At 39.7% G+C, this 115,343-nt stretch carries 122 protein-coding genes, 6 tRNA genes and 1 other annotated feature (2 of these 129 cut by a window edge); of the genes, 106 read left to right on the forward strand and 22 right to left on the reverse strand.

Annotated elements, in window-relative coordinates:
- Positions 1 to 38 carry the 5' end (the start) of a YugN family protein gene (locus E0E32_RS11340; RefSeq protein WP_066192821.1) on the reverse strand. Its footprint begins 328 nt before the window's first position, so only the first 38 of its 366 coding nucleotides appear in the window; its start codon is at positions 36 to 38; its stop codon lies beyond the left edge, outside the window.
- A gap of 236 nt (positions 39 to 274) precedes the next feature.
- On the opposite strand from E0E32_RS11340, the gene E0E32_RS11345 reads away from it, so the two are divergent.
- The 8 genes from E0E32_RS11345 to coaD all read left to right on the forward strand — a co-directional run bounded on the left by E0E32_RS11345 (position 275) and on the right by coaD (position 4,558).
- Positions 275 to 1,315 carry a CAP domain-containing protein gene (locus E0E32_RS11345; protein ID WP_130859801.1) on the forward strand — a complete coding sequence of 347 codons (1,041 nt, stop codon included), beginning with the start codon at positions 275 to 277 and terminating at the stop codon, positions 1,313 to 1,315.
- A 70-nt stretch (positions 1,316 to 1,385) separates the two neighbouring features.
- Positions 1,386 to 1,754 carry a spore coat protein YlbD gene (gene ylbD / locus E0E32_RS11350; protein WP_130859802.1) on the forward strand — a complete coding sequence of 123 codons (369 nt, stop codon included), beginning with the start codon at positions 1,386 to 1,388 and terminating at the stop codon, positions 1,752 to 1,754.
- Between the two features lie 8 nt (positions 1,755 to 1,762).
- Positions 1,763 to 1,996, forward strand: a complete 234-nt coding sequence (locus E0E32_RS11355; RefSeq protein WP_066192826.1) for a YlbE-like family protein — start codon at positions 1,763 to 1,765, stop codon at positions 1,994 to 1,996.
- 66 nt (positions 1,997 to 2,062) lie between these two features.
- A complete protein-coding gene (locus E0E32_RS11360) occupies positions 2,063 to 2,503 on the forward strand; it encodes a YlbF/YmcA family competence regulator (RefSeq protein ID WP_066192828.1) in 441 nt (146 codons plus the stop codon).
- Between the two features lie 30 nt (positions 2,504 to 2,533).
- Positions 2,534 to 2,809 carry a YlbG family protein gene (locus E0E32_RS11365; protein WP_078060109.1) on the forward strand — a complete coding sequence of 92 codons (276 nt, stop codon included), beginning with the start codon at positions 2,534 to 2,536 and terminating at the stop codon, positions 2,807 to 2,809.
- A gap of 87 nt (positions 2,810 to 2,896) precedes the next feature.
- Entirely contained in the window at positions 2,897 to 3,481 is a 585-nt protein-coding gene (locus E0E32_RS11370) for a hypothetical protein (protein ID WP_165444993.1), read from the forward strand.
- Positions 3,482 to 3,516: 35 nt separating this feature from the next.
- On the forward strand, positions 3,517 to 4,086 hold the full coding sequence (gene rsmD / locus E0E32_RS11375; protein ID WP_066192832.1) for a 16S rRNA (guanine(966)-N(2))-methyltransferase RsmD: 570 nt from the start codon (positions 3,517 to 3,519) through the stop codon (positions 4,084 to 4,086).
- A complete protein-coding gene (coaD, locus tag E0E32_RS11380) occupies positions 4,079 to 4,558 on the forward strand; it encodes a pantetheine-phosphate adenylyltransferase (protein WP_066192834.1) in 480 nt (159 codons plus the stop codon). The genes rsmD and coaD overlap by 8 nt, the downstream gene beginning before the upstream one ends.
- Here coaD and ylbJ read toward each other — a convergent pair.
- A complete protein-coding gene (gene ylbJ / locus E0E32_RS11385) occupies positions 4,511 to 5,719 on the reverse strand; it encodes a sporulation integral membrane protein YlbJ (protein WP_434059211.1) in 1,209 nt (402 codons plus the stop codon). The genes coaD and ylbJ overlap by 48 nt on opposite strands.
- Positions 5,720 to 5,858: 139 nt before the next feature.
- On the opposite strand from ylbJ, the gene E0E32_RS11390 reads away from it, so the two are divergent.
- Entirely contained in the window at positions 5,859 to 6,878 is a 1,020-nt protein-coding gene (locus E0E32_RS11390; RefSeq protein ID WP_130859805.1) for a SepM family pheromone-processing serine protease, read from the forward strand.
- Positions 6,879 to 7,034: 156 nt separating this feature from the next.
- Here the strand turns inward: E0E32_RS11390 and E0E32_RS11395 are convergent, their stop codons facing one another.
- Positions 7,035 to 8,240, reverse strand: coding sequence for a nucleotidyltransferase (locus E0E32_RS11395; RefSeq protein WP_130859806.1), 1,206 nt, complete (start codon positions 8,238 to 8,240; stop codon positions 7,035 to 7,037).
- A 152-nt stretch (positions 8,241 to 8,392) separates the two neighbouring features.
- Between E0E32_RS11395 and E0E32_RS11400 the strand changes: the two genes are divergently transcribed.
- The 49 genes from E0E32_RS11400 (at position 8,393) to E0E32_RS11640 (ending at position 61,193) form a co-directional block, all read left to right on the forward strand.
- Positions 8,393 to 8,920, forward strand: coding sequence for a YceD family protein (locus E0E32_RS11400; RefSeq protein WP_066192842.1), 528 nt, complete (start codon positions 8,393 to 8,395; stop codon positions 8,918 to 8,920).
- Between the two features lie 32 nt (positions 8,921 to 8,952).
- A complete protein-coding gene (rpmF, locus tag E0E32_RS11405) occupies positions 8,953 to 9,126 on the forward strand; it encodes a 50S ribosomal protein L32 (RefSeq protein ID WP_066192844.1) in 174 nt (57 codons plus the stop codon).
- A gap of 395 nt (positions 9,127 to 9,521) precedes the next feature.
- Entirely contained in the window at positions 9,522 to 9,971 is a 450-nt protein-coding gene (locus E0E32_RS11410) for an RsfA family transcriptional regulator (protein ID WP_130859807.1), read from the forward strand.
- Positions 9,972 to 10,253: 282 nt separating this feature from the next.
- Complete coding sequence (locus E0E32_RS11415; protein ID WP_066192848.1) at positions 10,254 to 10,658, forward strand: DUF3397 domain-containing protein; 405 nt, start codon at positions 10,254 to 10,256, stop codon at positions 10,656 to 10,658.
- A 246-nt stretch (positions 10,659 to 10,904) separates the two neighbouring features.
- Positions 10,905 to 12,527, forward strand: coding sequence for a bacillithiol biosynthesis cysteine-adding enzyme BshC (gene bshC / locus E0E32_RS11420; RefSeq protein ID WP_066192850.1), 1,623 nt, complete (start codon positions 10,905 to 10,907; stop codon positions 12,525 to 12,527).
- Positions 12,528 to 12,897: 370 nt separating this feature from the next.
- Positions 12,898 to 13,329 carry a division/cell wall cluster transcriptional repressor MraZ gene (gene mraZ / locus E0E32_RS11425; protein WP_066192852.1) on the forward strand — a complete coding sequence of 144 codons (432 nt, stop codon included), beginning with the start codon at positions 12,898 to 12,900 and terminating at the stop codon, positions 13,327 to 13,329.
- A 22-nt stretch (positions 13,330 to 13,351) separates the two neighbouring features.
- Positions 13,352 to 14,290 (forward strand): 16S rRNA (cytosine(1402)-N(4))-methyltransferase RsmH, encoded by a 939-nt coding sequence (gene rsmH / locus E0E32_RS11430; protein ID WP_066192855.1) that lies wholly within the window; start codon positions 13,352 to 13,354, stop codon positions 14,288 to 14,290.
- Between the two features lie 54 nt (positions 14,291 to 14,344).
- Positions 14,345 to 14,722 (forward strand): cell division protein FtsL, encoded by a 378-nt coding sequence (ftsL, locus tag E0E32_RS11435; protein ID WP_066192857.1) that lies wholly within the window; start codon positions 14,345 to 14,347, stop codon positions 14,720 to 14,722.
- A 33-nt stretch (positions 14,723 to 14,755) separates the two neighbouring features.
- Positions 14,756 to 16,954: a penicillin-binding protein gene (locus E0E32_RS11440; RefSeq protein WP_286171888.1), complete on the forward strand. Its 2,199-nt coding sequence runs from the start codon at positions 14,756 to 14,758 to the stop codon at positions 16,952 to 16,954.
- An 86-nt stretch (positions 16,955 to 17,040) separates the two neighbouring features.
- Positions 17,041 to 18,966 carry a stage V sporulation protein D gene (locus E0E32_RS11445; RefSeq protein WP_130859808.1) on the forward strand — a complete coding sequence of 642 codons (1,926 nt, stop codon included), beginning with the start codon at positions 17,041 to 17,043 and terminating at the stop codon, positions 18,964 to 18,966.
- 156 nt (positions 18,967 to 19,122) lie between these two features.
- Positions 19,123 to 20,586 (forward strand): UDP-N-acetylmuramoyl-L-alanyl-D-glutamate--2,6-diaminopimelate ligase, encoded by a 1,464-nt coding sequence (locus E0E32_RS11450; RefSeq protein ID WP_066192863.1) that lies wholly within the window; start codon positions 19,123 to 19,125, stop codon positions 20,584 to 20,586.
- A 72-nt stretch (positions 20,587 to 20,658) separates the two neighbouring features.
- A complete protein-coding gene (gene mraY, locus E0E32_RS11455; protein WP_066192865.1) occupies positions 20,659 to 21,645 on the forward strand; it encodes a phospho-N-acetylmuramoyl-pentapeptide-transferase in 987 nt (328 codons plus the stop codon).
- A complete protein-coding gene (gene murD / locus E0E32_RS11460; RefSeq protein ID WP_066192866.1) occupies positions 21,642 to 22,988 on the forward strand; it encodes a UDP-N-acetylmuramoyl-L-alanine--D-glutamate ligase in 1,347 nt (448 codons plus the stop codon). The genes mraY and murD overlap by 4 nt, the downstream gene beginning before the upstream one ends.
- Before the next feature lie 89 nt (positions 22,989 to 23,077).
- Complete coding sequence (spoVE, locus tag E0E32_RS11465) at positions 23,078 to 24,181, forward strand: stage V sporulation protein E (RefSeq protein ID WP_066192869.1); 1,104 nt, start codon at positions 23,078 to 23,080, stop codon at positions 24,179 to 24,181.
- Positions 24,182 to 24,644: 463 nt separating this feature from the next.
- Positions 24,645 to 25,430, forward strand: coding sequence for a cell division protein FtsQ/DivIB (locus tag E0E32_RS11470; protein ID WP_130859809.1), 786 nt, complete (start codon positions 24,645 to 24,647; stop codon positions 25,428 to 25,430).
- Positions 25,420 to 26,109 (forward strand): DUF881 domain-containing protein, encoded by a 690-nt coding sequence (locus E0E32_RS11475; RefSeq protein WP_130859810.1) that lies wholly within the window; start codon positions 25,420 to 25,422, stop codon positions 26,107 to 26,109. Before E0E32_RS11470 ends, E0E32_RS11475 begins: the two co-directional genes overlap by 11 nt.
- Positions 26,110 to 26,114: 5 nt before the next feature.
- The gene (locus E0E32_RS11480) at positions 26,115 to 26,843 is read left to right on the forward strand and encodes a DUF881 domain-containing protein (RefSeq protein WP_130859811.1); all 729 of its coding nucleotides are present in this window, start codon (positions 26,115 to 26,117) and stop codon (positions 26,841 to 26,843) included.
- Positions 26,843 to 27,214 (forward strand): small basic family protein, encoded by a 372-nt coding sequence (locus E0E32_RS11485; RefSeq protein ID WP_066192876.1) that lies wholly within the window; start codon positions 26,843 to 26,845, stop codon positions 27,212 to 27,214. The genes E0E32_RS11480 and E0E32_RS11485 overlap by 1 nt, the downstream gene beginning before the upstream one ends.
- Before the next feature lie 177 nt (positions 27,215 to 27,391).
- The gene (gene ftsA / locus E0E32_RS11490; protein WP_130859812.1) at positions 27,392 to 28,687 is read left to right on the forward strand and encodes a cell division protein FtsA; all 1,296 of its coding nucleotides are present in this window, start codon (positions 27,392 to 27,394) and stop codon (positions 28,685 to 28,687) included.
- 63 nt (positions 28,688 to 28,750) lie between these two features.
- Positions 28,751 to 29,905, forward strand: a complete 1,155-nt coding sequence (gene ftsZ, locus E0E32_RS11495) for a cell division protein FtsZ (RefSeq protein WP_066192882.1) — start codon at positions 28,751 to 28,753, stop codon at positions 29,903 to 29,905.
- 1,199 nt (positions 29,906 to 31,104) lie between these two features.
- Positions 31,105 to 32,037: a sigma-E processing peptidase SpoIIGA gene (gene spoIIGA, locus E0E32_RS11500; protein ID WP_066196434.1), complete on the forward strand. Its 933-nt coding sequence runs from the start codon at positions 31,105 to 31,107 to the stop codon at positions 32,035 to 32,037.
- A gap of 27 nt (positions 32,038 to 32,064) precedes the next feature.
- On the forward strand, positions 32,065 to 32,784 hold the full coding sequence (gene sigE / locus E0E32_RS11505) for an RNA polymerase sporulation sigma factor SigE (RefSeq protein WP_130859813.1): 720 nt from the start codon (positions 32,065 to 32,067) through the stop codon (positions 32,782 to 32,784).
- Between the two features lie 92 nt (positions 32,785 to 32,876).
- A complete protein-coding gene (sigG, locus tag E0E32_RS11510) occupies positions 32,877 to 33,656 on the forward strand; it encodes an RNA polymerase sporulation sigma factor SigG (protein ID WP_066192888.1) in 780 nt (259 codons plus the stop codon).
- Positions 33,657 to 33,966: 310 nt separating this feature from the next.
- Positions 33,967 to 34,251 carry a YlmC/YmxH family sporulation protein gene (locus tag E0E32_RS11515; RefSeq protein WP_066192891.1) on the forward strand — a complete coding sequence of 95 codons (285 nt, stop codon included), beginning with the start codon at positions 33,967 to 33,969 and terminating at the stop codon, positions 34,249 to 34,251.
- A gap of 305 nt (positions 34,252 to 34,556) precedes the next feature.
- On the forward strand, positions 34,557 to 35,351 hold the full coding sequence (gene pgeF, locus E0E32_RS11520) for a peptidoglycan editing factor PgeF (RefSeq protein ID WP_066192892.1): 795 nt from the start codon (positions 34,557 to 34,559) through the stop codon (positions 35,349 to 35,351).
- A 21-nt stretch (positions 35,352 to 35,372) separates the two neighbouring features.
- Positions 35,373 to 36,053: a YggS family pyridoxal phosphate-dependent enzyme gene (locus tag E0E32_RS11525; RefSeq protein ID WP_066192895.1), complete on the forward strand. Its 681-nt coding sequence runs from the start codon at positions 35,373 to 35,375 to the stop codon at positions 36,051 to 36,053.
- 11 nt (positions 36,054 to 36,064) lie between these two features.
- A complete protein-coding gene (locus tag E0E32_RS11530; protein WP_066192896.1) occupies positions 36,065 to 36,499 on the forward strand; it encodes a cell division protein SepF in 435 nt (144 codons plus the stop codon).
- 7 nt (positions 36,500 to 36,506) lie between these two features.
- The gene (locus E0E32_RS11535; RefSeq protein WP_066192898.1) at positions 36,507 to 36,782 is read left to right on the forward strand and encodes a YggT family protein; all 276 of its coding nucleotides are present in this window, start codon (positions 36,507 to 36,509) and stop codon (positions 36,780 to 36,782) included.
- On the forward strand, positions 36,782 to 37,555 hold the full coding sequence (locus tag E0E32_RS11540; protein WP_130859815.1) for a YlmH family RNA-binding protein: 774 nt from the start codon (positions 36,782 to 36,784) through the stop codon (positions 37,553 to 37,555). The genes E0E32_RS11535 and E0E32_RS11540 overlap by 1 nt, the downstream gene beginning before the upstream one ends.
- A gap of 90 nt (positions 37,556 to 37,645) precedes the next feature.
- A complete protein-coding gene (locus E0E32_RS11545; RefSeq protein WP_066192902.1) occupies positions 37,646 to 38,167 on the forward strand; it encodes a DivIVA domain-containing protein in 522 nt (173 codons plus the stop codon).
- Between the two features lie 48 nt (positions 38,168 to 38,215).
- Positions 38,216 to 38,436, forward strand: a binding site (T-box leader).
- A 193-nt stretch (positions 38,437 to 38,629) separates the two neighbouring features.
- Positions 38,630 to 41,392, forward strand: a complete 2,763-nt coding sequence (gene ileS / locus E0E32_RS11550) for an isoleucine--tRNA ligase (protein WP_130859816.1) — start codon at positions 38,630 to 38,632, stop codon at positions 41,390 to 41,392.
- 353 nt (positions 41,393 to 41,745) lie between these two features.
- On the forward strand, positions 41,746 to 42,027 hold the full coding sequence (yqfC, locus tag E0E32_RS11555) for a sporulation protein YqfC (RefSeq protein ID WP_316245330.1): 282 nt from the start codon (positions 41,746 to 41,748) through the stop codon (positions 42,025 to 42,027).
- A gap of 27 nt (positions 42,028 to 42,054) precedes the next feature.
- Complete coding sequence (gene yqfD, locus E0E32_RS11560) at positions 42,055 to 43,263, forward strand: sporulation protein YqfD (RefSeq protein WP_130859817.1); 1,209 nt, start codon at positions 42,055 to 42,057, stop codon at positions 43,261 to 43,263.
- A gap of 2 nt (positions 43,264 to 43,265) precedes the next feature.
- Positions 43,266 to 44,219, forward strand: a complete 954-nt coding sequence (locus E0E32_RS11565; protein ID WP_066192909.1) for a PhoH family protein — start codon at positions 43,266 to 43,268, stop codon at positions 44,217 to 44,219.
- 39 nt (positions 44,220 to 44,258) lie between these two features.
- Positions 44,259 to 46,403, forward strand: a complete 2,145-nt coding sequence (locus tag E0E32_RS11570) for an HD family phosphohydrolase (protein WP_130859818.1) — start codon at positions 44,259 to 44,261, stop codon at positions 46,401 to 46,403.
- Positions 46,393 to 46,863, forward strand: a complete 471-nt coding sequence (gene ybeY, locus E0E32_RS11575) for an rRNA maturation RNase YbeY (protein WP_130859819.1) — start codon at positions 46,393 to 46,395, stop codon at positions 46,861 to 46,863. The genes E0E32_RS11570 and ybeY overlap by 11 nt, the downstream gene beginning before the upstream one ends.
- The gene (locus E0E32_RS11580; protein WP_066192916.1) at positions 46,835 to 47,215 is read left to right on the forward strand and encodes a diacylglycerol kinase family protein; all 381 of its coding nucleotides are present in this window, start codon (positions 46,835 to 46,837) and stop codon (positions 47,213 to 47,215) included. The genes ybeY and E0E32_RS11580 overlap by 29 nt, the downstream gene beginning before the upstream one ends.
- A 349-nt stretch (positions 47,216 to 47,564) precedes the next feature.
- The gene (gene era / locus E0E32_RS11585; RefSeq protein ID WP_066192918.1) at positions 47,565 to 48,470 is read left to right on the forward strand and encodes a GTPase Era; all 906 of its coding nucleotides are present in this window, start codon (positions 47,565 to 47,567) and stop codon (positions 48,468 to 48,470) included.
- A gap of 212 nt (positions 48,471 to 48,682) precedes the next feature.
- Positions 48,683 to 48,814 (forward strand): YqzL family protein, encoded by a 132-nt coding sequence (locus E0E32_RS11590; RefSeq protein WP_316245345.1) that lies wholly within the window; start codon positions 48,683 to 48,685, stop codon positions 48,812 to 48,814.
- Positions 48,815 to 48,837: 23 nt separating this feature from the next.
- A complete protein-coding gene (gene recO, locus E0E32_RS11595) occupies positions 48,838 to 49,590 on the forward strand; it encodes a DNA repair protein RecO (RefSeq protein WP_066192920.1) in 753 nt (250 codons plus the stop codon).
- Between the two features lie 298 nt (positions 49,591 to 49,888).
- Positions 49,889 to 50,782: a glycine--tRNA ligase subunit alpha gene (gene glyQ / locus E0E32_RS11600; RefSeq protein ID WP_066196437.1), complete on the forward strand. Its 894-nt coding sequence runs from the start codon at positions 49,889 to 49,891 to the stop codon at positions 50,780 to 50,782.
- On the forward strand, positions 50,769 to 52,859 hold the full coding sequence (gene glyS / locus E0E32_RS11605) for a glycine--tRNA ligase subunit beta (protein WP_066192921.1): 2,091 nt from the start codon (positions 50,769 to 50,771) through the stop codon (positions 52,857 to 52,859). Before glyQ ends, glyS begins: the two co-directional genes overlap by 14 nt.
- 35 nt (positions 52,860 to 52,894) lie before the next feature.
- Positions 52,895 to 53,731 (forward strand): pyruvate, water dikinase regulatory protein, encoded by an 837-nt coding sequence (locus tag E0E32_RS11610; RefSeq protein ID WP_066192923.1) that lies wholly within the window; start codon positions 52,895 to 52,897, stop codon positions 53,729 to 53,731.
- 406 nt (positions 53,732 to 54,137) lie between these two features.
- A complete protein-coding gene (gene dnaG / locus E0E32_RS11615) occupies positions 54,138 to 55,967 on the forward strand; it encodes a DNA primase (RefSeq protein WP_066192925.1) in 1,830 nt (609 codons plus the stop codon).
- A gap of 14 nt (positions 55,968 to 55,981) precedes the next feature.
- Positions 55,982 to 57,097: an RNA polymerase sigma factor RpoD gene (gene rpoD / locus E0E32_RS11620; RefSeq protein ID WP_066192927.1), complete on the forward strand. Its 1,116-nt coding sequence runs from the start codon at positions 55,982 to 55,984 to the stop codon at positions 57,095 to 57,097.
- A 365-nt stretch (positions 57,098 to 57,462) separates the two neighbouring features.
- Positions 57,463 to 58,017 carry a hypothetical protein gene (locus E0E32_RS11625; RefSeq protein WP_165445020.1) on the forward strand — a complete coding sequence of 185 codons (555 nt, stop codon included), beginning with the start codon at positions 57,463 to 57,465 and terminating at the stop codon, positions 58,015 to 58,017.
- A gap of 211 nt (positions 58,018 to 58,228) precedes the next feature.
- Positions 58,229 to 58,585: a cytochrome c550 gene (gene cccA / locus E0E32_RS11630; RefSeq protein ID WP_066192931.1), complete on the forward strand. Its 357-nt coding sequence runs from the start codon at positions 58,229 to 58,231 to the stop codon at positions 58,583 to 58,585.
- Positions 58,586 to 59,400: 815 nt separating this feature from the next.
- Positions 59,401 to 60,084, forward strand: coding sequence for a tRNA (adenine(22)-N(1))-methyltransferase (locus tag E0E32_RS11635; RefSeq protein ID WP_066192933.1), 684 nt, complete (start codon positions 59,401 to 59,403; stop codon positions 60,082 to 60,084).
- Positions 60,081 to 61,193 (forward strand): Nif3-like dinuclear metal center hexameric protein, encoded by a 1,113-nt coding sequence (locus E0E32_RS11640; RefSeq protein ID WP_130859820.1) that lies wholly within the window; start codon positions 60,081 to 60,083, stop codon positions 61,191 to 61,193. The genes E0E32_RS11635 and E0E32_RS11640 overlap by 4 nt, the downstream gene beginning before the upstream one ends.
- Positions 61,194 to 61,616: 423 nt before the next feature.
- Here the strand turns inward: E0E32_RS11640 and E0E32_RS11645 are convergent, their stop codons facing one another.
- Complete coding sequence (locus E0E32_RS11645; RefSeq protein WP_066192937.1) at positions 61,617 to 62,561, reverse strand: 4-hydroxy-3-methylbut-2-enyl diphosphate reductase; 945 nt, start codon at positions 62,559 to 62,561, stop codon at positions 61,617 to 61,619.
- Positions 62,562 to 62,691: 130 nt separating this feature from the next.
- Between E0E32_RS11645 and E0E32_RS11650 the strand changes: the two genes are divergently transcribed.
- Positions 62,692 to 64,008: a DEAD/DEAH box helicase gene (locus tag E0E32_RS11650; protein WP_066192938.1), complete on the forward strand. Its 1,317-nt coding sequence runs from the start codon at positions 62,692 to 62,694 to the stop codon at positions 64,006 to 64,008.
- Positions 64,009 to 64,019: 11 nt separating this feature from the next.
- Positions 64,020 to 64,916: a deoxyribonuclease IV gene (locus tag E0E32_RS11655; protein ID WP_066192940.1), complete on the forward strand. Its 897-nt coding sequence runs from the start codon at positions 64,020 to 64,022 to the stop codon at positions 64,914 to 64,916.
- Positions 64,917 to 65,201: 285 nt separating this feature from the next.
- Here E0E32_RS11655 and E0E32_RS11660 read toward each other — a convergent pair whose 3' ends face one another.
- On the reverse strand, positions 65,202 to 65,486 hold the full coding sequence (locus tag E0E32_RS11660) for a DUF2624 family protein (protein ID WP_066192942.1): 285 nt from the start codon (positions 65,484 to 65,486) through the stop codon (positions 65,202 to 65,204).
- Positions 65,487 to 65,615: 129 nt separating this feature from the next.
- On the opposite strand from E0E32_RS11660, the gene E0E32_RS11665 reads away from it, so the two are divergent.
- The gene (locus tag E0E32_RS11665; protein ID WP_130859821.1) at positions 65,616 to 66,323 is read left to right on the forward strand and encodes a lytic transglycosylase domain-containing protein; all 708 of its coding nucleotides are present in this window, start codon (positions 65,616 to 65,618) and stop codon (positions 66,321 to 66,323) included.
- 82 nt (positions 66,324 to 66,405) lie between these two features.
- Positions 66,406 to 66,825: a hypothetical protein gene (locus E0E32_RS11670; RefSeq protein ID WP_066192946.1), complete on the forward strand. Its 420-nt coding sequence runs from the start codon at positions 66,406 to 66,408 to the stop codon at positions 66,823 to 66,825.
- A gap of 28 nt (positions 66,826 to 66,853) precedes the next feature.
- Here E0E32_RS11670 and ispG read toward each other — a convergent pair whose 3' ends face one another.
- Positions 66,854 to 67,963: a flavodoxin-dependent (E)-4-hydroxy-3-methylbut-2-enyl-diphosphate synthase gene (gene ispG, locus E0E32_RS11675; RefSeq protein WP_392388597.1), complete on the reverse strand. Its 1,110-nt coding sequence runs from the start codon at positions 67,961 to 67,963 to the stop codon at positions 66,854 to 66,856.
- A gap of 367 nt (positions 67,964 to 68,330) precedes the next feature.
- Here ispG and E0E32_RS11680 point away from each other — a divergent pair, with 367 nt between their 5' ends.
- The 16 genes from E0E32_RS11680 to phoU all read left to right on the forward strand — a co-directional run bounded on the left by E0E32_RS11680 (position 68,331) and on the right by phoU (position 82,566).
- Complete coding sequence (locus E0E32_RS11680; RefSeq protein ID WP_066192949.1) at positions 68,331 to 68,960, forward strand: NfeD family protein; 630 nt, start codon at positions 68,331 to 68,333, stop codon at positions 68,958 to 68,960.
- 524 nt (positions 68,961 to 69,484) lie between these two features.
- Entirely contained in the window at positions 69,485 to 71,113 is a 1,629-nt protein-coding gene (locus E0E32_RS11685) for a Na/Pi cotransporter family protein (protein WP_066196439.1), read from the forward strand.
- 166 nt (positions 71,114 to 71,279) lie between these two features.
- Positions 71,280 to 71,354, forward strand: a tRNA-Asn gene (locus E0E32_RS11690).
- 4 nt (positions 71,355 to 71,358) lie between these two features.
- A tRNA-Met gene (locus E0E32_RS11695) sits at positions 71,359 to 71,435 on the forward strand.
- Positions 71,436 to 71,445: 10 nt separating this feature from the next.
- Positions 71,446 to 71,521: transfer RNA gene (locus tag E0E32_RS11700), tRNA-His, on the forward strand.
- Positions 71,522 to 71,540: 19 nt separating this feature from the next.
- Positions 71,541 to 71,617: transfer RNA gene (locus E0E32_RS11705), tRNA-Ile, on the forward strand.
- 9 nt (positions 71,618 to 71,626) lie between these two features.
- Positions 71,627 to 71,719, forward strand: a tRNA-Ser gene (locus E0E32_RS11710).
- A 22-nt stretch (positions 71,720 to 71,741) separates the two neighbouring features.
- Positions 71,742 to 71,814, forward strand: a tRNA-Phe gene (locus tag E0E32_RS11715).
- A 175-nt stretch (positions 71,815 to 71,989) separates the two neighbouring features.
- Positions 71,990 to 72,601 carry a superoxide dismutase SodA gene (gene sodA, locus E0E32_RS11720; protein ID WP_066192951.1) on the forward strand — a complete coding sequence of 204 codons (612 nt, stop codon included), beginning with the start codon at positions 71,990 to 71,992 and terminating at the stop codon, positions 72,599 to 72,601.
- A 1,064-nt stretch (positions 72,602 to 73,665) separates the two neighbouring features.
- Positions 73,666 to 74,895 (forward strand): MFS transporter, encoded by a 1,230-nt coding sequence (locus E0E32_RS11725; protein ID WP_130859822.1) that lies wholly within the window; start codon positions 73,666 to 73,668, stop codon positions 74,893 to 74,895.
- A 51-nt stretch (positions 74,896 to 74,946) separates the two neighbouring features.
- Entirely contained in the window at positions 74,947 to 77,058 is a 2,112-nt protein-coding gene (locus tag E0E32_RS11730; RefSeq protein ID WP_130859823.1) for a peptidoglycan D,D-transpeptidase FtsI family protein, read from the forward strand.
- 1,036 nt (positions 77,059 to 78,094) lie between these two features.
- Positions 78,095 to 79,078, forward strand: a complete 984-nt coding sequence (locus tag E0E32_RS11735; RefSeq protein WP_066192957.1) for a PstS family phosphate ABC transporter substrate-binding protein — start codon at positions 78,095 to 78,097, stop codon at positions 79,076 to 79,078.
- An 81-nt stretch (positions 79,079 to 79,159) separates the two neighbouring features.
- Positions 79,160 to 80,113, forward strand: a complete 954-nt coding sequence (gene pstC / locus E0E32_RS11740; protein ID WP_066192959.1) for a phosphate ABC transporter permease subunit PstC — start codon at positions 79,160 to 79,162, stop codon at positions 80,111 to 80,113.
- A complete protein-coding gene (pstA, locus tag E0E32_RS11745; protein ID WP_130859824.1) occupies positions 80,113 to 81,003 on the forward strand; it encodes a phosphate ABC transporter permease PstA in 891 nt (296 codons plus the stop codon). The genes pstC and pstA overlap by 1 nt, the downstream gene beginning before the upstream one ends.
- Before the next feature lie 48 nt (positions 81,004 to 81,051).
- Entirely contained in the window at positions 81,052 to 81,888 is an 837-nt protein-coding gene (pstB, locus tag E0E32_RS11750) for a phosphate ABC transporter ATP-binding protein PstB (protein ID WP_066192963.1), read from the forward strand.
- 15 nt (positions 81,889 to 81,903) lie between these two features.
- Positions 81,904 to 82,566, forward strand: a complete 663-nt coding sequence (gene phoU, locus E0E32_RS11755; RefSeq protein WP_235817538.1) for a phosphate signaling complex protein PhoU — start codon at positions 81,904 to 81,906, stop codon at positions 82,564 to 82,566.
- Positions 82,567 to 82,714: 148 nt separating this feature from the next.
- Here phoU and E0E32_RS11760 read toward each other — a convergent pair whose 3' ends face one another.
- Complete coding sequence (locus tag E0E32_RS11760; protein WP_066192967.1) at positions 82,715 to 83,197, reverse strand: hypothetical protein; 483 nt, start codon at positions 83,195 to 83,197, stop codon at positions 82,715 to 82,717.
- Between the two features lie 20 nt (positions 83,198 to 83,217).
- On the reverse strand, positions 83,218 to 83,565 hold the full coding sequence (locus tag E0E32_RS11765) for a hypothetical protein (protein ID WP_130859825.1): 348 nt from the start codon (positions 83,563 to 83,565) through the stop codon (positions 83,218 to 83,220).
- Between the two features lie 166 nt (positions 83,566 to 83,731).
- Between E0E32_RS11765 and rpmG the strand changes: the two genes are divergently transcribed.
- The 4 genes from rpmG to E0E32_RS11780 all read left to right on the forward strand — a co-directional run bounded on the left by rpmG (position 83,732) and on the right by E0E32_RS11780 (position 87,462).
- Entirely contained in the window at positions 83,732 to 83,881 is a 150-nt protein-coding gene (gene rpmG, locus E0E32_RS11770; RefSeq protein WP_018933855.1) for a 50S ribosomal protein L33, read from the forward strand.
- A 1,155-nt stretch (positions 83,882 to 85,036) separates the two neighbouring features.
- The gene (locus E0E32_RS11775; RefSeq protein WP_066192970.1) at positions 85,037 to 85,603 is read left to right on the forward strand and encodes a 5-formyltetrahydrofolate cyclo-ligase; all 567 of its coding nucleotides are present in this window, start codon (positions 85,037 to 85,039) and stop codon (positions 85,601 to 85,603) included.
- A gap of 56 nt (positions 85,604 to 85,659) precedes the next feature.
- Positions 85,660 to 85,833 carry a protein YqgO gene (gene yqgO / locus E0E32_RS22255; protein ID WP_161485715.1) on the forward strand — a complete coding sequence of 58 codons (174 nt, stop codon included), beginning with the start codon at positions 85,660 to 85,662 and terminating at the stop codon, positions 85,831 to 85,833.
- 75 nt (positions 85,834 to 85,908) lie between these two features.
- Positions 85,909 to 87,462: a rhomboid family intramembrane serine protease gene (locus E0E32_RS11780; RefSeq protein ID WP_130859826.1), complete on the forward strand. Its 1,554-nt coding sequence runs from the start codon at positions 85,909 to 85,911 to the stop codon at positions 87,460 to 87,462.
- 2 nt (positions 87,463 to 87,464) lie between these two features.
- Here E0E32_RS11780 and E0E32_RS11785 read toward each other — a convergent pair whose 3' ends face one another.
- Entirely contained in the window at positions 87,465 to 88,253 is a 789-nt protein-coding gene (locus tag E0E32_RS11785; protein ID WP_165445021.1) for a hypothetical protein, read from the reverse strand.
- 197 nt (positions 88,254 to 88,450) lie between these two features.
- On the opposite strand from E0E32_RS11785, the gene E0E32_RS11790 reads away from it, so the two are divergent.
- From E0E32_RS11790 to E0E32_RS11805, 4 genes are all read left to right on the forward strand, one after another.
- The gene (locus tag E0E32_RS11790) at positions 88,451 to 89,899 is read left to right on the forward strand and encodes a spore germination protein (protein ID WP_066192976.1); all 1,449 of its coding nucleotides are present in this window, start codon (positions 88,451 to 88,453) and stop codon (positions 89,897 to 89,899) included.
- Between the two features lie 56 nt (positions 89,900 to 89,955).
- Positions 89,956 to 90,153, forward strand: coding sequence for a YqgQ family protein (locus E0E32_RS11795; RefSeq protein WP_066192978.1), 198 nt, complete (start codon positions 89,956 to 89,958; stop codon positions 90,151 to 90,153).
- Positions 90,154 to 90,158: 5 nt separating this feature from the next.
- Entirely contained in the window at positions 90,159 to 91,118 is a 960-nt protein-coding gene (locus E0E32_RS11800) for an ROK family glucokinase (RefSeq protein WP_130859828.1), read from the forward strand.
- 200 nt (positions 91,119 to 91,318) lie between these two features.
- A complete protein-coding gene (locus E0E32_RS11805) occupies positions 91,319 to 93,208 on the forward strand; it encodes an LTA synthase family protein (protein ID WP_066192982.1) in 1,890 nt (629 codons plus the stop codon).
- Positions 93,209 to 93,593: 385 nt separating this feature from the next.
- On the opposite strand, the gene E0E32_RS11810 is transcribed toward E0E32_RS11805, so the two are convergent.
- Entirely contained in the window at positions 93,594 to 93,773 is a 180-nt protein-coding gene (locus tag E0E32_RS11810) for a DUF2759 family protein (protein WP_066192984.1), read from the reverse strand.
- Between the two features lie 146 nt (positions 93,774 to 93,919).
- Here E0E32_RS11810 and E0E32_RS11815 point away from each other — a divergent pair, with 146 nt between their 5' ends.
- Entirely contained in the window at positions 93,920 to 94,543 is a 624-nt protein-coding gene (locus E0E32_RS11815; protein ID WP_130859829.1) for an MBL fold metallo-hydrolase, read from the forward strand.
- A 190-nt stretch (positions 94,544 to 94,733) separates the two neighbouring features.
- On the opposite strand, the gene E0E32_RS11820 is transcribed toward E0E32_RS11815, so the two are convergent.
- The 8 genes from E0E32_RS11820 to comGA all read right to left on the reverse strand — a co-directional run bounded on the left by E0E32_RS11820 (position 94,734) and on the right by comGA (position 99,031).
- Positions 94,734 to 94,976, reverse strand: coding sequence for a DUF2626 domain-containing protein (locus E0E32_RS11820; RefSeq protein ID WP_066192988.1), 243 nt, complete (start codon positions 94,974 to 94,976; stop codon positions 94,734 to 94,736).
- A gap of 207 nt (positions 94,977 to 95,183) precedes the next feature.
- Positions 95,184 to 95,471: a hypothetical protein gene (locus E0E32_RS11825; protein ID WP_066192990.1), complete on the reverse strand. Its 288-nt coding sequence runs from the start codon at positions 95,469 to 95,471 to the stop codon at positions 95,184 to 95,186.
- 34 nt (positions 95,472 to 95,505) lie between these two features.
- Complete coding sequence (locus E0E32_RS11830; protein WP_078060113.1) at positions 95,506 to 95,961, reverse strand: competence type IV pilus minor pilin ComGF; 456 nt, start codon at positions 95,959 to 95,961, stop codon at positions 95,506 to 95,508.
- The gene (locus E0E32_RS11835; protein WP_066192993.1) at positions 95,909 to 96,253 is read right to left on the reverse strand and encodes a type II secretion system protein; all 345 of its coding nucleotides are present in this window, start codon (positions 96,251 to 96,253) and stop codon (positions 95,909 to 95,911) included. The genes E0E32_RS11830 and E0E32_RS11835 overlap by 53 nt, the downstream gene beginning before the upstream one ends.
- Positions 96,240 to 96,680 (reverse strand): competence type IV pilus minor pilin ComGD, encoded by a 441-nt coding sequence (gene comGD / locus E0E32_RS11840; protein ID WP_130859830.1) that lies wholly within the window; start codon positions 96,678 to 96,680, stop codon positions 96,240 to 96,242. Before comGD ends, E0E32_RS11835 begins: the two co-directional genes overlap by 14 nt.
- Complete coding sequence (gene comGC, locus E0E32_RS11845) at positions 96,677 to 96,979, reverse strand: competence type IV pilus major pilin ComGC (RefSeq protein ID WP_066192996.1); 303 nt, start codon at positions 96,977 to 96,979, stop codon at positions 96,677 to 96,679. Before comGC ends, comGD begins: the two co-directional genes overlap by 4 nt.
- Before the next feature lie 17 nt (positions 96,980 to 96,996).
- Positions 96,997 to 98,040: a type II secretion system F family protein gene (locus E0E32_RS11850; protein ID WP_130859831.1), complete on the reverse strand. Its 1,044-nt coding sequence runs from the start codon at positions 98,038 to 98,040 to the stop codon at positions 96,997 to 96,999.
- Positions 98,018 to 99,031, reverse strand: a complete 1,014-nt coding sequence (gene comGA / locus E0E32_RS11855) for a competence type IV pilus ATPase ComGA (protein WP_286171895.1) — start codon at positions 99,029 to 99,031, stop codon at positions 98,018 to 98,020. Before comGA ends, E0E32_RS11850 begins: the two co-directional genes overlap by 23 nt.
- Positions 99,032 to 99,119: 88 nt before the next feature.
- Here comGA and E0E32_RS11860 point away from each other — a divergent pair, with 88 nt between their 5' ends.
- Together E0E32_RS11860 and E0E32_RS11865 are read left to right on the forward strand one after the other, a co-directional pair.
- Positions 99,120 to 99,617, forward strand: coding sequence for a shikimate kinase (locus E0E32_RS11860; RefSeq protein WP_066193001.1), 498 nt, complete (start codon positions 99,120 to 99,122; stop codon positions 99,615 to 99,617).
- A gap of 51 nt (positions 99,618 to 99,668) precedes the next feature.
- Complete coding sequence (locus E0E32_RS11865; protein WP_066193002.1) at positions 99,669 to 99,872, forward strand: YqzE family protein; 204 nt, start codon at positions 99,669 to 99,671, stop codon at positions 99,870 to 99,872.
- A 27-nt stretch (positions 99,873 to 99,899) separates the two neighbouring features.
- On the opposite strand, the gene E0E32_RS11870 is transcribed toward E0E32_RS11865, so the two are convergent.
- The 3 genes from E0E32_RS11870 to E0E32_RS11880 all read right to left on the reverse strand — a co-directional run bounded on the left by E0E32_RS11870 (position 99,900) and on the right by E0E32_RS11880 (position 102,943).
- Positions 99,900 to 100,691 (reverse strand): YqhG family protein, encoded by a 792-nt coding sequence (locus E0E32_RS11870; protein WP_130859833.1) that lies wholly within the window; start codon positions 100,689 to 100,691, stop codon positions 99,900 to 99,902.
- Positions 100,688 to 102,313 carry a DEAD/DEAH box helicase gene (locus tag E0E32_RS11875; RefSeq protein ID WP_130859834.1) on the reverse strand — a complete coding sequence of 542 codons (1,626 nt, stop codon included), beginning with the start codon at positions 102,311 to 102,313 and terminating at the stop codon, positions 100,688 to 100,690. Before E0E32_RS11875 ends, E0E32_RS11870 begins: the two co-directional genes overlap by 4 nt.
- Before the next feature lie 237 nt (positions 102,314 to 102,550).
- Positions 102,551 to 102,943 (reverse strand): rhodanese-like domain-containing protein, encoded by a 393-nt coding sequence (locus tag E0E32_RS11880; protein ID WP_066193008.1) that lies wholly within the window; start codon positions 102,941 to 102,943, stop codon positions 102,551 to 102,553.
- Between the two features lie 254 nt (positions 102,944 to 103,197).
- Between E0E32_RS11880 and mntR the strand changes: the two genes are divergently transcribed.
- Positions 103,198 to 103,614: a transcriptional regulator MntR gene (mntR, locus tag E0E32_RS11885; RefSeq protein WP_066193010.1), complete on the forward strand. Its 417-nt coding sequence runs from the start codon at positions 103,198 to 103,200 to the stop codon at positions 103,612 to 103,614.
- Between the two features lie 71 nt (positions 103,615 to 103,685).
- Complete coding sequence (locus E0E32_RS11890) at positions 103,686 to 104,576, forward strand: patatin-like phospholipase family protein (RefSeq protein WP_066193012.1); 891 nt, start codon at positions 103,686 to 103,688, stop codon at positions 104,574 to 104,576.
- A gap of 15 nt (positions 104,577 to 104,591) precedes the next feature.
- Here E0E32_RS11890 and E0E32_RS11895 read toward each other — a convergent pair whose 3' ends face one another.
- On the reverse strand, positions 104,592 to 104,981 hold the full coding sequence (locus E0E32_RS11895; RefSeq protein ID WP_066193015.1) for an SA1362 family protein: 390 nt from the start codon (positions 104,979 to 104,981) through the stop codon (positions 104,592 to 104,594).
- Between the two features lie 143 nt (positions 104,982 to 105,124).
- On the opposite strand from E0E32_RS11895, the gene E0E32_RS11900 reads away from it, so the two are divergent.
- The 15 genes from E0E32_RS11900 to accC form a co-directional block, all read left to right on the forward strand.
- Positions 105,125 to 105,613, forward strand: a complete 489-nt coding sequence (locus E0E32_RS11900) for a YqhR family membrane protein (protein ID WP_066193016.1) — start codon at positions 105,125 to 105,127, stop codon at positions 105,611 to 105,613.
- Between the two features lie 51 nt (positions 105,614 to 105,664).
- Positions 105,665 to 106,090: a type II 3-dehydroquinate dehydratase gene (gene aroQ / locus E0E32_RS11905; protein WP_130859835.1), complete on the forward strand. Its 426-nt coding sequence runs from the start codon at positions 105,665 to 105,667 to the stop codon at positions 106,088 to 106,090.
- 67 nt (positions 106,091 to 106,157) lie between these two features.
- Entirely contained in the window at positions 106,158 to 107,228 is a 1,071-nt protein-coding gene (locus E0E32_RS11910; protein ID WP_130859836.1) for a M24 family metallopeptidase, read from the forward strand.
- A 60-nt stretch (positions 107,229 to 107,288) separates the two neighbouring features.
- A complete protein-coding gene (efp, locus tag E0E32_RS11915) occupies positions 107,289 to 107,846 on the forward strand; it encodes an elongation factor P (RefSeq protein WP_066193020.1) in 558 nt (185 codons plus the stop codon).
- Between the two features lie 186 nt (positions 107,847 to 108,032).
- Positions 108,033 to 108,503: an IS200/IS605 family transposase gene (tnpA, locus tag E0E32_RS11920; RefSeq protein ID WP_130859837.1), complete on the forward strand. Its 471-nt coding sequence runs from the start codon at positions 108,033 to 108,035 to the stop codon at positions 108,501 to 108,503.
- A gap of 589 nt (positions 108,504 to 109,092) precedes the next feature.
- Complete coding sequence (gene spoIIIAA, locus E0E32_RS11925; protein WP_066193022.1) at positions 109,093 to 110,013, forward strand: stage III sporulation protein AA; 921 nt, start codon at positions 109,093 to 109,095, stop codon at positions 110,011 to 110,013.
- A complete protein-coding gene (gene spoIIIAB, locus E0E32_RS11930; RefSeq protein WP_078060115.1) occupies positions 110,007 to 110,522 on the forward strand; it encodes a stage III sporulation protein SpoIIIAB in 516 nt (171 codons plus the stop codon). The genes spoIIIAA and spoIIIAB overlap by 7 nt, the downstream gene beginning before the upstream one ends.
- A 14-nt stretch (positions 110,523 to 110,536) precedes the next feature.
- Positions 110,537 to 110,743: a stage III sporulation protein AC gene (spoIIIAC, locus tag E0E32_RS11935; RefSeq protein ID WP_066193024.1), complete on the forward strand. Its 207-nt coding sequence runs from the start codon at positions 110,537 to 110,539 to the stop codon at positions 110,741 to 110,743.
- 6 nt (positions 110,744 to 110,749) lie between these two features.
- Complete coding sequence (gene spoIIIAD / locus E0E32_RS11940) at positions 110,750 to 111,142, forward strand: stage III sporulation protein AD (RefSeq protein ID WP_066196448.1); 393 nt, start codon at positions 110,750 to 110,752, stop codon at positions 111,140 to 111,142.
- Between the two features lie 21 nt (positions 111,143 to 111,163).
- On the forward strand, positions 111,164 to 112,324 hold the full coding sequence (gene spoIIIAE, locus E0E32_RS11945; RefSeq protein WP_130860191.1) for a stage III sporulation protein AE: 1,161 nt from the start codon (positions 111,164 to 111,166) through the stop codon (positions 112,322 to 112,324).
- 14 nt (positions 112,325 to 112,338) lie between these two features.
- On the forward strand, positions 112,339 to 112,947 hold the full coding sequence (gene spoIIIAF / locus E0E32_RS11950; protein WP_286171958.1) for a stage III sporulation protein AF: 609 nt from the start codon (positions 112,339 to 112,341) through the stop codon (positions 112,945 to 112,947).
- A 1-nt stretch (position 112,948) separates the two neighbouring features.
- Positions 112,949 to 113,581 (forward strand): stage III sporulation protein AG, encoded by a 633-nt coding sequence (spoIIIAG, locus tag E0E32_RS11955; protein WP_078060116.1) that lies wholly within the window; start codon positions 112,949 to 112,951, stop codon positions 113,579 to 113,581.
- 13 nt (positions 113,582 to 113,594) lie between these two features.
- On the forward strand, positions 113,595 to 114,188 hold the full coding sequence (locus E0E32_RS11960) for a SpoIIIAH-like family protein (protein WP_130859839.1): 594 nt from the start codon (positions 113,595 to 113,597) through the stop codon (positions 114,186 to 114,188).
- Between the two features lie 298 nt (positions 114,189 to 114,486).
- On the forward strand, positions 114,487 to 114,984 hold the full coding sequence (accB, locus tag E0E32_RS11965; protein WP_066193030.1) for an acetyl-CoA carboxylase biotin carboxyl carrier protein: 498 nt from the start codon (positions 114,487 to 114,489) through the stop codon (positions 114,982 to 114,984).
- A 12-nt stretch (positions 114,985 to 114,996) separates the two neighbouring features.
- On the forward strand, positions 114,997 to 115,343 hold the 5' portion of the coding sequence (gene accC / locus E0E32_RS11970; RefSeq protein ID WP_066193031.1) for an acetyl-CoA carboxylase biotin carboxylase subunit. 1,009 nt of this gene lie beyond the right edge of the window; 347 of the gene's 1,356 nt are visible here — the first part of the coding sequence; the start codon lies at positions 114,997 to 114,999; its stop codon lies beyond the right edge, outside the window.

The raw sequence follows: 115,343 nt of genomic DNA on the forward strand, positions 1-115,343 counted from the left end.
ATAATTAAATCTTCCAATCCAATATCTGTAAATTTCATACCTTCACCTCATCTATAATAATCACTAATCCTATCATATTATGAATTGAAACAAGATGCAATTATTCTTAGTCAAAAACTTTCATGAAAGAAAATCAATTGCATACATATGAGATAAAGTGTGACTTATCAGGATGTATAGCGACCGTAGTGTCTTTGTTTTAACTTTTCAGAAAGTATGGTAGAAACAAACGCTTAACACAGGATGATGATACGGATAGGGAAGGAGAAATTAAATGAAAACAAAGGTGATACTTGTTATTGTCTGTATCTTTTTTATTATCATAACGACATTGTTGTTCGTTCAAGTAAAATTGGATTCTTCTGTGAAGGTTATTCAGCACGACAGTCACCACGTCCTACTCGAGAAAAAGTCGCCATTACCTACAGATTTATTTATTTTTGGGGACGATGCCCCTCTTTGGTATTTTATTGATCAGCCAGTCAATATTTTTACAAAAATGTATGGAAAACCTGAACGTAAAGATCCGTCTCTTTTCGAATGGGAGTGGTGGATATTTAACAAGGCAGATCACTATCTGCAAATAGCCGTAAAGGATAAGCGTATTCTTGGGATATATACCAATTCGGACGTACTATCCACATCTCCTGTCAAAATAGGAGAAACGACAGAAACACTGGAAGAGGAGTATGATTGGCAGCAGACGCTTGATTTCGATCTATTTCAAATAAAGCTATCGGATGAAGATATGGTAGAGCGTCCCCTTCTGTCATTAAATGATCAAGTTCTTGCCCAATTGTTTTTAGATGAGGGGGAAGCAGCAGTAGCGGGTGTCCGTTTTATGAATGAGGAGATGTTAGAACAATTACACCCATATCCAATGTATTATACCGGTGAATTACAAGAAGTTAAAGAGCCTACTGATCAGGAATGGCAGTTAATAGAGGAAGCAGAGGCACAACAAATGCTGGAAATCACCAATAGTATTCGTCGCAATCAAGAGCTAACGGAGCTTAGCTGGGATGAAAGGACAGCCAAAGTTGCTAAGTCTCATAGTGAAGAGATGAGAGAAGAAGAATTTTTTTCTCATTCCAGTTCAAATGGGGAGGGCTTAGTGAAACGTTTGGATATGGCAGGTATTGATTATACAGCAGCTGGTGAAAACATCGCCATGCATTCTCCTGATGCAGTGGAGGTTATCCATCAATGGCTTCACCATAAGGGACAGCGAGAAGCCTTGCTTAAAGAAGAGTACACTCATCTGGGTGTCGGGGTGCATCGAACACATTATACGCAAAATTTTCTAAAAAAATAGGGAGAACGCACATAGAAATCGTTTATGCATAATTATAATAGTAGAATACATGCAAGAGGGGGGATTACTTATGAATCCCAAAGTGAAAGAGTTCAAACAATTTATCCAAAAACACCCACAGTTACTGCAAGAAGTCCGTAATGGAAAAATCGGGCTTCAGGAGGCATTCGAGCAATATGTGTTATTAGGAGAGGATGATCCCTCATGGAAAAAATACACGAATAAGACTAGCGATAAAAAAGAAAAAGACAATGAACAACTCTTGAAGAAATTATGGAAACATGTGGAACAGCTAGATGTCGACCAAATTGAAACACATATCAACGGCTTGAGTGGTGCGATTGATCATGTAGTAACGTTCATTGGTCAATTTAAGGATTATCGTAATAATCAAACATCGTCATCCCAGCATCCATTTCAGCATCATACAAGAGATTAGGAGGCGTTATGGAATTAGATACGTATCGTTATCTACAACAAAAAGAAGAATTGTGGAAATTTGTCCGGCTGCATCCAGAATGGTATCGTTATTTAACTCGTGAACCTGCCAGGGTAGCAGAATTAGAGGTCATGGCCAAACAGTATTATGGTAAAACCTTGCCACAAAGGATGGAACGAGTACAACAAAATATGCAAATGATTCAATTGCTTATGCAAATGGCAGGTTCTTGGAATGATTAAGAAACTGCCCCCTTTTTTTTCTATGTCAAAATTGGTATGATAAGGGTATGGAGGTGGATAGATTAAATGTTAACAACAATAGAAATTGTCGATATATTAGATGAATCAGAGGATTTAGGGCAAATGGTATTGTCTTCTGAGGTAATGGAAGAATTTTATCAGGCGAAGCAAGTGATGGAAGAAGATCAGAAAGCACAAGAATTGATTCGTCGTTTTAATCATATGAAAGAAGCCTACGAAGAAGTAGAGCGTTTTGGCCGGTATCACCCGGACTATAGTCAAATTATGAAGGACATCCGTGCAACGAAAAGAGAGATGGATATGCATGATACGATTGCTTCCTATAAGATGGCGGAGACTTCGTTGCAGAAATTTTTAGATGAGATTAGCCAATTGGTGGCTTACAGTGTCAGTGATAATGTGAAAGTTCCTCTGGATGGTGCGGCATTAACCGATAGTGGCTGTGGTTGCGGATCTGGCGGTGGTTGCAGCTGTAAAGTTTCATAAATAGATCGATTTAAAAAGGGAGGTGTCATCGTGATTGTAAGCAGACAGGGCCTCGTTGTTTGGTTTCATCAAATGAAGCATATTAAACATATTAAACGATATGGCCATATGGTTCATGTATCAAAAAAATTAAAGTACGCGATTATTTATGTCAATCAAGAGGATGTGGAAGATACTACGGTTGCATTGAATAAGCTGCCATTTGTAACTAGAGTAGATCCGTCCTTTAAACCATATATAAAAACAGAATTTGAAGAGAAAGTAAAAATAGAGGAAAAGGAACTAGACTATAAAATGGGGATATAAACCCCGTTTTGTCAGGTTAATACTTAGAGAGTATGCTGGGCCCATTGGCGGAGATTGCTAATGGGCCAAACGTGTGGCATTTTTTATATGATCGATCATTTGTCCATCGTCGTCCTATGCGTCATCGCGGAAATGACGGCCAAAATCCGAGGGGAAAGCACCGAAATGGGCGTCATCATGGAAATGACGGCCAAAATCCGAGGGAGAAGCGCTGAAATGGTCGTCATCATGGAAATGACGGCCAAAATCCGAGGGAAAAGCGCTGAAATGGTCGTCATCGCGGAAATGACGGCCAAAATTCGAGGGAAAAGCGCCGAAATGGTCGTCATCGCGAAAATGACGGCCAAAATCCGAGGAGAAAGCGCTGAAATGGTCGTCATCGACGATCAAACTCTGTACAAGTACCTTGTTGTAGAAGGAGCTCTATTCATACTTTGCTTACACCGAAAAAAAACCTGCAGCTTATTCAACTGCAGGCTCTTTTTATCGTCTCAAACAGGAGATGATAAAAAGATAAAGGGAGAGGAGAAACCGGAAGAAGAACTTATGGGGAAATGTAAGTCTTCTCCGACTAAAGCAACTCATCCTTGTTGCTTTAATATAAGGTTACCCAAAAGAATGAAAAATATACAAACACATTTGAGAATATTCCTGCTTTTATGCTATATTTAAAAAGATTTGCGACAGAGAATGGAGGTAGCAGCCAATTGAGAATCATTGCTGGTAAATTTAAAGGAAATAGAATTCAAGCAGTCCCTAATCAGTTGACAAGACCAACAGGAGATAAAATAAAAGAATCCTTGTTTCAAATGATTGGTCCCTTTTTTGATGGCGGCCAATGTCTTGACCTTTTTGCGGGAAGTGGTGGACTTGCTTTGGAAGCGATGAGCAGAGGAGTCGATTACGCTGTACTAGTGGATAAACAAGCAAAGGCGATTTCTGTCATTCATCAAAATGTTCAGCAATTGCATGTAGAGGAATCCACTGAAATATATCGAAATGATGCCTTTCGAGCGATAAAGGCATTACAAAAACGAAAGATGTTATTTGATATTATTTTTCTAGATCCTCCTTATCATAAGGTATCTTATGATAAACTGTTAGAGAGTATTTTCTCTGCTGACATTGTAAAGGAAGATGGTCTGGTTATTTGTGAACATGATCCAGCTGTTGCTATGTCGTTATCCAATCATTGTTATCATGTATGGAAACAAGAGATATACAACCATACTACCGCGATTACTATCTTAAAGAAAGGTGCGAAAGCGCATGACTAAACTAGCTATTTGCCCAGGAAGCTTTGACCCTGTTACGAATGGACACTTAGATATTATCAAAAGGGCGGCCAAAATATTTGATGAAATAGTAGTGACCGTGTTTAACAACCAAGCAAAACATCCGCTATTTACAGTAGAAGAAAGAATGGAGTTGCTTAGACAGGCAACAATTGACATCCCTAATATCTCAGTGGATGCAAGCAAGGGGTTGTTAATGGACTATGCCCAAGAGAAACAAGCCCAAGCCATTGTACGTGGGCTGCGGGCTGTCACCGATTTTGAGTATGAAATGCAAATTACCTCGATGAATCGAAAATTAAACGAAGATATTGAAACTTTTTTTATGATGACCAATAACCGATATTCCTTTTTAAGTTCGAGTGTGGTAAAGGAAGTCGCAAAATATCACGCCGACGTATCAGACTTAGTACCTCGTGTGGTTGAAACGGCTTTGATGGAAAAATTTAAATAATAAGATATATAAGTATATCAATAAAGCAAAGAAGGTAATCACCCAGCCAAAGGTTTCTAATGAGAGTGTGGTGGTTTGGGTAAGGTCGATCAATGACAAAGCCGGCTTAGCCAATTCTTTGCTGTAAAAGAAAAGGTAGAGTACGATAATAAAACACCCGGCAAAAAAAGCATGCAACAGACGAGCGAAAAAATAGGGCAGGAAGCGAATATCAGTCTCTGCCAAAATACTAGCGACTTGAGCCTGTACGGAAAATCCGTTAAAAGCCAATATAATCGAAATGGCAATCGCTTGAAAGAAGAGGGGAACTTCTGTCTGGGCAATTGCACTAGCGCCAATGGTTAGTTCAAATATTCCTGTGAACAATGGAAGGGACAAGTCTACAGGTAGTTGTATAACCTGCAGGAAAAAAGCAATCACTTGTGCGCATATTTCTGCCAATTGAATCGTGGATAATATTTCAGTGATTACCGAGAATAAAATGATGAAGCCACCAATCTTTAGCAAGGTTTCAATCGATTGTGTGACGGCTTCTCCTAATATTTTTCCGAGAGCTTGCTGTTTATGTATGCGAGCTTGATGAAGCTGTTCGAATGCCTTCGTAATGGAAAAGTTGTAACGAGCTTTTGAGGTTGCTTGTCCCCTTTTGAAAAATCTCATACATATCCCAACAAAGAAATTACTGAGATAGTGGGTGAGGGCTAACAGGATACCCAGCTTTGCATCGTGTAAAAAACCAATCCCTACGGCGCCGATAATAAATAAGGGATTCGATGCATTGGTGAAAGACACAAGTCTCTCCGCTTCTATCTGAGATATTTGTTTTTCTTGTCTAAGTCTTGCTGTGTATTTGGCACCTGATGGATAGCCGCTCGCCATCCCCATCGTCCATACGAAACCGCCAACGCCCGGCACATTAAAAAGAGGACGCATAATCGGTTCAAATAGAACACCGATAAAATGGACAACACCGAAGGCAATTAACAACTCTGCCATAATGAAAAAAGGCAATAAGGAAGGAAATACGATGCTTGCCCAAACTTCCAATCCTTTTTGACTTGCTTGTAAGACTGCCTGGGGATAGATAATGATCATTACTGCCATAAATAAAGCCGATGTTGCATACAATAGGGAGGGTAGTTTTTCTCGCAAGCTTGTCACTCCTTTAGCACATTCCTGTACCTTTTTGATAATCAGTAGTAAAATATATCGTGCTTTACATGTTTATCCTACGTTCTAATATACGCTAGAGGACCCTATAAATATGACAATGCAATCAGATTTTGAAAGAAGGGATAGGATGTTTCGATTCAAAAATAATGTAAGGATTGTCGCTTTTTTAATAGCGTTAATCGCCGTCTTTTTCTTTTTTAGCTTCCGGCTCCCCTTTTATATTCATCAGCCAGGACATGCGGATCCACTAGATCCAGTGGTAGCGGTTGATGATGGATATGACAGTGAAGGGGAAATGTATTTGGTTACCATTCAAGGTGGCAGGGCTACGCCGTTCACCTATTTAATGGCACAACTTAGAGAGTATTATGATGTACTCCCTCTAAATGAAGTATTGCCAGAGGATATGACGGATGAGGAATATCGACAACTACAATTAATGATGATGGAGAATTCACAGGAAGCCTCTAAAGTTGTTGCATATGAGGCGTCAGATCAGTCCATTGATATTGAGTACAATGGTGTGTATGTTGTGTCTGTGGTGGAGGACATGCCAGCAGATGGTGTGCTTGAATCAGGGGATAAGGTCATTGAGATAGACGGTGAGAAGATAGAAGAGGCAGATAACCTGATTAGCCTGGTTACATCGAAGTCTCCTGGAGATACAGTAAATCTAACCATTGATAGAGAGGGAGAAACCCTTACGGAGGAGATCACTTTAGAAGCAATGGATGCACTAGATGGTCAACCTGGTATAGGTATTCAATTGGTGACCAACAGAGAAGTTAACGTTTCTCCTGAATTGAATTTTTCCAGCGGGGATATTGGAGGTCCGAGTGCTGGTTTAATGTTTTCTTTGGAAATCTATGATCAGCTGACAAGTGAAGATTTAACGAAAGGACATCAAATCGCTGGTACTGGAGAGATTGATTATCAAGGAAATGTTGGACGTATCGGTGGGGTGGATAAAAAGATAATCGCAGCCGATAATGCCGGATGCGAGATATTTTTCGCGCCTAATGAAGGAGGCAGAGAGGGCTCAAATTTTGAAGTAGCCAAACAAACTGCTGAAGATATTGGATCAGATATGGAAGTCGTCCCAGTAGACACCTTCACCGATGCTTTGGAATATTTAGAAGGATTATAAGGTCAGACTTATCAGGAGGTTTAGGGATTGTTGGTTTCCATATCTACTAAGGGTTACAGCTCCTATAGCCGGAAAACTTACGATCCCTTAACGCTGTGGTAAAGCGAGACTTACGTAATACTAAAAAAGCAGTAAGGAATGCGTCCTGCTGCTTTTTTAGATGATAAATGGCTTCTGATAGCTTTGTTGACTAAGTAGCTGCTGAGAGGCATTAGGCAGGATACTGTAATAGGCCGCATCGACACGATCATCAAGTGTTTGATAAGGGTAAGGAGCCTTGTTGCTGGTATACCAGCTAATATCTGTCTGTTTTTTTATGGAACGAAGGTAAGCCCGTCCTTGGTCATTCATTGCTAAAACACGTACTATTGGTAACGTTTCTGCTTTTTCTAACCATGCCTCTATTTCACTTGTCTGCGTATTGGTCAGCAAATGAGTGAAAATTCGCTGCAAACTTGTCCATGTGTAGCGTTTAGTTTTCATAAGAGACATCCATTCGTGGAAGTTGTCTGCATATTTCACTGTTTGAAGCATACGATGCTCCAGTCCTTCTTTCATGCCATGGATATTTGCCAATTCCTTCGGTTTCATTGTTAAAAGTCGATACTTCAACAAGTGGAAATAGGCCTGCCAGTCATGCCAAGTACCATGTTTATGTTGATAGGTGTGTAGTGTAGTCCAAGTTTCTTTAGGAATAGCCGTTTCAACCTTTCCGTGATAATTTTGCAGCAGATAACGCCGGATACTGGTTGCGCTTGCGATTGGATTATTCAATTCCTGATCATGATAATGATTTTTGACCCGAGAGATCGTATAAGGCTTGATAGCAGCCTGATGATCATAAATGTTTTTCACGTATTGATAGCCCAATATATTGTTTGGCTGAGTAGCATCAAGTGTTAATTGATCCCCGCCAATGTGTACCAAGGCTTGTTCATGTGCTTTTGGATAAGCGAGGCCTTGATCAAGTCCCTCTGTTAGTTTTTCATTATAGGCTGTCTGGTGGGCGTTGATCCATTCATACATGTTTTTAAAATCATCTATTCTACCGTGTTCACTGCCGAAACAAACGGTGTCTACGTTTAGATGATGGAGCAGATGAATAGCCCCTTTGGCAAAAATTTCGCTATGTTGGACGGCATAGAAATAAGGGAGCTCTACCACTAGGTCTATTCCTTGTTTTGCAGCAATTTTCGCTCTGGAAAATTTATCAATAATGGCAGGTTCCCCTCTTTGCAGAAAATTGCCGCTCATAATTGCCACCATACACTCTGCTTGTGTCGCTCGTTTGGCCTCTTGAAAGTGGTAATGGTGACCATTATGATATGGATTATATTCAACGATTAGTCCGCAAGCTTTCATATTTACCCTCCATATATGTTATAGTAAAGAAGAAGGAAATGTCTTTTGTAGTATATCATAAAAAAGTCAGTATTGTGGTGGTGTAAAGAAAATATATTGACAAATGGCCAAATACCTTTTAAAATATTTCTTGTTGCCTTGAGGTGATTTTAATGAAAATATTTATTCAGAAATTGATGCAATCACAGGAAGTCCCATATGAGTTTCATGAAAAAGTAGACGTGTCTAACTTAATAGAAGGCAATAATGACATTCGTGCCATTGAGCCAGTTATCGTTAAAGGAAAGGCATGGATGGACGGGGATGATATTACCTGTGTTTATACTGTAACAGGGACGATGATTTTACCTTGTGCCAGAACATTGGTGGATGTACCGTATGATTTTCATATCGATACGGCAGAACAGTTTACCACATCCAGTTATCATACGGAGGAAAATGTGTTCTACGTAAGTGGAGAAGTACTTGACTTAACTCCATTTATCGAGGAAAATATCATATTAGAGGTTCCAATGAGAGTATTTGCTGATAAAGAACAGCTAGAAGCAAATACAGTGACAGAAGGCCATGGATGGACATTGTTTACGGAGGAAGAACAATCCGATACCGTCGATCCACGCCTGGAAAAGTTGCAGTCTTTATTAAATGACAAAAGTAATGAGGGAGATAGTAAAGAATAGATCTTTACTTCCTGATAAAGGAGGTGTAATGCATGGCAGTACCAAAGCGCAGAACTTCGAAAAAGGTAAAAAACCAACGTCGTACACACAAAAAATTACTTGTACCAGGAATGGTAGAATGTTCAAACTGTGGTGATTTGACTAAGCCACACCATGTATGCAAATCTTGTGGACAATATAACGGTAAACAAGTAGTAGCACAATAATGGAATTATAGGTTACGACATAGTAGTGTAAGGGGATTTCCCTTACGCTATTTTTGTTTGTGTACGACAACGGGCATTGGATCATGAAATAGATGTAAAAACCCTATCCTGCTATCGATAGATCATCGTACCGGCCTTCCCATATCTAGCTTGGTTTTAAATAGGTTCAGTCCGATTTTTCTTGATGTTCTAGAAAATGCTTAGATAGTTGATATAAATCAAATGAGTAAGTGACCGAAGACGCGAAAATAATCAACATCACCTTGTGTAAAATAGCACCCTTTTCATCTCTCTTTTTCTTTCTGAAAATTTGTTGGGATGAAATTGCTTCGTAATAAGTCTATCCTCTCTATTAATTGCATACATTATATCAATGAATAGAGGGGGTGGCATTATTGCAAGGGATTCGACAGGACGCTTGGTCACATGAAGAAGATATATTGTTAGCAGAGACCGTATTGCGATATATTCAAGAAGGGAAAACACAGCTCACAGCTTTTCGGGAGGTTGGAGATCAACTATCTCGAACGGCAGCTGCATGCGGATTTCGCTGGAATGCAACGTTAAGAAAACAATATGATGAAGCCATTCAAAAGGCTAAACAAAACCGCAAACATATTCCGTATACAACAGCTGAAAGTGGGATGGTTATTCGAGAAAAGGGACAACCGGCCATACATGAGGTATTGGAATCATTGGAACGTATGCAGAAGTATTATCATAGTTTAAATGAACAGCAAGAAGTGCAACAATTGCTAGAGCAGAATCAGCAATTACAACAAACGATTACGAAATATCAGGACTTCCACCAAATCATCAAGGAAGCAATGAAGCGCTTAGAATAAAATCACTCGCTGTGTAAGCCTCACTTTATCAAGTGGGGTTTTTGTTTGTCTTTGTTGAGCATCATTCTTTCAATCATAAAAAGGGGAAAGAAGACGAATGATGAAAATTTTACTTGCTTGAAAAAGAATGTTCTATATAATTGAATTACATGAACCAATAGAAATCAGAAGGTTTATATGCTAGACGAAAAGAAGAGGAGGGAAAGGATAGTTAGTAGACATTGCAATAGTTTTTATATTTTATCGCACTATTTTCTTTCAGAACAGAAATGAGGAATGAGAATGTTGCAAGGATTATACTACTTATTTGCTTTAATGGTGACTATACCTGTGCTAGTCACTTATATCGTATACCTCATAACATTTAGAATAACCAGAAAAAACCGCTATTCCTTTCATGTGGCTGTTGACTGGACAACTCTTTTATATATTTTTTCAGTGATCGCCATGGGAGAATGGTTTTTCTCGATTAACTTATTTGGCTATATTATTACTTTCTTACTTTTATTACTGTTAATCATGGTTATCTATCACTGGCGATTCTATACAGATATTGTCTTCACACACGTCTGGAAGCGATTCTGGAAGCTGGCCTTCTTGATTTTTTTCATGATGTATTTAGGAGGCAGTGTAGCGGGTATTATTTATAGTATCGGCACCTTTTTTACCATTGTGCAGATAGGATAAGTGCGAGTTTAATGTTGGGGAAAAAGGCTCAACGGATACATACCAAGCATTCTGGGAAGACCCACCAAATACATCTTGTCAGGTCTGCACTTGTCTGGCTCCTGTTTCGAAATTTCCATGTGTTATTTTGTTGGCCTTGTTGAATAACCTTCATAAACAAATTATGTGCGTTTCTTCAACGGATTATGTACAATACTAATGGACTGTCATACTGTATATAATTGATAAAAAAGGAGTAAATGATGCATGCGTATCGAATCTGATCGACTCGATTTACATAATAAATTTATAGTGGACTATCAAGGTGAAAGGGAGACGGTGTTAGAGCAATTCGATTATAATCCATATGCTAACCAAGTGTTTCAAGATCGCCTGCAAGATATTCACAAGACCTCATCAGAACGAAAAGCATTAACAGAAGTGCTAAGTACATTGAATAAACGCTGGTATGCTTCAGAGGTAACGATGGATAATATCAACAGATTAAATCAGGAGGATAGTGTGGTCGTTATTGGAGGGCAGCAAGCTGGAATCCTCACTGGACCGTTGTATACTATTCACAAAATCATTTCTATTATTGCTTTGGCACAAGAACAGGAGCAACATTTACAAGTGCCGGTGCTGCCGGTTTTTTGGATTGCAGGGGAAGATCATGACTTTGATGAAGTGAATCATCTTTTTATACCAGAAGATCAGCACTTACAGAAACGAAAAATAGACAGTGATCATCCAGAAAGAATGTCGGTATCCCACCGAGATATGGATAAAGCACGTGCACATAAATGGTTGCAATCACTATTTGGCTCCCTGCAAGAGACGGCACATACGAAGCAATTATTTCATCGCGTAGCGGATCATTTGGAACAATCGCATACTTATGTTGATTTTTTTGCGGCATTTATCCATGATTTGTTTGCTGAGAGTGGAATTATTCTCGTGGATTCCGGTGCGCCGGAGCTTCGTCGGATTGAATCGGACTTCTTCAAGCAATTAATCAATAAACAGCCGGATATCAGTGCTGCTGTCTATCACGCTTCACAGTCAATGCAGAAAAAGGGATATCACCTTAGTGTCGAGGTAGAACAAACAGATGCTCACTTGTTTGTTGAAGTGGAAGGTGAGCGTATTTTATTGCAGAAGGAGCAAGATAAGTGGATAGGGAAGCATAATGAATGTTGTTACTCCCAAACAGAATTACTCGAAATAGCAGATAAAGAACCAGAACGCTTAAGCAATAATGTAGTAACCAGGCCGTTAATGCAGGAGATGTTATTTCCGACACTAGCTTTTTTTGCTGGTCCGAGTGAGGCCGCATACTGGTCGTTATTAAAAGGAGCTTTTCATCAAGTCTCATTGCAGATGCCTCCTGTTTTACCGAGGTTGTCTTTCACACTGGTGGAACAAAAGGTCAGCAAGCAATTGAATCAGTTGGCGCTTGAACCGGCAGCCGTGATAAATCATGGAGTTCAATTAGAGAAACAACAGTGGCTGGCTGCGCAATCCCAACAGCCGATTGGCGAACTAACGAAACAATTTAAGCAAGGATTGGAGCGAAATCATCAGCCGTTTAGAGATATCTCTGAGCAATTGGGGGATGATGTTGCTCAATATGCTGATAAAAATCTGCAGTTAATGTATTACCAAATTGAACAGCTTGCCAACCGGATGGAGAAAGAATTTTCACATAAATATAAAAAACAGTTACAATTGTTTGATGCGGTTGAATTGCAGCTTCATCCACAAAATGGTTTGCAAGAAAGAGTTTGGAATATTATTTATTTTATTAATCGTTATGGTACGAATTGGTTTCAAGAATTGCTGGTCTATCCCTTCGATTGGAAAGAACAGCATTATATCGTATATTTATAATACTTCAAATATCAAGGGAGAAGAGTCGTAGCAGGCTCTTCTCCCTTTTTCTTATAAGTAAAGAAAGCATACAATCCTTAGTATAATAGGACTTGGTATGATGTTGACCTGGAATGAATCGCGCTACCGATAAGTTGGATGATGTAAAGTAGCAGCCCCATTTATCCCATGTCGTCAAGTGGATTGAAACATCCCCCCCTGACTTGCCACTTTCTCCCCACGATCCCCCACCTTGTTTTTTGATTCAAAAACATAGATATATCAAGCCATTCTGTCATTAAATATAGGAGCATTTAATTATTTTTAAAAATATAGTGGTGTAAAGTGGGGGAATGTGGTACGATAAAAAAAGAAAGTGGGGTGCGTGGCTATGTTCATGGGCGAGTATCAACATAACATTGATACCAAGGGACGTATCATTGTTCCAGCGAAGTTCAGAGAAGGTTTGGGCGATCAGTTTGTTATTACCCGTGGTCTGGACCAATGTTTATTTGCTTACCCGATGAATGAGTGGCACCAGTTAGAAGAGAAATTAAAGAAGCTCCCACTTACTAAAAAGGATGCACGTGCCTTTACACGTTTCTTTTTTTCAGGTGCAGTAGAATGTGAGTTAGACAAACAAGGAAGAATCAATATTCCAGGACCACTTCGTAAGTATGCAGCTATTGAAAAAGAGTGTGCGGTAATCGGTGTATCCAATCGAGTAGAATTCTGGGCGGAGGACAAATGGAACGAATTTGTCGATGTATCAGAAGAATCCTTCGCTGAAATAGCGGAGAATATGATGGATTTTGATTTGTAAGCGGCGAGAAAGAGGTGACGGAATGTTCGAACATTATACGGTATTAAGGCAAGCTACGGTTGACAATTTACATATTAATCCAGATGGTATCTATGTGGATTGTACATTGGGAGGGGGCGGACACGCTCAATTCCTATTGCAACACTTGAACAAAACAGGTCATTTGTTTGCCTTTGATCAAGATCAGACAGCCATTGAAGCAGCCAAAGAGCGTTTAAAAACATATGATGGACAAGTCACCTTCATTAAACAAAACTTTCGTTACTTACAAGAAGAGCTAGCCAAACATAATATAAATAAAGTCGATGGAGTAGTGTTTGATCTAGGTGTATCCTCTCCGCAATTTGACAGAGGAGAAAGAGGATTTAGTTATCAACACGATGCACCATTAGACATGAGAATGGATCAAGATCATCGTTTAACGGCCTTTCAAGTGGTAAACGAATGGTCTTATGAACAATTGGTATCTATTTTCTTTAAATATGGGGAAGAGAAATTTTCAAAACAAATAGCGAGAAAGATAGAAGCAGAAAGACAGAAAAAAGCTATAAATACCACGTTTGAACTGGTTGATCTCATTAAAGAGGCGATACCAGCTCCGGCTAGGCGAAAAGGTGGGCATCCAGCTAAGCGAATATTCCAAGCAATTCGTATAGCGGTGAATGATGAATTACAGGTTTTTGAAGATGCCCTTGAACAAGCGGGTGAACTGATTGCAGTGAATGGTCGTATTGCGGTGATTACATTTCATTCCCTTGAAGACCGTATCTGTAAACAAACGTTTAAAAAGTGGAGTACCCCGCCAGAATTACCGAGAAATATCCCAGTACTGCCAAGTGAATATCAACCAGCCTTCCAATTAATCAACAAAAAACCAATTATAGCAACGGAAGCAGAACTGGCGGAAAACAGGCGGTCCAAGTCAGCTAAATTAAGAGTCATTGAAAGAGTAAAAGAATAATGACTAATTTTTATAACAACCTCTATCAGTTAAGTAAGGAAAGGTGGCAAAAGAATGAGTAGTCAACACGCTAAAGATCTTAGATATGACAGTGTAAGTCAGCCGGTAAGGCAGCCTAAGATTGTACGGAAGAAGGTAAAAGTACAGAAACGCTGGGTCACTCGCGGCGAAAAAATTATGTATGCTGCATGTGCCGCTATTTTCCTGAGTATGTCGGCTTATATCGTTTCGTATAGTTCAACCTTAGACCAGCTCAACCGGGAAGTAGAGACATTAAACACGCAAGTGGAACAACAAAATGTAGTGAATACGAATCTATCTTATGAAGTAAAAGAATTAAGTCAGCCAGAGCGTATTATTGAAAATGCTAAAGCAAATGGTTTGAAAATTCAGAATACCAAAGTTAAGCAAGCAAATGAATTAGTAGATTAGGTGTTGATGATGAAAAATAAGGTGACACAAATCATGCCAACGATCTGGATTATCCTTTTTGCTTTACTCTTCACCATTATTTTGGGGCGATTTCTCTATATCCAAGTATCAGGGGAAGCGTCTGGTGTCGATATACAACAACTGGCTGATGAAAAACGAACCAATCATTATACGATTCCAGCAGAAAGAGGCACGATATATGATCGTACCGGTATGCCGTTGGCGCAAGAACATACGGTGTATCGTTTATATGCTGTGTTAGACGAAGGTCAAACAAGTAATCCAGAATCGCCATTGCATGTAACAGATGTGGACAAGACGGCAGCAGGATTAGCTCCTATTCTGGGAATGGAAGAAGCTGAAATAGCAGAGAGTTTGAATGCAGGTATTGAAAATGGTCAGTTCCAAGTGGAATTCGGTGCTCAAGCTAGGGAATTAAATCAAGAACAGAAAGAGGCCGTAGAAGAACTAGAACTGCCAGGGATTCATTTTCTTGAAGAACCGATTCGTTTTTATCCTAACGGCATGTTTGCTTCTCGCACAATTGGTTTAACGGATAAACAAGAATCCAATATTGTTGGAATTAATGGCATTGAAGGGCTGATGAATGATGATTTAACTGGTGTGGATGGAAGTCTTTCTTACCAGCGAGACCAGTTCAATATGAAGCTGCTTAACCCTAAAGAAGTAATTAATGAACCAGATAACGGAGACAGTGTCGTGTTGACGCTGGATCAAAAAATACAAACATTACTTGAGGATGCTTTGTCAGAAGTTACCGAACAATACAACCCAGCCAATGTGTCGGCTGTGGTTATGAATCCTAAAACAGGAGAGGTATTAGGCTTAGGTAACCGCCCAAGCTATAATCCGAATGATATGAATGAAGTATCTAATTGGTACAACGATGTAATCTCCACACCATTTGAACCAGGTTCGACGATGAAGATTTTCACCTTGGCAGCAGCTATAGATGCTGGGGTGTGGAACCCTGACGAGGAATATAAGTCTGGAACTTATAAGGCAACCGATAATACGGACTCTATTGGCGATCACAATGGTGGGCGTGGTTGGGGAACGATTTCTTTCTTAGAAGGGATTCAACGATCTTCCAACGTGGCAGCGGCCAAGTTAAGTTATGAAAAGCTGGGCAAGGAACGATTCTATGATTATTTCCAATCATTTGATTTGGATAAAGAAACTGAAATCGATCTACCCAGTGAAGTAGCAGGTAGTCTCGTGGAAGGTGGGCCAATCGAACAGGTCACCACCTCATTTGGTCAAGGAAGCACGGCAACCCCGATACAAATAATGAAAGCAGCCACCGCGATAGCTAATGGCGGACAGATGATGAAGCCGTATGTAATTAGTAAGGTAGTGGATGGTGATACAAGTGAAGTACTGGCCGAGCAACAGCCAGAAGTGGTAAAAGAACCGATATCGGCAGAAGCAGCAAGTGAGACGTTAAGTATATTAGAAACGGTTATTTCTTCTGAAAACGGCACAGGACACAATATTTATAACCTAGATGGTTATACCGTTGCGGGTAAAACGGGAACAGCGCAAATACCCGATTCAGAGTCGGGAGGCTATAAAACAGGAAAGGAGAACCACGTGTTTTCTTTTATTGGTATGGCCCCTGCTGAGGATCCTGAATTGATGATTTATGTCTCTGTAAAAGAGCCAGAATTAGAAGATACGGAGACAGGTTCTGCACCGGTATCTTTTATTTTCAAAAACGTAATGGAGAATGGCTTGCGTTATTTAAACATTCGACCTGATAAAGAGTCAGATCAACCAATAGAGGCCATTGATATGCCTGCCTGGGAAGGTAAGCAAACAAATGCGGTAGTGGAAGAGTTAGAGCAAGCAGGTGTAGCACCTGTTGTGATTGGTGATGGCGAGCAAGTAGATAAAGTAAATATTGCAGAAGGCGACAAAATTTCTTCTAGACAGACTGTGTTCATTGTGACTGATCAGCCACAGATGCCAGATATGCAGGGATGGTCATTTAGAGATGTTCTTATGCTTAGAGACTTTTTGGACTTGGATGTGGAATGGATCGGCAGCGGTTATGTGGTGAAGCAAAGTATTGAGCCTGGGACACCATTAAATGAACAAGGTTATGTCATGCTCGAATTAGAAGAGCCAAGCGGAGAACCGTCTGATCCAGAAGAGGAAGAAGAAACAGAGGAAACGGAAGAGACAGAGGATGCAGAAGAGGAAGGATAGTAGGTGATAAGACACAGTGTTCTATTCCTGCTTAAGTCATCATATATTGGGACAAATAGTTTCTAAGAGTAAAAAGGAGATTTGCTATGAAACGAATGACCAATATTCAGGTGCAGCGCAGAATAGTGACTGTGTTTCTTTTTGCATTTTGTGTGATGTTAGTGATTTTTATTCGATTAGGATATGTACAATTTGCCTTGTCTGATTTTTTAGGTGCGCAAGCAGAAGAACTTTGGAGCCGTGATATTGTGTTTGAACCGGAACGTGGTAAAATTGTTGATAGTAATGAAGAGGTATTGGCTGAAAATGTCTCCGCTCCAACGGTAATGGTCGTACCTAGACAAATTAACAATCCAGAACAAACAGCCGAGCTATTAGCAAAGGCATTGTCAATGAGCAAGGAAAAAGTAATGGAATACCTGCAACAAAATGAACGCATTGTTATTTTAAAGCCAGAGGGTCGAAAGATTTCAGAAGAAAAAGCACAGGCGGTACAAGCCTTACATTTAGACGGTGTCTATATTGCAGAGGATTCGATCAGACATTATCCTAATGGTGCTTATTTATCTCACGTATTAGGGTTCAGTGGCATTGATAATCAAGGCTTGACGGGTCTTGAATTGAGATATGATGAATTGTTAAGTGGTAAGAAGGGGAGTTTATCTTTTTATAGTGACGCAAAGGGAAAACGACTAGAGCAAAAAGCAGATAAATATACAGCACCAGTTGATGGTTTAGATTTGCAATTAACCATTGATGATCGCGTCCAAACAATTATGGAGCGTGAATTAGATATTGCAGAAGAAACATATCATCCGGATGGTGCCATAGCAATAGCGGTAAACCCTAAAGACGGTAGTATCTTAGGTATGACCTCGAGACCTAATTTTGATCCAGCAAACTATCAGGATATTGGTGCAGAAGTATATAACAGAAATTTGCCAATTTGGAGTACTTATGAACCAGGATCTACGTTTAAGATTATTACGCTGGCGGCTGCCTTAGAAGAAAACCTTGTTGACTTAGAGAATGATACTTATTATGATGACGGGGACATTGAAGTAGAAGGAGTAAAGTTACATAGTTGGAAACGCGGCGGACACGGTAAGCAGACCTTTTTGGAGGTCGTCCAAAATTCCTCTAACCCAGGCTTTGTTGTCTTAGGGCAGAAGCTAGGAAAGGAGCGTCTTTTCTCTTATATTGATCAATTTGGTTTTGGTAAAAAGACAGGTGTCGATTTACAAGGAGAGGCAAAAGGCATTCTCTTTGACTTAGATAATGTTGGTCCAATCGAGCTGGCAACGACTGCCTTTGGTCAAGGTGTATCGGTCACTCCTATTCAACAAGTGATGGCCGTATCCGCAGCTGTTAATGGTGGATATCTATATAAACCTTACGTAGCGAAATCGTTCCTTGATCCTGTTACTGGAGAGGTCGTTTCAGAGACCGAGCCCGAATTGCAGCGTCGTGTAATTGGACAAGAAACGTCCAAAAAAGTGCGTGAAGCGCTGGAATCGGTTGTTGCTTTAGGGACGGGACGGAGTGCTTACGTAGACGGTTATCGAATCGGCGGAAAAACTGGAACTGCCCAAAAGGTCGGAGAAGGGGGACGATATATGGAAAACAATCATATTGTATCTTTTATCGGGTTTGCCCCCGCAAACGACCCGGAGATTGTCGTATATGTAGCAGTGGATAACCCTAAAGATGTTGTACAGTTTGGTGGGGTTGTTGCGGCACCGATTGTAGGAACGATTATAGAAGATAGTTTGCGTGCGTTAGGAGTACCGAAACAGGAGGAAGGTTTAGAGAAAGATTATGAATGGCCGGAATCTCCTCCTGTTGAGGTTCCCGATTTAATTGGCTTGCAGAAAACGAAATTACAAGAATATTTACTATCGCTGCAAGTGGAGATTGTGGGAGAAGGTGATTATATCTTGGATCAATCACCTAAAGCAGGAACAAGAGTAGCAGAAGGAAGCAAAGTTCGGTTAGTATTAGGAGATCAATAGCAAAATATAAATGCTTTTGTTATAATGTTCTGGTTGTCTATCGATAGATAAATCGATAAAATAGAGATAATGTTTAAGATGAGAGACGTAAAAAACAGATGACGTGATTAGCTTCGTCAAAAATAGCTCATCCTTAAAATGGGAAGGTGAATAATGATGTATGCAACTGACTTGATAAAACAATTACCCGATTATACGTGTGAAGCAGAAATAGCTAATATTGAAATAAAACAAATGGAGATGGATCATCGATTGTTAGAAGAAGATTCTATGTTTGTTTGTATTGCTGGTTACACGGTGGATGGGCATCAATTTGCAGCAGCAGCGGTAGAAAACGGTGCTCGAATTATCATAGCTGAGAAACCTGTGGCAGTAGATGTGCCAGTAGTAATGGTTCCTGACAGCAAACGTGCTTTGGCGCTGTTGGCTAATGTGTTTTATCGGCATCCTTCCCGTCAATTACAGGTGATTGGTGTGACAGGCACCAACGGCAAGACATCTGTCACCCATATCATTAATGAGATCCATCGACACGTTCAAAAACGAACAGCAATGATTGGCACGATTGAAATGGTCATTGATGAGGAAGTGTTTCCAGTCAAGAATACAACGCCTGATGCCTTGTTTTTGCAAAAGAATCTTGCGGCAATGGTAGATAAGGATATTGAAACGGCGACGATGGAAATTTCCTCGCATGCCTTAGATTTAGGCAGAGTGCACGGGCTAGATGTGGATATTGCTGTATTTACTAATCTAAGTCAGGATCACCTCGATTATCACGAAACAATGGAGAAGTATTTATTTGCAAAAAGCCTATTATTTGCGCAGCTGGGCAATTCTCTCGCAGACGACCGGCGCAAGTATGCCATTATCAATAACGATGACGGTCATGCCGATTTCTTAAAAAGGGCAACCGCTCAACCGCTTATCACCTATGGCGTCAAAAAAGAAGCGACCTTTTGTGCCTGCAACGTTGAATTAAAGGCAAGTGGCGTGTCATTTATCATGAAGACACCGAAAGGAGATCTACTGATTGACAGTCCCTTAATGGGAATGTTTAGCGTCTATAACCTGCTTGCTGCAGCGGCCGCGGCCTATGCATCTGGGATTGATTTGGAATCGATACAGACCGTTTTGAATCAAACATCTGGAGTGAAGGGGCGTTTTCAACCAGTAGAACATGCTGGCCGCTTTGGTGTAATCGTGGATTATGCACATACGTCTGATTCATTAGAGAATGTATTAACCACGATTAAACGATTCTGTGAAGGAAATATCTATGTCATAGTAGGTTGTGGTGGTGATCGTGACCGAGCCAAACGCCCTTTAATGGCGCAAGTAGCATGTCGATATGCAGACCAAGCAATCTTCACGTCTGATAATCCGCGATCTGAAGCACCAGAAGCGATTATCGATGATATGGTGGATGATCTTCCTTTTGTCAATTATCAGATAGTAGTGGATCGTGAACAAGCGATTAAACAAGCAATAGAACAAGCGGAGGAACACGATGTGGTGCTCATTGCTGGCAAAGGACATGAAACCTATCAGATTGTCGGAGAGGAAGTGCGTCACTTTGACGATGAGGCGATAGCGAAGAAGTATCTACCGCAACGATAAGCCTCACTGCACATATGAATCCATGAATGAACAGCGCCATTTTTGTTAATCAAGATAGGAGAGAATATAGAAATGAACCAACTAACCTTTTTCATAACGATAGCTATTGCCTTTTTAATTACCGTGCTTCTTTCTCCAATTATTATTCCCTTTCTAAGAAGGTTGAAATTCGGACAAAGTATTCGAGAAGAAGGACCAAAATCACATCAAAAGAAGACAGGAACACCTACAATGGGCGGTGTTCTGATTATTTTAAGTATTACCATTACCAGTCTGATTGTGGTATTACGAGCAAACGGTGGCTCATTGGACTATGAGATCATTTTACTATTATTAGTTTTAATAGGCTTTGGCCTGTTGGGCTTCTTAGACGATTTTATCAAAGTTGTCTTAAAAAGAAATTTAGGGTTGACCTCCAAACAAAAACTGCTAGGGCAAATCGTGATTGCGGTCATCTTTTATATCGTGTTATTGCAGCAAGATTTCCCAAGTACGATTGTTATCCCTGCAACGTCGTTTTCTATTGATTTAGGGTGGTTTTACCCCATCTTCTTGATTGTCATGTTGGTAGGTGCCTCTAATGCAGTGAACTTGACCGATGGCTTGGATGGATTATTAGCGGGTACGGCAGCCGTTGCCTTTGGGGCTTTTGCGATTTTGGCTTGGTATGATACACCAAATACGACAATCACCTTGTTTAGCCTGGCGGTTGTTGGAGCGCTCTTAGGTTTTCTCGTGTTTAATGCCCATCCTGCTAAGGTGTTTATGGGGGATACAGGGTCATTGGCCCTTGGCGGTGCGATAGCTGCCATTGCCATTTTGCTCAAATTAGAAATTATTTTAGTAATTATCGGCGGTGTATTTGTCATTGAAACCTTATCCGTGATTATTCAAGTCATTTCGTTCAAAACCAGAGGGAAACGGGTCTTTTTGATGAGCCCCTTGCATCACCATTATGAATTGAAGGGCTGGTCAGAATGGCGGGTCGTTACCACGTTTTGGGCGGTAGCGGTTTTATTTGCTTTATTAGGAATCTATATTGAGGTGTTAACAACATGAGAGAACTTACGAACTTTCCATATCAGCGCGTATTAGTATTAGGTCTTGCAAAAAGTGGTACAGCGGTAACACAGCTGCTTGTCCGTAACCAAATAGAGGTGAAGGTCAATGACTTAAAAACACCTGAGGACGACGATAATGTCCGTTTATTACGAGAGCAAGGTATACAGGTTGAACTAGGGAGGCATCCCTTATCGTTGTTAGAGCAAGTGGATGTTGTCATCAAAAATCCAGGTATTCCTTATGAAAACCCCATTGTAGAAGAGGCAGTGGCGCGAGAGATTCCTGTCATTACCGAAATGGAGCTTATTCCTTATTTTGGTGTAGAAGAGATTGTCGCTATTACTGGTTCGAATGGAAAAACAACGACAACGACGCTTATCTATCAAATATATCAAGCTGCCCAGCGTGAGACGGCCTTGGCAGGTAATATTGGTCACGTTGCTTCAGAAGTAGCGGAACAAATGACGGATCAGCAGACCATGATTGTGGAATTGTCCTCTTTTCAATTGTTAGGAATTGAAGTATTCAAACCGAAAGTGGCAGTGTTATTAAATATTTTCGCTGCACATTTGGATTATCATCATACATTGGAAAATTACCAGCAGGCAAAGGCAAATATCACTAAAAACCAGTTGCCAACGGATTACCTTGTCTATAATGCGGATGATGCGACCGTATCCAGTATGATTAAAACATCCCAGGCCCAGTTAATTCCTTTTAGCAGCCATAAAGTAGTGAAAAATGGCGCCTACGTGGAGGGAGGAGTTATTTGTTTTCAGGAGACACAGGTGATGGATTTGCGCGATCTCGTTCTAGTAGGAGAGCATAATCTGGAGAATGTACTTGCCGCTGTTTGTGTGGCAAAAATTGATGGCATATCGAATCATGCCATTCAAGAAGTGTTGACTAGTTTTACCGGGGTAGCGCACCGATTGCAATTTGTCAAAGAACTAGCTGGAAGAAGGTTTTACAACGATTCAAAGGCCACCAATATCCTGGCAACCAGCAAGGCCTTATCTGCCTTTCAACAGCCGGTTATCTTACTAGCAGGAGGGCTTGACCGTGGCAATGCATTTGATGAATTAATCCCCTTTATGACACAGGTGAAAGGGCTTGTTTTGTTTGGGGAAACCGGTGAAAAGCTACAACGATTAGGTGAGGAAATGGGGGTTCCTGATATTATCATGGTAGATGACATGCCCTCAGCCGTACAGAAATCTTATCAGTTATCAGAAGCAGGAGACGTTATTCTATTATCACCTGCCTGTGCAAGTTGGGATCAATATAAGACCTTTGAAGAAAGAGGTAACATGTTTGTAGATGCTGTGCATAAGTTATAATAGGGGCTTGTCTATTATAATGTGCATGGAGAAAATATAGGTCATCCAAAGGCCCCTAATCTTAGTTGAAAAAAGATGGGGGTTTTTGAATGTTTCAAAATCAAAAGCAGCATAAACCAGATTATTGGTTGATCACCATTGTCCTTGCGATTTTATTATTCGGGACGATCATGGTATATAGTGCTTCTTCAATTTGGGCGGAATATAAATTTGATGATTCGTTTTATTTTTTAAAGCGGCAGTTATTATTTGCTGGTGTTGGTGTAGCAGCAATGTTGATCGTTTCGAATATTCCTTATTACCAATGGATTAGACAACGGAAGTGGCTGCTAGTGTTGTGTCTCGTTCTATTGGTTGCCGTTTTGATTCCTGGTATTGGTATGGTGAGAGGTGGAGCGCGAAGTTGGATTGGGGTTGGTGCTTTTAGCATTCAGCCAGCTGAATTTATTAAATTAGGGATGATCTTGTTCTTAAGTGGTTATTTAGTACACCATCAGGACAAAATTACAGCATTCAAAAAAGGTTTTCTCCCTCCCTTATTGTTGTCATTAGGTGTCTTTTTGATCATTATGCTCCAACCAGATTTAGGCACAGGAATGGTTTTCTTATTAACCTGTTTTTTGCTGATATTTGTGGCAGGAGGCAGATGGAGTCATTTTCTTTTTCTGGTTGGCTTTGGGGTGATTGGCTTTTTATTATTGATTATTTCTGCTCCTTATCGTGTCAATCGGATTTTGGCCTTTTTAGATCCGTGGCAGGACCCACTCGGAACTGGATTTCAAATTATCCAATCCTTGTATGCGATTGGTCCTGGCGGGTTATTAGGTGTTGGCTGGGGCAACAGCCTACAAAAATATTTCTACTTACCGGAGCCGCATAATGATTTTATTTTTGCCATTATTGCCGAAGAGCTTGGTTTTATTGGAGGAGGTTTTGTCTTACTGTTATTTTTCCTGTTTGCTTGGCGCGGTATTTTAACTGCGATCCACGCCCCTGATTTATATGCCAAATTGTTAGCGGTTGGTATCGTAGGTATGATTATGATCCAGGTGATGATTAATATTAGCGTGGTAATCGGCCTGATCCCGGTAACAGGTATTACTTTACCGTTCTTAAGCTATGGTGGTTCTTCGCTTACCCTTATCCTATGCTCTGTCGGAATCCTGATCAATATTAGTAAATATCGCCAATAAAGAAGCTTGTTCTCATAAACGGTGAGAAATATAAACTTACATACGAATTCTATACACCGGAGCAATCGTCCATAATCTATTTCCTTCCAGAGTACATTTGACGCTTTTTGCGTTTGATTGTTAGGGATCAATTCGTTTCTACCTACTCTTTGCATAGTTACGAAGAACCGTGCACGTTTTGAATTTTTTAATTCTAATGGCGTATTTCGTTCCGGAAGTATTTTTAAAAATTTCCAACCTAAACGATATAACGCATTTTATTAGAGGAATGATATCTATCCGCTTGCGTCTGTGATATAATGTTGTTACTAGATTTAGCCTCAAAGAAAATCTGTTTTGACCAGGTAATGAAGTCCGGGAGAGCCATTCTTAGCAAGGCTCTATACAGGCGCTTGCCCCATGAAAAAGACTAGTTCTTTATCCAATGAGTATGCAACCATATTTAGAGAAGGAAGTTAGTGTAATGGCACAAAAAAGAGTAGTTTCCATTGAAGATCGTATTCCAAAATTGAAGCATGAACGAAGAAAAAAAGCCAATCGTAAACTTGTGATGTACCTGCTTCTATTCTTTCTATTAATCTTTATCGTGATCTATTTGCAGTCACCTTTAAGTTATGTGCGCCATATTGATGTGACAGGCTTGCAATGGTTAGCAGAAGAAGATATTATCGAGCAAAGCGAAATAGAAACAGATGCTAATTTTTGGAGTGTGAAATCGTCACGAATAGAAGAAAATATTAGGAATAATCCACAGGTGAAGGAAGTAAATGTAAGCAAATCTTTTCCAAGTACCATTCATATTGATGTGAGTGAACTAAGTCATGTTGCTTATATTAGTGTGGAAGGAGTATTACATCCCTTATTGGAAAATGGCGATATGCTGCAGGAAGTGGATTGGAGTGATATAAATGGCGAGGTGCCAATTATTACAGATTTCGATAATGATGCCTACTTGAAAGAGTTATCGGAAGAGTTAGCACAACTATCCGGTTATGTAACGGCATTGATTTCCGAAGTGCAGTGGACACCTACAGAATCCAACCCATACACAATCAAGCTGTATATGACAGATGGAAATGTAGTGGAATCGACGCTGCGAAATTTTGCTGAAATCTTCGATACCTATCCATCTATTGCAGGGCAATTAGATCCAGATAATGAGGGGGTTATCAAAATGGACGAGGGTGGAGCCGTATTTACACCATATGATACAGGAGAAGAAGAGGAAGCAGAAGAAAATGAAACGTAATCAATTTTTATATGCTTGTATGTTACTCATATTAGGCTTTTTGCTCGCTTCAAACTACACATTCACCAATGCTACAAGTAGGGACAGCAGCCAAGAGAATCCCTCCAATTGGGAGGAGGAATTTCAATACAAGCAAGAATTAATAGAAATGGAAGAAACGAACAAACAGCTACGGACAGAACTTAATGAGTTACGTCATGATGTACGATCCATGGAGGAAGAACTTGGAACAGAAGCGGATCTTATCAAAGATTTAGCGAATACCAAAAATAAGCTGCAAAAATTAACAGGAGATTTCCCCATCTATGGCGAAGGATTAACTATCACCCTTCGCGATGCAGCGTATATCCCAGCTGAACATCATGCTAACCAATATATTGTTCATGACCGGCACATTCATCAAGTCATAAACGAACTATTTAGTGCTGGTGCCAAGGCATTAGCTATTAATGGTCAACGCATTTACCGAAATAGTTATATTTCTTGTGTTGGCCCGGTTATATCGGTAGATGGCAATCCTTACCCAGCACCATTTGAGATTACTGCTATTGGTGATCAACGCATACTGAATACAAGTTTGGAGATTCAAGATGGTGTTATAGATAGGTTGGTTCAAGATAATATTGAAGTAACGGTTGAGAAGCAATCGAGAATTGAAATGGAAGTAAAGGATATGTGACCATAATGAAAAGTAGATTATCTCGTCAAACCATCTTGTTTAGTTTTGTATGTTTATTAATTGGTTTCCTGGTGTCTACGTTGTTTCATACCCATCAAGATCCAGAAAGCAGCCGTGACACGAGAGACACTTGGGAGGTTAGAACCGCCTTACTAGAAGAACAGGAAATCCAGCAGAAATTATATAAAGAAATAGCGGAAGAAGAGCAAGTATTGAACGAATATCAAAGTCAATCCGAGCACCAACAAGTCGTACTGCTTAAAGAAACCATTGCCCAATTACAGGAAGAGGCAGGTTTAACAGAGCAGACTGGATTGGGCGTGGAGATCACGTTAGAACCAATGTTCTTAGATGAAGATGAGCAATCCTATCCAAAACTAACTGCTGAATTGCTACAACATCTTATTAATCAGTTAAATGCAGCGGGGGCAACAGACATGGCAGTACAAGATCAACGCATTATTAATCTTAGCCCTGTCAGAGATGTGAACGGGAGTATCTATATTAATAATGGCTCAATCGGTGATCTACCCTACACATTGCGGGTTTTAGCAGAAGATAGTGAACAACTAATTAGACAGATTGTATCAGATGAAGTGAATAATTATTTTGCTTTAGAGAATGTAGCTATTCATATCACAGAGCCTCAACGTGTTACTTTGCCATCATATGATGATCCCATTGATTTAACAGGTATTCATACAATGGATCAGGAAGAAGCGGAGGAAGAATGATGTGGCTGCCGCTACTATTTTTGATTATAGGATTAAGCTTAGGCTTTTTGGCTAACATACCTATTCCCGCACAGTATGCCGATTATTTATCTATTGCCGTTTTAGCAGCATTAGATACACTGTTTGGTGGAGTGAGGGCACAACTGGAAGCTAAATTTGATCAACGTAATTTTGTTTTTGGTTTCTTTCTTAATGTCAGTATTGCTGCATTATTGGTCTTCTTAGGTACACAATGGGGAATGGATTTATATTTAGCCGCTATTGCTGCCTTCGGTGTGCGATTATTTCATAATGCAGCTCGTATTCGAAAAGTGTTACTCGATAACTATCAGCAACGCAAAGAAAACAAGAGTACAAACAACAAAAAATGAGTCTTTTCGCCTAAAAAATTATATGAAAAGGCACAGAAACTGAATAAATTTTATGTTTTTTTAAAGAAATGACAGTTATTCATGTAAAATTACCGTTTTTTTTATTATAATAACACTTATATAGTTTACTATTATGTGAAGAAGCGCAATAATATACATAGAAATAGGAGGTGCCTTATGGATAATGGAGAGATTCTAGTCAGCTTAGATATAGGTACATCAAAAATCAAAGTGATTATTGGGGAAGTGTTAGGGGAATCCCTTAATGTAATAGGTGTTGGTACGGCGAAATCTATGGGAATGAAAAAAGGGGCTATCGTCGATATTGATGAGACCGTGCATTCCATTCGTACGGCAGTGGAGCAAGCGGAGAGAATGGTTGATATACATATTGATCGTGTCATTGTTGGTATTAATGGAAGTCACGTTCAATTACAGCCTTGTCATGGCGTTGTGGCTGTTTCAAGTGATGACAAAGAAATTGAAGAAGAAGATATCCATCGGGTACTAGACGCAGCACAAGTAATGTCCATTCCACCAGAGCGAGAGGTAGTCGATGTGATACCTAAACAGTTTATTGTCGATGGATTGGATGAAATTCGTGATCCAAGAGGAATGATTGGTGTTCGATTGGAAATGCAAGGAACGATTATTACTTGTGCGAAAACGATGTTGCATAACATTTTGAAATGTGTAGAAAAAGCAGGTTTAGAAATTATGGATATCTGTCTGCAGCCACTGGCTACTGGAGAAGTAGCATTATCTCCAGATGAAAAGAGTCTAGGTGTTGCTTTGTTAGATATTGGCGGAGGCAGTACTACGGTGTCTGTATTTGAAGATGATAGTTTGGTAGCAACAAACGTAGTACCGCTTGGAGGCGATAACATTGCAAAAGACTTGTCTATTGGTCTCCGCACCTCCTCAGAAGAGGCGGAAGACATTAAATTAAATCATGGACATGCCTTTTTCCCAGATGCTGATCCAAATGATGTGTTTGAGGTCAATATTATCGGCAGTAACCAGAAGCAAACATTTAGTCAGCCAGAATTAGCAGAAATCATTGAGGCAAGATTAGAAGAAATATTGATCTATAGTGCACAAGAGATTCAAAAAATGGGTTATAATGAAATACCTGGCGGCCTTGTTTTAACAGGTGGTACTATGAGTATGCCTGGCGCCGCTGAGTTAGCGCAGGATATTTTCCAAAGCAATGTACGTATTGCGATTCCTGATTATATCGGGGTGAGAGAGCCCTTGTATACAGCAGGAATTGGCATCTTGAAATTTGCGTATAAGAATGCGAAAATACAAGGGAAAGATTTTGTACATGCGGTAACAATAGAAGATGAGACCTCACATTCCGAAAGAGAAAAAGAGAAGATAAAGCAATCCAAGAGGTCTGTATCAAAAAATCCATCAAAGGAAAAGAAAGAACCAAAAATAGCTAATTTTTTCAAGTATTTCTTTGATTAAAGTGACAAAATAGATTGATAAATAGATAGACTATACAATTCTAGTAAAATAGGAGGAAATTGCATGTTAGACTTTGATACAAATATGGACCAGCTGGCCACAATAAAGGTTATTGGTGTCGGTGGTGGTGGTAACAATGCAGTGAATCGAATGATTGAACATGGTGTTCAAGGCGTCGAATTTATTGCGGTTAACACAGACGCTCAAGCTTTAAATCTATCAAAGGCCGAAGTGAAACTTCAAATAGGGACCAAATTAACACGAGGATTAGGAGCCGGTGCAAACCCAGAGGTAGGAAAAAAGGCCGCAGAAGAGAGCAAAGAACAGATTGAAGAAATCCTTAAAGGTGCAGACATGGTTTTCGTTACTGCTGGCATGGGCGGTGGTACAGGGACTGGTGCCGCACCTGTTATTGCACAGGTAGCTAAAGACGTAGGTGCCCTAACCGTCGGAGTTGTTACACGCCCGTTCACCTTCGAGGGAAGAAAACGAGCTACACAAGCAGTTTCAGGAATCGATGGACTGAAAGGTGCGGTAGATACCCTCATCGTCATTCCAAACGATCGTCTATTAGAAATTATAGACAAAAATACGCCAATGCTTGAAGCATTTAGAGAAGCAGATAATGTATTACGTCAAGGTGTCCAAGGGATTTCAGATCTTATCGCAACACCTGGTTTGATCAATGTTGACTTCGCTGACGTCAAAACCATTATGCAGGATAAAGGTTCTGCCTTAATGGGAATTGGTGTGGCAACTGGTGAAAATAGAGCGACAGAAGCGGCGAAAAAGGCGGTTTCTTCTCCATTACTTGAAACAGCGATTGATGGAGCACATGGTGTCCTAATGAACATCACTGGTGGTTCTAATCTAAGCCTTTATGAAGTACAAGAAGCGGCAGATATTGTAACGTCTGCAGCGGATCAAGAAGTGAACGTGATTTTTGGCTCGGTCATTAATGAAGAATTGAAGGATGAAATTGTCGTGACGGTTATTGCGACTGGTTTTGATGAATCACAAGCGAGCAATACCCAAAGAAATCAACAACCTTCCTTTCAGCATAAGAGTCCTAAGAGAGAGGCAGAACCGACACAAGCACAGCCGCAGCAAGAGCAAAGACAGGAAACACCACAGCCTTCTGCCAGTTCAAGAGGAAAACAAGAAGAGGATACATTAGATATTCCAACCTTCTTAAGAAATCGAAATAGAAGAAGATAATCATGCGATAGACTGCATACACCATGAAGGTGTGTGCAGTTTTTATTTAAAGAAAGTATAAAATCATTGATATAATAGGATTTGGGACGAGTTGACCTTGAATGAACCAGAGTACCGATAAGACGGATTATGTTAAGTGTTCAGGGGTCTATTCCATATAGTAAAGTTGATCATTTGTCAGTGCTAGGAAGCGCTGCGGAAATAGGTTGCGCTTTCCCGCAGGAGTCTCCACCTATTTCCTCCGCTGGGTAGTAGCACTACAATCGAATAAACTGCTAGTATGAAGAGCTCAAGCACTATCATCCTGTCCATAAGTAAGCCACATCCTCTTTTGGAGAAACGATTGGACGACGGAACTATTTTGTAGCATGAATTCATCATGATACCGAAAATCAATGGAGGGTTTGTTTCTTTTTGTTGCCATACTATCTAGGTACTTAGTGCGCTTTATCCTTGCAGTGATAATCATTGTTGAATCGCTTTCTAGCGGAGGGAATATACGGAGACTTGAAAATGGTTTACAGGCTAAAATCGCAACGTCCTGGGACTGCGATTACTCGCCCCACCGAAGCCCATTTGTTGCAACGCCTGCACTTGCACGTCCTGTGCATCGCAGGACGATCTGAAGATCCACTAAAAAGTGCTCTTCTTTTTAGTTAGCTGAAGCCGGTCCCACGGTATAGGAAACACGGCGAGAGTGTTCTTTACTCGAGTCGCTTGTTGACTTATGCCCTGTGGGTAAAAGCGCAGCATATTCCCGTAGCGATTTGCCCAGCACAAAAAACGGGCAAAGTCAACTGCCAGCAAAAGTGGTCTACTTTACATAATCCGTCTTATCGGCAGTTAGTATCTGGTTGTGATAAGAGCAGGGATGGGATGTCCGTATTTTCTTGTGTCAGGCAATAAACTATATATTTTGAAAGAATGTTTGTAAGCAGGCTTTTCGCTTATACTCGTGAGTCATATTAGCAAAGAACACTTATCCCGCTTCAGCTAATTTGAAAAAGAGCGCTTGAAGTATGAAAGATCCTCCGTTTTATAAAATTCACTATTATATTCACCTTGGGATCTCCCCACATGAAATCCCCACTCGATCCAGCATAATTAAACCCTTCAACATTTTTATCGCCTTTTTCCCAAAACTAGATGGTTTTTGCAGTCAAACTATGACAGACTTCTTTGCTTTGGTGCTATATACTATGAGACAAGTACTAGAGATAACCAAAAGTAAAAGAAGGAAATGGGTGTTAATGGTTTATATCGAAGTAATTTGGCTGCTCAATTTTTTACTAGACTGGATGATTTTACTGCTCACACAATCCATTACAAAACGCATAACCCCATGGTATCGATTAATGCTTGCTAGTGTATTCGGCTCATTAATCGTACCCTTCACTTTCATTTTTCCAGATATCGCTTGGAATAGTTGGGTGATAAAAATAGGGTACTCCTTTTTCATTATTGGTATAGCCTTTCCTTTCCGAAACCTGGCTAGTTACGGTAAAGTGTTATGCAGTTTTTATTTTATGACCTTTGCCATTGGGGGAGGATTGCTTGCGATGCACTTCTTATTATCATCAGAGAACCATACATCGCAACCGTATATAGCATCACAGCATATTCACGGGCTATTTGTGTTAGTAGGTTTTCCATTGGCATGGTGGTTTGCAAAACATCGTATGGATCAGCACAAACTGCAACAATTTAATCAGCAATTTTATTATCAAGTAAAGATTGGGTGGTTAGAGAAGATAGCGAGGACAACAGGTTATTTAGATAGTGGCAATCATTTAGTTGATCCGATTAGCCAATCCCCCGTTATTATTGTCGACGAAACCATTCTGACCCATTTCTTAGATCCAGAAAAAATTTCCATTCTGCGTGCAGGTGCAATGCAAACGGGAGAGATAGAGGACGACCTTGCAGGGTTGTTTCATATCCTCCCTTATCGAGGAGTCAGTGGAGAATATGAAATGATGATTGCCTTTCGACCAGAGTATGTAGAAGTTGACATGCCGGATTTTCCCTTTACAACGAAAAAGGTTTTGATCGGCATTCAATTTGGAAATTTGGTAGCGGATCACAGCTATCATTGCTTACTACACCCTAAATTGTTTCAACAGGCAGGGTGAGACTAATATATAGAAGGAGTGGATCACATGATTCCCGTACAACCAAAATACAAATTGATGATGTTAAAGATACTAAAAAAGCTAGGCTTTAAGGTAAATGAAATATACTATATTGGCGGGAGTGAGGCATTACCACCACCCCTATCCAAAAAAGAAGAATTCGAGTTGATCAATCGGCTGCCAGTAGGTGATAAGGCAGCTAGGGCAATGTTGATTGAACGAAATTTGCGTTTGGTGGTGTATATCGCCAAAAAATTTGAAAATACGGGTATCAACATAGAAGATTTGATTAGTATTGGTACAATTGGTTTGATTAAGGCGATTAATACCTTTAACCCAGAAAAAAAGATCAAGTTGGCGACGTATGCTTCGCGTTGTATTGAAAATGAAATCCTGATGTTTTTGAGGAAAAATAATAAAATTAAAACAGAGGTTTCTTTTGATGAACCATTGAATGTAGATTGGGATGGAAATGAGCTATTGTTATCCGATGTTTTGGGGACAGACGAGGATGTAACATTTAAAGATTTGGAAGAGAATGTTGACAAGAGTTTGTTACGGAAGGCACTGGAACAATTAAACGGTCGTGAAAAACAAATTATGGAGCTTCGTTTCGGCTTGGTAGGCAAGGAAGAGATGACGCAAAAGGATGTGGCCGATTTATTAGGCATCTCCCAATCCTACATTTCTCGTCTTGAAAAAAAGATTATCAAAAGACTGCAAAAAGAATTTAATAAGATGGTGTAATTGTTTTTTGGTAAATGATGGAGTGTGCATAAAAACCCTCCGATTGGTGATACTTTATTTTGAGAAGGATCTCCAATTGGGAGGGTATTTTTATGAAAAAAAGCAAGGTAGAGATTTGTGGAGTAGATACCGCAACTCTTCCCGTTTTGAAGAATGAAGAAATGCGAAAATTATTTCGAGAAATGCAGAGTGGGGATCAATCGGCACGAGAAAAATTGGTGAATGGTAATTTGCGATTGGTACTTAGCGTGATTCAGCGATTTTCTAATCGTGGTGAATATGGTGATGACTTATTTCAGGTGGGATGTATCGGTTTATTAAAGTCGATCGATAATTTTGATTTGGGTCAAAATGTTAAATTTTCGACGTATGCTGTTCCAATGATTATTGGTGAAATAAGACGGTATTTACGTGATAATAACCCAATTCGAGTGTCGCGATCATTACGAGATACCGCATATAAGGCATTACATGCACGAGAGAAATTACTTAGTAAAACAGCCAAAGATCCTTCCCCAGCAGCTATTGCCAAAGAATTAGACGTGCCCGTAACTGATGTGATTTTTGCGTTGGATGCCATCCAAGACCCTGTATCGTTATTCGAGCCGATTTATAATGATGGTGGAGATCCGATCTATGTGATGGATCAAGTCAGTGATGAAAATGTGCAAGACGATGACTGGGTCGATCATCTTTCGATTAAAGAGGGAATGAAGCGCCTGAACGATCGGGAAAAAATGATCGTTAGCCGCCGATTTTTTCAGGGGAAAACACAAATGGAGGTAGCCGAAGAAATTGGTATCTCTCAGGCACAGGTGTCACGCTTAGAGAAGGCGGCTATTAAAGAAATGAACCGGGAAATGTTTGAATAAAGGAACGTAAAAGTGGTGTTCTGCACACAAGTATAAAAGCTGTGACATTTCTAGATGATTTGAATTTCTCTTGTATTTATTTGGAAGTGAAGAGTGTGTACTGCAAGCGAACGCTCTGATCAATATACTGCTATGCTCTGGTGCAAGCGAAGTATATATTCTGAGCGCTTTTGAACTCAGGAATGTTGTCAAAATCATTAATTGAATAAGGTTTTGGCATTTTCCTTTACCCCTAGAGTCCCTGATCGTCGTGTAATACGGTGATAAATTTACGCAATGTACATATATTTAGTACAAGGGGGTGCTTGGATTGATTACACTTTCGGCTTTGCAGGTAAAGGACATTGTTTTTATTGAGGATGGAACCAAACTTGGGAATGTGACGGATATCGAAATCAATGTGGAAATTGGTAAGATTACAAATCTGGTGATCGCGACCAAAACGAAAACATTAGGTATGTTTGGCGAATCTCGTGAGGTTATCGTGCCATGGGATCATATTATTCGAATTGGTCAAGATGTTATTTTAGTAAAAAAGAATGGGTACACCTTATTAGCGCAGGGGCAAGATTCTGAGAATACATCTCCTTCGTAGGTATAAGCGTGGTTGTTGATAAATCCGTACAATACAGTATTGTACGGATTTTAAGCTTGCTTCCAGTTATCAAACTCAGAGAAATAGTCATACTCACTGCATAAGAAGATCAGGACCGGTCCTTTATTACGAATTAAAAGCAGACACTGACTACTAATAAAGGGGGCTGTAAAACAGTTGCTCATCTTGAAGTTTTTACTTGATTGAAACGTCAAATGAAGGATTGACAACTACAACAGAAACCATTATCATGCGACACTAGTGAAAAAATATGATAAAATGATGAAAAATAGGAGGCGAGGCAGTTGGAGCCCTTTATCCTGAGTTCGGATCAATCGTTCTTAACCATACAGCCTTGGCAAAATGATCCACAAATCATTGCTGGATTTACAACACGTTACCACGGTGTGAGCCAGGAACCATATTATAGTCAGAACATGGGGTACCATGTAGGTGATGAGTCCTCTGATGTGTTAACCAATCGGACCCTTTTGGCCAATAAGATTGGGGTGAACTTAGAGGATTGGGTGGCAGCAGAGCAAGTGCATGATAATCAAATTAAAGAAGCCGTAACAAATGATCGTGGTAAGGGTGTCTTTACTTTGGAGGATGCCATTCAGGGAACGGACGGATTATTCACAAAGCAGCCTCGATTGTTGTGTACGGCACTGTTTGCAGATTGTGTTCCTGTCTTTTTTGCCGACCGGCAGAAAGGAATGGTTGCGCTAGCCCATGCTGGATGGAAAGGTACAGCAGCTAATATAGTGGGGGAGATGACAACACGCTTTCAAGCGGAATCCTCAGAGCTAAATGATATCGAGGTGGTGATCGGACCGAGTATTGGTCCAACCTGTTACCAAGTCGATGATCGAGTGATTCAGCATGTCGCTTCGGAATATACACAAATATATGAAGGTGATAATGGACAGTACCAGATTGATTTAAAAGAATGGAATCGATTATTGGCAATAGATGCCGGAATTCCTCCTAGCCAGATCTGGAAAACATCTTACTGTACGGCGCAAAATCCGTTATTTTTTTCACATCGCGAAGAAGGACATCCAACAGGAAGAATGATGGGCTATATAGGCTTAAGGTAAGAGATAGAAAGGAGCAACAAAGTGAAAGTAGCCGACAATTTAACAGCTATTCAGTCAGAAATAAGTAAGGTATGTCAAAAAATAGATCGAGAACCTACAGACATAACCATTATAGCTGTGACGAAATATGTTACAATAGAAAGAGCAAAAGAAGCATTACAAGCAGGGATCCATGATTTAGGCGAAAATCGGCTGGAAGGTTTTGCGGAAAAACATGCCCAAATAGGTGAACAGGCTTGTTGGCACTTTATTGGAACCCTGCAATCGAGAAAGGTGAAGGAAGTCATTCATCATGTGGATTTTCTTCATTCCTTAGATCGACTGTCATTAGCCAAAGAAATTGATAAGCGGGCAGATGAAATGGTGGAGTGTTTTATCCAAGTAAATGCCAGCGGAGAATCGACCAAGCATGGTTTAGCCGTTGAGGACGTGATACCATTTGTCGAACAATTAGCTAACTATCAGAAGATTCGCGTAGCAGGTTTGATGACAATGGCACCTCATACGGATGATCAAGCACAGATACGTAAGGTGTTTAGCGCTTTAAGACAGTTACGTGATGAGATACGGACTTTAGACTATGGGCATGCACCTTGTCATTATTTGTCGATGGGGATGAGCAATGATTATCAAATTGCCATCGAAGAAGGAGCAACCCACATTCGACTTGGTTCAGATTTAGTCGGACCGTACACAGAATAGAGGTGATGTAAATGAGTATAAAGGGCAAATTTCGCAACTTTTTTAGTGTGGACGAGGACGAATATGAAATTGTAGAAGAAGAATGGGAAGATGAAGACCGTCCACAACGCCGCAGCTCCAGGAAAGATGATAAAGAAAATATCGTCAGCCTGTCATCCGTACAGAAAAACGCCAAAATGGTTCTATGTGAGCCAAGGTCGTATAATGAAGTACAAGAAATTGCCGATCATATTGTTAATCGTCGCTCGGTTGTTATCAACCTGCAGCGAGTAGATACAAGTCAAGCAAGACAGATTATTGATTTCTTAAGTGGAACCGTTTATGCGGTATCCGGACAAATAAAAAAATTAGGGTCACAAACCTTCTTGTGTACACCAGAGAACATGGAGATTTCAGGGAATATCACAGAAATAATGGAAGATGTCGATCCGGAACAAAGGTGGTAAGAAGATATTGGATTTTTTGTATCAAATTTTGCATTTTGCAATGAATGCCTATATGATTGGCATTGTCATTTATATCCTTATGTCATGGTTTCCGGGGGCGAGGGAATCCTCTTTTGGACAAATGCTCGCCACGATTGTAGAACCATATTTAGAGCCATTTCGTAAGCTTATCCCGCCTATCGGTGGTATGATTGATATTTCACCAATCGTTGCCTTGATTGTACTGCGGTTTGCGATGACGGGACTTGACTACCTTTTCATTCAGCTATTTAGGTGGTTTTAATGGATTTATACCAACATTTTAGACAAGAGGAGTATCCGTTTATTGATCAGGTGCTGTCGTGGCAGGAGGAAGTAACAAACCGTTATCAGGCGCGATTAATTGATTTTCTCCATCCTCGCGAACAGCATATATTTCAAACCATCATCGGAAAAGATGATGAACTGCAGCTGGCCTTTTATGGTGGTTGGGAGCAGGCGGAACGACAACGAGCTTTATTGGCACCATTTTATGAAGAAATTGGTCCAGAAAGGTTCGAAGTAGAGTTACTACAGGCAAGCTTTCCACAGAAATTTGTTACCATCGAACACCGAGATGTGTTGGGAGCTTTTCTATCAGCAGGAATAAAACGGAAAAAGATAGGGGATATTGTGATCCATGGTGGTCTTGTGCAGATACTGGTCAGCTCTGATATCAGTGCCTACTTAACTGCCAATATCACTTCGATTAAGCAAGCGGGCGTCCGTTTTGAACAGATAGAACTAACGGACAGGCTTCCTTCCCAAGATACATGGAAAAGTAGTGTCGGGACTTGTGCTTCCCTTCGATTGGATGTGGTGATGAAGGAAATTTACAAAATCTCTAGACAACAAGCGTTGGATGCCATCAAAAAAGGTCTTGTTAAGGTGAATTTTCAAACCATCGATCAGCCCTCTTTTATATTGGAAGAAGAGGATTTAATTTCGATCAGAGGAAAAGGAAGATCAAGAGTGAAGGAGATACAAGGGCGTACAAAAAAAGACAAAATCCGGCTTTCGTTTGAAAAATTACAATAAATTTGTCTTTTTTTAGAGGAATTGTGAAGAAAGTATGATAGTATAAACTATAAATAAATTTATTTGATGTCAATTTAGGAGGTGGATGGTGTGACTTTAACACCACTCGATATTCATAATAAGGAATTTGCAAGAGGTTTTAAAGGTTATAATGAAGATGATGTCAATCAATTCTTAGATCATGTCATCAAAGACTATGAAACTATTATTCGTGAAAAGAAGGAGTTAAAGGAACAAGTAGATCAGTTAAACGAGAGACTTAGTCATTTCTCCAATATCGAAACGACGTTAAATAAATCGATCCTTGTGGCACAGGAAACTGCAGAGGAAGTAACAGAAAATGCCAAAAAAGAAGCGAAATTAATTATTAAAGAAGCAGAAAAGAATGCAGATAGGATTATCAACGAATCTTTACATAAGTCAAGAAGTGTGACGTTAGAAGTCCAAGAATTGAAAAAGCAAGCCAAGGTCTTTCGCACACGCTTGAAAATGTTGGTGAGCGCTCAATTAGATTTGCTGGAAAACAATGATTGGGAAGGTCTTTTTGATCTGGATGAAGACGAAGATGAAGAAGAGGTAGATGCACAAGCAGAAGAAACAAGTAATGCTTGACTTTCAGCTGAACATTACCTATAATTTTATTACAATTTATTGATAAGGAAACATACTAAGATTGGGAGAGTATATGTGATGATGTTTGTAAAAGCGAGTTAGGGATGGTGAGAGCCTAATACAACGGTTTGCATAGAAAATCACCCATGAGTATTTATGCTGAATAGAGTAGGTATAAACGAGTTATTCACGTTACGAATCCTGGAGTGGACAGTATAGGTAGTGAACTGTCTATAAGGGTGGTACCGCGAGAACCTCTCGTCCCTTTTATGGGATGAGGGGTTTTTCTAATGGATAAAACTTGCGATCATTGTTATCACATCGTTAATCATTCGTAACATCCCCGCTTTAAAATTCAAGAAGAACAAAAAAGCTAAGGGATGGACAACGAAAGCGAAATACTTTTTTATCTAGTGAAACTTGTGTTTTTCTATTACAGCAAAAAATAAAGGAGGAAACAAAGTGGATTACAAACAAACGTTGAAAATGCCACGAACTGATTTTCCAATGCGTGGTAATTTGCCAAATAAGGAACCAAAACTGCAAGAGAAATGGGAAGAAGAAAACATCTATGAACAGGTGCAGCAGCACACCGCTGGACGACCATTATTTATCTTGCATGATGGCCCTCCTTATGCTAATGGCGATATTCACATGGGACACGCCTTGAATAAGATCTTAAAGGATTTTATTGTCAAGTATAAGTCAATGTCCGGTTTTCATGCCCCGTATGTTCCAGGCTGGGATACCCACGGGTTGCCTATTGAACAAGCATTGGCGAAGAAAAAGGTAAACCGCAAAAAGATGACAACAGCAGAATTTAGGCAAAAATGTGAAGAATATGCCTTGAAACAAATCGATAATCAGCGTAACCAATTCAAACAATTAGGTGTAAGAGGTGATTGGGATCACCCTTATATTACATTGGATAAATCGTTTGAATCGGCCCAAATTAAGCTGTTTGGCGAGATGGCGAAGAAAGGTTATATTTATAAAGGGAGAAAACCTGTCTACTGGTCACCTTCTTCTGAATCGGCATTGGCAGAAGCAGAGATTGAATACCAAGACAAACGGTCTCCATCGATTTATGTGGCCTTTGATGTGAAGGACGGTAAAGATTTACTGGCTGGTGATGAGAAATTTGTTATTTGGACAACGACGCCATGGACACTTCCTGCTAACCTTGCAATCGCGGTTCATCCAGATTTGGAATATGCTGTAGTCGAAGAAGTTGAATCAAAATATATTGTCGCATTGGACATGTTAGCTGATGTGAAGGAAAATTTGGGATGGCAAGAGGCCAAAGTAATCCAAACTTTTAAAGGGGTGGAGGCAGAACATTTGGTTGCCAGACACCCATTCTATGACCGTGATTCGGTGGTTGTACTGGGTGAACATGTCACAACGGAAAGTGGTACTGGTCTTGTCCATACAGCTCCTGGACATGGGGAAGATGACTTTGTAATTGGTCAAAAGTATGGATTAGATGTGCTATGTCCAGTTGATGAAAAAGGTTATTTCACGGCAGAGGCACCAGGATTGGAAGGACAGTTTTATGATGCAGCAAACAAGGCCGTTACGGAAATGCTGGAAGCTCATCATGCCTTATTAAAACTGGATTTTATTACACACTCTTATCCTCACGATTGGCGCACGAAAAAACCGACCATCTTCCGTGCGACAAGTCAATGGTTTGCCTCAATCAAAGATTTCCGCGAGGAGATTCTGGCAGAAATCAAACGGATTAACTGGCTTCCAAAATGGGGGGAGACACGTCTGTTTAATATGGTACGGGACCGCCAGGATTGGTGTATTTCTAGGCAGCGTACGTGGGGAGTGCCTATTCCTGTTTTTTATGGTGAAGATCACACACCGATTATTACAGATGAAACAATCGAACATGTCGCTAATCTATTTGCAGAGCATGGATCTAATGTGTGGTTTGAACGAGAGGCAAAAGATCTGTTGCCAGAGGGGTTTACGTCTGTACACAGTCCTGACGGCACCTTCACCAAAGAGATGGATATCATGGATGTGTGGTTTGACTCCGGAAGTTCCCATGCTGGTGTTTTAGAAGAGAGAGAAGAATTACGTCGTCCTGCTGATGTTTACTTAGAAGGTTCGGATCAGTATCGTGGCTGGTTTAACTCCTCTATCTCAACGGCAGTGGCGGTTACTGGCAAAGCACCTTACGAAACGGTGATTAGTCATGGTTTTGCCCTAGACGGACAAGGACGTAAAATGAGTAAATCGGTTGGGAATACTGTTGTACCATCTAAAATTATGAAACAATACGGTGCAGATATTCTTAGACTTTGGGTTGCTTCTGTTGATTACCAAGCGGACGTTAGGATTTCTGATGAGATTATTAAGCAAACCTCGGAAGGATATCGTAAAATCCGTAATACTTTCCGCTTTATCTTAGGCAATTTAGCCGATTTTGAATTAGCGGTTAAGGTGAGCGATGAAAACTTAGAAGAAGTAGACCGTTATATGCTATACCGATTGCAACAAGTAATCGAACAAGCCAAGAATGCCTATGATAACTATGATTTCTCTACAGTCTATCAAACGATCCATCATTTCTGTACGATTGATTTAAGCTCTTTCTATTTAGATTTTGCCAAGGATATTCTGTATATTGAGGCAGAAAATAATCATAGAAGACGCAGTATCCAAACAGTCTACCATGAGATTATCACTTCGTTAGTGAAACTGTTGACGCCAATTTTGACACATACGATGGAAGAGGTATGGAGTTACATTCCTGAGATGGAAGAGAAAAGCCCGCAGCTTTGTGATATGCCAACTGCCAGAGAGCTTGATGGACAAGAAGCCCTTGCAGGAAAATGGGCACAATTCATGGATGTTCGTGATGATATTTTAAAAGCATTAGAAGAAGCACGTTCGGAGAAAGTTATTGGCAAATCTTTGGAGGCAGCAGTAACCATTGTGCCTAATGATCAAAACACCAAAGACCTGTTAGAGTCGATTGATTATTTACATCAACTGTTGATTGTGTCCGGTGTAACCATTGTGGATCAGCTGACCGAAGCGAAACGATATGACCATGTAGCAGTGAGTATTGCCAAGCATACTGGCGAAACTTGTGAACGCTGCTGGGTTGTTTCTGATACGGTAGGAACAGACCCTGATCATCCTACGTTATGTGCTCGCTGTGCTAAGGTAGTTAAAGAAAACTATGCAGATATCGTTGAGGAATAAGAAAAGTGATACGTAGGATGCTGGTGAGCATACGATCACCAAACAAAGAAGAACCATTCTTGGTTCTTCTTTGTTTTATAAGTAAAGAACGTATATCCCCCTTGATATACTAGGACTTGGAATGATTTTGACCTTGAATGAACGAGAGTACCGATAATTGTCGATAAGTTAAATAAAGTTACGTTTTGTTATTTTTTACGCTTTACGGAGTGCTTGCTTAGCACAGAAACAAGATCATATTCACATAACTCCCCATTCCAACTTTTTTCTCCAGAATCACACCATAATCTTGATGTCAAAGTTCTGAATTCTTATTCGTTTCATAGAATGAAATGAGGGGAGGATCAGATTCAGTGACAAAAAGCAAACTGAAAGAAAAAATCATGCGTTCCATTACCCAAACATTTGATCTGCCTTCTGAGGTGACCTTAAAACTTCCACGCATCACCATGATTGGAACGATTCACGCCTATATTGAAAACCATCAAGGTTTAGTCGTTTTTTCCTCCGATGAATTATTATTAAAAGTTCATCAAGGACATGTCCGTATTACAGGAAAAGATTTTGTATTAAAAATGATGATTGCACAGGATATTTTACTAGAAGGTGAAATTACAGACATTCGTTTTGAGTAATCTTGCAGCTGCTCGGAGGGACGTTGTATGTTTTTTATTAAAAAGAATTGGTTTACAGGTTATATAACGATAGAAGTACGAGGTGTACATCCTGAGCTTTTTTTTCAAATATTGGCAAAGCATGGGGTGATGTCATGGGATATTGAAAAGAAGACCGACACTGTTGCCATCGGAAAAGTGAAATTAACAAGTCTGATGAAAATACGTGAAGTCAAACGACAAACAAGGTATAAACTATTCTTTACTGGACGACATGGTTTACCCTTCACAAGTAAACAGTTAATAAATAAAAAGCCGCTCATTTTGGGCTTTTTATTGGCGCTGATACTAATATTTCTTTTATCCAATATTGTCTGGCGGGTAGAAGTGACCGGTTTAGATCCAGACATGGAGACAGAAGTAACGGAAACGCTGGAGGAATACGGGGTGGAAATCGGTAGTTTTCAGTGGGATTTGGCCCCGCCAGGTGTGATTCAGCGGCAATTGTTAGCCGACATTCCTGAATTATTATGGGTAGGGGTGAAAAAGAATGGTTCCGCTTATCATTTAGAAGGAGTAGAGAAAACGATTGTTGAGAAAGAAGAAGAAACACCGCCTGGACATTTGGTAGCAGCAAAAGAAGGGGTCATTCATGACTTGTTTATTACTAAAGGACAACCTTTAGTACGAACCGATGACGTCGTATCCAAAGGAGATATGTTAGTTTCTGGATACCTTAAACAAGTGGAAGAAGAGGAAGAAGAGGAAGAAAAACGAACGGCAGTAGGAGCAGATGGAAAGGTGATTGCCGAGGTATGGTACAGAAGCGACGTTACCGTGCCCATTGAACAGCATTTTCAAACACTCAAAGGAACAAAAGAAGTTAAACACTATCTTCGGTTGAAGAAATGGTTATTACCTGTTTGGAATTTAGACGAGCCATCGTTTCCTCAATATCAAGTGGAAGCCGACGAACGGGCATTTTACTTTCTGAAATGGAAATTACCAATCAGCTATATTAAACAAACGATTTATGAAACAGAAGAAACCACGCAGCAATTACAGAAAGAACAAGCAAAACAATTGGCTTTGGCACATGCCAGGCGAGAAATAGAACGAAAAACTCCTCCCGAATCAAAAATATTGGATGAAAAAGTTTTGCACGAATCGGCAGAGAATGGTAAAGTAAAAATAACTTTATATTATTCAGTACTCGAAGATATTGCAACGAAACAACCAATTAGCCAAGGAGATTGATTATGACAGAAGACTTAAGAATCATTGATTTACAATTAGAAAACCCTAACGAGGCCTTAGCCTTATTTGGTACAGAAGATCGACATCTCAAACAACTGGAAGAGCAATTGCAAGTATCCATTATATCTCGAGGAGAGCAGATCGGTGTATCTGGTCAACCAGAGGATGTTGGAATAATAGAAGATGTCTTAAATGGCTTATTATCCATTATTAGAAAAGGGATTACTATCTCTGAGCGTGATGTGATATATGCCGTGGACTTAGCCAAACGGGGAAAAATAGATCAATTAGCAACCTTATTTGAAGATGAAATAACCAAGAATGCCCAAGGAAAGCCTATTCGTGTCAAAACACTAGGACAACGTCACTACCTACAATCGATTCGACAAAGTGATCTGGTGTTTGGTATTGGCCCTGCTGGTACAGGTAAGACCTATTTGGCGGTGGTCATGGCGATCCATGCCTTAAAAAATGGTAAGGTGAAAAAAATCATCCTTACCCGCCCGGCAGTAGAAGCGGGAGAAAGCCTCGGTTTTTTACCTGGAGATTTGAAAGAGAAGGTAGATCCCTATCTCAGACCTTTGTATGACGCCTTACATGATGTGCTGGGCACCGAACATACGGCAAGGCTCATCGAACGGGGGACGATCGAGATAGCGCCGCTTGCTTATATGAGAGGGCGGACGTTGGATGATGCCTTTGTCATTCTTGATGAAGCACAAAATACAACTAATGCACAAATGAAAATGTTTTTAACGCGCTTAGGCTTTGGTTCTAAGATGGTAATTACCGGAGATGCGACACAAATCGATTTACCAAAAGGTGTACGATCTGGTTTGATTGATGCAAAAGAAAAGTTAGCAAACGTAAATGGCATTGGTATCGTTTATTTAAGTCAGTCTGATGTAGTACGTCATCCGATCGTTCAGAAGATAATCGATGCTTATGAAGATTAATTTAAATCGTGATGAAACAGGTGGAAAAGAGGGGAGAGCATGCGTTTCTTTCATGCATTAAAACGTGGCAGTAAGTCTTTGTTTCGGCAGCAATCTTGGCAAATTTATTCCTGTATTTTATTAATAATGACCGTTCTGTTTGTTGCCTTATATAACAATGTGCATCTCCAAACCTATGCCATTGAAAAGTTTTCCTCAGCCCAGGAAACGATCCGCTCCCCGATCACGATTGAAAATACGAAAGAGACGGAGAGGCGCCTTCGAGAAGCCATTCAATCCGTAGAAGATCATTATGAAGTGAGCCAGGAAGTCGCTGAGGAACAAATTACATATATTAATGAATTATTTGAAGCGATTCATAAAATAGAGAGTGGTGACATCGAGACAGAAGACGAAGAACTAGAATTGGATGATATATCAGATAAGATAAACTATTTAGAGGCTCTAGTTAACGCAGATTTATTTCAACAAATTGGTCGAGAGGATCTTGTCACCTTATTTGAGGCGCCAGAGAACTCGAGAATGCTGGCTAAGGAATTATTAACAACGGCTCTCTATGATGTCTATTATGACGGTGTTAAGCGAGATGATGTCGAACAAGCAATGGAGACTGTACAACAAAAATTAAACTATTCGACATTGCCAGACGACTTGGTTGCTGCCTTACAGCCGTTGTCTGCATTCGGTGTTCAGCCGAACTCCTTTTTTTCCTTAGATGAAACCAATCAAGCTCAACAACAAGCCAGAAGTGCAGTAGAGCCGGTGGTTATTCGGGCGGGAGAAGTAATTGCGGAAGAAGGACAGCTTATTACCAATGAAATATATGAAGAACTCGAATTAACCGGACTTTTAAATGAACAGAAGAGTTTTTATCCGATTATTGGTTTATTGTTATTTGTGATTTTGAATGGTATCTTCCTTTTGTTACTAATTCGAAATAGTGTACACCAACAACAGGTGACAGGTCGGCAGTTGGCCGCGTTATTGGTGTTGACGACCTTTTTGATGATTATGATGAAAGTCATCAGTTTCTATGCTACCACCGTGAATCCGCTGTATTGGCTTACACCGATCGCTTCGGTGTCTATGTTAATCAAGATTTTAATCAATGAAAAATACGCCTTAACCATGGCGATGCTTTACTCCGTGATAGGCAGTATTATTTTTAATGGTAATATCCCAGGGAATCTTAATATTGAAGCAGGCACTTATTTATTATTTTCACAGCTGGCAAGTATATACTGCTTGAAATTGATGAAGGATCGTACAGCAATCATTAGAAGTGGATTTGCTATTGCTCTAATTAATGTTATGGTGATTTGCTTCTTTATATTCCTATCATTTGAGAAATATAATTGGATGGATTATTTACTGTTTGGTGGCTATGGTATTTGTTCAGCAATCATTGCTACGGTATTAACCATTGGAATGCTGCCATTCTTTGAGACAGGATTGGGATTGCTATCTGATACGAAGCTGTTAAGCCTGTCCAGCCCTAACCATCCTTTATTACGAAAATTATTAATGGAGGCTCCAGGGACTTATCATCATAGTATTATGGTAGCGAATCTGAGTGAGGCCTCTTGTGAAGCGATAGGCGCTAACGGGTTATTGGCAAGAGTGGCCTCGTATTACCACGATCTGGGTAAAACACTTCGCCCTCATTATTTTATTGAAAATCAAATGGGTGCCAAGAACCCGCATGATTATTTGGACCCCTATCAAAGTGCAGAAATTATTCTGGCACATCCTAAAGATGGTGCAGATTTATTAAAAGAGGAGAAGATACCAAAGGAAATCATTGATGTTGCGTATCAACACCATGGCACGACTCTGTTGAAGTATTTTTATTACAAGGCAAAAGAACAAAATGATCAAGTAGAGGAAGCAGATTTTCGTTATGATGGTCCGCGCCCTCAATCGAAAGAGGCAGCCGTTATTTCTATATGTGATTCCGTAGAGGCGGCTGTGCGGTCACTGGATCATCCTGATCAAGAATCAATTGAGAAGATTGTTTCATCGATCTTTAAAGATCGCTTATTGGATGATCAATTAAGCGAAAGTACATTGACTTTTAAAGACTTAGAAAAAATCAGACTGGTAATTGATGAAACCTTAAAGGGAATGTATCATTCTCGTATACAATATCCCACAGATAAGGAGGACACAGAGGATGGAGATTGATTTTTATGATGAGACAGCAAGTATTTCAACAGAACTGCAAGAAATTCTCACTCAATTACTATTGTACGCAGCAGAATTTGAGGGCATTTCAGACACCGCAGAATTGTCAGTTTCCTTTGTAGATAATGAAGAAATTCACCGCTTGAATAAACAATTTCGAGCAATGGATCGCCCCACAGACGTATTATCGTTTGCGCTGGAAGAAACGGGTGCAGAGGAACTGATAATCAAAGGCGCAGATATGCCGGTAGTACTTGGTGATATCATCATTTCTGTAGATAAGACAGCAGAGCAAGCCGAACAATATCAACACTCTTTCAAAAGAGAACTGGGCTTCTTAGCGGTTCATGGATTATTACACTTGATTGGTTATGATCATATGGATAAAGCAGAAGAAGAAAAAATGTTTACCAGACAAGAGGAGATTTTAAATGGCTTCGGATTATCGCGGGAGGAATAAACTTCACTTTGGTTTGCGTTACGCCTTGCATGGATTGAAGGTAGCAATCATAACTGAGCGAAATATTAAGATTCATTTGATTGCTGCCTTGCTGGTGGTATTGGCAGGTGTGGTACTGCATGTCTCGGTCATGGAATGGATGGTGTTGTGTCTAACGATGAGTGCCGTTGTTAGTATGGAATTGATGAATACTGCTTTGGAAAGAGCGTTGGATCATTTAGAGCCTGAAAAAAAAGAACTGATAGGGGTCGCTAAGGATATGGCAGCTGCTGCTGTATTAATTACGGCCGTGTCGTCAGTCGTGATCGCCTGCTTGATCTTTATCCCAAAAATCGTAGCGTTTGTCAGCTGATTAACCGAATCAACCTTTTTGATCAGCACTCCACGCCCCTATCCAGCAAACACACTTGGTCCAACCGACGAAGTGTTTTTTTATAAGCAAGGAGAGTATAAAATCCTTGGTATGATAGGACTTGGAATGATTTTTTCCTTGAATATCTTATCGATAGCAGCCGTTTTTATAAAATAAAAAAGGATAAGGACACTCTTCCAGCTGTTCTGAAAGCATATCCTTTTTGCTAGGCAGGCGTGAAAATCTTGAAGGAAATCCCACTACTTTTGTCGAAGCTATGCACGAAGGTGAAAAATATAGTATGATAAGAATAAGCAACTCAACATGAATGTAAGCGGAGGAAATAAATATGGATAACGACTTTAAATCAGGATTTGTAGCAATTATCGGCAGACCAAATGTAGGAAAATCTACGTTCATGAATCGGGTAATTGGTCAAAAAATTGCCATTATGAGTGATAAGGCACAAACAACAAGGAACAAAATTCAAGGCGTATATACTGATAAAGATAAACAAATCATTTTTATCGATACACCAGGTATTCATAAACCGAAGCACAGACTAGGTGATTTTATGGTAAAGATTGCCGAAGATGCTTTAGGCGAAGTAGATGCAGTCATGTTTATGATCAATGCAGAAGAAGGCTATGGGCGTGGAGATCAATTTATTATGGATCGGCTGCAGTCTGTCAACAAACCGGTCTATTTGGTCATTAATAAGATTGATTTGGTCCATCCTGATCAATTATTGCCATTAATTGATCAGTATCGTTCAGCATATTCATTTAAAGAAATTATCCCTATTTCTGCATTAGAAGGAAACAATGTAGAGCATTTAATGCAGGTTTTTGCCGAACAGTTGCCAACAGGGCCACAATATTATCCCGAAGATACAGTAACCGATCATCCAGAACGATTTATTATAGGAGAACTGATTCGGGAAAAGGTACTCCAGTTAACCCGTGAGGAGATTCCACATTCCATTGCTGTTGTCATTGAACAAATTGATCATCGCGGGGAAGATGAGAAGATATTAGTACAAGCCGTCGTAGTAGTGGAACGAAAATCACAAAAAGGTATTATTATCGGCAAGCAAGGCAAAATGCTCAAAGAAATTGGGAAGAGAGCGAGACAAGATATTGAACGCCTATTAGGTTCTAAAGTGTATCTGGAATTATGGGTGAAGGTACAAGAGAACTGGAGGAATAATCCTCAACAGTTGCAAGAGTTTGGTTTCAACAAAGATGATTATTAAGCCCCTCCATCTAATGGGTGCAAAGTCCAGTCTAAGGTATTTTTCCCTTTAACTGCAAAAAAGAAAATGCAACGTTTTACATGGTAAAAATTATGACTCATTTAATTGTTTGTTTCGGAAAAACTAATCATAAACGTAAGAGAGGCAATCATCACTGTCTTTCCTCCTTACGTGCAATAACAGATTACCAATGAAAGGTGAGGTTTATTGTGATGGATGTACCGTGGAAAGTTTTTAGTCAAACAGGTAATATTGAGGCATACTTATGGATGAAAGAAGTAGAAGCAGATGATATAGATGAAGAAGAGGGCGAAGAGCCTATTATAGAAGATCGACATCTCTAGAGAAAGAAGGGAAGGGGAAGCTTGTGCTGGAAAAAGTAGAAGGCTTCATTCTCAAAACGCAGGATTATGGGGAAACACATAAGATTGTTACCATACTATCCCCGACCTTAGGCAAGCTGGGTGCCATTGCAAGGGGAGCAAAAAAAACAAAAAGTCGAATGGCTGCAATAACGCAGCCATTTATTCATGGATCTTTTTTAATTCAGTCTGGCAGTAATCTGGCTACGATTCAGCAAGGAGAAGTGTTGTCTTCTTTTCGGAAGATTCGTGAGGATATTTTTAAGACGGCTTATATGAGTTATATTGCAGAACTAACTGATAAATTAATTGATCAAAGGAAGTATAGCGCTTATATGTATAGTCAACTGTTGCATACTGTAGAGCGCTTGAATGAAGGGCAGGACCCAGAAGTACTGGCGATGATGTATGAATGGAAAATGTATAAAGAATCTGGGATTGCTCCTGTGGTCACACAGTGTGTATCTTGTGGTACCACCGATGACTTAAAGGCATTTTCCGTCAGCAATGGGGGACTACTTTGTAAACGATGTGTCCATATTGACCCTCATGCCATCCCTGTTCCTGAACAAGTCGTGAAATTGATGAAACTGTTTCTTTGGATAGAAATTGAACGAGTAGGGGATATCTCGGTCAAACCAGAAAATAAGCGGATCCTTCAATTTGTGATGGATCAATACTATGAAACATACGGAGGGTATACGATCAAATCAAAACGTTTTTTAAAGCAGATGAAGGGTTGGCAGGATAAATTATAATTGACATTTTTGATCTTTTTGCGTATGATGTAAAAATAAATCAAATACAGTGTTTGCAAAGAAAGAGAGTAGTACTGAGGTTTATGGTGCCATCAAGCGAGTTCAGGCGGGTGAGAGCTGAGCAGGTTACCTCTTAGGAAGGCACTCTGGAGCGATGAAACAAGAAAAAGAGGTTGCGTTTATTGCAACAAGTAGGGTGGAACCGCGGAAAATCCGTCCCTATGCCTTATCGTTAATAATAAGGCATAGGGACGGATTTTCTTATTGTCGAATAACCGAAGTGGAGGATGAGATAAACATGAATATTCAAGAAATGATTTTAACCTTACAACAACACTGGTCTGATCAAAATTGTATTCTTATGCAGGCTTATGATGTGGAAAAAGGAGCGGGAACGATGTCGCCTATGACTTTATTGCGCAGTCTCGGGCCTGAGCCTTGGAATGTAGCTTATGTAGAACCATCAAGACGACCAGCAGATGGTCGTTATGGTCAAAATCCCAACCGATTATATCAGCATCATCAATTTCAGGTAATTATGAAGCCATCACCGGATAATATCCAAGAGCTCTATTTGAATTCTTTAGAGAAGTTGGGTATTGATGCGGCTTATCATGATATTCGTTTTGTAGAGGATAATTGGGAGAATCCCACGCTTGGAGCCGCGGGATTAGGATGGGAAGTTTGGCTCGATGGAATGGAAATCACTCAATTCACTTATTTTCAACAAATCGGAGGTTTAGAGGCAAAACCGGTAGCAGTTGAAATTACTTATGGTATTGAACGCCTTGCTTCCTATATTCAAGATAAAGAGAACGTTTTTGATTTAGAATGGACCAGTGGTGTAACCGTTGGAGATATTTTTTATCAACCGGAGTATGAACACTCTAAATATACGTTTGAAGAATCCAATACAGACATGCTTTTTGACCTGTTTTCTACTTATGAGGAAGAGGCGCGGAATGCGATGAGTAAAAGTCTAGTTTTTCCAGCGTATGATTATGTTTTGAAATGCTCTCACGCTTTTAATTTATTAGATGCTAAGGGGGTTATTTCTGTCACGGAGCGAACTGGGTACATTGGGCGTGTGCGTCACCTGGCAAGAGAAATAGCCAAATTATATGTCGAAGAGAGAGAGCGACTAGGATTTCCAATGTTGAAAGGAGAAGAAGCTTCCCATGAAAACAACTAATGTATTATTTGAGGTTGGACTTGAAGAAATGCCTGCTCGTTTTATGAATGATACGGAGCGCCAGCTTAAAGATAGAACGATGGAATGGTTGGAACAAGTTCGCCTTACTTATCAAACGATCACTACCTATATTACACCGAGAAGATTTGCCGTATTAATTACGGAACTTGCGGATAAACAGCCAGACCAAGAGGAAGAAGCTAAAGGTCCTGCCTTAAAGATTGCTAAAAACGAGCAAGGAAATTGGACCAAGGCGGCTATTGGTTTCTCTAAAGGGCAAGGGAAATCTGTCGAAGATTTGTACGTGAAAGAAGTGAGCGGAACGGAATATGTTTTTGTACGTAAATTTATTGCTGGAAAAACGCAAGATCAACTGCTAGCTGATTTTAAGGATATTATTCTTCATTTGAATTTCCCCAAAAACATGCGTTGGGGCGACCAAGATTTACGTTATGTCCGCCCGATTAAGTGGTTGGTTGCCTTGAAAGATGATCAGGTCATTCCCTTTGAAATAGCTAAGGTACCAACAGGGAATATTAGTAAAGGACATCGCTTCCTTGGGGGAACAGTGGAAATCAATGATCCTTTAACCTACGAACAGTTATTATCGGATCAATATGTGATAGCACAAGCGCAAGATAGGAAAGAGCGTATTGTTGCCGGCATTGAAACATTAGCAAATGACAAAGGATGGGTTATTCCAGTAGATAAAGATCTGCTGACAGAAGTAACCCATTTAGTAGAGTACCCTACCGTATTTTACGGAAAGTTCAGTGAAGAATTTCTGCAGCTGCCGAAAGAGGTACTGATCACTACTATGAAAGAGCATCAGCGTTATTTTCCAGTAGAGAATGCCAAAGGAGAACTGTTACCTTATTTCATTGGTGTCAGAAATGGCACAGCTGAACATGTGGATACTGTGGCCCGTGGTAATGAAAAGGTGTTAAGAGCACGCTTGCAAGATGCGCAATTCTTTTTTGAGGAAGATCAGAAGCAATCAATCGAGAATAATCTCGCACAATTGAAACGAATGGTATTCCAAGAAAAAATGGGAACCATAGCAGATAAGGTTATACGTGTCGAAAAAATTAGTGCATGGATCGCAAATATGTTACAATTAAATGATAAACAAAAGTCTCAAGTAACAAGAACGGCACAAATCAGTAAGTTTGATTTAGTCACCAACATGGTGAATGAATTTACAGAATTACAAGGAATCATGGGCAGGAAATATGCAGAAATGTTTGGTGAGGATCGTGTGGTTGCTCAGGCGATAGAAGAACATTATATGCCAAGAAACACCCATGATGACCTGCCAGAATCAACAGTAGGTGCAATTGTCAGTATGGCAGATAAATTAGATACGGTTGTTGGTTGTTTTGCAGTTGGCTTAATCCCTAGTGGTTCACAAGATCCATATGGTCTAAGAAGACAAGCACTAGGCATTTTGCAAATTGTTCAAGCAAAACAATGGGAGCTTAATATTACGGAGGTCTGTGAACAGGTATTGGCATTATTTACGGAAGAGAACATACTAGAGGGTAGTAAGGAGCAAATTACAGCGCAAATCGAATCATTTTTTAAGCAGCGCAGCGTATATATTATGAAAGAGGCTGGACTCGATCCAGATGTCATTGACGCGGTATTAGCCAGCCAGTTAGCCGACTTCTCTTTCCTTATCAAGAAGGGAGAGGTATTACAAGAGAAGAAAACAGACCAAGACTTCAAAGATAGCCAAGAGGCCTTTGTTCGAGTGCTAAACCTTGCTGTAAAGGCAGAAGAGCAAACCAAAATAGATACAGCTTTATTTCAGAATCAAGAAGAAGCTAACTTATATCAAACCTACCTGGATAGGAAGGAACCATTTACAGAGGCATTGGCACAAAAAGACGCGAGTCGTGCGTTATCGGTGTTGGCACCCCTAGTGACACCAATACATGCATTTTTCGATCATTCCATGGTTATGGATAAGGATATGGCTATTCGTCATAATCGTCTTTCCTTGTTAAATCAGATCGCCAAACAATTATTATGTTTTGCGGACTTGACAAAGGTGCAATGGAAACAACAAGGTTAACAGATGATAAGGAAGGCTGAGGAGGGTGTTAACAGATGGAGAAAAAGATTATCTATGTCGTGTCTGATTCGGTCGGTGAGACGGCTGAGTTTGTTACCAAGGCAGCTCTCAGTCAATTTATGAATGAAAATGATTATGATATCTATCGAATTCCTTACGTAGAAAATGTAGAGGTTTTGCGTGGTGCCGTGTACCACGCAAAACAATTGGATGCCATCGTGGCCTTTACTATTGTGAATACAGAACTGCGAGAATTCTTCATTCAGGAAGCGGAAGAAAAAGGGGTGGACTGTGTCGATATTATGGGTCCGATGCTTCAGGTGATGGAACAAAAGTATAAGCAAAAACCTCGCCAAGAACCCGGCTTAATCCATAAACTAGATGCAGATTACTTTCGAAAAATTGAAGCCATCGAATTTGCCGTTCGTTATGATGACGGAAAAGATCCAAGGGGAGTTGCCAAAGCGGATATAGTACTGATCGGTGTTTCCCGTACATCAAAGACACCACTTTCTCAGTATTTAGCCCACAAGCAATTAAAGGTAGCAAACGTACCCATCGTACCAGAAGTAGAACCGCCTGAAGCACTATTTACCATACCTTCCCATAAATGCATTGGTCTTCGTATTAGCCCAGAGAAGCTAAATGGTATTCGCAAAGAAAGATTAAAAAGTCTTGGGTTAGGAGATCAATCTAGCTATGCCGCTTTTGAACGAATTGAGGAAGAATTGACTTGTTTTAACGACTTGGTGAACAAATTAGGTTGTCCCGTCATCGATGTTTCTCATAAAGCGGTAGAGGAAACGGCCAATATCATTTTAAATATGATTAACCAGCCATACTGGGAGCTGCAAAATAGACAGATTGATTAACTCTCAGGTAATGAGGGGGAGATTCCCCCCAACAAAAGCATTGCGTCATTTTTATTAAAATCGTAAAAATAAGTAATAATAGTTGATTTTATTGGTGAATATATTATAATAATACTTTGGGCAAATGTTTATATCTAGCTAAAAAGGTGTAGTATATATGGCAAATAAACATTTTTTTGGCTTGTTTTTATAAAAAAGAAGGATTTTGCGGATTTATGTAGAATATTTTTTACAACGAGGAAGAAGGTTCGCGGTTCATTTGCGCACATCGTGTTTATATCACTGATAATCGAGGTATTATGTAAGCAAGGACTGTTGAAGAGGACAGAGTTGCTTTTCCTATTTTGAATAACGAGAAAATTGTCGAATCAAGGTTGTAAAAGCTATGTAGAAATGGTGATAAGCAATGGCCAATCAAGTGTCAGATCAAGTAATTGAATCACTGCGCCAAGCTAATGATGTCGTGGATATTGTTGGAGAATATGTCCAATTGAAAAAACAAGGACGAAATTATTTTGGCTTATGCCCTTTCCATTCTGAGAACACACCATCTTTTTCCGTTAATCAGGAGAAGCAGATCTATCATTGTTTTGGTTGTGGCAAAGGTGGAAATGTGATTAGCTTCATCATGGAGATGGAAGGTTACAACTTTCAGCAGGCCATACGTTATTTAGCGGATAAATCTGGTCAAACGATTCCAGAATTCCAACAACCAGAACAAGGGGAAAGTCGGTCAGAGGAGCAGAAGGTGTTAGAAGCCCATGAGTGGTTAGTTAAACTATATCACCATTTGCTGCGACATACGAAAGAAGGAAAAGAGGCGTTAAGCTATTTATATGAAAGAGGCTTTTCCGATGAAACAATCGATACTTTTCAAATCGGATTTTCTCCTCCATCACGAGATTTTGTCGTGTCTTTCCTTGAAAAAAAGGGATTTCATAAACAGGTGATGGCAAACGGGGGAGTACTCGCTATGACGGAGGATGGTCATTATTATGATCGTTTCCAGAATAGAATCATCTTTCCCATTCGTAATCACTTAGGGAAAACCATTGCTTTTAATGGCAGATCGCTGCGAGACCAAGGTCCTAAGTACCTAAATAGTCCTGAAACTACCCTCTATACCAAAAGCAGGCTACTGTACAACTTCGATCTTGCCCGCGGTGAGATTAGGAGAAAAGGAGAGGCCGTGTTGTTTGAAGGGGCGGCAGATGTTATTTCTGCTTATCAAGCCGGAGTCAAAAATGGTGTTGCTTCCTTGGGAACCTCTTTGACAGAAACACATGTCAACATGCTGAGGCGCTACGTGGAAACGATTGTTATCTGTTATGATGGTGATGGTGCAGGACAAGAGGCCACGTATAAGGCCATACAGTTATTGAAACAGGCTGGATGTGTGATTAAAGTGGGAATAATGCCCACTGGTTATGATCCTGATCAATATATTCAAGAGTATGGAGCAGAGCAATTCAGAACCCAAATCATCGAAACAGCTGATACAGAAATGGTTTTCCTGTTAAAGTATTTACGAAAGAACTTTAATTTAAAGCTTGAAGGCGACCGTTTGAAATATGTAGAAGCAGCTGTTGCAGAAATAGCAAGCTTAACAAGTTCTATTGAACAAGATCATTATCTTCGTGAGTTAGCGGCAGAATTTCATTTATCCGAGGAAACGCTAAGGCAGGAATTATCGGCAAGATCACAACAAGTACAAAAAAAGGTTGATAACAAGCGCATCTTTGGTAATACTAATGTTGGAAAACAACAACAAACAGTTTCTAAACCCTTGCATGCACTGCAACCAGCTTATCATAATGCGGAACGACGCCTGCTTGCTGCTATGCTTCAGAACGCATTTATAGCTGATAAGATACAAGAAACCATCGGGTCCAGCTTCAACGTAGAGCAGCATCAGGTAATTGCAACCCATCTTTATGGCTTTTATGAAGAAGGGAATGAGCCAGATCCAGCCCAATTCTTAACTTATTTGGATGATCAAACATTGCAACAATTGGTCGTCGAGTTATCGATGTTGGATTTTTCATGGGAGATGTCGGATAAGGAATTAACCGACTATATTCATATCATTCAGGCAGAACAAACAGAACATGTCATGCTAAACCAGCTTCAAGACAGGATGAAACAAATAGAGAAAACAGATCCTAAGGAAGCTGCTAAGATAGCGATGGAAATGATACAAATTAAACAGCAATCAAGGAAATGGAGTAGTTTTTAAAAGGAGGGCAACTCATGGCAGAGAATAAGTCATCACATTCTAAAGAAGTAGAATTGACCGTTGATCAAGCGAAAGAACAGCTATTAGAGTTGGGGAAGAAACGTGGCGTATTGGCGTATGAGGAAGTAGCAGAAAAATTAGGTAACTTTGAATTAGAATCAGATCAAATGGATGAGTTCTATGAGTTTCTTAATGAGCAAGGTGTAGAAGTGATTGGGGAGACAGATGAAGACCCATCCATGCAGCAATTATCGAAAGAAGAAGAATTCGATCTCAATGACTTGAGTGTACCTCTGGGTATTAAGATTAATGACCCAGTTCGCATGTACCTAAAGGAAATTGGTAAGGTGGATCTTTTATCAGCTACCGAAGAAATCGACCTGGCAAAACGTATTGAACAAGGTGATGAATATTCGAAGAAACGTTTAGCAGAGGCCAATTTACGCTTGGTTGTCAGTATAGCGAAGCGTTATGTAGGTAGAGGAATGCTATTCTTAGACCTTATCCAAGAAGGAAATATGGGACTGATCAAGGCAGTAGAGAAATTCGACTTCAGAAAAGGATTCAAATTTAGTACCTATGCTACTTGGTGGATTCGCCAAGCTATTACAAGAGCCATTGCTGATCAGGCAAGAACCATCCGTATTCCCGTTCATATGGTAGAAACCATTAATAAGCTGATTCGAGTTCAACGTCAATTATTGCAAGACTTAGGACGTGAGCCAACTCCAGAAGAAATTGCGAAAGATATGGAACTTACCCCAGATAAAGTAAGAGAAATCTTGAAAATTGCTCAAGAACCTGTATCTTTGGAAACACCTATCGGGGAGGAAGATGATTCACACTTAGGTGATTTCATCGAAGATCAAGAGGCGACTTCTCCTTCCGATCATGCAGCCTATGAGTTATTAAAAGAGCAATTAGAAGATGTCTTAGATACACTTACCGACAGAGAAGAAAACGTGCTTAGACTCCGTTTCGGTTTGGATGATGGAAGAACAAGAACATTAGAAGAAGTGGGCAAAGTATTTGGCGTTACTCGAGAACGAATTCGTCAAATCGAAGCCAAAGCCCTTCGTAAGTTGCGCCACCCAAGCCGTAGCAAACGATTGAAAGATTTTCTAGAATAAGAATGAAATAGAGAAATGTAGAGAGTTGTTTTCTTTCCATCTTTTTTCTTTTGATTAAGGTAAAAGAGGACAACTCTATCTTTATAGAAGCTGTTCAAAAAACAAAATACACGTTAAACTTTTGTATTGCCATAGCTTTTTGATTTCTTTTATCGCAGTATACCTGATGTGCGTTTCCCAGATCTGGAGTAGATTGCTCGGAAGCATGAGATCCAACAATCAGGCTGCACGATGGGTTCACTAACATTCAGAGCGGATGGAAAGCGCCTCTCTGAATGAAAGTTTACTTTATCAGACTAGGGATATATAAACTTTTAAATGAAAATCACTTGATTGTTTCCTAGCATAAACCGATATAAAGAGAAATGAAGGAATCTTGGAGTGGTGGTATGAAAGCAGAGAGAAAACAAGTTATCATTAGTGAGATTCATTACTGGAAATCTCATCAAATCCTCCCAGCGCATTATTGTGATTTTTTGTTAGCGCTGTACTCAGAAGGAGAGGGAGCAGACGAACAAATGCCGCGCCCGAGTCCTTATTATTTATTTTTTTATGTATTGCACACGTTATTATTGTTAGTCCCCATCCTTTTGTTTACACTTAGTGAGCATATGATGTTACAAATAGCTGGTAACTGTGTGGTATTAATCATAGCGTTGTTAGCGATCAAACTTTTTCACCGACATCCCTACCTGCGCGAATCTTATGCGGTTATGATTTTCTTTGTGTATTTTTTGCTTTTTACGGCTTTGGTATTGTTTCAATACTTGCCAAACTGGATGATCTTGTATAGTTGGATCTTTTTAAATAGTGCTTCATGGGTCGTATGTGGTTGGTGGAGAAAGCAGTTCTTTTTACAGGTTGCTGGTGTTTTTGTTTTTATCGTCCTGCTTATTAGGCTGGGGTTCCATTATTTTTAATGTCTTCTAAAGAGGATTGCTTCGGATGCAACTAAATGTTGCGAACGAAGGGACGCAATATGGCCGCTCTATTTATCAGCATATTTTAAACAGTTTATGAATTTTAATAGATAACACTTCCCAATCTTCACATTTTAAAGTAAAATAAAAGTGGCTTTCTTTGTACATAAAAAAACGTAGGCGTTTAGTGTTATTGAAGGAGGAAAATCAAATGAAAAAAAATCCTATTATACCATTCGCACTTATTGCCGTGCTTGGCATCTTAGCTATGATTATCATTTCTGCAGTAGGATTAGATCAACAAGATAAGATTGCTAATGGTGGTGAAGAGGGCGGCGAAACAGAAGAAGCCCAAGATCCTGAAGCATTAATCCAAAGCTGTGTAGGTTGTCATGGTGGTGATTTGGAAGGCGGTACAGGACCAGCCTTGCAGGATGTAAGTAGCAGACTAGATCAAGATCAAATCAGAGAAACCATCATTAATGGTACAGACGGCGGTATGCCGGGCGGATTGGTGTCGGATGAAGAAGCGGAAGTATTAGCCGAATGGCTGACTGAAGAACATTAAAGCATGCAAAAAGCCTTCTGTTTTAAACAGAAGGCTTTTTCTTATAACGCTAGCATGGCATAATAAGATGTAACGATTCTGATCTAAACGATTAGAAATACCGATAAGACGAATTATGTAAAGTAGCGGTCCATGTCTTCCATGTAGTAAAGTTGATTGTTTGTCAGTGCTAAATAGCGCTCTGGAAATAGATTACGCTTTTACCCGCGAAGCATAAGTCAACAAGCGATTCGAGCAAAGAACACTCTCATTGTGTTACCTATACCGCGAGACAAGGCTTTAGCCTCCTCGTCAGCCAAAACCGCTTCCTGCGGGGGCTTCACACTATGAAGTGCAGGCGTGGTGATTCTTAGCTTGTGAACACTTTATAGAGTCTCCACCTATTTCCTTCCTGGGTAGTAGCACTACAATCGAATGACTGCTAGGATGTGGGATTCTAGGCACCATTATCATGCTAGATAAACTTGTTCAGAGAATGATTCGATCATACATTATGGTTTTTATAAATGAAAGAACCATTTTGTAGCATGATCCATGACATATCCGAAAAATCAGTTGACGATTTTCTCCTTTTGCTACAATACTGTCTAGGTACCTAGAACTCCTCATTCTTGCAGTAACAACCATTGTTGTACTCCAATCTAGCGGAACCTATTCCCGGAGCGCTCGTCTAGCACAATTAAACAATCAAAATCACCACCCAGAAAAGTGGTTTACTTTACATAATTCGTCTTATCGGCAGTTATATAAGTTAATAATAAAGGTATTCAAAGCAACAAAATCCACTAAGATTAAATGGGAAAGGAACACAAGGAATGATTTCAAAACGTTTAAGCCGTGTTGGCGAATTTCTAAACAAACCGATCCACTTTGCAGATATTGGTTCCGATCATGCCTATCTGCCATGCGTGATTTGTTCTGCAGATCCAGATGCTACAGCTATCGCCGGAGAAGTGAATGAGGGTCCTTTTCTGCGTGCCAAACAAACAGTAGTCGAACAGCAACTAACAGATCAAATAGAGGTACGTAAAGGCAATGGCTTAGAGGTAATTAATCCAGGAGAAGTCAATCAGATGACGATTGCAGGAATGGGCGGGAAACTGATTGCTTCTATTCTGGAAGAAGGAAAAGAAAAATTAATAGGGGTCAATCGTTTCATTCTACAACCTAATTTAGATGCTAACATGGTTCGATCATGGCTGCAGCGTCATCAAATTGCGTTAGTAAATGAGGCCATCCTAGAAGAAGAAGGGTATATATATGAAATCCTTGTAGGCGATCAGACCAAATCGTTCGCTACATTGACAGAAAAGGAATTATTATTTGGCCCTTACTTGTTAAAAGATCGACATCCGGCTTTTATTAAGAAATGGAATCGGGAATATGAAAAAAGAAAGAGGCTGTTGCAGCAAATGAAACAAGCTGCTCAATTGCCCTGGGAAAAAATCCAGCAATTAGAACACGAGAATGCCATGATAGAGGAGGTAATATTCGAATGACAAAGGTAAAAGATATTGTGCAATTATTTGAGGAATGGGTTCCTGTTGATTATGCAGAGCACTGGGATAATGTTGGTTTACAACTGGGGCATACAGAACAACCAGTTACAAAAGTGATGATTACGTTAGATGTCGTAGACCGGGTAGTGAAAGAAGCCATCGAGCAAGACGTGGACATGATTATTGCCCATCATCCCTTGTTTTTTCAAGAACTCAAATCGCTCGACCTTGCTACTCCCAAAGGCAAGGTCGTGCAGCATTTGATCAAGCACGATATTGCTGTGTATGCCGCACATACTAATTTAGATGTCGTCGACGGTGGAGTGAACGATTTGCTGGCAGACCAATTGCAAATCATCGATACCAAACCATTAGTAACCACCAATATTGAAAAAATTTACAAATTGGTGATCTATACACCGGCAACACATATAGAACAATTAAAACACGCCTTGGGTGATGCTGGGGCAGGTCATATTGGAAACTACAGCCATTGCAGTTTTCGCTCCAGAGGGACAGGGGCGTTTAAACCACTAGCAGGAACTAATCCGTATTTAGGTAAACAAGATGAAATGGAGGAAGTGGACGAATACAAACTGGAGACGATTATTACTGAGTCCCAGTTTACCTCTGTCTTAGAAGCAGCGGAGCATGCTCATCCTTATGAAGAAATGGCCTACGATGTGATCCCATTGGCTAATCAAGGAAAAGTACGGGGATTAGGCAGGATAGGTTTCCTAGCACACCCGATGCCGCTAAAAGAATATATCGAGATCGTGAAGCAACGTTTTTCCCTGCCAGCACTACGTTATGTCGGTTCTGCTGATCAGCAGATTAAACGAATAGCCGTATTAGGTGGAAGTGGTAAGGGATATATTGAGGCAGCTCGGAAAGCTGGAGCAGATTTGTATGTAACAGGTGATCTCACCTTTCACGACGCTCAAGACGCAGAGGAAGCGGGGATATGCTTGTTGGACCCAGGGCACCATGTCGAAGCAGTAATGAAACAAGGTGTGAAAGACTACTTTGACCGCAATAAAGAGCAGCTGTCGAGTGACGTCGAGGTTATTACATCGAAACAATCTACAGAGCCATTTCATTTTGCATAAATGTTATTGTGATTGTTGTTCTGATGACGACCAAAAAAAGTGTCCATCATGGAAAATGGTGGTCATCTCTATGGAGGTTTGGAGTGCATTTTTAATGCTTCATTTAGATTCATTGAGCAGGCAGAGGAAGTGTGAAGATCCCACAGAAAATGCTCTTTACTGACGAGCAGGTTGAGCCAAATGCCTCGCGGTATAGGAAGTATGATAAGAGCGTTTTTGCTCAAATCGCTTATTGACTTATGCCAAGTGGGTAAAAGTGGAACCTATTTTCGGAACGTTTCCCGAGCGCTAACAAATCATCAACTTTCTTACATGGAATAAGTTGGACTGGTGACTTTACATCATTCGTCTTATCGGCAGTTAGTGTCTAGTTCGGGTAGTAATAAAAAACCGGGCAGAATTTGCCCGGTTTTCTTATGCATGTTATTTTGCTTTTACCTTAGGAAGGATTTTATCTTTTTGCACTTTTGATGTGATGTCCCATGTGTTGCTGTCGTTTGGATCATATTGTTCGACAAACTTAATCACTTCTTTGGCTATGGGGGTGGGTGTAGAAGCGCCAGCAGTTACGGCTACTTTCTGAACGCCATCGAGCCAGTCTAATTGAATCTCAGAGACATCAGCAATACGATAGGCTTGCGTATTCGCTTTTTCAATGGATACTTGCGCCAGGCGGTTCGAGTTATTACTACGAGGATCACCGACTACTAATGTGAGATCGGCTTCTCCTGCCTGTTCAGCAACGGCTTCCTGACGTACTTGTGTTGCCATACAGATTTCTTGTTCCATTTCTGTCTGTGGGTATTTCTCTTGCACCTTGAGCATGACATCATAGACGTCCCATTGGCTCATTGTTGTTTGATTTGTTACCAATATTTTTTTATCAGAGGCAATTATCAGTTGCTCTACTTCTTCTTCATTTTGTATCAAGTGGACATGATCGGGCGCAACGCCCACTGCCCCTTCAGGTTCCGGATGACCTTTCTTACCAATATACACAATTTCGTAATCTTCTTTCACTTTTTCCCGGATGAGATCATGTGTCCGTGTGACGTCTGGACAGGTGGCGTCCAGCACGGTTAAGTTTTTCTCCTCGGCCCTATTTTTCACTTCAGGTGATACACCATGGGCGGTAAAAATCACCGTCCCACTCTCAATATCCTCTAATAAATCGGCTCTATTCCTGCCATCTAATGTATAAACACCCTGCTCTTCAAAGGCGTTGGTAACATGTGAATTGTGGACAATCATACCCAGTATATAAATAGGTCGAGGTAGATTGGGATCTTTTACGGCATTTTGCGCAATAACCATTGCATCGACAACTCCATAGCAATATCCCCTTGGAGCAATCTTAATTACTTCCATTGTCGTTCCCCCTCTGTACTTTCTGCTTAAGATAAAGTAAAATGTCTAATAGTGGACTTTACGTCCAATACTTTCATTATAAAGGTATTTAGCATAATTGACAAAGATAATCAGTCAAAAGGAGACAGATATGAAAAAACACCAATTTAGACAATATGCATTAGAAGACTGGATGAATGATGTGATAGATGGTCTCGGGTTTTATGAGCCGACTCCGATTCAGACAAAGGTTATTCCTGAGGCGTTAAAGGGAAAAGATATTATCGGGCAGTCAGAGACTGGTTCAGGAAAGACACATGCTTTCTTAATCCCTTTATTGCAACAAATAAATAGTACCGATGATGCAACACAAGTCGTGTTAACTGCACCCACAAGAGAATTAGCGACACAAATTTATGAAGAAGTAAAAAAGATCAGTGAGTTATCAGCTAATCAAGACGCGTGGCGAACCAAGCTGATTATTGGTGGGACCGATAAAAAAAGAATGATTGATAAGATGAAACAGCCTCCACATATTGTAGTAGGTACACCAGGACGGATCTTAGATTTAGTGGAACAAGGTGTGTTATCGATTTATTCGGCGAAATCTTTTGTTATCGACGAAACAGATTTGATGCTGGAACTAGGTTTGATTCAAGAAATCGATAAAATCTTAACCAACGCCCATCCATCGATTCAGCTAATGGTGTTTTCTGCTACGATACCTGAGAAACTTCAACCATTTTTAAAGAAATATTTACAGTCTCCACTGTATATTAAAATAGATGATCGATTGGCACCGGAAAACCTGGAACATCGTTTGATTGACTTAAGACATAGACAAGCTGCCGATCTTATTACACAACTGTCTTCACTGATTCAGCCTTATTTGGCGATTATATTTACAAATGGGAAAGAGCAAGCCGATCAGCTAGCTCAGCAATTACATGAAAGAGGTCTGGGAGTTGGTTTAATTCATGGCGGTTTAAGTCAACGGGAACGAAAAAGGGTGCTGAAGGAGATTCAACAACTGAAGTATCAATATATCGTTGCTACAGATCTCGCAGCACGGGGGATTGATATCAAAGGCGTCAGCCACGTGATTAATGCCGAATTGCCAAAAGAAGAGGGATTTTATTTACATCGGGTAGGCCGAACTGCACGAGCTGGTATGGAAGGAACTGCTATTAGTCTTTACCAGGAACAAGACCTCCCGTTAGTTCAGACATTAGAGAAAAAAGGATTAACCTTTACCTTTTACGATATTGTGCAAGGGGAGTGGCGTGAAGCCAAGCCTTGGAATGTACGTCAAAAACGAGTGAGAATGGAAAATGAAACAGAAAAACAGGCCTGGCAGCAGGTAAGAAAACCGAAAAAGGTGAAGCCAGGTTACAAAAAGAAAATGAAAAAGCAGCAGCAAAAAGTAAAAAAGAAAATACAACGCAATACATTTAACAAAAAGAAATGAGGGAGCAAACCATGTTGAAAATTGGTTCACATGTATCTATGAGTGGAAAGAAAATGTTATTAGGATCGAGTGAAGAGGCGGCTTCCTATGGGGCAAATGCTATGATGATCTATACCGGCGCTCCACAAAATACGAGAAGAAAAGCGATTGAAGAATTAAATATTGACACAGCACAGACTCACATGCAAGAACATGGGATTGCTGATGTTGTCGTTCACGCTCCTTATATTATTAATATTGGCAATACCGTCAAAGAAGAGACGTTTGATTTAGGCGTTCGTTTCTTAAAAAGCGAAATTGACCGAACGGAAGCGATCGGAGCCAAGCAAATCGTGTTACACCCAGGCGCCCACGTTGGCCAAGGGGCGGATGCAGGGATTGTTAAAATCATTGAAGGTTTGAATCAAGTGCTTGATCCCGAGCAAGATGTACAAATTGCGCTGGAAACGATGGCGGGAAAAGGTTCGGAAGTAGGTAGAAGCTTTGACGAGTTAGCCAAGATTATCGATGGTGTAACGCATAATGAGAAATTATCGATTTGTTTAGACACCTGTCACATTCATGACGCTGGTTATGACGTTGTGAACGATTTTGATGGGGTATTGGATGCATTTGATAAGATCATTGGGTTAGACCGCCTGAAAGTAGTGCATGTGAATGACAGTAAAAATATCCAAGGGGCGGGAAAGGATCGTCATGAGAACATTGGTTTTGGTCATATTGGCTTCGACGCATTGAACTACGTAGTTCATCATGAGCAGTTGAAGGACTTGCCAAAGATTCTTGAAACGCCTTATGTAGGAGAAGATAAAAAGAATAAAAAGCCACCTTATAAGTTTGAAATCGATATGTTAAGAAAAGAAGCTTTTGTTCCAGATTTAAAAGAACAAATTGTTCAACAAGGCTAAAATAAGCAAATCACCAAAGGATATATATCGTCTTTGGTGATTTTTTTATGATAAGTAGGTGCTCTTGATCCATTTACACGAATGGATCAAATAAAGTATTAACAGGAAATCATGTGAGCAAAGACTTGTTTGATAATGTAACGGGCGGGGATTCCTAGTTTTTCTTATCTAAGAAAAATTATAGGACGTAGAACGATTTTGGCCTTGAACGAACTGGCAAGTAGTCTCTATTTTTTGCTGCCGAGGGTTGATTGTGAGAAAATGAAGTCGTGAACTATATTGGCTTTAATAAAACAAGTGCTCTACGTTATACTCCTTGATCAATTGTTTGAACAAGCTTTGACATGCTTGAGCGGTTTTACTATCCGTCAATTCCGCTAATTTTTTTAACATCTTGGTACGATCAGCAGGCTTGGTTGGATCGTAGTTGCTTTGCTTGAGGTGTGAAGCAATCGCATTTGCTTGCTGATGACTTAATGCAATCTGGTATTCATCGGCCTTCTGTTTAATTTCTTCTGCCGATAAATGCTTTAGCTTATAGGCAATCATTTTTTTCGTTAACATGTTCATGATATGAGCTCCTTTTTTTCATTATAGCCTATTCTATGCAAGGATGTTTAGCAATTATGCAAAAAGGTTATATGAAGTAAGTAGGTCTGCTATTGGCTAATCCGCTAAGAATGAGGAGGTGTAGCCTGAATGAGCAGAAGACAAATCCTTTTTTTAACTGGGTGTGCCCTGATTTTATTATGTTCTGGTGGGTGGAATTATTATCAAATACAAGGGTATCATCAAGAAATCGAAACACTACAAATGGAGAAGCAAATACTCCAGCAACAATCAAATGCAAGAGAGCATATCTATAATCAGTCTCTCGATAAAGCGGAATTGCATCTGGATTACGAAACGTGGCCACATTACTTCGATGCAGCAGAGGCGATGGTAAAAGATAGCGAAGGTAATTTTGAACGTCCATGGGCAATTTTTTTAGTGAAAGAAGCGGAGTCTTATGATATTGATCCATTTCTGGTTTATGAACTGTTAAAAGTGGAGACAGGTAATACATTTAAGCAAGACTTAGTTGGACCAGAAACAGAATATGGGCACGCTTATGGTATGGCACAATTTATGAAAAATACGGCACCTTGGCTTGCCGAAAAAGCCAATATACCCTACGAACAGGACTTATTATTCAATCCTTATTATTCCATGAAGTTGTCGCTGGTTTATCTTGATTTTCTGTATAATCAATACGGAAACTGGAATGAGGCATTAACGGCTTATCATCGGGGAATGACTGGCCTACAGGAATATAAAGAAGAGAATGGAAATGCCAAAAGTGAGTATGCCGTTAAGATTCAGCGACAAGCAGAAAAATATCAAGATTTTGTTGCATACCTTCCATAACCGTGCAGTATAATTTTCCACGAAAGAAACAGCTAAATCATGGCATACTACAAATGTACCTTAAATATGGAGGAGGTGTAGTATGTCAGAATATAAAAATGACGATCGTGTAGAAGATGCACCAAGGGTTAATAATGGTCAGCAATCAGAGGACCTCACCACACAACAATTTACAGAAACAAATGAATTATATGCACAAAACGAACTCAATCGACGAGATGAAGAAACAGCGGCTGAATTAAGTGCTGACACGGATTTCAATGATCAAATAGAAGAAGCAGAACAAGAGACGCAGATGCAGGCGGAAGTGAATATGACTTATGGATGGATCGGCCTTGTTTTGGCAGTTGTTTCTTTTTTTGTATGGCCACTAGTCATGGGCGTTGCAGGTATAGTATTTGGGATTATTTCGAAGACAAAAGGCGCAGATACGTTAGGGAATGCTGCTATCACCGTATCGGTAATTTCCTTACTTGTATCCCTCTTTTTTGTTCCTTTTTAGACATTAAAAAACCGGGCAGCTGCCCGGTTTATACTTCTTGGGTTTCTTCCTCTTCTTTTTGTTTTTGATAAAATTCTTCTGCAATTTTATCTACTTCAACCTTCAATTCTTCTACCATCGTTTCTTCAGGAACCTTGCGGATGATTTCTCCGTGACGGAATAATAATCCCTCACCACGTGCCCCGGCAATACCAATATCTGCCTCACGTGCTTCACCAGGTCCGTTGACGGCGCAACCTAACACAGCAACTTTTATCGGTGCCTTGATCGTCGATATATATTCTTCTACTTCATTAGCGATCTTGATTAAATCGATCTCAATTCTGCCACAGGTTGGACAGGAGATTAAAGTAGCAGCATTGGAAGCTAAGCCAAATGTTTTCAATAATTCTTTGGCTACTTTCACCTCTTCCACTGGATCTGCACTTAACGATATCCGCATCGTACTGCCGATACCTTTACTTAGGATAGCACCCATACCGGCTGCACTTTTGATACTTCCAGCAAACTGGGTTCCTGATTCAGTAATACCTAAATGCAGTGGGTAAGGAATGACTTCGGCTGCTTTTTCGTAAGCCTCAATCGCCAATGTAACATCGGAGGCCTTTAAGGAAACTACCATATCATGAAAATCGAGATCTTCCAAGATCTTAATGTGATGAAGTGCACTTTCAACCATTCCGTCTGCCGTTGGATAGCCATATTTTTCTAAAATATGACGTTCCAGAGAACCAGCGTTTACACCAATTCGTATCGGAATTCCCTTTTCTTTCGCTGCATTGACAACAGCTTCTACTTTATCACGCTTACCAATATTACCAGGATTGATTCGAATCTTATCGGCGCCGCCTTCAATCGCTTTTAGGGCAAGCTTATAGTTAAAATGTATATCTACGACTAACGGAATATTAATGCGTTTTTTGATCTCTGGAATGGCTGCGGCTGCTTTTTCATTCGGGCAAGCCACGCGGACAATTTGACAGCCCGCCTCTTCCAAGCGACCGATTTCTTTAACGGTAGCCTCGACATCTTCTGTCTTTGTCGTTGTCATCGATTGGATAACAACTTGATCTTTTCCCCCAATCATAACATTGCCAACCTTGACTGGTCGCGTATCTTTACGGTGTATTATCGTCATATCAATCATCGCTCCTTTTATTCAAATGACCTCTATCATGAAAATAAGTACTATTCATCTACTTAATTACCATCCTTCATTATAAAGGTTATCAGTACAAATGAGAAGTAACAAACCTTCATAATTAAAAAAATTAACATAAAAACCGAGTAAACATCGCTTGTAGGTGGTGAAGTTTTTTATGATTGGTTAGTAAAGCATACTTTCGGAAGTATGCTACAGCAAAATTTGATTCTTCACCTAATTGTCATAAAAGAAAATAATGAAGATTAATAAGAGGTGGTTCACGTTTAAAAATAAAATGAAACAAAACACAACCTTTATTCGTATGTTATGATAAGAATAAATGTCAGTAGGGGTGGTGCATATGTTTGCGATTACGGCTGATTGGATGAGCCTTGTCGTAGTTGGGTTTGCGACGTTGTTTTTAATTGGAGAGTTACTTGTTAATGCAAAAGGAATATTTGCTGTTTTGGGATTTGGCTTTATTACGGTTTATTTTTCCTCTTTTTTGGATATCAGTATGTTTTTTATGATGATTGTCATTTATTTGTTTGGTTTAATGTTGATCATTATTGATGGAAAAGTGCTAAATGATGGAACCTTAGCAGTGATAGGTCTTGTCTGTATGATGGTGTCCGTTGGTTTTGCTGCGCCGAATTGGACGGCAGGGCTTTATGCGATCATCGGGATATTTGTTGGAGTTCCTGCTTCTTTTGGGTTCTTAAAGGTATTTAAGAAACGTCAGATGTGGACGAAGATCACATTATTTGATCAGCTGAGTGATGACGCTGGGTACTCCAGTATCAATCAATCTTATAAAGAATTGGTTGGGAAAACAGGAGAAACCCTGACAGATATGCGTCCAAGCGGTACGGTGAGAATTGATGATAAGGAGTACAGTGCCGTTACACAAGGAAAATGGCTCACCAAAGAAACAGAAGTTAAAGTAGTGCAAGTCGATGGAACGAGAATATTGGTCAAAGAAACAAAGTAAATTTTTTTGACTATATAAGTTGAATTAAATAATTTCTCATTAATGTATGATCAGAAAATCATATGAGCAAAGACTTGCTTGTCAACGGTTTTTTTACATTTATAAGTTCAACTTATATAGCGAGAAATAGAAAGGACGGTATGAACCCGTAATCTGGGTGCGTATCGTCCTTTAATCGTTAATGGCGATATCTACACTTTTTTATCACTTTTTGAAGAAAATCAAAAAAAAGATTACCTTTATAGCATATTGTTGATATAATAGGGTTGTTTGTTAAGGTTTTGTAAATTTTCAATAAAAGTCTTTACAAATACTCAACAAATCATTAATAATGAGGTGGTGTGCAAGTTTTATTTGGAGGATGGAAACAGGATAACTTTTATCAGATACCGTGGAGGATGTCTAAATTTGTTGAATACATAAAAATGTGCTTTAGTTAAAGTTGGATGATAAAAGTATGCCATAATATTTGCATAGCCGGAAAACCTAATCTGAGAATGCTTTGCGAGAAGGGATGAACGTTGTTGGAAGTGAATCTACAAACAATGCTATTTGAATTTATTGGTGGATTGGGAATCTTTTTATTAGGTATTAAATACATGGGAGAGGGCTTGCAGAAGATTGCAGGGGATCGCTTGCAATATTTCTTGGATAAAACGACTAGTAACCCTTTTATGGGGGTACTGGCAGGGATTGTAGTAACGATATTGTTACAGACAAGTTCAGGGACGACTGTACTGACAGTTGGTTTGGTAAATGCCGGCTTTATGACCTTGAGACAGGCCATTGGTGTCATAATGGGGGCAAATATCGGAACGACGATGACCGCATTTATTATAGGGATCGATATTCAAGAATATGGTCTGCCCATCCTTGCTGTTGGGGCATTGATGCTGTTTTTCTTAAAAAATGAGAAATTTTCCAATATTGGTTTAACCATTTTTGGTTTTGGTGCGTTGTTTTTTGGGCTTAATTTAATGGGTACGGGTTTAAGGCCATTAAGTACTTTGGAATTTTTCCATGAACTTACATTAAGTATGTCTAACACACCGATACTCGGTGTCCTAGTAGGGGCTTTGTTCACGATGTTAGTACAAAGTTCCAGTGCTACCATTGGTATACTGCAAGGTTTGATGACAGAAGGTGCTATGGAGTTGAAAGCAGCCTTGCCGGTATTGTTTGGTGACAACCTAGGCACGACGATTACAGCGGTAATTGCATCTGTTGGTACGTCTATCGCAGCACGAAGAGCCGCTTTAACACATGTTGTCTTTAACCTCATAGGTGCGATTATTATTGTGATATTCCTAAACGTATACACTATATTTATTGCTAATTTACAGGATTGGTTAAATTTAAATGAGGCAATGACGATTGCCTTTGCACACGGTATATTTAATATTTCAAACACGGTTATCCAGTTTCCATTTATCGGAGCACTTGCCTATTTTGTAACAAAGTTAATTCCAGGTGAAGATGTAGTGGTGAAATATAAACCACAGCATTTGGACCCTATTTTCATTAAGCAATCCCCGTCTGTCGCACTAGATCAAGCAAAGGCAGAGGTTATTCATATGGGGAGATATGCCTTGAAAGGTTTAGGTGAGACAAGCCAGTTTCTAAATACTAACGAACAGAAAAAAGCAGAAATGGCCTTGCAAATTGAAGGTGCTTTGAATAACCTAGATCATGAAATTACGGATTATTTAGTCGAATTATCTCGTACCAATTTTACGGAAGCGGAGAGATATAGCCATTCAGCGCTAATCAATGCGGTTCGTGATATTGAACGTATGGGTGATCATTACGAAAATATTATCGAGTTAGTCAATTACAAAATTTCCAATAAGGTAGATATTACGGAACAAGGGATGATTGATCTCGACAATATGTTTGAGTTAACGATCAGCACGGTGGATGAGGCTATTAATGCGTTAGAGAACATGGATAGAGAAGCTGCACTTAGCGTTATTCAAAAAGAGAATGCCATTGATAAGATGGAACGTAACCTGCGCAAAAAACATATTATTCGATTGAATGAAGGAATTTGTACAGGTACAGCCGGGATCGTATTTGCTGATATTATTAGTAATTTAGAGCGTATTGGTGATCATGCGGTAAACATTGCTGATGAAGTGTTAGAAGAAAGGTAACCCACATGCAGAGAGCAAGAGATCTTGCTCTCTGCAACCTATTTGTGGTTAGATGGCTGTGTTGAGCGTTTTAAGGGAATTTGACGAAAATATTACAAAAACTATTGACTATGATAAAAGGCTGTGGTAAATTGTTATATGTCGCTTCAGTGATTATCGAAAACATTCCACAGTAGCTCAGTGGTAGAGCAATCGGCTGTTAACCGATCGGTCGTAGGTTCGAATCCTACCTGTGGAGCCAATATGGCGGTGTAGCTCAGCTGGCTAGAGCGTACGGTTCATACCCGTGAGGTCGGGGGTTCGATCCCCTCCGCCGCTACCATTTTAGAATGGCGATCGTGGTGAAGTGGTTAACACATCGGATTGTGGTTCCGACATGCGTGGGTTCGATCCCCATCGATCGCCCCATTTTTATTAGAAACAGAAAGGACCCTTAGCTCAGTTGGTTAGAGCTATCGGCTCATAACCGATCGGTCGCAGGTTCGAGTCCTGCAGGGTCCACCATACTTACACGGAGGAGTACCCAAGTCCGGCTGAAGGGAGCGGTCTTGAAAACCGCCAGGGGCTTCACGGCTCGCGGGGGTTCGAATCCCTCCTCCTCCGCCATATCATACATATTATTACGTTAGGCTCGGTAGCTCAGTCGGTAGAGCAACGGACTGAAAATCCGTGTGTCGGCGGTTCGATTCCGTCCCGAGCCACCTTTAACAAGCTATTAGAAAAGCTTGTTTTTTATTGTCTAATAATCGCAAGCGCTATCTTTTTTGATAGATAATAAACCGTAATAGTTGCATTTTATTTCTGATATTTGATACTATTTGTCATAGAGAAGTTAATACACTTTCTTTAAAATTAAGCTCATAGGAGGAATGTAACATGGCAAACTTTACTTTACCTGAATTACCTTATGGATATGATGCTTTAGAGCCTCATATTGACAAGGAAACAATGAACATTCATCACACTAAACACCACAACACGTATGTAACGAAATTAAATGCAGCACTAGAGGGTCAAGATGATTTAGCCAGTAAATCAATTGAAGACATTCTTGCAGATCTTAATGCTGTTCCAGAAAACATTCGTACAGCGGTACGTAATAACGGTGGTGGCCATGCCAATCACAGCTTATTCTGGACTTTACTTTCACCAAATGGTGGTGGCGAACCGTCGGGTGAGGTAGCAGAAGCTATTAACTCAACGTTTGGCAGCTTTGACAAATTCAAAGAAGAATTTGCAGCTGCAGCGACAGGACGTTTTGGATCAGGCTGGGCTTGGTTAGTGGTTAACAATGGTAAGCTTGAGATTGTTAGTACACCAAATCAGGATACTCCAATTTCTGATGGTAAAGCTCCAATCTTAGGATTAGATGTATGGGAGCATGCATACTATCTTAAATATCAAAACAAACGTCCAGACTACATTGCTGCATTTTGGAATGTAGTAAACTGGGATAAAGTAGAAGAGTTGTATCAAGCAGCTAAATAATAGAATACCACTCAAGAGGTTATGACGATTGATGTCATAGCCTCTTTTTATAAGTAAAGAAAGTTAAAATCATTGATATTATAGGGTTTGTAACGATTTGACCGTGAACGAACTGGAAACCGAAGTACCGATAAGATGGATTATGTTAAGTAATTTGCTTTCTTTAGTGGTGAGTTTGCCCGTTTTTTTATGCTAGGCGAGCGCTCTGGGAATATGCTGCGCTAGGTAGAGGTACAACAATGGTTATCACTGCAAGGATGAAAAATTCTTGATACAGAGAGAGTATGGTAACAAAAGGAGAAAATCGTCAACTGATTTTTCGGCTGCGTGATGGATCGTGATACAACCTAAACTCCCGGTATTACATAACGAGAATTTTGCACAAATACTGTTGTGACAAGGTTTTAGTACTACAATCTTTTAAAATATCATCGTTATGCTTACTAACGCATAACAAGGGTGCTTTCCTATGTTTATGCGTGTTGCAAGACCATCGTTATGTGTTTTCGGGAGAGCAGGATACAAATATAAAAGTCATAATGTATGATCGAATCGTTCTCAGAAAAAGGTTATGTGGTTTGGTTATTGGCAGAAATATAGTGTCTGGAACACTTCATCCTAGCAGTCATTCGATTGTAGTGCTACTACCCAGCGGAGGAAATAGGTGGAGACTCCTGCGAGAATAGCGCAGTGTGAAGACCCCGCAGGAAGCGATTTTTGCTGACGAGGAGGCTAAAGCCTTGTCTCGCGGAAAGCGGAACCTATTTCCGGAGCGTTTCCTAGCACTGACAAACAATCAACTTTACTACATGGAATAGATGGACTCGTTACTTAACATAATCCATCTTATCGGCAGTTCAGTGACTACTTTGAATGGTCGATAAAGGACCGGGCGGGGTTTGTCCGATTTTCTTAATTCGTAAAGGACCTATCTGTTAAAGGATGAAGGAGCGCTCTAATTTTGCCAGTATCCTTATCTCCGCCAAATAAATATTCCAAAGCTTCATGCATATCTCATGGCTTCTAGTCCAAAATAAAGATTAGATTGCAGTGGGGTGTTAAACATGGAGACATTTAATAAAATAAAAAAACGAGCGATGCCGAACCGTAAAGATCTATATCTTTTGTTAACGATTGGTGGGCTGTATGCCTTAGCCACTTTTTTGTCGAATACATTTGTAAATATATATATATGGAAACAGTCTGGCGACTACATTAGTATTGCTTTATATAATCTGTTTATTTATCTCTTGCAGCCGATAGCATTTACAGTAGCGGGGAAATGTGCCAAACGTGTGGATCGTACATTGGTAATTAGAATCGGCGTATTATTCCTATCGATTTTTTATGTGATCGTTTTGCTGGCAGGAGAACAAGTTTCGGAATATCCCTATTTGTTAGGGGCGATCTTAGGTATTGGAGCAGGCTTTTATTGGTTATCCTTTAATGTATTGACTTTCGAGGTAACCGAGCCCGAATCAAGGGATTTTTTTAATGGAACCTTTGGTACCTTACAATCCTTAGGGGGGATGATCGGCCCTTTTTTCGCTGGTTATATCATTACAAGGCTTGATAACTTCCAAGGTTACAGCTTTATTTTTTTATTGTCTTTTATCCTTTTTGCCTTAGCAATGGCTTGTTCCTTCTTTTTAACCAAACGGAAGGCAAGAGGGGAATTTCGTTTTAGACAAGTACTTCAGGAAAGAAAAAGGAATAGAAACTGGCATTTGGTTTTGATGGCACATATTTTTCAAGGACTACGTGAAGGTTTATTTCTTTTCGTAGTAGCTATTTGGATTTATGTGGCTACCGACAGTGAGCTTGCTTTGGGCTCGTTTAATCTGGTATTATCCCTCTGTTCCTTTATCGGATACTATGTGTTAACGAAAAGAATCACCGTTGCCAAACGGAAGCGAATGATCATGTGGGGAGGTTTACTGCTGTATGTTAGTGTCATTTTGTTAGTACTTCAAGTAAATTATGCCATGTTGTTATGGTATGGGGCGATCGTCGGTTTTGCTTATCCACTGTTTAATATTCCTTTCTTTTCCTTGACCTATGATGTGATAGGTAAGGCTAGAAGAGCAGGTGATTTACGGATAGAATATATTATTGTTCGAGAGGTGTTTATGAATATAGGCAGAGTATCTGCCATTTTGTTGTTTATCGTTTCGATTCTATTCATTAAGCCGACTTATGCCATTTCTGGTTTATTATTGATTCTTGGAGCTGGTAATCTGGTTGCTTTTTTCTTTATAAAAGGAACTCACTTGGCTACTTCTAAAATGCAATAACTGGTGAAAGATGTTATAATTAGAAGGATAGCAATGCTAAGGGGGAGCAACATGGATTTCAATCAGGCATTTAAAAAGAAATATAAAAAGCAAAAGAAAAAGAAGTCACAGTTACCTTTTCGTTTAAATATATTATTTATTGCCGTGTTTCTAATTTTTTCATTATTGATTGTTCAATTAGGCGTTGTGCAAATTTTGAATGGGGAGGAGGCACAGCGCCAAATTGATCAGACAGAAAATACACCGACGGAAAAATCAGTGCCACGAGGTAAGTTCTATGACAGTAATTATGATCTCGTAGTGGATAATAAGGCCGTTAAATCGATTACATATACACCGCCAAAAAATGGGGATACGGCTGATGACAAATTGAAGTTAGCGGAAGATTTGGCGAGTTATATTACGATATATAAGGAAGAAGAAGAATTAGAGGATGCGGTTACCGATCGTGATAAACGAGAATATTATTATTTGGAAAATACAGAAGATATACAGGACCGTTTAACCGAGGAAGAGCTAGATTTAGATCCTAGTGAAAGGTATCAAAAAGAGCTTGATGCCATAACTGAAGAGGAGATCGAAAACTTTGATTGGAATCACGACTTGCTGAATGTGATTGCGATCAGAAAAGAATTAGATGAGGCACAAGAACTTTCTTCGCACGTAGTAGTGAATGAAGGACTAACCGATGAAGAATATGCCTTAGTATCTGAACATTTGCCGCAGCTTAATGGCATTGATGCGGTGATTGACTGGGATCGTGAGCCAGCTTTTGGAGAGACTTTTAACTCCTTTCTAGGCGGCATCACCTCATCTGATGAGGGAATACCGCAAGATAGAAGTCAATTTTACTTGGCAAACGGCTATAAACGAAATGACCGGGTCGGGACAAGTGGATTAGAAGAACAATATGAAAATGTCCTGCGAGGGCGTAAAGAGAAGGTGCAATATACCACATCTACTAGAGGTGAGGTGTTGAGCTCTGATGTAGTGGTAGAAGGACAACGAGGTAAGGACCTTACCCTAACTGTTGATATGGAATTTCAGCAAGCCGTCGATGAAATTGTTCAAGAAGAACTGGAAACAGCGATTAATAATCCAGCCAATAATAACGGTTACCTTGAAGACGCCTTAGCGGTGGTGATGAATCCGCAAACGGGTGATATTCTGGCCATGTCGGGGTCGCACTATAATCGAGAGGATAAGGAATATGAGAATCAGGCTTATCGAACGATCTATGATGCCCATGAAGTAGGTTCATCGATAAAAGGTGCCACATTGCTTGCTGGTTATCAGGAAGGAATCGTGGATATTGGTTCAGTACTGGTGGACGAATCACTATATATTCAATCGACACCGACATTCTCATCGATTGGTGCAGCAATGGGGCCTATTAATGATTTGACTGCCCTCGAGAAATCGTCCAACGTATATATGGGAAAAATTGCGATACAAATGGCAGGTGCGACATATCAACGTAATGAGATATTGCATAATTTTGACTATGCCGCCTTTGATAAATTGAGAAGCTATTATAGTCAGTTTGGTCTAGGCTCAAGCACCGGTATTGACTTACCATACGAGGCCACTGGGTTAGCCGGAAGTGATGTGGATCAAGGGAATTTACTTTATATGGCAATTGGACAATACGATACCTATACTACTCTGCAATTAGCTCAATATGTATCAACGATCGCTAATGATGGTTATCGGATGAAGCCGCGTCTCGTTAACGAAATTAGAGAACCAAGTGGCGAAGAAGGGGTGCCAGGCAAGGTGATCGAATCTTTTGAGCCGGAAGTAATGAATAAGATTGATATGGATCAAAAGTATATTGACAGGGTGCAGGAAGGTTTTAGAAGGGTATACACTAGTGGAACAGCTCGAAGTTATTGGAGTGGCATTCCTTATGAAGTAGCCGGGAAAACCGGTACAGCAGAAAGACCGCAATATAATGAAGACGGAGATAAGATTGCGGATACGGACAATCTCACGCTAGTGGGCTATACTCCATTAGAGGAACCAGAACTTGCTTTTGCTGTTATTGTGCCAGAGAATGGAACAGAAGGTGAAACGCATAAAGCTCATCATGAGATTGGCAAGCGGATCGTTGAAACGTATTATGATATGCAAGAAGAACAATCTGAAGAAGATGAAGAATAAGTTTAGTTAACATAAAACTGGTGAACAAGTGATTGAGAATCGCTTGTTCACCAGTTTTTTTATTTAATAAGATAAGAAAGCTTGTAAAACAATAATCATTGAAATGATTTTGAACTTGAACGAATTGTGGTACCGATAAGATAGATGATGTAAAGTAAAAGGCTATTCCAAGTGATCATGTTGAACGTTTTTTATGTGCTAGGAAACGCTCCGGAAATAGGTTCCGCTTTCCGCGAGACAAGGCTTTAGCCTCCTCGTCAGCAAAGATCGCTTCCTGCGGGGTCTTCACACTGCGCTTTTCTCGCAGGAGTCTCCACCTATTTCCTCCGCTGGGTAGTAGCACTACAATCGAATGACTGCTAGGATGAAGTGTTCCAGACACTATAATTCTGCCAATAAGTAAACTGCATAACCTTTTCTGAGAACGGTTCGATCATACATTATGACTTTTATAAAATGAAGGAGCCATTTTGTAGCATGATCCATTACGCAGACGATGAATCAGTTGAAGATTTTCTCCTTTTGCTACAACGGGTCTTGGTACCTAGAACACTTCATTCTTGCAGTAACAACCATTGTTGTACGCCAATCTAGCGGAGGGAATAGGTGGAGACTTGAAAATGGTTTACAGGCTAAAATCGCAACGTCTTGTTGCAACGCCTGCACTTGCACGTCCTGTGCATCGCAGGACGTGCTGAAGATCCACTAAAAAGTGCTCTTCTTTTTAGTTAGCTGAAGCCGGCCCCATGGAAAGCGGAACCTATTCCCGGAGCGCTTGCTTTGCACAGATAAAACGATCAAACTCACCACTAAGGAAAGTGGACTACTTAACATAATTTATCTTATCGGCAGTTCAGTGGCTACTTTTAGTTATTCGTAAAGGACCGGGCGAATTTTGCCCGGTTTTTCTTATTTATCACGATTTACAATATCTTAACAATCCATTAATAGTAGATTAACAATTATTCGATATGATGGGTACAGAAGCTAAGCAATACAGCTTCATTATTATGTTAAATAATTGGGGGAAAAACAGATGAAGAAAAAAATACTATTTTTGTTATCCGTACTAGTCATGATTAGTTTGCTAGTAGCTTGTGGAAGTGAGGGTAATAGTGAAGAAACGGATAGTGAAGGCAATAGTGGAGAAACCTCTGCTGCAGAAAACGAAGAGTTGGAAGGAACGGTTGCGATTGATGGTTCAGGGACCGTTTATCCGTTAATGGCAAAACTAGCAGAGGAATATATGATAAATGAGCAGCCAAATGTTTCTGTTGAGGTAAGTCGTGCCGGTACGAGTGCAGGGTTTGAAAAATTTCTAGTAGAGAACGGAACAGATTTCAATGACGCATCGCGCTTGATTAAAGAAGAAGAACAAACAAAAGCAGATGACCTAGGAATCGAAACAATGGAAATTAAAGTAGCATTAGATGGCTTAACGATTGTTACCCATCCAGATAATGATTGGGCTTCAGAATTAACACAGGAGCAAGTGCAAGATATCTTTTTAGGAAATGTAACCAAGTGGTCTGAGATCAATGAAGAATGGCCAGATGAAGAGATTCAAACTTATGGTCCTAATGAAAACCATGGTACCTATGAATTTTTCTATGAGGATATTATGGAAGAACAAGATCTAGTAGGCAACATTGATTTACAACAAGATTATTCTACACTGGTGACTCTTATTTCTGAAGATCCAAACTCGATCGGATTTTTCGGATTTGGTTACTATGACAGCAACCAAGACAAGCTAAATGCAGTTGGCATTGATTTCGGTGATGGTGCTGTTGTTCCTTCCTTGGATACCATTGGAGAAGAAGGACCGTATGCTGACTATACTCGCCCTGTATTTACTTACTTAAATGTAGGAAATGCACAAGAGAAGACGCAAGTATATGATTATGCAACCTTCGTCGGGGAGCAAATCAATGAATTTGCCGGTGAAACAGGTTTTGCACCAATTCCAGAAGAAGAGCAGCAAGAACAGTTGCAAGCTATTCAAGACATCCAAGAATAAAAAAATAGGTAAAAAGGTGACAGTGAAATGGGAGTGTGTATCTCATTTCGCTGTTCATTTATCAAAGGAGTGCCAATGACCATGACGAGTCACAGCAAAAAAGAGAACAGCGCTGTCTCCGTTCGTGAGATGATAGCAAATAATAAACGTAAAAAAAGTTTGCATAACTTTAATGAGAAGAGCATTCCAGTTGTTCTTTTTCTCCTAGCTTCTGTTACGGTATTAACAACCATAGGGATACTGTACACATTAATCATAGAGGCCGTCCATTTCTTTATGGAGGTGCCTATACTTGATTTCTTTACGGGAACAGAGCTAAGGCCATTAAGTCAGAATCCGGAATTTGGTATTTTACCATTACTTAATGGTACTTTAATTTCATCGTTGATTGCCATTTTAGTTGCAGGTCCAATTGGTCTTATGTCTGCGATTTATTTAAGTGAGTATGCCTCAACACGAGTCAGAAAGGTGTTAAAGCCATTGCTGGAGGTGTTGGCAGGTATTCCGACGATTGTATATGGATTCTTTGCCTTTACGTTTGTCACCCCACTTATTCGTGCAATTTGGCCGAGTGTGGAAGCGACAAATATCTTAAGTCCAGGATTGGTAATGGGGGTAATGATTATTCCGATGATCGCTTCTTTGTCAGAGGATGCGATGACCTCCGTTCCTAACCGTATCCGTGAAGGTTCTTTAGCAATGGGAACAACAAGGCTGGAAACAACCTTTAAGGTCGTCATCCCAGCTGCATTATCGGGAATAGTAGCGTCCTTTGTCTTATCGATCTCACGTGCCATCGGAGAAACGATGATCGTCACGATAGCAAGCGGCAGCTCGAAGAATTTCACCTTTGACCTTACGCAATCGATGCAAACGATGACCGCTTATATTGTTGAGGTTTCAGGAGGAGAGGCCCCAGCAGGTTCCACCTTGCATTACAGCTTATATGCCGTGGCCTTAACCTTGTTTGTCTTTACCTTGATCATGAATTTACTAGCGAAGTATGTCTCTCGTAGATTTAGGGAGGAATATTAATGGAAAAAACAGAAAGACTCGTACAGAAACAAAGCAATCGAATCGCAACAAGGATCCGTTTGAATACCTTTTGGAAAACTATTTTTTTCCTCTCTACACTATTTGGTTTACTTGTATTAGGCATTCTTATTTATCGAGTATTGGTGCAAGGACTGCCTTGGTTGAATGTCGATTTTTTGGTATCACGTTTATCTACTACGGCTGAAGATGCAGGAATAATGGGCGCCATCCTCGGTACTTTATGGGTGATGGTTGTTGTCATTCCCGTTACTTTACTAGTCGGAGTAGGAACGGCAATTTATTTAGAACTATATGCACAAAAAGGATGGGTAAAATCATCCATTGAAACGAACATTTCCAACTTGGCTGGTGTGCCATCAATTGTCTACGGATTGCTTGGATTAACCGTTTTTGTCCGATTAATGGATTTTGGTAATGTTGTACTTGCCGGTGGTTTGACGCTTTCCCTTTTAATCTTGCCAATTTTAGTTGTATCGAGTCAAGAGGCAATTCGTGCAGTACCTGGTTATTTAGCGGAGGCATCCTATGGGATGGGGGCGACGAAATGGCAAACGATTCGACGGATTATTTTACCTGCGGCGATTCCCAGTATCTTAACTGGATCGATTTTGGCCTTGTCACGTGCGATTGGTGAAACGGCTCCACTAACGGTATTAGGTATCCCAGCCTTGCTGATTCCTTTTCCAAATGGTTTGTTCGATACGTTCACCGCCTTACCGATGCAAATTTATTATTGGACGATCGATGCATCCCTGGTTGCCGAATATGCCAATTTAGCCGCTGCAACGATTATTGTGCTATTGGTTATTCTGTTTATTTTGAATGCTACGGCCGTATTTATCCGTAATAAATATCAACAATCATTGTAGAACACGAATTGCGAGTAGACAGACATCACGTAATGGAGGAATGAAAGCATGAGTACTTTAACAGATAATAGTATTAAACTGGATGTTCAAACGCAACAAGCAGAGGTACAGCAGAATATTGATCAGGAAAAACAAGTGATCTATGATACCAAACATTTGGATCTATGGTATGGCAGTACCCATGCTTTAAAAGATATTAATCTTGCCATTTTAGAAAACGAAGTAACGGCCATCATTGGTCCATCTGGTTGTGGGAAATCAACCTATATTAAGACACTTAACCGTATGGTGGAGCTTGTGCCTGGTGTGAGCACTTCAGGTAGTATCTCCTATAAGCAGAAAGACATCTTAGATAAAACGATTAAGGTAGAAGATTTAAGAACCGATGTAGGTATGGTATTTCAAAAACCAAACCCATTCCCAAAGTCTATTTATGAAAATATTGTCTATGGACCTAAAATACATGGAATTAAGAAGAAAGCAGTTCTTGATGAAATCGTTGAAAAGAGTTTGCGAGGGGCAGCTATTTGGGATGAAGTAAAGGATCGTTTGCATGAGAATGCTTATGGTCTATCAGGTGGTCAACAACAGCGTATTTGTATCGCACGTTGCTTGGCGGTAGAACCGGATGTCATTCTGATGGATGAACCGACATCGGCCTTGGATCCGATTTCTACGCTCAAAATTGAAGAATTAATGAAAGAATTAAAGGAAAAATATACAATCATCATTGTTACCCATAATATGCAGCAAGCGGCCCGTATATCGGATAAGACGGTGTTTATGTTGCATGGAGAAGTGATTGAGTTTTCTGAAACGAATCAACTATTCTCTAATCCAGTTGATAAACGAACAGAAGATTATATTACGGGGCGTTTTGGTTAAGAAAGGAAGTGTCTAATGATGTCAGCAAGCTCATTGTTTCAAGAAGAGCAACAACATATTGAAAAATTAATTATTCAACTCGCCAATAGAACGAAGGATCAATTAACGCAAGCGGTAGACTGTTTGTATCATGCAAATGTAGTAGAAGCAAAACAGGTGATAAAGACAGACGAACATCTCGATCAGCTGGATCATGATATTAATGAAGAAGCGATTGTATTGATTGCCCGACAGCAGCCGGTAGCCCGTGATTTAAGAAGGTTAGTTGTTGCATTGCGGATTTCAACTGATTTGGAAAGAATGGCGGATAATGCCAAGAATGTGGCAAAGTCTACCGTTCATCTTGGCTCTCATCCCACTGTTGAGGCTCACCCATCTATTAAAGAAATGAAGAATCTCGCCATAGAAATGATTGATTTGGCTATGAGGGCATATACTTATGAAGATATCAGCTTAGCCAGGAAATTGGCTAGCTTGGATGATAGGTTGGATCACCTTTATGCAAGTATGTTGCAAGAATTGCTGGAAGAAAAAGCAACAGACTCTCAGGAAATTCAACATATCATGCAAATGGCGTTCAGTGGTCGATATGTCGAAAGAATTGGAGATCACGCAACCAATATTGGAGAAGACGTGATGTATTTGGTAAAAGGAGAATCGTTAGACTTAAATGAATAAACTTAAGTGGTAAGGATAGAAAGGCAGGTTAATGAGTGCCTTTGCTATCCTTTTTGTTATATTAGTGTGTCAGCCTAATTGATTTTTTTATCATATCGAGTGGCCTATTGCTGTATAGTGGTTATTTTTGACAATCAGTCTAACTATACTATTCGGATGTTTGTCCAGTCACCGTATCTGCCACTTCTTCAGGTGTAGCGGTGGTTGAGACTTCGAACTCTCCTGCTTGAATGGATCTGCTCAGATCATTTTGTTCCAAATAGTCAAGGAAGGCCTGTTGATCATCCAATAACTCATTCTCTTCTAATAAATCTAAGATATCTATAATCCCCATGCCGCCTTCAATTACAATCGTCACTGAATCTGTTTCCGGTTCTTCAGCCGTTTCATTGTCTTCACTAGGGTCTGTGGGCTCGTCTGGTTCCTCTGTCTCTGCGCTTGGTTCTTCCTCCACCATCTCACGTTGTTCATCATATACAAAATATCCATCATTCTCCACTTGTTCAATAGCTTCTTCGGTGGAGAGAGTGGTTGTCTCTTCTGAATTATTATTATTGATAAAGTATACCAGCGCCAAAATAATGGCTGCTGTTAATAGCCCTAAAGAATAAGATCTCACGATTTGCTTCAATGTATATCCCTCATTTATTATTATGATTCTCGAATAATGGTAATCACATCTTGTTCATTAATCTGAAGTTGTTCAGCAATAGAATCCGTATCATGGCCTTGTTGGTATAAGGTGAAGATTTCATTGGTTATATCTGTTTCCATATTGCGTTTTGGATGTAGTGACTGCCGTACGGAGGCATCGTCCATTAATAACTCTTCTTCTAATACACCGATTTTCTTCTTTAATTGATAGCTTTCTTGTAAGGAAGAGATAGATAGTTGTTCCATCTGTTCTTCCAGCTGTTTGAATTTATCCTGCATGAAAAATGAAGCAATCCATAGAATAATTCCTACAGCAATGATGGTAGCTACTACTGCGTAGATCATGACTTTCCTCCTAAACCATTATTTTCATACTTATAGTTATATCATATTTATAAGTTCAATTAAACATTTACTTGAAATAATCTGTTCTTTTTGCTATTATATCTTAGTAAAGTAATTCGAATAAGAATGAATAGCAAGATGTTCGATTTAGTTTGGAGGGAAAATGATGCGCGTTAATATTACATTGGCTTGTACCGAGACAGGTGACCGTAATTATATTACGACTAAAAATAAACGTAAACACCCAGAACGTTTGGAGCTTAAAAAATACAGCCCACGTTTGAAACGTCATACGTTACACCGCGAAACAAAATAATCAGGCTTTCCATGTCAGGACCTTTACTTCGTCTAACAAGTAAAGGTCTTTTTCATACTAAGGAACGCATGTAATCCTTGGTCTAATAGGATCTAGATAGATTTTAACTTGAAACGAACCACGATACCGATAAGACGGATTATGTTAAGTAGCTAGTCCATATATGCCATGTCGTAAAGTTGATTGTTTGTCGGTGCTAGATAGCGCTCCGAAAATAGGTTCCGCTTCGATGCATAGGACATGCAAGTGCAGGCGTTACGACAGGAGGTCGTGATCTTAGCCTGCGAACCTTCATAGCAAGGCTTTAGCCTCCTCGTCAACAAAGATCGCTTCCTGCGGGGTCATCACACTGCGCTATTCTCTGTCTGGCTACAAGCGTCAAAAACTAGACAACTTCCCGACAGCGCCTTACGATAAGTCATCATCGGTTCGTCCCTCACCGTGATTCCTTTATCTCCGTCGCTTCGGTCCAGTTGTTACGTTTTTAACCGACGCTTTCCGCCTTTCTTGCAGGAGTCTTCACCTATTTCCTCCGCTGGGGAGTAGTGTTACAATTGAATGGACTGTTAGCATGAAGAGCTCAAAGCACTATCATTCTGCAAATCAGCAAGCCACATCACCTTTTGGGGAACGATTGGAACGTTATGATGATTATAGATGGAGGAACCATTTTATAGCATGGATCCACCACGCTTCTGAAAAATCAGTTGACGATTCCTTCTTTATTGTTGCAACACCGTCTAGGTACCTAAAACACTCCATCCTTGCAGTGATAACCATTGTTGTACTTTTACCTAGCGGAGGGAATATGCGGAGACTGGAAAATGGTTTACAGGCTAAAATCGCAACGTCCTGGGACTGCGATTACTCGCCCCACCGAAGCCCATTTGTTGCAACGCCTGCACTTGCACGTCCTGTGCATCGTAGGACGAGCTGAAGATCCACTAAAAAGTGCTCTTCTTTTTAGTTAGCTGAAGCCGGCCCCACGGAAAGCGCAGCATATTCCCGGAGCGCTCGCCTAGCACAAAAAAGCGGGCAAAGTCAACTGCCCACAAAAGTGGTCTACTTAACATCATCCGTCTTATCGGTAGTCAAACAAAAAGCTATATTAACAGCTTTCCGAGATGATTGTTCGTAGAAGGGAGAGGATGGTATATGAAAAATTTAAAGCAATGGCAGCGCGAGCATGTTATGGAAGCGTGGAAATCATGTGTTGATAGAACGTTTATCACAGAATCTCTGCATCGACATTTATACCTTACGCCCGCATGGAAGCAAGCTACCACAATAGGTATCACGATATCAAAGGGACTTGAATGGGAAACACAACCAATTATAGAGATGTCTTATTTATTAGGAAAAAAAATCGTCATTCCTAGAACGAACCCGCTAACGCATGAAATGAACTTTCATTATTATAGCCAAGGAGATCAATTAGAGCAGATGTGGCAAAATATATATGAACCCATAGCGAATTTACCTATCGTTGAAAAGACAGAAATTGATTTAATGATCGTTCCAGGCATCGTATTTGATAAACAAGGCTATCGCATCGGCTATGGCGGAGGATTCTACGATAGATATTTAGCAGATTATCAAGGGGAAACACTATCGCTAGCCTCCGATTTTCAAATGGTCAGCCAGTTAATGACCGAACCACACGATCAGCCGGTCGATCAACTGGTTACGAATTTTGGCAGAATATATTGTACCCATACATAAAATAAGGACTTCAGGTGAAAACTTGTGATAACACACAAGGAGAGAAGGATAACAACATGAAAAAAATAATCTTAATCATTGGCAGTATTTTGTTAGTCCTAATATTTCGGAAACCATTAGGCAATCGAGCGATGGAAATACCTGCGATAAGGAGGATGGGTGTCCGCTTTATGCTAGGTATACCTTATTTCCGTAAGCGACTAATGCAGTCGATGTTTTCCAATCGGTAATAAATTGCTTATTATTGTTCTTGACCAAACGATTCATGGTATGATGAGGACAATAGTAAGGTAGGTGTTGTCATCGTGTTAGAAAGTCAATTTGTCCAGTGTCAGTTGGTGCTCCATCTAATCGAAAAGGAGCAATTCGAGCTTGTGACGATTTCATCCAATCAGCAGGAGTATTTATTGTGGCGGCGTCATAAACGCCATACGGAGATTGTCCATGTGTCTTCCACCCCTTTTTCGTGGCAGCAAGAGCTTGAGCGTGTCGTGCGTTTAATCGAACAAAATGCATTGCGTCAGTTACAACAATCGTTGCTTTTTCAAAAAGTATCTTTTTATCATGTGTTTTTAAACGAACGTTATCTAGAACAAGATTGGCATGAAATGAGTCTGGAAATGCCAAAACATAAAAAGGTTCAATCTTCGGATGTTTATGTATGGCATAAAGAAGATCAACAAGATTTGGCTCGTTTTTTTCAAGAAGTAAAGCTAAAAGAACCTCTATCTTTTACTATTCAGACGCAAGGGCTGGCGCTCTCCTATGAAGTGACAGCATTGCAAAAACGAATCACCGATTATCATCAACAAACGTTAAAAGATGTGCAAGCCGTGTTTCAACGAGCAAAACCGTATATGACATACTTGTTGCTTGCTATAAATTTGATTATGTTTTTCCTCCTGGAATCCAATGGAGGCTCTACTAATACCGAGACATTGATCGATTATGGGGCCAAGTATAATGTAGCTATACTTGATGGTGAATGGTGGCGGATCCTTTCTTCCATGTTCTTGCATATTGGATTTGTCCATCTAATTCTCAATATGTTGGCCTTATATTTTATTGGGACATTGGTTGAAGGGATATACGGTAATGTGAGGTTTACGCTGATTTACTTTTTAAGCGGAATTGCAGGAGGTTTATGTAGTTTTGCGTTTAGTCCAAGCGTTGGAGCAGGAGCTTCTGGTGCCTTATTTGGACTATTTGGTGCTTTGCTTTATTTTGGGCTCAAAAAGCCAAACCTCTTTTTTCAAACAATTGGTGCCAATGTGTTGTTTATTGTGGCAATTAATGTGGTTTTTGGTTTTGTGGTTCCCCAAGTCGACCATGGGGCTCACTTAGGAGGATTAGTCGGTGGTTTTCTCGTAGCTGCTATGGTCATGCTGCCCAAAACAAAGGGATTTTTATGGCGCATAGTAGCAACAGTCATATTTCTGGTCTATCTGGCAGCGATCCTATTATTTGGCTTGTCCAACGATAGGGTTCAATTTGATGAGACTATGCAAATCCTGCATGTGGAGCAGTTACAGCAAGAAGACAACTATTCGCAAATGATTGATACGGTAACGCAGACACTACCACATGCTGAAAATTACCAAGCAGAGCTTCTTTTTTTGCGCTCGATTGCTTATGTACATACAGAAGACTCCGATCAGGCAATTCGTGATTTAGAACAGGCCGTACATTTAAAGTCAGACTTTGAGAATGGTTGGTACAATTTGGCCTTGCTATATCACCTAGAAGGTCAGCAAGAAGATGCCTTGATAGCGGCAGAACAGCTATTGGGATTAAATGACCAGGATGAAAGTTATCTGGCCTTGTATGATGATATTCGTCAAGAACAAGAGAGCCACTGATCTCAGTGGCTCTTATTTATTTGCTGATATAATATGTCTCCTTGCTGATCATCGATATTATATAAAACAAGTAAATGATCCCCTGCTTTGCTTATTAATAATAACGGCATGGTTACCTCAGAAAATTCTTTTTTATCGATAAGCGGTATCAGATAATTCCGGTACAATCCTTCCCAAAGCTGTCCAATTATTTGATCGGTCTCTGCCTGTGTAAAGCCTGATATAGGGTGTTGCTGGAATTGAAGGATATCGCTTAATGGAATTTGCTCATACCGATTGCTATCCAATTGATGATCCGACATCCATTGCTGCCAGGTATGGTCCAATTGTTGATAAATAGCCTGATTCCATTTAGTTTGCTCTTCTTTACCTGTTTCTTCCCATGCCTCAGAATCGGTAAAGATATACAGGTTATCTTTCGACATTTGCTGTATGCTCCTTATTTGATCCTCAGGATAATGCACCTCACCATGATGATAGGAAACCGCCTGAAATAAATGGTTGCCACTCTCTTGAAATGTCTTTTCTAAAGCCAGATCAGCTACTGATTCTTTCCAAAGACTCTTCACCCCTTTAAGCAGACCGTCCTGAAAAAGCAGACTGATATCCTGCCTAAGGTATACCGATTGATTTGTCGAACTGGTTGCTGCCCACTGTATTTGGTAACCTTTATTAGGGGCAGGTGATAATAAATCAAGCATCGTGACAGCCTCGGTAAACTGCACGGTTTGATCAGGCGGAAAATATTGCAATGTTTCTTGCGATTTGTCATGTTGAATTAATAATAACAAGAGAAGAATCATTAATAATGTACAAAAAATGGTATGCCATCTACGGGTTAAAAAACGTATTTGTTGTCTGATTACTTCCACCACCTTGTTTAGACGCAATATAAAGCTTGTCTTATGTATATGTGCATGAAATAGCCCATGTTAGTGAAAGCTATAAGAAACTATAAGAAACCTATGGGAAAGCGAGAGAATAAAGTATGAATTCCTTGTATCATGATTATGAGACAACCGTAAAATATATGCATGAGTATTTAGCGATTGAAAAAAGCTTTGACTTGATTCAAATGGATCTGCACTATGCCGACAGAAGAATGAGTTTATTCCTAGTGGATGGTTTAGTCAAAGATGAAATGCTGCATTATTTGATGCGTTTTTTGGCAGAATTAGATAAGGACGCCTTGGCAGAAGCCCCTTTAGAAAAATTAATTAAAAGAGATATTCCTTATGTGGAGCTGGATGTAGAACAAGATATACAAAAGGCAGCTGATTTGGTGTTGGCTGGACCTACTGCTTTAGTTGTAGAAGGAATTCCAGAGATCATTATGATTGATGCCAGAACTTATCCTGTAAGAGGACCGGAAGAACCCGATTTAGAAAGAGTAGTACGTGGATCGAGAGATGGATTTGTGGAAACCATTATTTTTAATACGGCCTTAACCAGAAGAAAAGTGCGGGATCGTTCATTACGAATGGAATATATGTCGATTGGCAGAAGGTCAAAGACAGATGTATGCATTTGTTATTTGGAGGATATCGCTGATCCTAAGAAAGTAAAATTCCTCCAAGAACATTTGAATCGGATTGATACAGATGGACTGCCCATGGCAGAGAAAACGATTGAAGAATACCTAAGTGAGAAAACATGGAATCCATATCCAACTATACGTTATACAGAACGACCTGATACGGCAGCAGAACATTTATATGAAGGCCACATTTTATTGATGATCGATGGTTCTCCAAGCGTCATGATCACACCCGCAACCTTTTGGCATCATTTACAGCATGCTGAAGAATATCGACAAAAGCCATTTATTGGTGTTTATTTGCGAATGGTTCGATTTTTTGCGGTATTTGCTTCGATTTTTTTGTTACCTTTTTATTATTTATTATCGACAGAGACAGGTCTTGTGCCAGAGTCTCTAGCGTTTGTTGGTCCGAGAGAAATTGGTCTGATTCCTTTAATTGTCCAGTTTCTTATTGCCGAGGTTGGCATTGACGTCTTGCGTATGGCGGCAATCCACACGCCTTCCGCTTTAGCAACTGCCTTAGGATTAGTATCTGCGATTATCATTGGTCAAATTGCGGTGGAAGTAGGGTTATTTTCCAATGAAGTCATGCTTTATTTGGCTGTAGTTGTGATGGGGACCTATGCCACGCCCAGCTATGAATTAAGTCTGGCTAATCGTGTAACAAGGCTTATGTTACTGCTGATCACTGCGTTATTTGGGACGAAGGGGTTTGTCTTGGGAAGTACTTGCTATTTGTTATATTTGGTCCATTTAAAAACATTTTATATTGGTTACCTATGGCCATTTATTCCCTTTGATGCAAAATCATTTTTGCAAGTTTTCATTAGACAGCCAGTTACAAGAGATTTCCAACGCCCTGTCTTTCTAAATCCACAAGATCCGGATAGGAGATAAAGTATTTTTATTTCTTTTTATAAGTGTCTTTGGTATAATATCTTAGGTGATAATTAATGAAGGATATGTATGAGGTGCGCAAGCTGTTATTACGGTTCGGCACCATTATTTATAGTGGGGACCGTTTAGCAGATTTGGAACTAATGGAAGATGAATTTATTGAATTATATCAAGTGAATATGATCACAAAAGATGAATGGTTGCAAGCAAAAAGGATTATAATGAAAGAAAAAGAAAAAACAGATAAAGGGTGAGCCAGGTGGAAAAGGATTTGTTAATTGGAATTGATATTGGGGGAACAACAGTAAAAAATGCAATTTTCACAAAAGCTGGAGAGATAGTGGCGAAATGGGAGATTCCAACGGATTTAACGAATCAAGGTGCAAGCGTCCCAGCTGATACTTGGGCCTCTATTGAAAATAAATTGGCAGAACTGGACATCAGTAAAGACCGCTGTTTGGGGATGGGAGTCGGTGCTCCAGGTTTCATTGAGCCAGAAACGGGTAAAGTAGCTATAGCAGTAAATATTGGCTGGAAAAATTTTGCGTTAAAATCTATTTTTGAAGAAATTTCTGGTTTACAAGTGTATGTGGAAAATGATGCGAATATTGCCGCGTTAGGCGAGAACTGGAAAGGATCAGGGAATCAAGTAAAAAACATGATTGCCGTAACCTTAGGCACAGGAGTTGGAGGTGGAATAATCGCAAATGGTCAAATAATCAGTGGTGCTAATGGTACTGGTGCTGAAATTGGTCATATCACGGTAGAAGAGGACGGTGCATACTGTAATTGTGGCAGATATGGCTGTTTAGAAACTGTTACATCGGCAACTGGCATCGTGCGACAAGCCGAAGAATTGATTGCGGAAGGAAAGGCAGATCCATTGTTGCAACGCAAAGAGAAAAATGGAGCTATCACGACAAAGGATGTATTTGAGGTGGCAGCAGAAGGAGATACAGATTGTCAATCTTTAATAGATCATGTAAGTGAAGTGCTTGGATCCAGTCTGGCGATGCTTGCGATTATAACGAATCCAGCGAAGATTGTGATTGGTGGTGGTGTTTCTAAGGCGGGAGCTCAGTTATTGGAACCTCTAAAAGTTGCCTTTGAAAAACACACCCTTCCTCGCACGAATGAAGCTTGTGAATTTGAAATTGCGCAATTAGGAAATGATGCCGGTGTGTATGGCGGCGCATATTTGGTCTTGCAAAATAGTTAAAATATGTTACTATATATCTCATGGCATAAATGAAATGTAAATTTTTTTTAAGATTTATGAAACTTATTTGTGATATTGTTCGTCTATAATAGAGAGAGATAGACAGAGTAATAGACACTGGCCTGTGATCATAAAAATGAAATAAATACAAGATGATCATGCCAGTCAAAGTGGGACGAATTGTTTTGAGGAGGAGAAGTATGTTTAAGAAAAAGCTGCACATGCCTTTGTTTTTAATCGCAGCATTGTTATTTGGAGCCAAAACGTATATTATCTACCGTTTTATATTTAATATTTCCTTGGAGAATGCTATGCAAGAGTTGATACTCTTGATTAATCCATTCGCCACCGCCTTTTTCTTCTTTGCGTTAAGTTTATTTTTTAACAAGAGAAGGCAGATCAAGTTTATTAAATACGGGATGATATTAGGAAGTTTAATTCTGTATTTTAACATTGTGTTTTATCGTAACTTTTCAGATTTTATTACGATCCCGGTGTTATTCCAAGGAAGTAACGCAGCGGATTTAGGAAGCAGTGTGCTTGACTTAGTGAAGTTTGGAGACATTGCCTTATTTGTCGATGTTGTTATCGTTTGGCTACTTGCTAGGAAGTATGGTGAAAAATTAGCTGTTACATTCTCTAAACGCTACCGATCACTAGTCATCGCTACTTCTATTGCATGTTTAGTTGGTAACTATGTATTAGCGGAAATTGAACGTCCGCAGTTATTGCAAAGAACCTTTGACCGTGAGTATTTGGTGAAGAACATCGGTGTGTTTAACTACCATATTTATGATGCGATATTACATTCTAAATCCAAGGCTCAGCGTGTGTTCGCTGATGGTAATGAGTTAAATGATATTGCTGATTATATGAAAGAAGAGACAACAAGAAAAGGTAATGAAGACATGCACGGGATTGCCAAAGATAAGAATGTTATATTTGTCTCTCTGGAATCTTTGCAGAGCTTTGTTATTAACAATACCGTGAACGGTGAAGAAGTAACACCATTCTTAAATGATTTGGTGGATGATAGCTACTACTTTGAGAACTTCTATCACCAAACGGAGCAAGGTAAAACATCTGACTCAGAGTTTATCATTGAGAATTCACTGTATCCGTCCCCTAGAGGAGCCGTATATTTCACTCATGGTCAGAATGATTACCATTCATTACCTGAGATTTTGAATCAACAAGGTTACTATACCTCTGTGTTCCATTCCAATAATAGTAGTTTTTGGAATCGGGATGTAATGTATGATAATATTGGCTACGATCATTTCTATGATGAAAACGCCTTTGAAGTAACGGACGAAAACTCTGTTGGCTGGGGACTCAAAGATAAACCTTTCTTCAAGCAGTCAATGAAATATTTAGAACAAATGGATCAACCTTTCTATTCGAAGTTTATTACGTTAACAAACCATTATCCATTTGATTTAGCGGAAGAGGATGCGACAATTGATCAATATGATTCCAATTCGAACACACTTAATAAGTACTTCCAGACCGTCCGGTATATGGATGAATCGATCGAAGAATTCTTTACCTATTTAAAAGAATCAGGTTTATATGAGGATTCCATTATCATTCTAATGGGTGACCACTATGGTATTAGTGACTTTCACCAAAAAGCAATGAGTCAATATCTGGATGAAGATTATACAGATTATCTTCATGCTCAGTTGCAACGAGTACCTTTCTTTGTTCATATACCTGGACAAGAAGGTAAAGTGATGTCAGAAGTTTCTGGACAAATCGACGTAAAACCAACTATTCTTAACCTTATTGGTGTCGATGCAGATGAAGACTTATCCTTTGGTACAGATTTATTTAGTGAAGATAGAAAAGATTTCCTTGCTTTCCGTGATGGTAGTTTCATTACCGATGACTATGTTTACGCCAAATCACATTGCTATGACCGTGAAACAGGTGAGTTAATCGATGAGGAGAATGAAGATTCAGCGAATAACGAAGAACAAGAGGCCTGTGGTCCAATGGTAGAAAAAGTTGAGGAAGAATTAGGGTATTCTGATGAGATCATCTTTGGTGATTTATTCAGATTCTATGATTTTAAAGACGAAGAATAGCAATAAAAAAGGGATGAACTTTCGGGTTCATCCCTTTTGCTATGGCTAGGAAATAGTAGGAAGACGTGCTGTTTATGCAAGTTGGCAATCGCAAGGTAAGAGTAATGAGAACCTTTGTTTTTCTCAATTTAAGAAAAACCAGGAAAACTTCGCCGTTCCTTTATTACGATATAAATTGAACGTATAAATGTAACAAAAAACGTATGACAAGCAAGTCTTTGCTCGCATGATTACTTCGTTTGATCTATTCGTGTGAATGGATCAAGAGCACCTATCCGATCCATGAGACATGATTTCATTTCACTTATATCATCAACTGATTCTTTCAAAGTTTACCCAGGATCTTATACTTTCCAATTAAAAAAACGCCTAAGACGGCGCTTTTTTAATTGGAAACATAGGGATGAATTAATTCCCAATACAGTGTTGCAATGGAAAAGAAACCAAACACAAGAGAAGATAAACCAGCAAATAATATGCCAAGTATATTCTGGGCTTTAAACTCACGTACTAAGCCAGCAACACACAAAATAGCTATAACAAGCACGATAAATCCTAATACCATGTTACGACCTCCTTCACTTCATAAGTTGAATATTTTTCAATTCAGACTTTTACCATTATAATATGTAAATATAACGAATTCATCATTATTTTAAATGAAAATGTCTAATTTGTCCATTAAAACATTAGGAAAGGAAGTGTTAAGAAATGATGATTACACCACTATCTTTAGGACCAATGGGAACAAACTGCTATATTATCGCTAAGGGAGTAGAGGCGATCATTGTTGATCCTTCAGGAGAAGCTAATAAGATTGCAGAAAAATTAACAGAGCTACGGGTGCAGCCATTAGCTATTTTATTAACACATGCACATTTTGATCATATCGGTGCATTAGATGAGATTAGAGAGCAATACAATATACCGGTATACCTAAGTAAACAGGAGCAAGGCTGGTTGTCTGATCCAGAAAGAAATGGTGCTTTACTCTTTGGTTTAGGAGATATAACAGCTAAAGAGGCAGACTTCTTTTTTACAGATACAGAGCTTAGTTTTGGAAGTATAACACTGTCTTTGCGTAAAACGCCAGGACATTCTCCTGGAAGTGTTTCATTTATCTTTACAGAAGCAGAAAGTGTGATTGACGGTGACAGCCTGTTTAATAGCGGTATTGGACGAACCGATTTATTTGGCGGGGATTATGAACAATTAGAGAAGAGCATTAAAGAGGAGCTGTATTCACTACCAAGTCATTATACGGTCTATCCCGGACATGGTCCCAAAACGACGATTCAAAACGAACAGGCAAGCAACCCATTCGTAAAAGGCTAAGGGAAGGGACTCGTATTTAACCCGACTCATTCCTTTGCCGTTAAACAGGACCAAAGATTGGACTGCCGATAAGATCGATGACGTAAAGTAATACTTTTTTTATGTAGTGAGTATAACTGTCTTTTCTGTGTAAGGCGAGCAGATAAAAACCCCTGATCTAAAGAAGTAAAGATCAGGGGTTTTTGGATTATTAATGTCCAAATCCAGGAACAAGAATAAAGTTGGTATAGAATGTAAAGCCAACAAAGAAAATAGTGCAATAAGCGGCAAATAAGTACATATACATTCTTTCAGATAATTTTAGATATCCAACACCCAAAAAGAAAATTGTTTGGGCTAGGAACAGGTAGGCCATTGTTTCCATATCTCCAACATAGAACATAACGGTAAAAATCCCTGTCCAAAAGGAAAGCATACGGAAGATTCGATCCATTGTTCCCCCTCCTTTTCAAATCACTATGTATCCATCTCCATCTTTACTTAAATCCGCTAATCATCAGATAACGATTGATTAGATGGAAGTCTGCTTATATTATATACGAGTCTGATGCAAATGTAAAATATCTATGGAAACAAAAAATATTTTTTATGGCATCTTTCAACCCATCGTTTTTATTTAGGATTACCAGATCTACCAAGATTATTCCTGTAGATAGAAGTTCATTTGACGAAAACCGCCAGTGTCGCTGGTAAGCTCCAACTGGTACGCTTGTCCGGCCATAGTATCAGGGATAGGAGATATGGTAATAGTGCCATCAGGGAAAGAATACAATGGGAGCAAGGAGCTTGGCTCTTCCGTCTGTATCAAGTGATAGGCTTTCTGATAAAGCATTTCCAATTTATATTGTTCTTCATTGATTTGTTGCAGTTGTTGTTGATGTTGATACTGATTGATCTGATGAAGAATAATAAAGAGCAGTAAGAACATGAGTAGGCTCGTTACAGGGAAAATAAAGCCTTGGTCATTCTGTTTGTTTTTTGAGCAGTATTTTTTCAAACTGTTCACCACGATTCGTTTTTATTCGCAGATAGAACCCTTGGTCTTGTTCTGTTATGTTAAAAGAAGCAACGTCCCGCAATAATTCTTCATGACCAGATCTGTTGACCTGTCGGCGGATTTTATGATTAAAGAATGAAATGGTAACTACTTCACCTGTATGATGGTGAAATTGCAGCAGATTTTTGTCTGTTGTAATGAAAATGGAAGATTGCGCTTCTAGTTCTATCATGTGATGAAAGTGATAAATCTCTGTGTGAGAGGAATTCTCTATTTGTTGCCATTGTAAAATAAGCTGTGTGAACCATGTTAACAAAATGATCATCAGCAGCATGGAAAGGAGAGCTTCTAACAGCATATAGCCTTTACTATTCTTGATAAAGGGTATATAAACACTTGGACGATTCTGTTTCCTTTTCATTGGTCCATGTCACACATCCTTTTAGTAAATTAGCGGAATGGGATATCTGCAATGTTAGTGGTCGATCAAGCACATCTTCATATACCGCTGTTTGATCATATTGTTTGTTCAGTAGTGCTTCCTGTATTTGATTGGATAGAAAATAAAGGGCTGCATTTTCTTCTTGTATTATTTGCTTTTCGAGCAAAATATGGTACTGAATGGGAAGTAATGTGAGACAACCGTTAAAAAAGATAGTAACAGAGAGCAGGGCTTCTAATAAATAGAAACCCTGTTGCTTATTTTTTCTCATGATAGCACCTACCTTTGCCGAAGGGACAAGTAATCAATATTCGGTTATTTGTCGTAGTAATGCTCATTGTACCAGGTTTTTTGAGATTTCCTCGGTAGGAGAAGGTGATCGTACGCCCCAGTGTTAGCGTCCGAATCACCCAAGTACGAGGGATTTCACGTTCAAGGATGATTTCCCCGGACATTTGATTCTGAATCATGTATTTATTCTGATCGGTATAGAACATTAAATGGTGCTCCTCTTCCTCCGTTAAGGCCAATTGCTGCAAATAGAAAACATCTTGATGGAATTGTTGTAGAAACCCCTGTTCTTGCCAAGTATCATACCATTTATAGGTAATATTGCTACCAATCATTAATATAAAAATGGTCATAGTAAGGACCAATAGTAATTCAACAAGTGTAAAGGCAGCTTGTGGTGCTCTCATTTATCGATAACGCGAAGCTCGTTGTTTTCTAAGCCAATTTGTTTATTACCATTACTGCACTCCAGTGTTTCTAAGTAATCTTCCTCCACCAGTACGTTCAAATCAGTAGGTTGTTCCCCATGATCAATTTCGTAAGCAAGCATTTGGTTTTCTGTCATCTGTAATAGCGCATCGCACCCTTTTGAATTAATATTCTCACTCTTATTAGCCAGATTGGGAATAAATAAAATAAGCAGGATACTGATAACGGCTAAAACGATCAGCATCTCAATTAAGGTAAAAGCCTTTGAGTTACGCATGGTATTTCCTCCTTTGATTATAAAGTATTCATGTAATCAAACATGGGTAGCATGAGGGCAAGATAAACAAATACAATAAATAGGGCGAGGATACTTAACAGAAAAGGTTGTAAAAAACTCATCCATTTTTTTAAATAGTCTTCTAATGAGGTGATCAAATGATCGGCATAGAAACTCAAATCTTTTTCGAGCTGTTGCTGATTACGATCTTTGGACATAATCTCTCCTAGTTGTGTGGTTAACAAACGACATTGGGGAAGAATAGAGGTATAACTATACCCTTGTGCCAGGTGATCACTAATCATCGCGGCATAATAATGAATAATATCACCATTCTCTTCTGCCTTCATGATTTGGAGGCACTCATTAATCATTAGACCACTTGTTAATAAACTAGATAAATGGGAGACAAACAGGTATGTGATATTCATTTGTTTATATGGCTTATAGATGGGGATCTTATCAAATAAAACCAGCTTTTGTTCCACACTAATGACTCGTCGCAGTGAATAACCAGAAAGTAGTAATATACTAATGGTTAAAACCATAATGATCACCCCATAAAATAAAAAATTAATCACTACTTTTGCCGTTGTAAAAACAAATTGGATATCTGAACTGGTTCCCATTAATTGAGAAAAGGCAGGGAAAATCGATGTTTTCATGAAATACAGGATAAGGATAAAGAAGCTGAATAAAAATAAGGGGTATCGAGATAATTTTTTAAGTTTTAATAAAAAATCCTTGCGCTGTTGCAGTAACTTACAGCATTGTGCTAAACCTCTAGCCAGATGGTCATGCTGGATGGCGATCGTTAAGAAATGGATCACATCCTTATTAAAATGAACAGCTTGCAAGCTTTCAATGAATGTGTGACCTTTCTGTAAGGAGGCTTGCATGGAACTGGCAATCGCTGTATAACGTTTATCCCACATCAGTACATCTAAAGCGTCATTTAAGCTGTAACCTGTTGTAAATAGCTGTTGAAACCGATGGAGGATATAATGTTGGTCGTGTAAAGATAAGTCATGGTGTCGTCTAAATATAGTTCGTAAATCCATAAGCAAAGGCCTTTCTTTTTAATTGTTGAAAAGATGGGGTAACGCAGGAGGGTTCGTCTGCTATAACCTGATGAATCTGTTCGCGTTCTAGCAATTCCATGATGGCGGCTCGTCTTTGGCCAAATCCAGTATCATTAAGTGATAGTAATTTCATGGAAGCAACAGCAAGCAAGTGATGGTCGATTTCCAGGGGCGTAATTCCCATATTTACGAGTCTGTGGATGGTTCCCTTTCCATCGTTGGCATGTAAAGTGGATAAAACTAAATGACCTGTACTCGCGGCTCGAAAAGCAAATTGCGCCGTTTTTGCATCCCTGATTTCTCCAACCATAATAATGTCCGGGTCATGGCGTAGAGCAGCCTTGAGCCCTGCATCATAAGTTACGCCGGCTCGCTCGTTGATTTGGATTTGAATAATCTGATCTAACTGCTTTTCTACAGGATCTTCTAAGGTAATAGTCTGAAATTTATTCTGTTCCATAAAAGTCTTGAGTAAGGCATAGAGCAGCGTTGATTTGCCAGTACCAGTTGCCCCAGTTAATAATAGTAAACCGGAACGGTATTGAAGCCATTGTTGGATTTGCTGCAGTTGGAATGGAAACAAGAATAAATGTGGAAGGGTCTGCATTTGCTTTTGGGGGAGAAGACGGATCGCCAGACTTTCTACCGGAGTTGTTGGCAATAAAGATAACCGTAAGGAATAGGTATCTGCGTTGTGCTCATAGTAAATCACACCTTGCTGTGGTTTTCGGCTTTCGCCAATATCCATTTTACCTATATACTTGTAATAGGAAAGCATCATCAAGTACTGTTGATGAGACAGAGTACTTTGGTATTGTCGCTCTCCATGACAACGGAGGAAAATGAAAACTTGTTCCTGTTGAGGGATAAAGTGAATGTCAGAAGCGCTTGATTGGATGGCTGTCTTGATCAAGCGTTTAGACAACGTGGCAGCTTTCGTCAATGCATATTTCACCTCCTGTCTATTCATGGTACAATACATATATTCGACAAAGGGAGCTACATTCCTGCAAAGAATTAAAATTTTTTAAAGAAGTTGTATGTAAGGGGAGCTAATGATGAAAAGTCTTTATTTAATCGGGTTTATGGGTAGCGGGAAAACCAGTATTGCGGAACGATTGCATCAGAAGTTAGGTTGGGAAGTAGAGGACACGGATCAATTGATTGAGGAATGGTATCAAACGACGATCCCAACTATTTTTAAAGAGAAGGGAGAGTTGGTTTTTCGTCAATATGAAACAACCGTCTTACTGAAAACAACTCGGAAAAATACGATTATTTCTACGGGTGGAGGGATTATTGAAAAAGAGTCGAACCGTGAATGGCTGAAAGAACAAGGCAACGTTGTGTTTTTGTCCGCTTCATGGGAAGAAATTAATCAAAGGTTAATCCATGATCAAAACCGGCCGATTTGGAATAATCAAGATCGTGATAAAAAAAAGCTGTTAGCTGATCGTTTACCTCTATACAGAGAAATAGCAGATATTGTAGTGGAAACAGACGGCAAGACGGAGCATGAGATAGCAGAAGAGATTATGAATCGCTTGTTTGTATAAGTATTTAGCTGATGGGGAAGGCTATGGTTAAAAAAGATAGGAAGTGAGACCATGGCGAATAACGAATATATCAAGTATATGACGCAAAGGGTCGTCAAGTATATGGATACACCGAAAGAAGAGAGGAAACAACGGAAACAAGAAAGGAAACAATCAGAAATTGCCTATACGAACAAATGGTTTGGGGTTCTTCCTTTTGCCATCAAACTATTTATGAAAGAACGAAAAGACAAACGTCCACTCAAACGCAGATGATGAGTTGGACGTTTGTCTTTTGTATGGTTAGTTTGGCTGTAAAAATGTCTGATTGGTTTTTTCGGTTACGTAAAATAATCCGGCATTGTGTACGATTAGATGGATGTCTGGCTGCAAACGCTGTCGTAATTGTTCTTCTTCTGTAGCAAGCAGATGCTCATCTTCTGAAAAAAAATAGTGTAGCAGCTGCAATTCCTCTTCTAAGCAAGCGATCGATTCCTTGATCCATGTCGTATCTTGATCAAGCAGATGCTGTTCTATATAGTGAAAAGTTCGTTGGAAGCCACTTCTTGGCGTGATTAGTGGAGAAATGGTATAACAATAATCCTCCATCCTTTGCCCCCATGCAATGGTCTGTAATTTATCCATCATCTGGATCGATAATGTCCCGTTAATTAGCTGTAAACCAATGGAGTGTATGGCTTCTTTTGTCTGTTTTCCATGATATTGCACCTTTACATTAACGACTAACCAAGGTAAGAGAGCGGATCGATCTTGGTTTGTTGTTTGTTCATACAGCAAGGTATACTGCGCTTCTTGTGTGATATAGCGGAAAATTTGCTGTAACCTAGGGCTACCAAAATGAAGCCATTCCTTTTTCCGATCCTCGCTTTGCCATCCTGTGTCTAAGCTCAAAGACATCGGCTCGCCTTGTCGTCCCATTTTATCCATGTAATGCCAGTAGAAGGGACGATTCATTAACGCTTGATCTAATTCTCGTGTCAATCTTACCGTTAATCCCGTCTCCTGCTCTTTTGTGACGTGACAGTGCTGCTGAGTAAAAAACTGGTCAAGAAATCCGTGTAAATTGGTTATCATATCGACTGCTCCTCGCTATATGACTGAATGACGGCTGTTAAGTTATCTAATTTAATCTTGGATTCTCCAATCGATTGTGATTCTGCAAAAATTTGTTCAATTTCCTTATCCATTTCTCCCACTTGCAAATCACTGAGGATTTTCTCCAAATCACCAATAACATGTTCGAATAATTCAATTTTTGTATACAGTAGATTCATAATATGTTCTTCGATGGTTTCTTTGATGGCAAAATTATAAATGTGTACGTCATTTGCCTGGCCAAATCGATGGATTCGACCAATACGCTGTTCGAGCCGCATCGGATTCCATGGCAGGTCATAATTGATTAAATGATGACAGAACTGCAGGTTGATACCTTCTCCAGCTGCTTCCGTTGCGATCATTACTTGGGCATGCTGTTGGAAAAGCTGTCTCATCCAATCTTTTTTCCCTTTTTTAAAACCACCTCGATAGATAACGGTGGGTATTTTTTCTTGATGTAAGAGCCATTGTAAATATATTTGTGTAGCACGATATTCAGTAAAAACAATAACCTTGGAGTCGATTTGTTTAATCAATTCTATCAACCGCAAAGCCTTGGCATGATGCGGCAGCTGCTCGATGGCAGATAGTAGCATTTGAGCTTCATGCAATTCTTCTTTCTCCGCCAACCATTTTTTTAAGGAGAGATAACAGGCTTCTCGTGAACTACAAAACTCCCGGATATAGGTCATTGCTGATACGGAAGTATAACCCTTAAAAAAAGCTTCTAAAGCCTGATATAGCTGCTGCTCTTCTTCTTTAAAAGTAACCCAGACGGTTTCGACTTGTCGTTTGGTCCAGTCAATCCCCGTTTCGGTTCGCTTATTCCTTACCATGACCTTGCTAATTAATTGTTTCAAATAAGGGTCATTATTAATGGTCTCATGCTGATATTGTTTACTGAAATCTTCAAAGGTGCCTAAGTAACCTGGTTTAAGCAAGCTGACAAGATTAAAGATATCACTTAGCTTATTTTGAACTGGGGTTGCCGTCAGCAAAAGACAATACTTTTTAGAAAGCTTTTGAACAAATTGAAAGTTCTTCGTTTTATGGTTTTTTAATTTATGAGCTTCATCTACGATTACTAGGTCATAGTTCTGTTCCAAGATGGCCTGTTGATGTCTAGCTGATTTAGCGGTATCTAATGTGGTAATCATCACATTCCCATATGACCAGTCTACCCGCTTACTAGAAGTGAGTGCCGGTATTAAGAATTTCTGATTCAATTCCAGCGCCCATTGATTAACAAGTGAGGCAGGGACCAAAAGCAAGATTTTCTGAGCAAGTCCTCTAATCATATACTCTTTTAATATTAATCCTGCTTCAATAGTTTTCCCCAGTCCCACTTCATCTGCTAATAATGCCCTGCCATTCATGTGTTGAATGACGGTTTCTGCGCACTGGAGCTGATGAGGAAGAAAGGTCATATGGGGAAGAAAGGCAGGGGCTCTTAATTCGTCGAAACTGGCTACTTTCATCGTTTCTGCAATTTGATAGGATTGCTGAAATAATTCCCAACCGACTAATTGCGAGGGATTTTGTAATGATTCTTCAAAGTTAGTAATAAATGTTTGATCTTTTTTAATATAATTATTCATTATGTCCATCCTAACCTTCCGTCTAGTTAGTATTTATTCTTGGCGAAAAGTTAGTACTTATACGTATTTTGTGTTAAAAAGTAAGGAATTATGCTGTATGCAGAGTCATTGGAAAAATAATATGTCCGTTATGAGGGCGACAATAAGGTGTTGGTAAAGGATTGGCTGGTAACAAGGACGAGTTAGCGATGTAAAAAAATCGAGGGCAGAATTGACTCATACCCTCGACTGTCTTTGTTATTGTAGTTTTTTTGTTTTTTTGATTTTACCTGTCCATTTTTTGTAGCCGCCATCTAATTGATACAATTGTTTATACCCTTGTTTATTCAATAAAAGGGCCGCTCGTATCGAACGCGAACCATTTTGACAATACAAATAAATGGGCTGATCCTTTCTTAACTCGGTTAATCGTTGTTTTAATTGGGTTAATGGAATGTTACGAGCACCCAAGATATGTCCGCCATCAAACTCCTTAGGCTCTCTTACATCAATCAGTTGCGCTTTACGATACCCTTCACGGAAATCGGCTTGTGATAAGGTAGTAAGAACTCTTCTTTGTTTAAAGTAGCGATATACAGCAAACAAAATAAAGGCAACTAATATACCAATTAAAATGTATAGTTCTGTCATACTAAAATCCCCCAATGTTTTCTATTAAATCCTCTAAGAAGGATTATACCATTTATCCGACATAAATACAGAGAAAAAAATCATTGATCATAAATGAAGGGAAACGCTTGTCTCACTATGGATTATATTGTATGATTTTATTGATACGTTAAATAAATGTAGCCGGTTTGAGTGGCGATTTTTTGGATTGTTTGCGGGACACGTCAAAGTAGAACGGCAGTTAAGGTTAATACTATTATTTTTGGAGGTTCATTATGCGTACACCGACAATGGAAGACTATATCGAACAAATATATATATTAATACATACAAAAGGGTATGCTAGGGTGTCTGCTATTGCAGAAGCCTTAGAAGTACAACCATCTTCCGTTACAAAAATGGTGCAGAAGCTGGATCGTGATGATTATTTGAATTATGAAAAATATCAAGGACTTGTGTTAACGGAAAAAGGCAAGCAAATTGGTGAGCGATTAGTCTATCGTCATGAGTTATTAGAGAAATTTCTACAGATTATTGATGTCGACGAGGCAGAAATTTATAAGGAAGTAGAAGGAATTGAACACCATTTAAGCTGGGATTCGATTGATCGTATAGGTGAGTTAGTTGCGTTTTTGGAAGATCCTGAACAATGGAAAACCTTTCAGGCATTTAAAGATAAAAATGAAAGATAAAAATAGGTAGTTCTATCAGCAGTGGCTGCTGTGTATAAATAATACAGATGCCAAGCTGATAGGAGGATAAGATGAAAATTGACGGTGTGTTTTCAGGTGGAGGTGTGAAGGCCTTTGTGTTTATTGGGGCATTACAAGCGCTCGAAGAAAAAAACATTCAATTTGAGCGGGTGGCTGGCACATCAGCAGGCGCATTATTCGCCACATTACTCGCTGCTGGCTACACCTCGAAAGAATTAAAAAAAATATTTATGGAGATCTCGCTCGATCAATTTCTCGATCAGTCTTATATAGCCAAATTATTTCCTTTTCTCAAATGGATAACGTTATACCAAACCATGGGATTATATAGAGGGAATTATTTTGAAGAATGGTTACGAAAAAAGTTAAGTGATAAAGGAATTCTTACCTTCGCAGACATACCTGCCGATAAATTAAAGATTGTTGCTGCCGATTTAACCTTCAACCAGATCGCTGTATTTCCAGATGACTTGAAAGACCACTATCATATTGAAGCAGACTATTTTCCAATTGCAAAGGCTGTGCGCAGTAGCATTTCCATACCTTATTTCTTTCGGCCGGCGAAAATGATTAATCCATTAACAAGACAGCGAAGTTATCTCATTGATGGAATGATTCTAAGCAATTTTCCACTGTGGATTTATGATCAGCACGATAAACAGCGGACAAGACCGATATTAGGCATGCAATTAACGGATCCCAATCAACACGACCAAAAGCGGTCGATTGAGAATGCGATTGACTTATTAAAGGCGACCATTGATACTATGCGCAAAGCCTTTGATACGAGGTATATATCCGAAAATATTGCCAAGGATATTTTGTTCTTTCCTGTAAAGGACATAAAAGCAACGGATTTTCATCTTACAGACAAACAGAAATTAGAGTTGATTGACTTTGGTTATCGACGTACTCAAGCATTCTTAATGAAATGGCCATAGAATGTGACCTTCGTTTTATAACGAGGCACGATTCTTCTTTTTGTCTTTATTCCCCTCAATCACCGTGAGATGTGTAGCGCGTTTTTTCGTTACCTTCTTGGTTGGTTGAGGTTTCTTTTTGTTGAACGATGATGTCACAGGAGCACCTTTACTTGGTGGTACTGTTTTATATCTTTTTTTTGATTGTTTGACGGCTTTGCGATATTTTTTCAGGTCATCTGTAGCAGCAGTACGTCTTTTGATGACAAACACATAGAGTAAACCAAATATAGCAGCCCCTATTGCTAGAGAGATAAATAGGCTTATGAAGAAACCTAACGCGTCAGATAGCAACATATTGATCAACCCAATTCCAGCTAAACCGATTAGAATATAGATAATGGTAGACATGATATTTCGTCTCATAGCAATTCCTCCTTATTATCATTATACCCAATAATTACTATAATATATACAATGTTAACAGAAAATTCAACACATAATAAGCAGGAATCAGATAGCATGAATGATGGAGAATTGGACAGCCTATCTCTTAGAGGTGATAATCTATGAGAAGGATTCAACATAAGGAACAACAGAATCAAAAGACCAATATGATCACGAAAACCATTAGTGCTGGTTTCTTTGGTGCGATTATTTGGGGAACGCTTGCCTCGCTGGCTGGCTTTTTTAATTTTACTGCGATTTCCCCTAAAAGCTTGATGTTGCGATCCTGGCTGCAACAGGCTTGGGCTGATCGCTGGCTGGGGGATATTGTATCGGTATTACTGCTTAGCGTACCATCTATTCTCGTTGCATTTGTTTATTATGCTTTGTTAAAGAAATATAATGGAATGCTTCCAGGATTTATCATGGGTTTTGTGCTTTGGTTTCTCGTATTTTGGTTAATGAATCCATTATTTTCGAACATAAAACCTTTTTATCAGTTAGATAGTAATACTATTTTAACAACGATGTGTTTGTTTGTACTCTACAGTGTCTTTATTGGTTATTCGATTTCTTTTGCTTACCATCAGCATAAGAATGAACAAAGTTAAGCACTTTATGTTACTATGGAATAGGAAAACTTTATGGACGGGGTGAGAAAGATGGGGAATGTGTTATTATTAAATGGTCCTAATTTAAACCGTTTAGGCAAAAGAGAACCAGATATCTATGGGGATACTACCTTAGAAGATATAGAGCAGCGAGTTAGGCAACAGCTAGACGCCAGGTCATGGGGAATGGATTCAAAACAGTCCAACCATGAAGGGGACTTGATTGATTGGATTCATCAAGCAGAAGATAGCTATGATGGGATTATCTTTAATCCGGGTGCTTATACGCATACAAGTATTGCCATCCGTGATGCCATCAGTTCTGTTACCGTCCCTGTCATTGAAGTACATATTTCAAATGTTCATCAACGAGAAAGCTTCCGGCATGTGTCAATGCTGGCTCCCGTATGTGCAGGACAGATAGTGGGGCTTGGGGTGAAAGGTTATGAACTGGCAGCAAGTTATTTTATCTCATAAACTGGTTGTTGATACAGCAACCGAAGTGGTATTTTGTTTATCATTTTAGAAAGAGAGGAGTTATCACATGAAACGACTAGAGAAATTGAGACAGCAAATGAAGCAAGAAGAGCTAGAGGGATTATTGATTACGAGCTCGATTAATCGAAGATATATGACTGGATTCACCGGAACTGCTGGTGTGGTCGTCGTGACGCAAAATAAGGCAGTGTTTATAACAGATTTTCGCTATATGGAACAAGCCCATCAACAAGTGACGGATTTTGAGATTATCGAGCACCAAGGTCCGATACAAAAAACGGTAGACGAATGGGTGAAAGCACAGGCTATTAGTTCCATTGGGTTTGAAAAAAATGACTTAACCTATGGACAGTATGAACTGTATAAACAAGCCTTGTCAGTACAGCTTGTTCCTTCTGACGGACTCATTGAAAAAATACGTCTGATAAAGGATCCGGCTGAGCTTGATATATTAAAAGAAGCCTGTAAAATTGGAGATAAAGCTTTTGAGCACATCTTGTCGTACATTAAACCAGGAGTGAAAGAGATTGACATCGCCAATGAATTAGAGTTTTTTATGAGAAGACAAGGAATGACTTCTTCAAGCTTTGATACAATTGTTGCTTCTGGCTATCGATCTGCTTTGCCTCACGGTGTCGCGTCAGATAAGCAAATTCAATCAGGTGAACTAGTAACACTTGATTTTGGCGGTTGGTATCACGGATACAGCTCTGACATGACGAGAACCGTTGCGGTAGGAGAAATTTCGGAAGAATTGACTGCTATTTATCACATTGTTTTAGATGCGCAAATGAAGGGTGTGGCAGGTATTAAGCCTGGCATCACTGCTGCTGAGGCGGACGCTCTAACTAGGGATCATATTAAGGAAAAAGGTTATGGCGATTATTTTGGTCATTCTACTGGTCACGGTTTGGGAATGGACGTCCATGAAGCACCAGCCTTGTCTTTTCGTTCAGATGCCGTGTTAGCCGAAGGGATGGTCGTAACGGTGGAACCAGGAATTTATGTACCTCAGGTAGGCGGCTGTCGAATTGAAGATGATATTGTTCTTACCGCAGAAGGCAATCAGCGTTTATCTCACGCACCAAAAGAATTAATTTATGTCCCAAATGATTAACCATGGAAATGATCAACCATAGCACTAATCGACATGAGTATTTTAGAGGAGGAAATAGCAATGATATCAGTAAATGATTTTAAAACGGGATTAACCATCGAAGTGGATGGTGACATTTGGCAGGTGTTGGATTTTCAGCATGTGAAACCAGGAAAAGGAGCGGCGTTTGTTCGTTCCAAATTGCGTAACCTTCGTAATGGCAATATTCAAGAAAAAACATTCCGTGGTGGTGAAAAAGTAAACCGAGCGCATATTGAAAATAGTAAAATGCAATACTTATATGGCTCAGGAGATATGCACACTTTTATGGATACCCACACTTATGAACAGACGGAACTTCCTACTAGTCAAATCGAGACAGAATTACAATTTATCAAAGAAAATATGGAAGTAAACATTTTGCAGTATGAAGGGGAAACGATTGGAGTGTCTCTACCTAATAACGTGGAATTAACCGTCACCGAGACAGAGCCGGGAATAAAAGGGGACACAGCAAGCGGAGGAACCAAGCCAGCAACTCTTGAGACAGGATTGACAGTTCAAGTGCCATTCTTTATCAACGAAGGAGACGTACTGGTTATCTCCACCGCAGACGGAAAATATGTTTCTCGTGCATAATCTTTTAAATAGCAACTACCAAGTATGATGATATACTTGGTAGTTTTTTTATGGTCTTTGAAAACCCCTGGCTATGCCGGGGGTTCCATAGAGCTTCTAGCGCGGGGGCAAAAAAAGCCTCTCTTCATGATAAGATAAGGTTGGTTTCCCGACCACCAAATCTCATCAAAGAAGGAGGCATGTCCAATGCAGGACAAGAATAGTTTAGCACATACACAATGGAGATGTAAGTTCCACATCGTTTTTGCACCAAAATATAGAAGACAAATTATTTATGGGAAATATAAAAAAAGCATCGGAGAAATAGTAAGAGAGCTTTGTGAAAGGAAAGGGGTTGAGATACACGAGGCAAATGCATGTAAAGATCACATTCATATGTTAGTAAGTATTCCACCAAAACTAAGTGTATCTCAGTTCATGGGCTACCTAAAGGGCAAAAGTAGTTTAATGATATTCGATCGCCACGCTAATTTAAAGTACAGATATGGTAATCGTAAATTTTGGTGTCGAGGCTACTTTGTAGATACAGTGGGCAGAAATAAAAATCAAATTCAAGAATATATTAGAAATCAGCTTAAAGAGGACTACATGAGTGATCAGTTAACATTATTTGAAGAATTTGATCCGTTCACTGGAGAGAAAAATAAGAGGAAATAAGAGATTCTTTTAGAATCAGTGAGTGAGTGTGGTGCAAAAGGGAAACCATTCAGTGGGCCTTTTAGGCCGAGGCCGGTAACATAGGCTTTCAGCCGCAGAGCAAACCACCAGTTCACACTGGTGGTTTTGATTTTATGTTAAGCAGGAAGCCTATTACTTTGACTACAATCTTTGTTGAAGCGGCTTTGATTTGGAAATAAGAGGCGATACGAAAAATATAAACGTCACCTCAGGCTGTCTTGATGGTTAGGGATCATCATACGTTTCTATCTACCCTAGCTTATCGCTCATGAACTAATTACCCTGTTTGATTTTTCTAACCAGGTAGGCAAGATTATAATCCTAGATATAATAAAAATTGGAATGATTCTGACCTTGAATGAACAAGCAGTTCAGTGACTTCTTTGAGTGGTCGGTAAAGGACCGGACGGAGTTTGCCCAGTTTTTCTTAATGCAAAAAAATAATAGCTAAAGTTATACAATATCCTACCCCACTCCAATTCCTTTTCTTGATTTCCCACTTTGGTTATATCTAGTATTTCTATGCATAGAATATAAATAGAATAAGAAATGAAATGAGGAATATCTCATGGAAAGTGTATTATCCATCCTTCCCAAACCAATCGCAGCAGCCGTTAAAGCATTTATGAACCAAAATAGCTTTGATATCCAAGAAATCAGGCTCCGAGTCAATCACCCGGTGGAGATGAACGATGGCAAACGAGTCAAGTGGCTGTCGGAAGCCTATTTTAGTCAGGAGGATGCCCGCCTTTTTTTGAATAAGATCAGTGATTTTTCCTTATATCGTTTGGAAGAAGAGTTAAGGCATGGTTATATCACGATTGCAGGCGGTCATCGTATCGGTATAGCTGGTTCTGTCATCGTAGAGAACAAGAAGGTGAAGGCAATCCATTACGTCAGTTCCTTTAATATTCGCATTGCCAGCCCGAAATTTGGTGTGGTCAAGCCTTATATTCCGTATCTAGTTGAAGAGACCGTCTTCAACACCTTGATCATTGGGCCGCCACAAGCTGGCAAAACAACCTTTCTCCGGGATTTTGCCAATTATTGCGCTGCCGCTAATTCTAAACAGGCTTTGAAAACGGCGATTGTAGATGAACGTTCCGAAATCTGTGGTTCGATTAACGGAGTGCCTCAGCATCTGTTTTCCCCGAGAATCGATGTCTTGGATCAATGTCCGAAAGCAGAGGGAATGATGATGCTGATACGATCGATGTCGCCTGAGGTCATTGTTGTGGATGAGATTGGCAGTGCCAAAGATGCGGAGGCCATTGATGAAGTAATTCATGCAGGTGTTCAATTAATCAGTACCGCACACGGCAGATCTTTAGCTGATATAAAGAAACGTCCCGCCATGCAAGCGATCTTAGAAAAGCAGATTTTTCAACGTTTTGTGATCTTATCTAACCTTAATCAAACGGGAGAAGTCGTAGAAATTTGTAATGAACAGGGTCAAGCCTTGTATCAAAAGAATGTGACCATATGTTGAAATTAGTGATTTCATTGAGTATTATCATATGCTTAACTTGGCTTGGCCATGAATATGCCATTCGATTATCTAATCGACCCAGGTATCTCCGGATGTTTAAACATGCCTTACAGATTCTAGAGGCAGAGATTGTGTATAGTCAAGTCACTGTCAAAGAAGCGTTGTTCCATATCGCTCGCCAGACAGAACCGCCAATTAACCGATTGTTTGAACGTATAGCAGACGATATTCAGCCAGATCAAGAAGAGCTATTTCCGATTTGGAAAACCCACCTTATTGAATTCGCTCGTGCACAATCCTTAACCGAGCAAGATGTGGAGGTTCTTAAACAATTCGGCAGGACATTGGGACAGCACGATATCATTCAACAACAAAAATATATTCGTTTAACGATCCAGCATCTGGAACGTAATTTAGACGAAGCCAATCAGTTAAAACAGCGCTATGGTAATATGTCTAGAAGTATTGGTTTTTTAGTAGGTGTTTTTATTGTTTTACTCTTGTTATAGAGAGGAGTTATTCCATGCTTGGAGACACTAGTATCCTCTTTCAAATCGCTGGAATTGGAATTATTGTGGCAATGATTCACACGATCTTAAAGCAAATGGGAAAAGAGGAATATGCACAATTTGTTAGTCTGATTGGTTTTATCATCGTATTGCTGTTTGTATTAAACAGCATATCTGATTTATTCCAGCAGATTAGATCCGTATTCTTTTTAGAAGGATAAATGTCTATGGAAATGTTAGAGATTATCAGTATCGGGGTCGTTGCAACTATTTTGTATCTTTTGCTAAAGGACAAGCAGCCGAGTATTGCTTTTTTAATCGTTATCATCACAGTCATTTATCTGTTTGTGTTTGCCATCCAGTATGTGAAAGAAATCATTGATTTGATTGTATATTTGGGAGAACAGGCGAACATTCATCAAGTTTATATTAAAACGATCTTGCAAATCATTGGTATAGCTTACATCACAGAAGTTGGCGCCAATATTGTGAAGGATGCCGGCTTAGAATCTATCGCCGTAAAAATTGAAATGACAGGAAAGGTAATTATTCTTATTCTGGCCATTCCCATTTTTAAGTCATTGATCGAGACCATTATATCTATATTTCCAGTTGCCTAGTGAGGATGAGTAGAAATGCAAATGATCAGAACTTCTGCATTCATACTAATCATCATGTTGATAGCCCCAACCATGAAATTGTATGCTGCCGAACCAACGTATTCCTTAGACCCTTATAAGGATATGCTAGAAGAGAGTGAACTAAATGACTATTGGCAATATATAAGTGATGAGTACCAGCAATCATTTCCGCGATTAAGTAAAGAAAACATCTGGCAAGTGGTCAAAGGAGAAAGCAATCTGACTTTAAGAGATTGGGTCAAGGGCTTTCTAAATTACTTGTTATTTGAAATAGTAGAAAACGGTAAGTTATTAGCTACCTTAATGCTATTGACCTTATTTTGCTTGATTTTACAAACCATTCAAAACGCTTTTGAAAATCAACTGGTGAGTCAGGTAGCCTATGCTGTTGTCTATATGATGTTAATTATAATGGCCTTGCGGAGTTTTCAGCTTGCGTCTGATTATGTCCTAGATACGGTAAACATGTCTGCGGATTTTTTGATTGCCTTAATTCCCATGCTGCTCGGTATCTTGGCTTCCTTAGGTAATTTGGTGACCATCTCTTTTTTTCATCCGATTATTATTTTCTTAATTCATACGAGTATTTTTGTTATTTCCAAAATAGTGATTCCCTTTATCTTTTTTTCCGCGATCCTGCAGGTGGTTAGTACGTTGAATAGCGAATATAAAGCGACCAAACTAGCAAATCTTATCAAAAATGTCGCGATTAGTATTATGGGAATTCTATTAACGATTTTTTTAGGGGTTATTTCGGTGCAGGGGGCTGCTAGTGCGATACAGGATGGAATTGCGATGAAGACGGCTAAGTTTGTAACGGGGAATTTTATTCCGGTTATTGGGAGGATTTTCACCGATGCGACGGATACCGTGTTAAGTGCAACCATCTTGATCAAAAACGGAATAGGTATCGTCGGGATTATCGTATTAATTGCGATGGTGATGTTTCCGGCTATCAAGATATTTGTGATTGCCTTGATGTATAAACTAGCTACTGCTATTTTACAACCCATCGGAGAGGGGCCCGTCATTGAATGTCTCGATATTATCGGTAAGCATATTCTATATTTGTTTGCTGCCTTATTATTAGTCACATTTATGTTTTTCTTTACGATTGTGATCTTGATTATTTCAAGTAATATCACCATGATGGTGCGGTAAGGGAGGACAAGCCAATTGAATTTCTAACTAGTTGGATTCTACAAATTATTATTTATATGCTGTTGGCAATGGTTGTTCATTTGTTATTACCCAACTCCCAGTTAAAGCAGTATGCCCGACTTGTGATTGGTTTGCTGCTCATTTTGGTTATCTTACAGCCTTTACTTGCCTTGTTGGATATTGATATTCCAACGATGTCCGACGAGATGATGCAGATAACGGAAGGCTCGGTGGATGAGCAATTAATAGAAAGTCAAGTAGATAAGCAAAAAAGTGAAATAGAAGAGGTACAAACTGCATATATATTAGATGAGATGGTTGTCCAAATGCAATATGTAGCAGAGGAGGAATTAATCGAGACATATGCTTATCAAATGGATGATTTAGATGTTACTTGGAACAATCCACAACAAATAGAAGATTATAAGCCAGAGTATATTCAGGCAACATTAGCCAAACATGAAGACCAAACCTCACCTATTGATGAAGTGAAGATCCAAGTAACAGATCCACCGGAAGAGCCAACTTCAGAACCAGACAACAGTGAAGAGATACAGGCATTTCTGGCTGAAAAGTGGGGAGTAGACCAAGACATGATAACCGTGATATGGAAGGAGGAGTAATGTGCCCAAATGGCTGGAGGGGATTGTTTCCAATATGAAAGGGAATGGCAAGAAACCAACGAAAGTACAATATATTGTGCTGATTGTATTAGGGGCTGTTCTCATTTTAATTATTAGTAACCTGTTTAGTAAAGATGAAGCAGACGAGCCCAATATGGAACCACCAAGTACAATCACTGCCCCGGATGATGAAGAGGCGTGGAAGCAAACACCTGCCTCTAATGCCACCGCTGAGATAGCTGATTTAGAAGCCTCATATGAGGAAGATTTAGGACAGCTATTAGAAAAAATAGAAGGCATTTCTGATGTAGAAGTCATGGTGAACCTAGATGCCACGAAGGAACAAATCTATCAGAAAAACCTTATTATCGGTACACAAGTGACCAATGAAACCGATCAAAACGGTGGAAATAGAAAGATTGATGATGAAACCAGGGAGCAAACGATTGTGATTGTCCGACAAGGGGAGAAGGAGATTCCACTTCTGGTACAAACCAAAAAACCAAATGTCAGAGGAGTATTGGTGGTTGCCAATGGAGTGGACAATCTAGAAGTGAAGAAATGGGTCCATGATGCTGTTTCGAAGGTGTTAGATGTACCGGTACATCGCGTGTCCGTCATGCCGAAAAAATAATAGGGGGATTAAAATGATTAAAAAACAAACGATTTGGTTATTAACGATGTTAAGTCTGATGATTGTATTAAGTGTCTATTACTTGAATGCACCTAGGGATGGGGAAATGGCACTTTTTGATGACCAAGAACAGGATGAATTAACTGGAGAGACAATTAGTTCTGAAGAAGTCGATCAAGTGTTGGATCAGGCTGGAGAGCAACAAGGGGACGCAGCAAAAGAAGAGGATGGAACCACTGCAGCGAATTTGGATGAATATTTTGCTTCGGTGCGAACGGAAATAAGTAATCAACGCAGTATGGAAAAAGAACGACTAGAATCGATTGTCGCATCAAGTGAGAGCAGCTCAGATGAAGTAAATCAGGCTTATGAAGCAATGAAAGAAATCGAAATGTTAGATGTGAAAGAAGGAAACTTGGAGGCTCAATTGAAAGCAGTAAGTGGTTATGAAGGGGTACTGGTTCGCAACGTATCTGATAATAATTTAGTAGTTACCGTTCAAGCGGACAAATTAACAGCAGAGGAAGCCAATCAGATTATGCTGGAAGCACAAAATGAATTTGGTGACGTGAAAGTAGATGTCGAGTACCATGGAAATGAAGGATAACAGGACAGATCAGACGATATATTACAAAATCGGGGAAGAGACACTTAGCGCTCTTCTCCGATTTGTGTGTGCTCCATAAAAATGATATAGAGAATTCTCTAGTTCGTCAGATAGTGATGTTGTCCGCTTTTTCACCTGTGGTATCAAGCTACGTTCAATGTTTATTAAGTAAGAGGAACTTCTTAATTTACTGGAGCTAAAAAACAATGGTTGCAGTTTAGAAGAGGATTGCGTAAAATGTTAAAAGAAGATCTTAGTACCTGTTATTAAGTGTATTAAATGATGGAGGAGTGCTAGCATGTTAACAATACATGAAATTAATCAACTAATTGAACAATTAGACCAATCATCTATTGATGAATTTTCTTACGAGAGTAATGGAGAAAAAATTAAACTAAAGAAGAATAAGCAACAGTCCGTACAAACGACTCCGCAAACTGCTGTTACAACAAAAGAAGTTCCACAAGTGGCGCGAGCAGAGGAACTAATGACACAAGAGCTTCAAACAAGTCAGCAAGAAGTAAAGGAAGAGCCACAAGCAACCACAACAGACTATGATCAAGAGATCGTAGCGCCAATGGTTGGAACCTTCTACAGCTCTCCATCACCAGATCAGCCTGTCTATGTTCAGGAAGGTGATAAAGTGAAAGATGATACCATTGTTTGTATTGTAGAGGCCATGAAATTATTCAATGAAATAGAAGCAGATGTAAGTGGAATCATTACTGAAATATTAGTAGAAAATGGTGAGCTGGTGGAATATGGTCAGCCACTATTCCGAATCAAGAAGGCATAAGGGGATGACATTGTGATAAAAAAACTGTTAATTGCTAACCGGGGAGAAATAGCTGTACGAATTATTCGTTCCGCTAAAGAATTGGGGATAGAAACGGTAGCAATTTATTCAGAAGCAGACAGTGAGGCACTCCATGTACAATTAGCTGATGAGGCGTATTGTATTGGGCCGAAATTAAGTACAGACAGCTATTTGAACTTTACCAATATCATGAGTGTTGCTACATTAACGGAAACGGACGCCATTCACCCGGGGTATGGGTTTTTATCGGAGAATGCTGATTTTGCTGAAATATGTGCAGCTTGTAATATTACCTTTGTAGGACCAAGCGCTTATGCCATTCAAAAAATGGGAACGAA

The sequence above is a fragment of the Gracilibacillus phocaeensis genome, from assembly GCF_900626275.1.
Taxonomy (GTDB): Bacteria; Bacillota; Bacilli; order Bacillales; family Amphibacillaceae; genus Gracilibacillus; species Gracilibacillus timonensis.

Bases quoted from the DNA above. Each gene is read 5' to 3' on its own strand.
- E0E32_RS11830 (WP_078060113.1), bottom strand. From the start codon at position 95,961: ATGAAAAGGAAACAGAATCGTCCAAGTGTTTATATACCCTTTATCAAG.
- ybeY (WP_130859819.1), top strand. From the start codon at position 46,393: ATGGAGATTGATTTTTATGATGAGACAGCAAGTATTTCAACAGAACTG.
- dnaG (WP_066192925.1), top strand. From the start codon at position 54,138: ATGGCCAATCAAGTGTCAGATCAAGTAATTGAATCACTGCGCCAAGCT.
- E0E32_RS11580 (WP_066192916.1), top strand. From the start codon at position 46,835: ATGGCTTCGGATTATCGCGGGAGGAATAAACTTCACTTTGGTTTGCGT.
- E0E32_RS11825 (WP_066192990.1), bottom strand. From the start codon at position 95,471: ATGTTCTTACTGCTCTTTATTATTCTTCATCAGATCAATCAGTATCAA.
- coaD (WP_066192834.1), top strand. From the start codon at position 4,079: ATGACTAAACTAGCTATTTGCCCAGGAAGCTTTGACCCTGTTACGAAT.
- E0E32_RS11775 (WP_066192970.1), top strand. From the start codon at position 85,037: ATGAAAAATTTAAAGCAATGGCAGCGCGAGCATGTTATGGAAGCGTGG.
- E0E32_RS11450 (WP_066192863.1), top strand. From the start codon at position 19,123: ATGTATGCAACTGACTTGATAAAACAATTACCCGATTATACGTGTGAA.
- E0E32_RS11635 (WP_066192933.1), top strand. From the start codon at position 59,401: ATGATTTCAAAACGTTTAAGCCGTGTTGGCGAATTTCTAAACAAACCG.
- mraY (WP_066192865.1), top strand. From the start codon at position 20,659: ATGAACCAACTAACCTTTTTCATAACGATAGCTATTGCCTTTTTAATT.
- rpmG (WP_018933855.1), top strand. From the start codon at position 83,732: ATGCGCGTTAATATTACATTGGCTTGTACCGAGACAGGTGACCGTAAT.
- E0E32_RS11875 (WP_130859834.1), bottom strand. From the start codon at position 102,313: ATGAATAATTATATTAAAAAAGATCAAACATTTATTACTAACTTTGAA.
- E0E32_RS11355 (WP_066192826.1), top strand. From the start codon at position 1,763: ATGGAATTAGATACGTATCGTTATCTACAACAAAAAGAAGAATTGTGG.
- rpmF (WP_066192844.1), top strand. From the start codon at position 8,953: ATGGCAGTACCAAAGCGCAGAACTTCGAAAAAGGTAAAAAACCAACGT.
- spoIIGA (WP_066196434.1), top strand. From the start codon at position 31,105: ATGAGACAAGTACTAGAGATAACCAAAAGTAAAAGAAGGAAATGGGTG.
- E0E32_RS11725 (WP_130859822.1), top strand. From the start codon at position 73,666: ATGGAGACATTTAATAAAATAAAAAAACGAGCGATGCCGAACCGTAAA.
- cccA (WP_066192931.1), top strand. From the start codon at position 58,229: ATGAAAAAAAATCCTATTATACCATTCGCACTTATTGCCGTGCTTGGC.
- spoIIIAB (WP_078060115.1), top strand. From the start codon at position 110,007: ATGTTGAAATTAGTGATTTCATTGAGTATTATCATATGCTTAACTTGG.
- E0E32_RS11565 (WP_066192909.1), top strand. From the start codon at position 43,266: ATGACAGAAGACTTAAGAATCATTGATTTACAATTAGAAAACCCTAAC.
- rpoD (WP_066192927.1), top strand. From the start codon at position 55,982: ATGGCAGAGAATAAGTCATCACATTCTAAAGAAGTAGAATTGACCGTT.
- E0E32_RS11470 (WP_130859809.1), top strand. From the start codon at position 24,645: ATGGCACAAAAAAGAGTAGTTTCCATTGAAGATCGTATTCCAAAATTG.
- phoU (WP_235817538.1), top strand. From the start codon at position 81,904: ATGATGTCAGCAAGCTCATTGTTTCAAGAAGAGCAACAACATATTGAA.
- bshC (WP_066192850.1), top strand. From the start codon at position 10,905: ATGCGTATCGAATCTGATCGACTCGATTTACATAATAAATTTATAGTG.
- yqgO (WP_161485715.1), top strand. From the start codon at position 85,660: ATGAAAAAAATAATCTTAATCATTGGCAGTATTTTGTTAGTCCTAATA.
- sodA (WP_066192951.1), top strand. From the start codon at position 71,990: ATGGCAAACTTTACTTTACCTGAATTACCTTATGGATATGATGCTTTA.
- E0E32_RS11820 (WP_066192988.1), bottom strand. From the start codon at position 94,976: ATGGATCGAATCTTCCGTATGCTTTCCTTTTGGACAGGGATTTTTACC.
- E0E32_RS11475 (WP_130859810.1), top strand. From the start codon at position 25,420: ATGAAACGTAATCAATTTTTATATGCTTGTATGTTACTCATATTAGGC.
- glyQ (WP_066196437.1), top strand. From the start codon at position 49,889: ATGAATATTCAAGAAATGATTTTAACCTTACAACAACACTGGTCTGAT.
- spoIIIAA (WP_066193022.1), top strand. From the start codon at position 109,093: ATGGAAAGTGTATTATCCATCCTTCCCAAACCAATCGCAGCAGCCGTT.
- spoIIIAE (WP_130860191.1), top strand. From the start codon at position 111,164: ATGATCAGAACTTCTGCATTCATACTAATCATCATGTTGATAGCCCCA.
- E0E32_RS11480 (WP_130859811.1), top strand. From the start codon at position 26,115: ATGAAAAGTAGATTATCTCGTCAAACCATCTTGTTTAGTTTTGTATGT.
- aroQ (WP_130859835.1), top strand. From the start codon at position 105,665: ATGGGGAATGTGTTATTATTAAATGGTCCTAATTTAAACCGTTTAGGC.
- E0E32_RS11540 (WP_130859815.1), top strand. From the start codon at position 36,782: ATGGATTTATACCAACATTTTAGACAAGAGGAGTATCCGTTTATTGAT.
- E0E32_RS11640 (WP_130859820.1), top strand. From the start codon at position 60,081: ATGACAAAGGTAAAAGATATTGTGCAATTATTTGAGGAATGGGTTCCT.
- glyS (WP_066192921.1), top strand. From the start codon at position 50,769: ATGAAAACAACTAATGTATTATTTGAGGTTGGACTTGAAGAAATGCCT.
- pstA (WP_130859824.1), top strand. From the start codon at position 80,113: ATGGAAAAAACAGAAAGACTCGTACAGAAACAAAGCAATCGAATCGCA.
- ftsZ (WP_066192882.1), top strand. From the start codon at position 28,751: ATGTTAGACTTTGATACAAATATGGACCAGCTGGCCACAATAAAGGTT.
- mraZ (WP_066192852.1), top strand. From the start codon at position 12,898: ATGTTCATGGGCGAGTATCAACATAACATTGATACCAAGGGACGTATC.
- E0E32_RS11850 (WP_130859831.1), bottom strand. From the start codon at position 98,040: ATGGATTTACGAACTATATTTAGACGACACCATGACTTATCTTTACAC.
- ftsA (WP_130859812.1), top strand. From the start codon at position 27,392: ATGGATAATGGAGAGATTCTAGTCAGCTTAGATATAGGTACATCAAAA.
- ispG (WP_392388597.1), bottom strand. From the start codon at position 67,963: ATGACGATAATACACCGTAAAGATACGCGACCAGTCAAGGTTGGCAAT.
- E0E32_RS11960 (WP_130859839.1), top strand. From the start codon at position 113,595: ATGATTAAAAAACAAACGATTTGGTTATTAACGATGTTAAGTCTGATG.
- E0E32_RS11670 (WP_066192946.1), top strand. From the start codon at position 66,406: ATGTCAGAATATAAAAATGACGATCGTGTAGAAGATGCACCAAGGGTT.
- spoIIIAC (WP_066193024.1), top strand. From the start codon at position 110,537: ATGCTTGGAGACACTAGTATCCTCTTTCAAATCGCTGGAATTGGAATT.
- comGC (WP_066192996.1), bottom strand. From the start codon at position 96,979: ATGCGTAACTCAAAGGCTTTTACCTTAATTGAGATGCTGATCGTTTTA.
- E0E32_RS11530 (WP_066192896.1), top strand. From the start codon at position 36,065: ATGAGTATAAAGGGCAAATTTCGCAACTTTTTTAGTGTGGACGAGGAC.
- spoIIIAD (WP_066196448.1), top strand. From the start codon at position 110,750: ATGGAAATGTTAGAGATTATCAGTATCGGGGTCGTTGCAACTATTTTG.
- E0E32_RS11835 (WP_066192993.1), bottom strand. From the start codon at position 96,253: ATGAGAAAAAATAAGCAACAGGGTTTCTATTTATTAGAAGCCCTGCTC.
- efp (WP_066193020.1), top strand. From the start codon at position 107,289: ATGATATCAGTAAATGATTTTAAAACGGGATTAACCATCGAAGTGGAT.
- sigE (WP_130859813.1), top strand. From the start codon at position 32,065: ATGATTCCCGTACAACCAAAATACAAATTGATGATGTTAAAGATACTA.
- E0E32_RS11865 (WP_066193002.1), top strand. From the start codon at position 99,669: ATGGCGAATAACGAATATATCAAGTATATGACGCAAAGGGTCGTCAAG.
- E0E32_RS11590 (WP_316245345.1), top strand. From the start codon at position 48,683: ATGGATGTACCGTGGAAAGTTTTTAGTCAAACAGGTAATATTGAGGCA.
- E0E32_RS11660 (WP_066192942.1), bottom strand. From the start codon at position 65,486: ATGAACATGTTAACGAAAAAAATGATTGCCTATAAGCTAAAGCATTTA.
- rsmH (WP_066192855.1), top strand. From the start codon at position 13,352: ATGTTCGAACATTATACGGTATTAAGGCAAGCTACGGTTGACAATTTA.
- E0E32_RS11360 (WP_066192828.1), top strand. From the start codon at position 2,063: ATGTTAACAACAATAGAAATTGTCGATATATTAGATGAATCAGAGGAT.
- E0E32_RS11805 (WP_066192982.1), top strand. From the start codon at position 91,319: ATGTTTAAGAAAAAGCTGCACATGCCTTTGTTTTTAATCGCAGCATTG.
- E0E32_RS11445 (WP_130859808.1), top strand. From the start codon at position 17,041: ATGAAACGAATGACCAATATTCAGGTGCAGCGCAGAATAGTGACTGTG.
- E0E32_RS11665 (WP_130859821.1), top strand. From the start codon at position 65,616: ATGAGCAGAAGACAAATCCTTTTTTTAACTGGGTGTGCCCTGATTTTA.
- E0E32_RS11860 (WP_066193001.1), top strand. From the start codon at position 99,120: ATGAAAAGTCTTTATTTAATCGGGTTTATGGGTAGCGGGAAAACCAGT.
- comGD (WP_130859830.1), bottom strand. From the start codon at position 96,680: ATGAGAGCACCACAAGCTGCCTTTACACTTGTTGAATTACTATTGGTC.
- E0E32_RS11680 (WP_066192949.1), top strand. From the start codon at position 68,331: ATGTTTGCGATTACGGCTGATTGGATGAGCCTTGTCGTAGTTGGGTTT.
- yqfD (WP_130859817.1), top strand. From the start codon at position 42,055: ATGTTTTTTATTAAAAAGAATTGGTTTACAGGTTATATAACGATAGAA.
- E0E32_RS11650 (WP_066192938.1), top strand. From the start codon at position 62,692: ATGAAAAAACACCAATTTAGACAATATGCATTAGAAGACTGGATGAAT.
- E0E32_RS11645 (WP_066192937.1), bottom strand. From the start codon at position 62,561: ATGGAAGTAATTAAGATTGCTCCAAGGGGATATTGCTATGGAGTTGTC.
- ylbD (WP_130859802.1), top strand. From the start codon at position 1,386: ATGAATCCCAAAGTGAAAGAGTTCAAACAATTTATCCAAAAACACCCA.
- comGA (WP_286171895.1), bottom strand. From the start codon at position 99,031: ATGAATAGACAGGAGGTGAAATATGCATTGACGAAAGCTGCCACGTTG.
- E0E32_RS11345 (WP_130859801.1), top strand. From the start codon at position 275: ATGAAAACAAAGGTGATACTTGTTATTGTCTGTATCTTTTTTATTATC.
- E0E32_RS11610 (WP_066192923.1), top strand. From the start codon at position 52,895: ATGGAGAAAAAGATTATCTATGTCGTGTCTGATTCGGTCGGTGAGACG.
- murD (WP_066192866.1), top strand. From the start codon at position 21,642: ATGAGAGAACTTACGAACTTTCCATATCAGCGCGTATTAGTATTAGGT.
- E0E32_RS11895 (WP_066193015.1), bottom strand. From the start codon at position 104,981: ATGAGACGAAATATCATGTCTACCATTATCTATATTCTAATCGGTTTA.
- E0E32_RS11890 (WP_066193012.1), top strand. From the start codon at position 103,686: ATGAAAATTGACGGTGTGTTTTCAGGTGGAGGTGTGAAGGCCTTTGTG.
- E0E32_RS11910 (WP_130859836.1), top strand. From the start codon at position 106,158: ATGAAACGACTAGAGAAATTGAGACAGCAAATGAAGCAAGAAGAGCTA.
- E0E32_RS11735 (WP_066192957.1), top strand. From the start codon at position 78,095: ATGAAGAAAAAAATACTATTTTTGTTATCCGTACTAGTCATGATTAGT.
- accB (WP_066193030.1), top strand. From the start codon at position 114,487: ATGTTAACAATACATGAAATTAATCAACTAATTGAACAATTAGACCAA.
- E0E32_RS11880 (WP_066193008.1), bottom strand. From the start codon at position 102,943: ATGACAGAACTATACATTTTAATTGGTATATTAGTTGCCTTTATTTTG.
- E0E32_RS11655 (WP_066192940.1), top strand. From the start codon at position 64,020: ATGTTGAAAATTGGTTCACATGTATCTATGAGTGGAAAGAAAATGTTA.
- E0E32_RS11870 (WP_130859833.1), bottom strand. From the start codon at position 100,691: ATGATAACCAATTTACACGGATTTCTTGACCAGTTTTTTACTCAGCAG.
- E0E32_RS11400 (WP_066192842.1), top strand. From the start codon at position 8,393: ATGAAAATATTTATTCAGAAATTGATGCAATCACAGGAAGTCCCATAT.
- mntR (WP_066193010.1), top strand. From the start codon at position 103,198: ATGCGTACACCGACAATGGAAGACTATATCGAACAAATATATATATTA.
- sigG (WP_066192888.1), top strand. From the start codon at position 32,877: ATGAAAAAAAGCAAGGTAGAGATTTGTGGAGTAGATACCGCAACTCTT.
- E0E32_RS11765 (WP_130859825.1), bottom strand. From the start codon at position 83,565: ATGATCTACGCAGTAGTAGCTACCATCATTGCTGTAGGAATTATTCTA.
- E0E32_RS11395 (WP_130859806.1), bottom strand. From the start codon at position 8,240: ATGAAAGCTTGCGGACTAATCGTTGAATATAATCCATATCATAATGGT.
- E0E32_RS11570 (WP_130859818.1), top strand. From the start codon at position 44,259: ATGCGTTTCTTTCATGCATTAAAACGTGGCAGTAAGTCTTTGTTTCGG.
- E0E32_RS11625 (WP_165445020.1), top strand. From the start codon at position 57,463: ATGAAGGAATCTTGGAGTGGTGGTATGAAAGCAGAGAGAAAACAAGTT.
- E0E32_RS11485 (WP_066192876.1), top strand. From the start codon at position 26,843: ATGTGGCTGCCGCTACTATTTTTGATTATAGGATTAAGCTTAGGCTTT.
- pstB (WP_066192963.1), top strand. From the start codon at position 81,052: ATGAGTACTTTAACAGATAATAGTATTAAACTGGATGTTCAAACGCAA.
- E0E32_RS11370 (WP_165444993.1), top strand. From the start codon at position 2,897: ATGATCGATCATTTGTCCATCGTCGTCCTATGCGTCATCGCGGAAATG.
- era (WP_066192918.1), top strand. From the start codon at position 47,565: ATGGATAACGACTTTAAATCAGGATTTGTAGCAATTATCGGCAGACCA.
- E0E32_RS11900 (WP_066193016.1), top strand. From the start codon at position 105,125: ATGAGAAGGATTCAACATAAGGAACAACAGAATCAAAAGACCAATATG.
- ftsL (WP_066192857.1), top strand. From the start codon at position 14,345: ATGAGTAGTCAACACGCTAAAGATCTTAGATATGACAGTGTAAGTCAG.
- pstC (WP_066192959.1), top strand. From the start codon at position 79,160: ATGACGAGTCACAGCAAAAAAGAGAACAGCGCTGTCTCCGTTCGTGAG.
- tnpA (WP_130859837.1), top strand. From the start codon at position 108,033: ATGCAGGACAAGAATAGTTTAGCACATACACAATGGAGATGTAAGTTC.
- E0E32_RS11790 (WP_066192976.1), top strand. From the start codon at position 88,451: ATGAATTCCTTGTATCATGATTATGAGACAACCGTAAAATATATGCAT.
- E0E32_RS11440 (WP_286171888.1), top strand. From the start codon at position 14,756: ATGCCAACGATCTGGATTATCCTTTTTGCTTTACTCTTCACCATTATT.
- E0E32_RS11415 (WP_066192848.1), top strand. From the start codon at position 10,254: ATGTTGCAAGGATTATACTACTTATTTGCTTTAATGGTGACTATACCT.
- E0E32_RS11730 (WP_130859823.1), top strand. From the start codon at position 74,947: ATGGATTTCAATCAGGCATTTAAAAAGAAATATAAAAAGCAAAAGAAA.
- spoVE (WP_066192869.1), top strand. From the start codon at position 23,078: ATGTTTCAAAATCAAAAGCAGCATAAACCAGATTATTGGTTGATCACC.
- E0E32_RS11795 (WP_066192978.1), top strand. From the start codon at position 89,956: ATGAAGGATATGTATGAGGTGCGCAAGCTGTTATTACGGTTCGGCACC.
- E0E32_RS11390 (WP_130859805.1), top strand. From the start codon at position 5,859: ATGTTTCGATTCAAAAATAATGTAAGGATTGTCGCTTTTTTAATAGCG.
- E0E32_RS11810 (WP_066192984.1), bottom strand. From the start codon at position 93,773: ATGGTATTAGGATTTATCGTGCTTGTTATAGCTATTTTGTGTGTTGCT.
- E0E32_RS11815 (WP_130859829.1), top strand. From the start codon at position 93,920: ATGATGATTACACCACTATCTTTAGGACCAATGGGAACAAACTGCTAT.